Source organism: Streptomyces sp. NPDC002825 (assembly GCF_040295385.1).
GTDB lineage: Bacteria > Actinomycetota > Actinomycetes > Streptomycetales > Streptomycetaceae > Streptomyces.
Genome location: NZ_JBEOVH010000016.1, coordinates 1 through 105,044 on the forward strand (window position 1 = coordinate 1; position 105,044 = coordinate 105,044).

The following is a 105,044-nucleotide window of genomic DNA, read 5'->3' on the forward strand; positions in this document are numbered from 1 at the left end:
CGCTTCCTTCGTTTCCGACTCTATCAGATCTTTCCGATCCGATTTCCTCGGTGCTTTCCGGTCCCATTCGCTTTCGCTCCGGGCCCTTCCGGCGTGTCCACTACGTTAGCTGATTTCTTCGGCGACTCATAATCGAGCCAATCGAATTCGAATTCCGGCATGCCGAAATAAGCCCCAGCCTGGGGAGTCATCTTGAGTAGTGGGTGGCCGCTGCGGGGTGCTCGAACAAGCAGACCGTGTTCAGCGGCTCGGGCCACGTTACGGGGTCCGGCGGCCCGAGTCAAGGGCGACGTCTGCGGGGGGTGTGAGGGCGGTACGGGCTCACCGTCGGGTCCTCCGTGATCCAGAAGCGCCAGGGGTGCGGGGCTCCCTCGCCGCCGACGCCCGTGCGCGGGCCGGCGGCGATGCGGTCCGGGGTCGGAGGCGTACCGGTGAGGAGGGCGAGTGCTCCCTCCTGGCCTGCGCAGGTGTCCGTGCCGTTCAGGGAGAGGGCGATGTCGAGGGCGGTCGCCAGGCGGGCCGGGCCCTTCGCCAGCTCGTGGTCGGAGCGGGCCGAGCGCCGCCGGGGGCGGGCCTGGTCGGCGCCCTCGATGAATTCACCCGCGCGGAGGAGGACACCGCTCGCGTGTCCCTCCGGGCCGCACACCAGGTTCAGGCAGTGCCACATGCCGTACGTGAAGTAGACGTACGCGTGTCCGGGGGGTCCGAACATCACGGCGTTGCGGGCGGTGCGGCCCCGGAAGGCGTGGGAGCCGGGGTCGATCGCGCCGGCGTACGCCTCCACCTCCGTGAGGCGCAGTTCCATCCGTCCTTCGTCCGTGTTGCGGACGAGCGTGCGGCCCAGGAGGTCGGGGGCCACCTCCAGAACGGGGCGGTCGAAGAAGGCCCGCGGGAGCGGCGTACGGTCGGGGCTCTCGCTCATGGCGTCCGAGCGTAGTGGGGAACCGGCTACGGTCGTCGCGCGTATGTAGGGGTCAGGACCCGAGAAGGAGTGGAAGTCATGGGATTCAAGAAGCTGCTCGCGAGCCTGGGTGCCGGTGGGGCCACCGTGGAGACGGTGCTCACCGAGGAGAACGTCGTCCCGGGTGGGGTCGTCCAGGGCGAGGTGCGGATCCAGGGCGGTTCGGTCGCGCAGCAGATCGAGGGTCTGTCCGTCGGTCTGCAGGCGCGGGTCGAGGTCGAGGGCGGCGACCAGGAGCACAAGCAGGACATCGAGTTCGTGAAGGTGCGTCTGGGCGGGGCCTTCGAGGTGCAGGCCGGGGCGGTGCACGTGGTGCCGTTCGGTCTGGAGATTCCGTGGGAGACGCCGGTGACGACCATCGCCGGGCAGCAGCTGCGGGGGATGAACATCGGGGTGACGACCGAGCTGGAGATCGCCCGGGCCGTGGACTCGGGTGACCTGGACCCGATCAACGTGCACCCGCTGCCGGCGCAGCAGGCGATCCTGGACGCCTTCATCCAGCTGGGCTTCCGCTTCAAGAGCGCGGACATGGAGCGCGGGCACATCCGGGGGACGCGGCAGAAGCTGCCCTTCTACCAGGAGATCGAGTTCTTCGCGCCGCAGCAGTACCGGGGGCTGAACCAGGTCGAGGTCAGCTTCGTCGCGGACGACCACGAGATGGACGTCGTCCTGGAGATGGACAAGAAGCCGGGTCTGTTCACCGAGGGAAGCGACTCCTTCCGCGCGTTCAAGGTGGGGCTGCACGACTTCCACACGACCGACTGGGCGGCCTACCTCAACCAGTGGCTCGCCGAGGTCGGCGGCCGTCGCAACTGGCTCTAGGCTCGGCTCCGTCAGCGTTGACGGACGATTCGGAGGTACTCGACGTGTCCGAGGGCAAGAGGGCGCCGCTCCCCCACGACTTCCATCCGCCGGTGGCGGCTTTCACCGTGGTGAGCGACGACGTGGAGCCGGGCGGGGTCCTGAAGGACGCTCAGGTGTACGCGGAGGGGAACACCTCGCCGCAGCTGAGCTGGGAGGGGTTCCCGGCGGAGACGAAGAGCTTCGCCGTGACCTGCTTCGACCCGGACGCCCCGACGGGCAGCGGGTTCTGGCACTGGGTGCTGTTCGACATCCCGGTGTCGGTGACGGAGCTGCCGGCGGGTGCCGGTTCCGGTTCGTTCGCTGGGCTGCCGGCCGGTGCCGTGCACGCGCGGAACGACTACGGCTCCAGGGACTTCGGCGGTGCCGCTCCCCCGAAGGGGGACGGGCCGCACCGGTATGTCTTCACGGTGTACGCGGTGGATCAGGAGAAGCTCGGTCCGGACGCCGACGCCTCGCCGGCGGCGGTCGGGTTCAACCTGCGCTTCCACACGCTGGGGCGTGCCCAGCTCGTGGGTGAGTACGAGATTCCCGCCTAAGGCTGATCGTTCGTCAGTTGTTTGCCCGCTTCTGGTCTTGGAGAGATCAGAAGCGGGCATCTTTTGTTGCGCAGGAAATTGCGTTGTCCGACCCGGCCGGCCCGGCCATCGTTGATCCAAGCCCGAAGACCCCTTCCGGGGCTGGGGCCGGCACACGGGAGGTGGGCAACATGCGGGACACGCTGGTACTGAACGCGAGCTTCGAGCCGCTGTCGACGGTCACACTCAACCGTGCGGTGGTGCTTGTCCTGCAGGACAAGGCCGTCGTCGAGCAGGCCCATCCCGAGCTGAGGGTGCGGGGTGCGGCCGTCGATCTCCCGGTGCCGCGGGTGATCAGGCTCTGCAGGTACGTACGGGTGCCGTTCCGAAGACAGGCCCCGTGGTCGAGGAGGGGGGTGCTGGTCCGGGACCAGCACCGGTGCGCGTACTGCGGGCGGCGGGCGACGACCGTCGACCACGTGGTGCCGCGGGCGCAGGGTGGTGGGGACAGCTGGCTGAATACGGTTGCTTCCTGTGCCGAGGACAACCACCGCAAGGCCGACCGGACGCCGGAGCAGGCGGGGATGCCGCTGCTGCACCAGCCGTTCGAGCCGACCCCGGCGGACGCGATGCTGCTCGCGATGCGGGCGAGCGAGCGGTCGGCGCTGCCGGAGTGGCTGGGCAACTCGGCCGCGTAGACGATCCGACAGATGGACGGAAGGGCCCGTCTTCCCCGGTGGGGAGGCGGGCCCTTCCGTTGGTGGGTGGGGCGGGGGCTAGCCGAGGGTCAGTTGGAGGATCGCCACGATGCCGACCGCGATGATCACCCCGCGCAGGACCGCGGGGGGCAGCTTGCGGCCGACCTTGGCGCCGAGCTGGCCGCCGAGGGTGGAACCGACGGCGATGAGGAGGACGGCCGTCCAGTCGAAGTCGGCGACGAAGAGGAAGAAGACGGCGGCGACTCCGTTGACGAGGGCGCCGAGGATGTTCTTGACGGCGTTGATGCGCTGCAGGTCGTCGTGGAGGAGCAGGCCCATGAGGGAGAGGTAGAGGACTCCCTGGGCGGCGCCGAAGTATCCGCCGTACATGCTGGCGAAGAAGAGGCCGATGAGGAGGACGGGGCCGCCGTCGGGGTGGGCCTCGGTGCCGGTCTGCTCCCGGCGCCGCTTCACGGCTGCGGCGATACGGGGCTGGAAGAGGACCAGGAGGAGCGCGAGGCCGATGAGGACGGGGACGATCGCGTCGAAGGCCTCGGAGGGCAGGGCCAGGAGCAGGACGGCGCCGATGAGGCCGCCGAGGAGGGCGGCGGTGCCGAGCCGCAGGACGCGGGTTTTCTGGCCCTTGAGTTCGCGGCGGTAGCCGATGGCCCCGCTGATGGAGCCCGGGACGAGGCCGAGGGCGTTGGAGACGTTCGCGGTGATCGGGGGGAGTCCGGTCGCGAGGAGGACCGGGAACGTGATCAGCGTTCCCGATCCGACGATGGTGTTGATGGTGCCGGCGCCGATGCCGGCGGCGAAGACTGCCAGGGCTTCCCAGATGGACAAAGCCGTTTCCTCACATGGTCAGTGGCTCGCCTCCCCGCCCTGTCGTTCGGCAGGGTCGAGGGGCTCGCACCGATCATGCACGGATTACGTGTACGTGTCAGTCAACCGTGGGTTCTTCTCGCCTGGCGGACGGGACGTCCTTGGTGGGGAAGGACGGTGCGCCCGGGCCCATGTTCCCGAGTGCGCCGGAGAGGCCCTTGAGGGCGTCGCCGATCTCGCTGGGCACGATCCAGAGCTTGTTGGCGTCGCCCTCGGCGATCTTCGGGAGCATCTGGAGGTACTGGTACGAGAGGAGCTTCTGGTCCGGGTCACCGGCGTGGATGGCCTCGAAGACCGTGCGGACGGCCTGCGCCTCGCCCTCGGCCTTGAGGGCCGCGGCCTTGGCCTCGCCCTCGGCGCGCAGGATCGCGGACTGCTTCTCGCCCTCGGCGGTGAGGATGGCGGACTGGCGGGTGCCCTCGGCGGTGAGGATCGCGGCGCGCTTGTCGCGCTCGGCCCGCATCTGCTTCTCCATCGAGTCCTGGATGGAGGTCGGCGGCTCGATGGCCTTGAGCTCGACGCGGTTGACGCGGATGCCCCACTTGCCGGTGGCCTCGTCGAGGACGCCGCGCAGGGCCGCGTTGATCTCCTCGCGGGAGGTGAGGGTCCGCTCCAGGTCCATGCCGCCGATGATGTTGCGCAGGGTGGTGACGGTGAGCTGCTCGATCGCCTGGATGTAGCTGGCGACCTCGTAGGTCGCGGCGCGGGCGTCGGTCACCTGGTAGTAGATGACCGTGTCGATGTTGACGACGAGGTTGTCCTGGGTGATCACCGGCTGCGGCGGGAACGGGACGACCTGCTCGCGGAGGTCGATCCGGTTGCGGATCGAGTCGATGAACGGGACGACGATGTTCAGTCCGGCGTTGAGCGTGCGGGTGTAGCGGCCGAAGCGCTCCACGATCGCCGCGCTCGCCTGCGGGATGACCTGGATCGTCTTGATCAGGGCGATGAAGACGAGCACCACCAGAATGATCAGGACGATGATGACTGCTGACATCGTGTTCCCCGTGCCCTTCGCTGCCGGTTGTCTGCCGGGTTGCTTTCGATGATCGAGTCTCCCAGACGGCGGAGCGTCATGGGCGAGGTTCGGTCACATGACGTCACCTGACGTCACATGACCACGGCGGTCGCCCCGTCGATGTCCACGACGTCGACCTGTTCGCCCGGTTCGAAGGTCTGGCCGGTGTCGAGCGTGCGGGCTGACCACACCTCGCCGGCGAGCTTGATGCGACCTCCGCTGCCGTCCACCCGCTCCAGGACCACGGCTTGACGACCTTTCAGGGCGTCGATGCCGGTGGCGAGTTCGGGTCTGCCGTCGCGGTGGCGGACGGCGATCGGGCGCACCACCGCGATGAGTGCGACGGAGACGACGACGAAGACGAGCACCTGGGTGACGACGCCGAAGCCGAGGGCGGCGGTCACCGCCCCGGCGACCGCTCCGACGGAGAACATGCCGAACTCCGGCATCGCGGTCAGGACCAGCGGAATGCCGAGCCCCACCGCGCCGATCAGCCACCAGACCCACGCGTCGATGTCCACGCGGTCATGGTAGGGCGGTGGGGTCCTTCCGGGACAGGGCGCGGGCGGCTGTGCGGGTCGCCGGCGCCCCGGCCGGTCACTTCAGGGGCAGGCCGTGGGCGGTCCAGCGGTCGCCGACGCGCTCGACCACGAGCGGCAGTCCGAAGCAGTGGGAGAGGTTGCGGGAGGTGAGCTCGGTCTCCACGGGGCCCGCGGCGAGGACCTTGCCCTGACGGATCATCAGGACGTGGGTGAAGCCGGGGGCGATCTCCTCGACGTGATGGGTGACCATGATCATGGAGGGGGCGTACGGGTCGCGGGCTAGGCGGCCGAGGCGGCGGACCAGGTCCTCGCGGCCGCCGAGGTCCAGGCCGGCGGCGGGCTCGTCGAGGAGGAGGAGCTCCGGGTCGGTCATCATCGCGCGGGCGATCAGGGTGCGCTTGCGCTCGCCCTCGGAGAGGGTGCCGAACTTGCGGTCCAGGTAGTCGTTCATCCCGAGCCGGTCGAGGAAGGCCTTGGCGCGCTCCTCGTCGACCGGGTCGTAGTCCTCGTGCCAGGTGGCGGTCATGCCGTACGCGGCGGTGAGGACGGTCTGCAGGACGGTCTGGCGCTTGGGGAGCTTCTCCGCCATCGCGATGCCGGCCATGCCGATGCGGGGGCGGAGCTCGAAGACGTCGGTGCCGACGCCGCCGAGCTGCTCGCCCAGGATGTGGGCGGTGCCCTTGGTGGGGAAGAGGTAGCTGGAGGCGATGTTCAGAAGGGTGGTCTTGCCGGCGCCGTTGGGTCCGAGGATCACCCAGCGCTCGCCCTCCTTGACCGACCAGGAGACCTCGTCCACCAGAGCCCGTCCGTCGCGGACCACGGATACGTCCACCAGCTCCAGTACATCGCTCATGAGCGCGTTGTCTCCCCTTGCGGTCGAGTCTTGTCGTCGCCTTGCGCCGATGGGCGCGGCGTCCAGGGGAAAACCTACGTTATCGACGGAGCGGACCGGTCCGTAGGGCTTCCTTTGAGTCCTTAGTCTGGGGGGATGCTTTCGGAACCACGCTCAGGACGTCTGGCCGCCTGGGGCAATGCCCTGCTGGCCGGGGCCGTGTCGCCCGACGAGGCGGCGACGGCGATTGTCGGGGAGGACGCGGTGCACCGCGTGGAGGGGCTGCCGGGTGAGGCGGGGCCGGTGGGGCTGACGCTCGCGCTGGGCCGGCTGCGGCGGCTCGGGGTGACCGGGTGGCGGGTGGCGCTGCCCGCGCCGGGGCATCCGCTGGGGCTGAGCGGGCCGCCCGACTTCAACGCGCGCGCGTTGGAGGCGGAGGAGGCGGTGGTGGGCTTCGGTGCGCCGTACGGTCTCGTGCCGGAGGTCTCCGAGGCGGGTCCCGCGGGTGATGTGCACGTCTCTGTGGTCTGGCAGTGCCTGGCCGTGCGGGAGGCTCCGCCGGCGGACGTGCCGTCGCTCGGCGAGGCGGAGCGTGAGCTGGCGGAGGCGCTGCGGGACGCGACGGCGGTGCTGACCCGGCTCGACGTGGCGGCCTCGGGCCCGGCGGCGGACGCGGCGCGCGAGGCGTACCGGGCGCGGGCGGAGGTGGGACGCGAGGTGCTGGCCCCCGGGTATCCGCCGCGGGCGGTACGGGTCCTTGAGCTGGCGCAGCGGATCGGTCTGCTCGTGAACCTGGCGTACGACCACGGTCACGGGGGCGCGGTGAGCGCCTCGGAGATGGCGGCGCGGGGCGATGCCCTGCGGCCGGTGGAGCGGGTGGCTCGCCGGGCACAGGTCGCGGCGTACAACGCGTATGTGGAGGAGCGGGAGCGGGAGCGGGGGGTCTGAAGGCGGGGGCTGCGCCGGGGGCCGCGCCCCGCGCCCGTGTGGGCAATCGTCCCGCTGGGGCGATGGGGGTCCCCCCTGCTCGAGCGAAGCCGAGAGCTTGGGGGAGGGTGGGCACACGGGACGGCGCCCTCAGCGGCGCCTCCGCGTTCCGCGCCTGGACCCGCACCACCAGGCGCCGTCACTCGCGGTGCGGGTTCAGGCTCGGGAGCCTCTGGCGCCGGCAAGGGCGCCGTCCCGTTGTGCCCACCCGTTCCGCCCTGGGGGCACCTCCCGGACGAAATCTGGGGGAGGAACGCATGCCCACAACGGGCGGGGCGCAGCCCACGACGGGAAGGGAAAACCCCCGGCCCCAGGGGGATCGTCCAGGGTCGGGGGTTCGTGGGGTGCGTCAGCCGTTGACGGCGGCGTTGCCGAAGGCCGGGTTGAGCAGGCCGATCACGTTGACCGTGTTGCCGGAGACGTTCACGGGGACGTGGACCGGGACCTGCACCAGGTTGCCGGAGCCGACGCCCGGCGAGTGGAGGGCCTGCCCGTGGGCGTCCGCGTTCGCGGAGGCGACACCCGCACCGGCGGCGACGATGCCACCGGCGACGAGGGTGAGGGCAGCGGCCTTCTTGAGGTTCTTCACTTGGTACATCCTCCTGGTCGTCGCTGCGGCAGGTCCGCCGCAGCACGCCATGGAGAACGCCGCACCCCCCGCCGGGTTGCGCCGAACGGGGGACATACACACGACGGTATGAAGGACTGAACGGTCGTGCGCCCCGGCGCATCAAGGGGGCGCGTTCGGTTCGTGTCAGGTGGTGAGGCCGTGTCTCACCGCCCAGAGCGCCGCCTGGGTGCGATCCGCGAGGTCGAGCTTCATCAGGATGTTCGAGACGTGCGTCTTGACCGTCTTCTCGGAGAGGACGAGGGCGCGGGCGATCTCGCGGTTGGACCGGCCGTCCGCGATCAGGCCGAGGACCTCGCGCTCCCGCTCCGTGAGGGACGGGCCCCGCCCCGTGCCCCCGTGGGAGTCCTCCTGGGCGAGGAGCGCGCCCGCGACCTCGGGCTGGAGCAGGACGTGCCCGGCGTGGACGGAGCGGATCGCGCCGGCCAGGGCGTCGGGGTCGATGTCCTTGTAGACGTATCCGGAGGCGCCGGCGCGGAGCGCGGGGACGACCGTCCGCTGCTCGGTGAAGCTGGTGACGATCAGGACCTTGGCCGGATTGGCGAGCTCGCGGAGCCGCTTGAGCGCCTCGATGCCGTCGGTGCCCGGCATCTTCACGTCCATGAGGACCACGTCGGGGCGGAGCTCCTCGGCCCTCGCGACCCCCTCGGCGCCGTCGGAGGCCTCCCCCACGACCTCTATGTCGTCCTGCACCTCAAGGAAGGTGCGCAGGCCCCGGCGGACGACCTGGTGGTCGTCGACCAGGAGCACGCGGATCGGCTTGTCAGCCACCGGGGACCTCCATCTCGATCGTGGTGCCCCGGTCCGGGGCCGAGGTCACCGTGAGTCTGCCGCCGACACCGCTCGCCCGGTCCCGCATGGAGACAAGGCCGAGGTGGCGGCCGGCCCTGCGGACCGTGCGCGGGTCGAATCCCTTGCCGTCGTCGGTGACGGTGAGCCGCGCGCCCTGGCCGCTGCGGGTGAGGGAGACGCTGACCAGCTGGGCGTCCGCGTGCCGCAGGGCGTTGTGCAGGGCCTCCTGCGCGACCCTGAGGACGGCCTCCTCCTGCGCGGCCGGCAGGGCCCGGGTCCCGGGGCTCTCGAAGGTGACCCGGGCGGAGTGGGCGCGGTCCAGGACCTGGATCTGGGTGCGGAGCGTGTGCACGAGGCCGTCCTCGTCGAGGGCGGCGGGCCGGAGCTCGACGACGGCGGCGCGCAGCTCGTCGGCGGCCTCGGCGGCGAGCGCGGCGACCTGCTGGAGCTCTCCCTTGGCGCGGGCCGGGTCGCGGTCGACCAGGGCGGCGGCGGCCTGGGCGGTCAGCCGGAGCGAGAAGAGCTTCTGGCTGACGGCGTCGTGCAGCTCGTGCGCGAGGCGGGAGCGCTCCTCGGCGATGGTGAGCTCGCGGCTGCGCTCGTACAGCCGGGCGTTGGTCAGGGCGATGGCCGCGTGCTGGGCGAGGATCGAGAGGAGTGCCTCGTCCTCCGCGGTGAAGCCGCAGCCGCCCTCGGGCCTGGGGCAGCGCTTGTTGGCGAGGAAGAGGGCACCGAGGATCTCGTCGCCGTCCCTGACGGGCAGGCCGAGGAAGTCGGACATCTCGGGATGGGCCTCGGGCCAGCCCTCGAAGCGGGGGTCCTCGCGGACGTCGGCGAGGCGCTCGGGCTCGGCCTTGTGGAGCATCGAGGCGAGGATGCCGTGCTGGCGGGGCAGCGGGCCGATGGCCTTCCACTGCTCGTCGCTGACGCCGTCGACCACGAACTGGGCGAAGCCGCCGTGGTCGTCGGGGACGCCCAGGGCCGCGTACTCGGCGTCCAGGAGCTCGCGGGCGGAGGCCACGATCGTCTTGAGGACGTCGCGGACCTCCAGATGGCGGCTCATGGCCAGGAGGGCGGTGCTGACGGCGGCCAGGCCGGAGCTCGGTCGATGGCTCATGTGTTCACCGTACCGGCGGGGTGTGACGGTGCGTATCCGCCCGGGGACGAGGGCGGCGCAGGTCTCGGGACCTAGGTCGAAGTGCCCTCGGCGGTCCGGGCCCGGGGACGAGGCGGGGGGCGGGGGTGCGGCCGGAGGCTTGGACCGTCAACAGGGAAGAGGGGATGGACGTCATGGCTGTCGCGATCATCACGGGTGCGTCGAGGGGTCTGGGGCGGGCACTGGCCACGGCGCTCGCCGGGCAGGGGTGGGACCTGGTGCTCGACGCCCGTAAGGCGGACGTACTGGAGGAGAGCGCGGAGGCGGCACGCGCGCGTGGCGCCAGGGTGGTGGCGCTGGCCGGGGACGTGACGGACGCGGTGCACCGGCGGGACCTCGTGGCGGCGGCGCGGGAGCTCGGCGGGCTCGATCTGCTGGTGAACAACGCGGGGATCCTGGGCGCCGAGCCGCTCGTGCCGCTCGACCGCCACTCGCTGGACGGCTTCCGGGCCGCCCTGGAGGTCAACGTGGTGGCCCCGCTGGGGCTCCTGCAGGAGGCGCTGCCCCTGCTGCGTACCTCTCCGGCCGGTGCGGTGATCAACCTGAGTTCGGACGCGGCGGCGGAGGCGTACCGGACCTGGGGCGCGTACGGGGCGACGAAGGCGGCGCTCGACCAGCTGTCGGCGGTCCTGGCGGTCGAGGAGCCGGGGCTGCGGGTCTGGTGGGTGGACCCGGGCGGGATGCGCACGGACATGCTGGCGGCCGCGGAGCCCGGCGAGGACCTGTCGGGGACGCCGGCGCCGGACGAGGTGGCCCCGGTCTTCCTGCGGCTGCTCGCCGAGCGGCCGGCGAGCGGGCGGTACTCGGCGCCGGCGTTCCTGGAATCACGATGAGCCTCGCCGTACGGGTGCCGGCGGAGCTGTCGGCGCGGGTGCCGGCCGAGCAGCGGGGGCCGGGGCGGGGCCGGGACGACGTGCGGCTGCTGGTGTCGCGGGGCGAGGCGGTGTCGCACCACTCCTTCCGGGAGCTGCCGGGACTGCTGCGGGCCGGGGACGTGCTCGTCGTCAACACGTCGACGACGCTGGCGGCGGCCGTGGACGGGCGGCTCGGGCCCGCCGGGGAGGCGGTGGTGGTGCACTTCTCGACCCGTGGGGACGACGGGCGGTGGGCCGTGGAGCTGCGGACGCCGGACGGGGCGGGCAGTACGCGCCCGCGTGGAGGCGGTCCGGCGGGGGCGGTCGTGCGGCTGGCCGGAGGGGCGCGCCTTCTGCTCGGGGAGCCGCTGGTGCCCGGGAGCGGGCGGCTGTGGTGGGCACGGGCGGACGCGGACGTGCCGGGGGTGCTCGCGCGGTACGGGCGGCCGATCCGGTACGGGTACACGGAGCGGGACCAGCCGCTGTCGGCGTACCGGACGGTCTTCGCGCGCCCCTCCCCCGACGGGGCGGGTTCGGCCGAGATGCCGAGCGCGGGGCGGCCCTTCACGGCCCGGCTGGTGGCGGAGCTGGTCGACCGGGGCGTACGGATCGCTCCGCTGTCCCTTCATACGGGGGTGTCGTCGGCGGAGGCGCACGAGCCGCCCTACCCGGAACGCTTCGAGGTCCCGGCGGCGACGGCTGCCCTGGTGAACGCGGCCCGGGCCGAAGGCGGCCGGGTGATCGCGGTGGGGACGACTGTGGTGCGGGCGCTGGAGTCGGCTGTCGTCGGCCCGCCCCGGCGGACGGAGTCCGGCGCAGCGGCCCGATGCCCGGGAGGCCCCCCGGGGCCGAGCGGTGCGAGGGACGCGTCGGGCGACCGGTCGGTGGTGCGGGCGCTGGAGTCGGCTGCCGGGCCCGACGGGGTCGTGCGGGCCGTTCGGGGGTGGACGGATCTGGTCGTGACGCCCGCCCGGGGGGTGCTGGCCGTGGACGGGCTGCTCACCGGGCTGCACGAGCCCGAGGCCTCGCATCTGCTGATGCTGGAGGCGGTGGCCGGGCGGCCCGCGCTGCGGAGCGCGTACGACGCCGCCGTACGGGGCCGGTACCTCTGGCACGAGTTCGGGGACGTCCATCTCCTCCTCCCGGAAGAGGGGCCTCACGCTGCGCATTGCTCACGCAACGCCCGGTGAGTTTGTTACGTGCCCGATGTGAGGCCGCGCATAGGACGCACATCACTTACGAAGCCCCCTAGTGGACCCCATGACGTCGGATATCGACGGAGGAAATGGGGCACAGGGGGCTTTGCGCAGCCCGTCCGCAGGCCCCTGATCCACTACCCGGGTTCGTACGTCACACCTTTGCCACAGGATTTTGCTGCCGCTAAGAATTGCCCCCGTCGCCGCCGAGCAGGCGCAGCGCCGCCCCGGCCGAGCGACCCCCAGCGATTCGAAGAGGTAGTCCTGCATGTCTGCGAACACCCCTGGCCACTATCGTGGTCTGAAGAAGACCCACAAGGCCACGATCGCCGGCGTCGCCGCCCTTGGCGCCGCAGCTCTCACCCTCTCCCTCGTCCCGGGCAACGGCTCGACCGAGACCGAGCCGCAGGCTCTGGCCGGTACGCAGCAGGTCGCCTGGGCGTACGACGCGCACAGCCCGCAGGCGAAGGCGCTGGCCGCCAGCCTGGACGAGCAGCAGGACGCGATCAGCCTGAAGGCGAAGCAGGAGGCGGAGGCGAAGGCCAAGGCCGCCGCCGCCGCCAAGGCGAAGGCCGCCGCCAAGGCCAAGGCCGAGGCCCAGGCGAAGGCCGAGGCCCGCGCGAAGGCCGCCGCCAAGGCGAAGGCCGAGGCGAAGAAGCGCGCCGCCGAGAAGGCCGCCGCGAACCGTTCCGTCGCCCGCAAGCCGGTCTTCGCGAACAACCTCGACGGCTGGATCCGCGAGGCGCTCTACATCATGGACAAGCACAACATCCCGGGCACCTACAACGGCCTGCACCGGAACATCATGCGCGAGTCCAGCGGCAACCCGTACGCCATCAACAACTGGGACATCAACGCCATCAACGGCGTCCCGTCCAAGGGCCTGCTCCAGGTGATCTACCCGACCTTCAAGGCGTACCACATCCCCGGCACCAAGTTCGACCAGTACGACCCGGTCGCCAACATCGTCGCCGCCGCCAACTACGCGGCCGACCGCTACGGCTCGATCGACAACGTCAACAGCGCGTACTGACACGCGGAAGGGCGGCACCCCGGAGAGGGATGCCGCCCTTGGGCGTGGTGCCGCGAGGTTACTTGCGCATGACCTCGGGCTCGTGGCGGCGCAGCAGCCGCGCCACGAGGACGCAGCAGACGGTCGCCATGATCAGCTGGATGCCGAGGTCGAGGCTCCACTGGCCGACCGTGTGCTCCCACAGCGGGTCGGTGTTGGTCGGGTCCTTGTGGTCCCACGGCGGCATCAGGTGCGCCAGGTCGAGCGTGGTGCCGGCGCCGGCGATGCCCCAGCGGGAGGGCATGAGCCAGGCGAACTGCTCCAGGCCGGGCGAGCCGTACACCTGGAAGAGGATGCCGGTGAACACGACCTGGATGATCGCGAACATGACGAGCAGCGGCATGGTCTTCTCGGCGGTCTTCACCAGGGCGGAGATGACCAGGCCGACCATCATCGAGGTCAGGCCGAGCGCGATGACCTGGATGCACAGCTCGGCGGCCGGCGGCATGAACAGGCCCTCTTCGGGCAGCGCGCGGGTGGAGAAGCCGATGCCGCAGATGATCACGCCCTGGAAGGCGGTGATCAGGCCGAGGACGATGACCTTGGACATGAGGTACGCGGAGCGGGACAGGCCGACGGCGCGCTCCCGCTCGTAGATGACCCGTTCCTTGATCAGCTCTCGCACGGAGTTGGCCGCGCCGGAGAAGCACATGCCGACCGCGAGGATCAGCATGATCGTGCCGGCGTCGCCGTTGAAGCGGGACGGCGGCGTGGGCTTGCCCAGGCCGAAGTCGGCGGGGATGACGACGGACACCGCGCCGAGGACGGCCGGCAGGATCACCATGAGGGCCATGAAGCCCTTGTCGGAGGCGATCACCGACACGTAGCGGCGGATCAGGGTCCACAGCTGCGAGCCCCAGCCCTGCGGCTTCGGCGGCCTCGCCATGGCCTGCTGCGGCATCTGGACGGGCTGCGCGGCGACGGCGTCGATGTCCGCGGCGTACATCTGGTAGTGCTGCGAGCCCTTCCAGCGGCCCGCCCAGTCGTAGTCGCGGTAGTTCTCGAAGGCGGAGAAGACGTCGGCCCAGGTGGAGTAGCCGAAGAAGTTCAGCGCCTCCTCCGGCGGGCCGAAGTACGCCACGGAGCCGCCGGGCGCCATCACGAGCAGCTTGTCGCAGAGGCCCAGCTCGGCCACCGAGTGGGTGACGACCAGGACCGTGCGGCCGTCGTCCGCGAGGCCGCGGAGCAGCTGCATGACGTCGCGGTCCATGCCCGGGTCGAGGCCGGAGGTCGGCTCGTCCAGGAAGATCAGCGAGGGCTTGGTGAGGAGCTCCAGGGCGACGGAGACGCGCTTGCGCTGGCCACCGGAGAGGGAGGTGACCTTCTTCTCCTTGTGGATGTCGAGCTTGAGCTCGCGCAGCACCTCGTCGATGCGGGCCTCGCGCTCGGCGGTGGCGGTGTCACCGGGGAAGCGGAGCTTGGCCGCGTAGCGCAGCGCCTTCACGACGGTCAGCTCCTTGTGCAGGATGTCGTCCTGCGGGACCAGACCGATGCGCTGGCGCAGCTCGGCGAACTGCTTGTAGAGGCTGCGGTTGTCGTAGAGGACGTCGCCCTCGTTGGCCGGGCGGTAGCCGGTCAGCGCCTTGAGCAGGGTGGACTTGCCGGAGCCGGACGGGCCGATGACGCCGATCAGCGACTTCTCCGGGACGCCGAAGGTGACGTCCTTGAGGATCTGCTTGCCGCCGTCGACCGTGACCGTCAGGTGGCGGGCCGAGAAGGAGACCGAGCCGGTGTCGACGAACTCTTCCAGCTGGCCGCCGACGATGCGGAAGGTCGAGTGGCCGACGCCGACGATGTCCTGCGGGCCGAGGAGGGCGGTGCCGCCCTTCGGGATCGGCTGGCCGTTGACGTACGTGCCGTTGTGCGAGCCGAGGTCCCGGATCTCGAAGCGCCCGTCGGGCGTCGCGTGGAACTCGGCGTGGTGCCGCGAGACCTGGAGGTCGGAGACGACCAGTTCGTTCTCGAGGGCACGGCCGATGCGCATCACGCGGCCGAGGTCCAGCTGGTAGAAGGTCGTCGGGCTGCGGTGGTCGCCGTAGGGCGACGCCGCCCCCGCTGCCCCACCGGGGTGCCCCTGGGCGGGCCCCTGCTGGTGCGGGACCTGCTGATGCGGGGCCTGCTGCTGGGCCGGCGGCTGCTGGGCCTGCTGCCAGCCCTGCTGCTGCGGCGGTGCCTGGTGCGTGGCCCAGTCGGCCTGCGCGGCAGCCCCGGCCGCCTGGTGCGCGGGGGCCTGGTGCGCCGGAGCCTGCTGCTGAGGCACCTGATGGTGCGGCGCCTGCTGCTGGGGCGCCTGCTGCTGCGCGGCGGCCGCGCCTGCGGCGGCGAGATTCAGCCGCGGGCCGTCGGTCGCGTTGCCGAGGTGGACGGCCGAGCCGGGGCCGATCTCCACCTGGTGGATCCTCTGGCCCTGCAGGAAGGTGCCGTTCGTGGAGCCGTGGTCCTCGATGACCCAGCTCCGGCCGCCCCAGCTGATGGTGGCGTGGCGCCACGAGACCCTTGCGTCGTCGATGACCAGGTCACCCTGAGGGTCCCTGCCCAGGGTGTACGACCGGGACGAATCGAGCGTCCAGGTCCTGCCGTTCAATTCCAGTACGAGTTCTGGCACTCCATGCCCCACTACTTGTCCCCCGATGTACCCCCGTCTTCGGGAGTCCAGGGATGGCGAATCATCCTGGGGAACTATTTCAGGCCCGGTCCCGTCCAGGAAAGTCGGGCCGCGTGAAGACCTTCGGGGCGAGTCGCGGGCAAGCCCTGGACCACTCGGGTGTCCGCAGGGCGGGACGGGGGGTCGGGTGACACACGGTGCCCGATACGGTGGAAGCACCATGAGCGCATCGCAGACCTCAGACGTTCCCACCCTTCTCGTCAAGATCTTCGGGAAGGACCGTCCCGGGATCACCGCGGGACTCTTCGACACCCTCGCCGCCTACTCCGTCGACGTCGTGGACATCGAACAGGTGGTCTCCCGCGGCCGCCTCGTCCTGTGCGCGCTCGTCACCGAGCCGACCGTCGCCTCGCAGGGCGAGCTCCGGGCCACCATCCACAGCTGGGCCGAGTCGCTGAAGCTCCAGGCCGAGATCATCTCCGGCACGGGCGACAACCGTCCCCGTGGTGAGGGACGCTCGCACGTCACCGTGCTCGGCCACCCGCTCACCGCCGAGCAGACGGCGGCCATAGCGGCCAGGATCGCGGAGACCGGCGGCAACATCGACCGCATCTTCCGCCTCGCGAAGTACCCGGTGACGGCGGTCGAGTTCGCCGTCTCGGGCTGCGGGACCGAGCCGTTGCGGACCGCCCTCGCCACCGAGGCGCACAGCGTCGGCGTCGACGTGGCCGTGGTCTCCGCCGGTCTGCACCGGCGGGCCCAGCGTCTGGTGGTCATGGACGTCGACTCGACCCTGATCCAGGACGAGGTGATCGAGCTCTTCGCCGCGCACGCGGGCTGCGAGGACAAGGTCGCCGAGGTGACGGCCGCGGCGATGCGCGGCGAGCTGGACTTCGAGCAGTCGCTGCACGCGCGCGTGGCGCTGCTCGCGGGTCTCGACGCCTCGGTGGTCGACAAGGTCCGCGCCGAGGTGCGGCTGACGCCCGGCGCCCGCACCCTGATCCGTACGCTCAAGCGGCTCGGCTACCAGGTGGGCGTCGTCTCCGGCGGGTTCACGCAGGTCACCGACGATCTCAAGGAGCGGCTGGGGCTCGACTTCGCCTCGGCCAACACCCTGGAGATCGTGGACGGGAAGCTCACGGGCCGGGTGACCGGCGAGATCGTCGACCGGGCGGGCAAGGCGCGGCTGCTGCGCCGGTTCGCCGCGGAGGCCGGGGTGCCGCTGGCGCAGACCGTGGCGATCGGCGACGGGGCCAACGATCTGGACATGCTGAATGCGGCCGGGCTCGGTGTGGCGTTCAACGCGAAGCCCGTGGTGCGTCAGGCGGCCCACACGGCGGTGAACGTGCCGTTCCTGGACACCGTGCTGTATCTGCTGGGCATTACGCGCGAAGAGGTCGAGGCCGCGGACGTCGGCGAGGAGGACCTGCCGCACTGAGCGGCGGGGGTACGGAGAAGGGCCCGGGTGTCGGTCGACGCCCGGGCCCTTCCGCGTACGGGCTCAGGCGTGCGGGGTCCAGAAGTCGACGAGCTTGCCGACGCCGTGCTCCACGGACTTCCAGGAGCCGTCGAAGGTGACGACGGCGAAGGCGGAGGTCGGGAAGCCGCTGCGGTTCATCCGGGCGAGGGCGTCGCCCTCGGTCTCGCCGGCCAGGGCGTCGGCGAGGGCGTGCATGCCGGGGTTGTGGCCGATGAGCAGAAGGTTGTTCACGGTGTCCGGGGTCTCGTTGACCAGGGCGATGAGCTCGCCGAGGGAGGCCTCGTACATCCGCTCCTCGTACACCGTCTTGGGGCGCACCGGCAGCTCGTGGACGGCCAGCTTCCAGGTCTCGCGGGTGCGGAGGGCGGTCGAACAGAGGGCCAGGTCGAAGGCGATGCCGCTGTCGGCGAGCTTGCGGCCGGCCACCGGGGCGTCCGTGCGGCCTCGGTCGGCCAGCGGTCGCTCATGGTCGGACGAGTCGTTCCAGTCTGCCTTCGCGTGCCGGAGCACCACGATGCTGCGGGGTGTGTCGACGCTCATGGTCCACAGCTTCGCACGAAACAGGCCACTCCGACTCAGAGAGAGAGCGTTTGCCAGACGTGCTCCAGGACCCGGCCCACCGCCCCGTCTCCCGTGGTCGCCCGGGCCTCACCCGGCCCGGCCATGAGGACCAGGAGGGCGAGGAAGGCGGCTGCCGGGAGGGCCAGGGCCCACCAGGGCAGCCGGGTGTCGACACCGGTGGTCGTGGTCCGGATGCCGGGGTGCGTGGGGGCCGACATGGCCGCCTCCGTGGGTGAGTTCCGCGCTTTCGCCGTTGTCACCAACGTACGGAGCGCGCCTCCCCCGGCCCATCCGGTGATCCACCCACTTCACCCTGAGACCCGCCCCCTAGGGGATGCGGGGGCTAGCCCCACCTCCGGGGGCCGCCCCTCGGCTCACGGGGAGGCGAAGGTGGCGATGACGGCGATGACGACCGTGATGCCGAGCATCGCGCCGAGCACGACGAGCAGCTTCTTCTGGCCGTTCTGGGGGTTGGGTTCGAGGACTGGCATGGGAACAGTCTTACATCTCAGCATTCGTCCTCGACCGTCCGGTCCCTGCCCGCCAGGGTTCCGACGATCATCTGCGGCACCATCAGTCCGCCCATGAGGGCGACCGGCAGTCCCCAGCCGCCGCTGTGCTGGTAGAGCACGCCGACGAGGAGGGGGCCGGGGATCGAGATGAGGTAGCCGACGCTCTGCGCGAAGGCGGAGAGCCGGACGACGCCGGCGCCGGTGCGCGAGCGCATGCCGATCATCGTGAGGGCGAGCGGGAAGGAGCAGTTGGAGATGCCGAGGAGCACCGCCCAGACCCAGGCTCCGGCGGCGGGGGCCAGGAAGAGTCCGGTGTAGCCGGTGAGCCCGCACAGGCCGAGGGCGACGACGATCGGTCCCTGGTTCTTCATCCGGGTCGCGAGGCGGGGGATGACGAAGGCGAGCGGCACGCCCATGACCATGGTGACGGCGAGGAGCACGCCCGCGGTGGTGGCGGGGACGCCGGCGTCGCGGAAGATCTGCGGCATCCAGCCCATGGTGATGTAGGCGCCGGTGGCCTGGAGACCGAAGAAGACGCCGAGCGCCCAGGCGGTACGGCTGCGGGTGATGCGCGGGGCGGGGGTCTGCGCGGGGGCGTTCCGCGACGCGGAGGCCTGCGGGGCCGAGGCCGGGGTGTCCGTTGCCGCTGCCGCCCGGGGCGCCGGCTCGGTGTCCCGGTCGCGCAGGAGCGGGAGCCAGGGCAGTACGGCGAGCGCGGCGAGGACGGCCCAGACGCCCAGGCCCAGGCGCCAGCCGCCGCCGAGGGCGTCGGTCATGGGGACGGTCGCGGCCGCGGCGACGGAGGTGCCCAGGGCGAGCGCCATGGAGTAGAGGCCGGTCATGCTGCCGACGCGGTCGGGGAAGTACCGCTTGACGATGACGGGCATCAGGACGTTGCTGACGGCGATGCCCATGAGGGCGAGGGCGCTGGCGGCGAGGAAGGCGGCCGTGCCGGTCGCGAAGGGCCGCAGGACGAGGCCGGTGAAGATCGCGGCCATGCCCGCGCAGACGACGGCGGCGGGGCCGAAGCGGCGGGCGAGGCGGGGGGCGGTGATGCCGAAGACCGCGAAGCAGAGCGGGGGCACCGAGGTGAGGACGCCGGCGACGCTGCCGCTCATGTGGAGGTCGGCGCTGACCTCTTCGAGGAGGGCGCCGAGGCTGGTGATGGCGGGGCGCAGGTTGAGGGCGGCGAGGACGAGTCCGACGGCGACGAGTCCGAAGGCCCAGCGGCGGGCCGGGGCGGCACGGTCCGGTGCGGGAGAATCGCCGGCGGTGGCGCGGGCTCCGGACGGCGTGGTCGCGGCGGGGTCGAGGGTCTTCTGCTCGTCAGCCATGAAGCCATCATAGAATCATAGGATGATTGGTTGTCCAATCTTGAACGGTCTAGGCTCGAACCAGTGGAAAGGCGTTCCATGGCCCTCGGTCACCCCCGGCGCACCGGTCTCTCCGATCAGGTGATCGCCGAGCTGCGGAACCAGATCACCTCCGGCGAGTGGCCGGTGGGTTCGCGCATCCCGACCGAACCCGAACTGGTCGAGCAGCTGGGCGTCGCCCGGAACACGGTGCGCGAGGCGGTCCGCGCGCTCGCGCACAACGGCCTGCTCGACATCCGCCAGGGCTCGGGGACGTACGTCGTCGCCACCAGCGAACTGGCGGGGGTCATGCACCGGCGCTTCGCAGGCTCCGACCCCCGGCACGTCGCCGAGCTGCGCTCCACGCTCGAGTCGGCCGCGGCCCGGTTCGCGGCCGGGCGGCGCACGGAGCGGGACCTGAAGCAGCTGGACGCGCTCCTCGGGCGGCGCGAGGAGGCGTGGGAGTCCGGGGACGCGGAGCGGTTCGTGACGGCCGACGCGGCCTTCCACCACGCGGTCGTCGCCGCGTCGGGCAACGAGGTGCTGACGGAGCTCTACGCGGACCTGGGCGATCTCCTGCGGGAATGGCTGCGCGACGACGTGGGGCAGGAGCTGCGGCCGGAGAACCACATGGACCACGCGCGCCTGGTGGACGCGATCCGCGAGGGCGACGCCGAGCGGGCCGGCACGGAGGCGGCCGGCTACCCCTTCATGTGCCTCAGGAGCCCCGTACCGGAGGAGAGTCGGGGACAGGAGCCGGATCCGCGGGCTCGTGCGTGATCCAGGCGGACCGGACCTCCTTCCAGCAGCGGCCGGTGACCTGGGCGTAGTCGGCGGGTTCGACCGCCACCGGGGCGCTGTCGGTGTCGAGGTCCCACCAGCGCTCGCACTCGACGTGGAGGCGGATCCGGTCGGTGCGGGGGTACGGGTTGCTGCAGTGCGCGGTGACGCGCGAGCCGTCGACGACGGTGCGGCAGGAGGCCCCGAAGTGCTCCGGCTCCTCAGCCGCCGGGGCGGCCGCCGGGAGCTCCTCGGCCGGGGCGGGAGCGGCCCGCAGCTCGGTGGCCACGAACGTCCCGGTGATCAGAACGGCGACGGAGGCGAACGCCCCGAAGCCCTGGCGTATCCCGCGCATGCCCGTACCTCCTCCCCGTCAGCAGCAGAACATCACGCTCTGCCCCAGTCTGGGGTCATTCGGGCTACTTTTCGACCCGTGCAGGAGTTGCGGAACGACGAGGGCCGTGTGTCCGCCACTCGGGCGGACACACGGCCCCTGCCTGCGGTCCTGAGCGGTTACGCGCCGATGGCGTGCAGACCGCCGTCCACGTGGATGATCTCGCCCGTGGTCTTCGGGAACCAGTCCGAGAGCAGCGCGACGATGCCGCGGCCGGCCGGCTCCGGGTCCGAGAGGTCCCACTCCAGCGGGGAACGGGTGTCCCAGACCGAGGCCAGCTCACCGAAGCCCGGGATGGACTTCGCGGCCATGGAGCCGAGCGGGCCCGCCGAGATCAGGTTGCAGCGGATGTTCTGCTTGCCGAGGTCGCGCGCCATGTAGCGGCTGGTGGCCTCCAGGGCGGCCTTGGCGGGGCCCATCCAGTCGTACTGCGGCCAGGCGAACTGCGCGTCGAAGGTGAGGCCGACGACCGAACCACCCTCGGACATCAGCGGCAGCAGCGCCATCGTCAGCGACTTCAGCGAGAAGGCGGAGACGTGCATGGCGGTGGCGACGGACTCGAACGGCGTGTTCAGGAAGTTGCCGCCGAGCGCGTCCTGCGGCGCGAAGCCGATGGAGTGGACGATGCCGTCGATGCGGTCGCCCAGGTGCTCGCGGACCTGGCCCTCCAGGCGGGCGAGGTGCTCGTCGTTGGAGACGTCGAGCTCAAGGACCTTGACCTTGTCGGGCTGGGGCAGCTTCTTGGCGATGCGCTCGGTCAGCGTCGGCCGGGGCCAGGCGGTGAGGATGATCTCCGCACCCTGCTCCTGGGCCAGCTTCGCGGCGTGGAAGGCGATGGAGGACTCCATCAGCACACCGGTGATGAGGATGCGCTTGCCCTCGAGAATTCCGCTCATGGTGATCAGTGACCCATGCCCAATCCGCCGTCAACCGGGATGACGGCTCCAGTGATGTACGAGGCGTCGTCGGAGGCGAGGAACTTCACCGCCGCGGCGATCTCCTCCGGCTGCGCGTAACGGCCCAGCGGCACCTGCGACACGATGCCCGCGCGCTGTTCGTCGGTGAGCACCGCGGTCATGTCGGTGTCGACGAAGCCGGGAGCGACGACGTTGAAGGTGATGTTGCGCGAGCCCAGCTCACGCGCGAGGGAGCGGGCGAAGCCGACCAGGCCGGCCTTGGAGGCGGCGTAGTTGGCCTGGCCCGCGGAGCCCAGCAGACCGACGACCGAGGAGATCAGGACGACGCGGCCCTTCTTGGCGCGCAGCATCCCGCGGTTGGCGCGCTTGACCACCCGGAAGGTGCCGGTGAGGTTGGTGTCGAGGACGGACGTGAAGTCCTCCTCGGTCATGCGCATGAGGAGCTGGTCCTTCGTCACGCCGGCGTTGGCCACGAGGACCTCCACCGGACCGTGCTTCTCCTCGATCTCCTTGTAGGCCGTCTCCACCTGCTCGGAGTCGGTGATGTCGCACTTGACAGCGAGGAAACCGTGCTTCTCGAGCTCCGCCGGGTCGCCCGAGCGGTACGTGATCGCGACCTTGTCGCCGGCCTCGGCGAACGCGCGGGCGATGGCGAGGCCGATGCCCCGGTTTCCTCCGGTGACGAGAACCGAGCGGCTCAACGGATCACCCTTTCGATAGCGGTCTGGTAGCCGAAAACCTATCGGTATCGCTCCCGACATGAGGAATCGACCTCCGACAGTGGCGTAGGGGCGTCACTGTCGGATCCCTACAGCTCGGGAGTGGTACGGCGGGACCGCGGGGGTGGCCGCTAGGCGCGCAGGTCGGCCTGGGAGAGTGCGGCGCACAACTCGTCGAGCGTCCGGTCGTACAGCACCGAACGGTGTGCGAGTACGTTGCGCGCCTTGACGAGGAGCCGCAGCAGCCGGGCGTCGTCCTGGGGCAGGGCGAGGGCTCCGCTGATGTGGGCGCGCAGGAGTTCGCCCACCTGGAGCTCCAGAAACGCCGACTCGGCGTCGCCGCCGGGGTGCGCGGGCGGACGGTCGGCATAGTCGGCGACGACGGTGGCCGGCGGTCGGTGGAGATGGCCGAGCGCCCGCGCGGCGAGGCGCTGCCGTGCCTCTTCGATCCAGGGGATCAGGACGCGTTGCTGGGCCTGGGATACGTGGGCGGCGAGACGGGCCCGGACGTCTCCGTCGCGGGCGGGCGCGGGCCTCCCGTCCGCCGGGTGCCAGACGGCCACGTGGGGGCGGAGCCGTCCCTCCCACGAGACGACGGCGCCACGCGCCCAGGCCTGGCGCAGCTCGGCGCCCGGCCACAGGAGAGCGCTCAGTCGGCGCAGCTTCGGGCAATCGGCGGGCACGGGTCCCGTCAGCGACGCGAGGCAGTTTCCGAGGGCGGCGCCGAGGGTGTGCTGGGCGCCGTCCCACTCCCGGGCGAGCAGCCGCGCGAGCTCCAGGTCGGGGCCGCAGACCTCGACGACGGTCTCGGCGCGCACCGCGCGACGGATCCGCTCCTTCAACGGGTCGCGGCCGGTCGTCGCGGGCGCGTGATCGAGGATCGGCGCGATCGCGGTGGCGGTGTCGAGCCTGCCGAGCGCGCCCCACCACCAGTGCACGGCCGTGTCGCCGAGACCGTGCCGCAGCTCGTCCGGCAGCGTCTCCGGCAGGTCGCCCAGCCGGGCGACGACCAGCAGCCGGGGACGCTCCCCCGGCGGAAGGCCGGCGGTCTTCACGGCGACGGCGAGCGCCCGGAAGAGCTGTTCCACGGCGGCACCACGCGGGCGCGTGGAGGAGGGTTCGCGGCGGGGACCGAGACCGGCGCCGATGCGGGTGCCGGCGTGTGCGCCGGGGCCGGGGGCGGCGCTCGTGCCCGTACCGCCGTCCTGTTCCGTCCAGGCGCGGATGCCGACGATCGGGCGGCGTAAGCGGCCCGGGGCGATGAGGGTGGCGACGGCCTCATCGGCGTCGACCGAGAGCGCCTTGCCGAGCCGGGCCAGCAGGCCGTGCGGATCGTGCCGGCCGATGCCCGGTTCCCGGCGGGGCGCCGGTACGCGCGGGCGGCTCTCCAGGGCCCAGCCGAGGTCGAGGTCGAAGCCGTCGTCGGGCAGGTCCAGGTACGGCAGCTCGTCGGCGTCGTCCGCGTGCCAGGGTTCCTCCGGGTCGGGTTCCGGCTCACGCGGGCGCGTGGGCGCCGGGTCCGGAGCCGGCACGTCGATGCGTACCGGTCCGGTGTACAGCGCGCCGCGGTACAGCTCCTCGGCGAGTCCCGTCTCGACCAGGGTGTCGGGGACCAGCCAGAGGCAGTTCAGCCCGGCCGCGAGGTCTGCGGCGACGGCGCGCAGCCGCGCCCGTACGCCCGGCAGGTCGCCGGGGTGTACGGACTGCGGGGCCGCCCGGTCGGCAGGAGGCGCGGCAGCTGCCAGGAGGCTGCTGCCCGGTGCCTGGCGGTCCGTGCTCGGGGCGGGCACCTCGGCCGACCCTGCCGGCCCCGGTGCGGCGGGCCGGGTCCCGGCGTGGGGCGCCGCCGCCCGCACGGCCCGCGCCCGTGCGTCCGTCACGTCACTTCTCCCCGGCGGTCGCCCGGAACCGCACCGCGCGGTACGTGACCGGTTCCACCGCGAAGCCCTCGGGTGTCTCGTCGAGGACGCCGAGCTGGTCCAGGTGGTGGAGCCACGCGTCGGTGTCGGGGTCGGAGAGTTCGACCGCGGCCGCCACGTCGTCGCGGGGCACCCCTTGGCCCTCCTCCACGTATCCCGTCCAGGCGGCGAGGAGCTGCAGGTCGCGGGCGACGAGCCCGGACAGGCGCAGGTGCTCCTCGAGGTTGCGGGGGTTGGCGATGAGGGCGCGTATCCGCTCGACGGCGTTGTCCAGGGTCGCGCCGTGCACGGACACGTCCGCGACCGCGGCCTCCATCCAGCGGGGCCAGCCGCCGGTCGCGGCGACGAGCCGGTCGCGGTCCTCCCGGGAGACGAAGGGGCATTCCGACCAGGCGCGCAGGGCGTCGGTGGTCCACCGCTCGGGGCGCAGCCACCGCACGGCGAGCTCCTCGTGGCCGTCGTCGGCGGCGAGTTCGGCGAGGGCGGCCGCGTCGGCGACGACCACGACGGAGCGGTTCTCGTTGCCGCCGCTGCGCTGCTCGGTCTGCCGCACGAGCCGGTCGGCGGCGGGCCCGGCGTGGACGAGCATCGAGCGGACGGCCTCGCGCAGCTCTTCGAGGGCGGCGCCGCGCAGGTCGGCCATGATCACGTGCGCCTTGCGGCGGCGGCTCTTGAGGAGGGCTGTGAGGTCCTCGCCGTGGGTGTACGGGACGACGTCGACGCCCCGGTTCTCGGCGAACGCGGTGACGGCCCGCTGGACCAGCGGGGGCCGGTGAAGGGCGGTGGTGCCGATGAGGCTGACACCGGACTGCGCAGTCTCGTGCAGCTGTTCCTCGGTGAGCGGGCTGTAGGTCTGCACGTTGCGGGCGTCGCGGCCCAGGAGGCGCCGGGCGGCGTGCGGGTTGTAGTCGTACGGCAGGCCGAACTCGGTCTCGCGGAGTTCGAGTTCGAGCTCCTCGCGGGTGCCGAGCATGTTGACCACGTTGGGGCTGCGGACGGCGAAGCGGGAGCGGTCGCCGAGCTGGATGAGCAGGCCGAGGCCGACCATCTCGGTGAGGAAGATCTGCGCCTGCTTGGCGCTGAGCATCTCGAAGCCCTCGGGCCAGGCCTCGCGAGCCTCCTGGAGGAGTTCGCCCGCGGAGTAGTCGCCGCGGTATCCGTCGGCGAGGCTGCGCAGGGCGATGACGAGGGCGAGGACCCGGTAGCGGTCCTCCAGGTTGATGGTGAAGCGCAGCCGCTCGGCGATCTGCTGGCGCACGGTCTCCGAGGCGGCGACCTTCTGGACGTCGGCCTCGGTGATGCGGACCGGGCCGCCGGCGAAGGTGTACGGGCGGTCGTGGAGGACGCGGACGAGTTCACGGCAGAAGATCTGCACCAGGTTGGCCTGGTAGTTGGTGATGGCGAGGATGCGCCAGACCAGCTCGGGGCGCTCGAAGAAGTGGCCGAGGGCGGACATGGGCTCGGTGACGAGCCGTACGGCCGCCTGGGTGCCGAGCGGGCCGACCAGGACGTCGGGGCCGCCGTGGACGGTGGAGACGTTGGAGAGGTGTCCGAACCGCTGGACCTGGTGGAGACCGGCGAACACGATCTTGAAGCGGCGTTCGGTGTGCTCCATGAGCCGCTGGAAGTGCATGACGTTGGGGAAGGTGGACTCGCTGCCGACGCGGTAGGCGCGGCGCGAGTCGGTGTTGAGGAAGGCGTCGGCCTCGTCCGCGAGGACCAGGATCCGGCGCGTGTCGTCCTGGTCGAGCCAGGCGCGGATGTTGCGTACGACGACGTCGGGGCCGGCCTGTTCGGACATCTTGTTGTTGAAGACGCCCTTGCGCTTGAGGTCCTCGACCAGGCGGCTCCAGATCCGGTCGGGGGCCTCGGCGTGGCCGATCTCGGCCTTGAGGAGGTCGAGGTAGACGGCCACGTGCGTGTCGGTGCGGCTGGGGAAGATCTCCGCGACCCGGCGCAGCAGGGCCGACTTGCCGAGCTGACGGCCGCCGTAGAGGAACATGCCGCCCTCGCGGCCCATCACCTCCCGCATCTCCTCGTCGCGGCCGTAGAAGACCTCGGGCGGCACGAGCCCCGCCACGAACGGCGTGTACGGGTTGTACGCGGCCCAGGGCAGCGTCACGCGCTGGAGCGAGCGGAACGCGCCGGGCGCGCGCGCCGCCATCCACCCCATCACCGCGGAGTCGACGACCAGGGCCTGCTGGGCGAAGGAACGGGCGGACTCGGCGAGGCCGCGCCGCCCCTCCAGGCCGAGCGGGTGCAGGTAGAGCACGATGTTGGCGCCCACGTCGGCGTCCTCCAGGTGGGCGAGCGGGCCGTCGGCCGGCTGCTCCTCCCAGACGAGGAGGACGGTGTACGAGGACGCCCGGGAGCCGAGCGCCGCGACGTAGCCGGGCCGTTCGGCGACCCGTGCGCGCACCTTGAAGCGGCGCATGCCCTGGCCGAGGGCCGCCCGCTCGGCGACGACCTGGTTCGTGGAGAGTTCGAGGCCGAGCAGCCGCAGCACCCGGGGGATGTGCTGCTGCCACTCGCCGCGCCGGCCCTGCGAGGTGCACAGGGCCGCCCACGACTCCAGGCCGTTGCCGGCGGCGGGGGTGAGCGAGGAGGCGGGGTCGCCGTAGTGCTCGGCCCACCACTCGGCGTCGACGCCCTCCCCGCCGGCCTTCGGCGCGTCGGGAGCGGTCACGCCGCTGAGGAAGGCGGCGAGTTCCGAACCGTCGTCGTACCGGGCGCCCTGCTCGGGCAGCGGCGTGTGGCTGGTCGCGAGGGCGAGGAACTCCTGCGCGGTGACGGTGTCGCCCTCGTCGATGAGGCGGGCGATCCGGTCGTGGTCCCCGGCGGAAAGCGGCTGGTCCGGGCGGGCCCGCAGCTGGGCCAGGTTCTCCCGCAGCTGCGCCGTGTAGTCCTCGACGAGGGTGACGAGCTCGGCCTCGAGGGCGCGCAGCGACTCCACGGCGAAGCGGTAGCGGCCCGACTCCTCGCCGTCCGCGAACTCCTGGAGCCGGCCCACGAACTCGCGTTCCTGGTCTGCGGCGAGCTGGTTGAGCGTCCGCATCTGGGCGAGCAGTCCGGCGGCCGCGCGGTGGTGCTCGGCGATCTCCCGCCGCCAGTCCTCGTGTCCCTGGGCGAGCCGCCGGGCCGCCGTCTCGCCCCACTCGGGGTCGGTACAGCCGTACTCCTCCGGCGCGTTCTCGACCGCGGCGATCAGCGCCCGGGCGAGGTGCAGGTCGCCGTCGTCCAGGTAGCGCGCGAGGGCGTACTCGGCGTCGGCGGGGACCAGCAGGGCGGCGATCCGGCGGGCCGCCCGGGGGTCGGCGAGGTCCGGGTCCCCGAGGGTGTCCCGGGGCAGGTCGGGCAGTCGGAGGAGGGCGTCGGCGGGCGGTACGGGGCCGCCGTCCTCCCGCAGGAGGTCGGCGGCGGTGCCCGCGGGCCGTACGTGCTCACCGGTGAGCCAGGCGCGCAGCAGGCCGAGTGCCGCGCCGCCCGTCCCGGCCGGGGCGGGCTCGTCGGCGACGTCCCGCAGGACCGAGGCGAGCTCGGGGATTCCCCGGTCGCTGACGCCCTGGTGCGGGCGGGCGGAGGCGTGGGCGGCCTCGGCGCGCATGAGGAGTTCGCCGACGGAACGGCAGGCGGCGTGCAGCTGCCGGAGTGCGCCGGCGGTGATCGGCTCCTTGGCCTGCTTCGACGTGCGGAAGAGGGCGTCCGTGTCCTCGATGAGCCGGTCGATGTCCTCGGCCCGCCACAGCTCCTCGCCGAGGGCGCGGAAGCCGAGCGCACCGGTGTACTCCGCCGGACTCTGGCCGGACCACTCGATGACCTCGTTCAGCGCATGGCGCACGGCGCCCGAGGGGCCGACGAGGTACTGGAGCACCTTGGACGCCCGCTGGTACTTCATCTTGCGGCGCGGCAGGTCGTCGAGCAGCTGCCGAGCGGTCAGGCCGATCTCCTCACGGGTGGCGGCCTCCAGGCCCTCCGCGCTGCCCTGGAGCATGCCGGGCTCGAAGGCGCGGCCGTCCCGGACGGCGGCCACGAGCACGTTCAGCAGGTGCTGCCAGGGGCCGGTGAGCCCGGACGGCATGACGAACCCGCTGACCAGGCCGTGCGGCCAGCGCGCGGTGAGGCCGGTGCGCAGGGCGGCTGCCAGGGCCACGAGGTGGGCCTCGCGGTCCTGGGCGGCGAGCGCGGCGTCGAACTCGTGCGCCATCTGGACGGGGGTGGCCTCGCTGTCCGAGACGCAGCCGAACGCGGCGGCGGCGAAGGCGAGCGTCCGCGCCCGGACGTCGCTCTCGTGGGACGCGACGGTCATCCAGTACGCCTCCGCCAGCCGCCCCGTCCGCAGCAGCCGCCCGACGGGGGGTTCGCTGCCGGTCTCCCAGGGCGCGTACGGATCCCAGTCGGGTGCCTCGACTCCACTGGGCCACGGCTCTTCCTCGACGGGCGCGGGCCGGGCGGCGGCAGGCGCGGACGCGAGCGGGGGTACGGCGGCGGCCGGGGCGGGCACGGCGGCCCGCGTCGGCTCGACGGCCGGGGCGGGCGCCGAGGATGCCACGGCGGACGCCGGGGCCTGGGCGGGCACGGCCGCGGCGGCCGGGGCGGGCTCGCGTCCCGGCGCGTCGGCGGCGGACGGCAGGGGCGCGGCGGCCGCGGTCGGCCCGTCGGTCGCGGTCGGCTCGTCGGCCGCGGTCGGCTCGGGCGCGGTCGGCTCGGGCGCGGTCGGCTCGGGCGCGGTCGGCTCGGGCGCGGTCCGCCCGTCCGCCGCGGTCCACCCGTCGGTCGCGGTCGGCTCGGGCGCGGGCAGGGCGGGGGCCGGGGGCGTGGCGGGCTTCTGGGGCGTCGGCAGGGGGGCCGCCTGGGTCGGCAGGAGGGCCGGGGGCCGGGGTTCCACCGCGCGGCGAACGGCCTCGATCGCGGAGGCGCCCGCCCGGACCCGGTCGGCGGCCCTGGCCGTGAGCGCGGTCGTGTCCCCGGTGCCGTGCTCGGTCGGCCCGTCCGGGGAGGCGGCGGGGTCGGCACGAGGCTCGGGTTCGCTTTCCTGGGTCGCCTCCTCCGCCGACCCGAGTTCACGCAACTGCGCCTCGATGCGTTCCAGGTGGCGGCTGAGGTCGGAGGCCTCTTCCTCGTCTTCGGCCAGTTCGAGGAGCTCGGCGTACCGGCCGGCCTTGCGCCGCAGGGCGTCGGCCTGTTCGGCACGTGCCTCCCGCAGCCGCGTCAAGCCGGCCTCGGCGTCGGCGTATCCGAGTTCGGGACCCCATGTGAAGCCCTCGGCAGCGAGTGCGGAGCCGAGCCGCTCGCGCTCCTCGATCCATGCGGTGATCGCCTCGGCGGGGGCGTCCGCGGGGAGGCACCCGGTCTCGACGGCGTCCGCCGCCGCGCGCAGGGCGGCGGCCAGCCGCTCGCCGGAGCGCTGGAGGCGTACGAGCGCTGATTCGGTTCCGGGCAAGGGAGCGGCATCCTCACACTCGAAGGGCGTCGTCGGGGTTTCGGGCGGGGCGTCGAAGCCCGGGCCTATCTCGTACGCGTCGGACGGCGGAGTGCTGTCGGCCGCCGCCTGTAACGCGGCCCGATGCTCGCGTGCCAGCGGCCCGACCGGCAGCCGGCTCGTGCCGGGCAGGAGCATGCCGTAGAGGGCGCACCGCGCGAGGGGCGGGTCGAGCACCCGGAGCATGGCGAGGAGTTCTTCGAGGCTGGGGTCCGCGAGGGCGCGCTCCGGGAAGCCGTACTCCGTGCGGAGCGCCTTCGCGGCCCACACGAGCCCGCAGGCGGCGAAGCTCGTGAGCTGTCCCTGCTGCGCCTTGGCGAGCCGCACGCGGGCGGCGTGGAGTTCCCGGCGGGTGGGGGGCGTCCGGCGCGCGGGCCGGTCAGGCGTGTGGGCGTGCCGGTCTCCGCGTAAGCACTGATGCCAGGTCAGCAGGGATCTGAGTGCGTCCTCGTCAAGGGACGACAGCCAGGACCTGACCCCGTTCACTCACCCGTGCATGGCGTCGATCATCTCATCCGATCGATCGCCAGGCTATGCCAATGCCCTATTCCGATCCCTCAATGCCCGGCGGGCGATGACCTGTTGGGGTAGCGGGCGCCGAAGGTACGCCGCAATGCGCCGACTCTGCCGCCCGTCCCGTGATTGACTTCCCGGACAGTTCAACCGCCGTCTTCCGATCGCCGAGAGCGAGGCCGCTCGTGGTCCATCAGATCGACCCTTCGTTCGTCGCGCTGCCCCTGCGGGCGCTCGCCGACGCGGCGCTCGCCCGAGCGCGCGCGCTCGGTGCCGAGCACGCCGACTTCCGTCTGGAGCGGGTGCGCAGCGCCTCGTGGCGGCTGCGCGACGCCAAACCGTCCGGGTCCTCCGACACCACGGACCTCGGCTACGCGGTGCGGGTGGTGCACGGCGGGGCCTGGGGCTTCGCGTCCGGCGTCGACCTGACGATGGACGGGGCCGCGCGGGTCGCCTCGCAGGCGGTCGCCATGGCCAAGCTGTCGGCGAAGGTGATCGCGGCGGCCGGCTCCGACGAGCGCGTGGAGCTGGCCGAGGAGCCGGTGCACGCCGAGAAGACGTGGATCTCCTCGTACGAGATCGACCCGTTCTCCGTGCCCGCCGAGGAGAAGAGCGCGCTGCTCGCCGACTGGAGCGCGCGGCTGCTCGGGGCGGAGGGCGTGGCGCACGTGGACGCCTCACTGCTCACCGTCCACGAGAACAAGTTCTACGCGGACACGGCGGGCACCGTGACCACCCAGCAGCGCGTCCGGCTGCACCCGCAGCTCACGGCCGTCGCCGTGGACGAGACGACCGGCGAGTTCGACTCGATGCGGACGATCGCGCCGCCGGTCGGGCGGGGCTGGGAGTACCTGACGGGGACCGGCTGGGACTGGGACAAGGAGCTCGACGAGATCCCGGCGCTGCTCGCCGAGAAGATGCGGGCGCCGAGCGTGGAGGCGGGCCGGTACGACCTGGTCGTGGACCCGTCGAACCTGTGGCTGACGATCCACGAGTCCATCGGGCACGCCACCGAACTGGACCGGGCGCTCGGCTACGAGGCGGCGTACGCGGGCACCTCGTTCGCCACCTTCGACCAGCTGGGCAAGCTGGCGTACGGCTCCTCGATCATGAACGTGACGGGTGACCGGACCGCCGAGCACGGTCTCGCCACCGTCGGCTTCGACGACGAGGGCGTCGAGGCGCAGAGCTGGGACCTGGTGAAGGACGGCACGCTCGTCGGCTACCAGCTGGACCGGCGGATCGCGAAGCTCACGGGCCTCGGCCGGTCGAACGGCTGCGCCTTCGCCGACTCCCCCGCGCACGTGCCGGTGCAGCGGATGGCGAACGTCTCGCTGCAGCCGGATCCGGGCGGTCTGTCGACGGAGGACCTGATCGGGGGCGTGGAGCGGGGCATCTACGTGGTCGGCGACCGGTCCTGGTCGATCGACATGCAGCGCTACAACTTCCAGTTCACCGGCCAGCGCTTCTTCCGCATCGAGAACGGCCGGCTCGCCGGGCAGCTGCGGGACGTGGCGTACCAGGCGACGACCACCGACTTCTGGGGCTCGATGGAGCAGGTCGGCGGCCCGCAGACGTACGTGCTCGGTGGCGCCTTCAACTGCGGCAAGGCCCAGCCGGGCCAGGTCGCCGCCGTCTCGCACGGCTGCCCGTCCGCCCTCTTCCGGGGCGTCAACATCCTGAACACGACGCAGGAGGCCGGTCGATGAGCCGCGTCAGCAAGCCGTACGAGATCGTCGAGCGGGCCCTGGAGCTGTCCCGCGCCGACGGGTGTGTCGTCATCGCCGACGAGGAGTCCTCGGCCAATCTGCGCTGGGCCGGGAACGCGCTCACCACGAACGGGGTGACCCGGGGCCGTACCCTCACCGTCATCGCGACCGTCGACGGCGCCCAGGGCACCGCCTCCGGTGTCGTCTCGCGGTCCGCCGTGACCGTCGACGACCTGGAGCCCCTGGTCCGGGCCGCCGAGGCCGCCGCCCGCGCCGCCGGGCCCGCCGAGGACGCCCAGCCGCTCGTGGAGGGCGTGCCCGCCTCGCCCGACTTCACGGACGCGCCGGCGGAGACCTCCTCCGCCGTCTTCACCGACTTCGCGCCCGCGCTCGGCGAGGCCTTCGCACGCGCGCGTGCCGGCGGCCGTGAGCTGTACGGCTTCGCCAACCACGAGCTGACCTCCACCTACCTGGGCACCTCCACGGGGCTGCGGCTCCGCCACGACCAGCCCAACGGGACCCTGGAGCTCAACGCCAAGTCCCCGGACCGCTCGCGCTCCGCCTGGGCCGGGCGCGCGACCCGGGACTTCAAGGACGTCGACCCGGCCGCGCTCGACGCCGAGCTGGCGACCCGCCTCGGCTGGGCCGAGCGCAGGATCGAGCTGCCCGCCGGCCGGTACGAGACGCTGCTGCCGCCGACCGCCGTGGCCGACCTGATGATCTACCAGCTGTGGTCCTCGGCCGCCCGGGACGCGGTGGAGGGCCGCACGGTCTTCTCCAAGCCCGGCGGCGGCACCCGGCTCGGCGAGACGCTCTCCCCACTGCCGCTCACGCTGCGCAGCGACCCGAACGAGCCGGGCCTGGAGTCCGCGCCGTTCGTGATCGCGCACTCCTCCGGCGACGACTCCTCCGTCTTCGACAACGGTCTGCCGGTCGGGCCGGTCGACTGGGTGAAGGCCGGCGCCCTGGCGCACCTGATCACCACCCGGCACACGGCGGGGCTTACTCGGTTGCCCGTGGCGCCGGGAGCGGGGAACCTGATCCTGGACGGCGGCGGCGAGCGCTCGCTGGAGGAGATGGTGGCCTCGACGGAGCGCGGCCTGCTGCTGACCTGCCTCTGGTACATCCGCGAGGTCGACCCGGCGACGCTGCTGCTGACCGGGCTGACCCGGGACGGCGTCTACCTCGTCGAGAACGGCGAGGTGGTCGGCGAGGTGAACAACTTCCGGTTCAACGAGTCGCCGGTGGACCTGCTGTCGCGGGCCTCCGAGGCGGGCCGTACGGAGAAGACGCTGCCGCGCGAGTGGAGCGACTGGTTCACCCGGGCCGCGATGCCCGCCCTGCGGGTGCCGGACTTCAACATGAGCTCGGTCAGCAAGGGGGTCTGACCCGCCTAGACTGAGCGCCGTAGCACTGACGACTTTCTGAGGAGACGGACGATCGTGACGGACATCGTCGACGAGCTGAAGTGGCGCGGGCTGTTCGCCCAGTCCACCGATGAGGACGCACTGCGCAAGGCTCTCGCGGACGGTCCCGTCACGTTCTATTGCGGTTTCGACCCGACCGCGGCCAGTCTCCACGTCGGCCACCTGGTCCAGGTCCTCACCGTCCGCCGGCTCCAGCAGGCCGGGCACCGGCCGCTGGCGCTGGTCGGCGGGGCCACCGGGCAGATCGGTGACCCGCGGCCGACGGCCGAGCGCACCCTGAACGACCCGGAGACGGTCGCGAACTGGGTGAACCGGCTGCGTTCGCAGATCGAGCCCTTCCTCTCCTTCGAGGGGGAGAACGCGGCGGTCATGGTGAACAACCTGGACTGGACCGCCGGGATGTCGGCGATCGAGTTCCTGCGGGACATCGGCAAGCACTTCCGGGTCAACAAGATGCTGACCAAGGACTCCGTCGCCCGGCGCCTGGAGTCCGAGCAGGGCATCAGCTACACCGAGTTCAGCTACCAGCTGCTCCAGGGCATGGACTTCCTCGAGCTGTACCGCCGCTACGGGTGCACGCTCCAGCAGGGCGGCTCGGACCAGTGGGGCAACCTGGTGGCAGGCCTCGACCTGATCCACCGCCTGGAGCCGGGCGCCGAGGTCCACGCGCTCGCGACCCCGCTGATGGTCAAGGCGGACGGCACCAAGTTCGGCAAGACCGAGAGCGGGGCCGTCTGGCTGGACCCGGAGATGACCACGCCGTACGCGTTCTACCAGTTCTGGCTGAACGTGGACGACCGGGACATCTCGACGTACATGCGGATCCTCTCCTTCAGGTCCCGCGAGGAGCTGGAGGAGCTGGAGGCGCAGACCGCCGAGCGGCCGCAGGCGCGCGCCGCCCAGCGGGCGCTCGCCGAGGAGCTCACCACCCTGGTGCACGGCGCCGAGCAGTGCGCGGCCGTCATCAACGCCTCCAAGGCGCTGTTCGGGCAGGGCGACCTGGCCGAGCTGGACGAGCCGACGCTCGCCGCCGCGCTGTCCGAGCTGCCGCACGCGCGCGTGTCGGAGCTCGGCCAGGTCGTGGACCTGTTCGCCGAGGTCGGTCTGGTGGCGAGCAAGTCGGCGGCGCGCCGCACGGTAAAGGAGGGCGGGGCCTACGTGAACAACGTGAAGGTGACCGCCGAGGACGCCGTGGTGGCGGCCGAGGAGCTGCTGCACGGCCGCTGGCTGGTGCTGCGGCGCGGCAAGAAGAACCTGGCCGCGATCGAGTTCGCCGGCTAGCGGGACCCATGGCAAGAGGCCCGGTACGTGCGCTGAGCGCCGTACCGGGCCTCTTGCCGTGTCTCAGGCGCGCTGTCTGCTGCCCCTGATCGAGGCCCACAGCATGTCGCCGACGCCGACGACGGCGACGGCGCCGATCAGCTGGAGCAGGTGCCGGGTCCAGTCGATGCCCCGGGTGTCGTTGACTCCGATCCAGGTCGCGACGGCGTTGCCGAGCACGCTGCCGAGAATGCCGAACACGGTCGTCAGCCACAGCGGGATCTGCTGCTTCCCGGGCAGGATCGCCTTCGCGATCAGACCGAGGACGAATCCCACGATGATCGCCCACAACCAACTCATCGTCGCCTCCTAGTACGCATGTGGGCCCAGTCTCGACCTATCGGTCATACGGCGCATGTCGGACAGCGCCGTACGTGCCCCGGTCTCGTCGGGCGGGGGCGGCGGGCGTACGGTGGGAACAGGTCCGGACCGGGGAGGGTCCGGCGCGGCCTGTGGGTGGTGAACGGCGATGTCGAAGCATGGCGGGACCGAGGTCTTCCGGATCACGGGAGCCCGGCAGGGGCTCGCCGATGACGTCCGGGGCAGGCAGCGGCGTTATGTCATCTCGATGACCGTGCGGACGCTCTCCGTGATCGCCGCGACGGTGCTGTGGAACGTGGAGCGGCATGTGGCCTTCGTGGCGCTGGGCCTGGGCCTCCTGCTCCCCTACATCGCCGTGGTGATCGCCAACGCGGGACGCGAGAGGGCTCCGTCCCTTCCCTCCACCTTCGTCCCCCCTCCGGAGCGACCCGCACTCGAGGCTCCCAACCTCAAGAAAACCTCAGATCAATCATGACGATCCGGTGCACCGCACCCCATGTGCCGTGACATACTGCCTACGCGCTCCGCATCCCCCGTCGGAGCGACGGACCGATGCCGGGCAGCTCCCCCCGTGGCTGCCCGGCATCGCTGTTGCTGGACAATGATCGCGTGACTGACGACAAGCCGATCTGTTCCGCGAAGGGCTGCAAGGCCGACGCCGTGTGGGTGCTCGCCTGGAACAACCCCAAGCTGCACACGCCCGAGCGGCGCAAGACCTGGCTCGCGTGCGAGGAGCACCGCGAGCACCTCTCCCAGTTCCTGGGGGTACGGGGCTTCCTGAAGGACGTCGTCCCGCTGGCCGACTGGGAGGCCGGGGAGACCCGCTGATCCGTCTCTTCCGGATCTTGCCGGAAGAGACGGCCGGGACCTCAGCCGCCGATCGCCGACATCGGGCGCTCGGGCTGGAGGAAGCTCGGGTCGTCGAGGCCCGAGCCCGCCTTCTTGCCCCACATTGCCTTCTTCCAGAGCTCCGCGACCGTCGCGTCCGACGCGGGCGACGGGTCCTCGGCGCGCAGCGCGGCCCGCAGGTCCGTCTCCTCGGTGGCGAAGAGACAGGTGCGCACCTGCCCGTCGGCGGTGAGCCGGGTGCGGTCGCAGGCCCGGCAGAACGGGCGGGTGACGGAGGCGATGACGCCGACCGTGTGCGGTCCGCCGTCGACGACCCAGCGCTCGGCGGGAGCCGAGCCTCGCTCCTCGGAGCCTTCGGGCGTCAGGGTGAAGCGGGTGCGCAGGGACTCCAGGATGTCCCCGGCGGTGATCATGCCGTCGCGCTTCCAGCCGTGCTGGGCATCCAGGGGCATCTGCTCGATGAAGCGGAGCTCGTACCCCTCCTCGATCGCCCAGGCGAGGAGGTCGGGGGCCTCGTCGGCGTTGAGCCCGGGCATCAGGACGGCGTTGACCTTGACCGGGGTGAGGCCGGCCTCGCGGGCGGCGGCCATGCCGTCGAGGACGTCCTGGTGGCGGTCGCGCCGGGTGAGGGTCTTGAAGACCTCGGGGCGCAGGGTGTCGAGCGAGACGTTGACCCGGTCGAGGCCGGCGGCCTTGAGGGCGGCGGCGGTGCGCTTGAGTCCGATGCCGTTGGTGGTCAGGGACATCCGGGGGCGGGGCTCCAGGGCGGCGCAGCGCTCGACGATCCCGACGAGGCCGGGGCGGAGCAGCGGCTCACCGCCGGTGAAGCGGACCTCGGTGACGCCGAGGTCGGTGACCGCGATGCGGATCAGCCGGACGATCTCGTCGTCGGTGAGGAGGTCCGGCTTGGCGAGCCACTGCAGACCCTCCTCGGGCATGCAGTACGTGCAGCGCAGATTGCACCGGTCCGTGAGCGAGACGCGCAGGTCAGTGGCCACACGGCCGTAGGTGTCGATGAGCACTGTGGCCCCCTCCCCGTTTTCCGGATGCGTGTGTTTCGAGCCTACGTGAGCGCACGGACAACGAGCAGGGCAGATTGTCACGAGGACCGACGCGGCCGCGTCGTAGAACTCTACGACGCGGCCGTCCTGCGGTGGCGGACCGTATACGGTTCAGTGCGCTCCGACTCCGGTGAGGGACTTGACCTCCAGCTCCGCGTACTTGCCCTTGTCCGGCTCCTCCTTGGAGAGGATCGAGCCGAGCCAGCCGAGCAGGAAGCCGAGCGGGATGGAGACGAGGCCGGGGTTCTCCAGCGGGAACCAGTAGAAGTCGGCCGTCTTGAACATCGACGTGGGCTTGCCGGAGACGACCGGCGAGAAGAGGACGAGGACGACGGCGGAGATCAGACCGCCGTAGATCGACCACAGCGCGCCCTGGGTGGTGAAGCGCTTCCAGAAGAGCGAGTAGAGGATCGTCGGCAGGTTGGCCGAGGCGGCGACCGCGAAGGCGAGGGCGACCAGGCCGGCGACGTTGAGGTCGCGGGCGAGGGCGCCGAGCGCGATGGAGACGATGCCGATGAAGACGGTCGCCCAGCGGGCGGCCTTCACCTCCTCCTTCTCGGTGGCCTGTCCGCGCCGGATGACGTTGGCGTAGATGTCGTGCGCGAAGGACGAGGAGGAGGCCAGGGTCAGACCGGCGACGACGGCGAGGATGGTCGCGAAGGCGACGGCGGAGATGACGGCGAGGAGGATCGCGCCGCCGGTGGAGTCGGCTCCGCCGCCGATCTCCAGGGCCGCGAGCGGGGCGGCCGTGTTGCCCGCCTTGTTGGAGGCGACGATGTCGCTGTTCTTGAGGAGGGCGGCGGCGCCGAAGCCGAGGACGATCGTCATCAGGTAGAAGGCGCCGATGATGCCGATGGCCCAGTTGACGGACTTCCGGGCGGCCTTGGCGGTCGGCACCGTGTAGAAGCGGATCAGGATGTGGGGCAGGCCGGCCGTGCCGAGGACGAGCGCGATGCCGAGCGAGAGGAAGTCCAGCTTGGAGGTGGCGGTGGCGCCGTACTTGAGGCCGGGCTGGAGGAAGGCGTCGCCCTTGCCGCTGTTGGTGGCGGCCGCGCCGAGCAGCTCCGAGATGTTGAAGTGGAACTTGAGGAGGATGAGGAAGGTGATCAGGAGCGTGCCCGCGATGAGCAGGACCGCCTTGACCATCTGCACCCAGGTGGTGCCCTTCATGCCGCCGATCGTCACGTACACGATCATCAGGAGGCCGACCAGGGCGACGATCGCGATCTTGCCGCCGTCGCTGGTGATGCCGAGCAGGAGCGAGACGAGGACGCCCGCGCCCGCCATCTGGGCGAGCAGGTAGAAGATCGAGACGACGATGGTCGAGGTGCCGGCGGCGGTGCGGACGGGCCGCTGGCGCATCCGGTAGGCGAGGACGTCGCCCATGGTGAACCGGCCGGAGTTGCGCAGCGGTTCGGCGACCAGGAGCAGGGCGACGAGCCAGGCGACGAGGAAGCCGATCGAGTACAGGAAGCCGTCGTAGCCGAAGAGGGCGATGGCTCCGGCGATGCCGAGGAAGGACGCGGCGGACATGTAGTCGCCGGAGATCGCGAGGCCGTTCTGGAAGCCGGTGAACTGGCGTCCGCCGGCGTAGAAGTCGGCGGCGCTGCGGGTCTGGCGGCCGGCCCAGACGGTGATGACGAGGGTGGCGACGACGAAGGCGCCGAACAGGGCGATGATCAGGGGCCGGTGCTCGGTGGTGGCGTTGCCCGCCGCGAGCAGGACGGGGGTGCTCATGCGTCGCCCTCCATACGGGTTCTGATGGCCTCGGCCTTGGGGTCGAGCCGGTTCGCCGCGTGCCGCGAGTAGAGCCAGGCGATGAGGAACGTGGTGAGGAACTGGCCGAGGCCGAGGACGAGGGCCACGTTGATGTTGCCGAAGAGCTTGGTGCCCATGAAGCCGCCCGCGTAGTTGGAGAGCAGCACGTACAGCAGGTACCAGGCGATGAAGGCGATGGTGAGGGGGAAGGCGAAGGAACGGTACGTACGGCGCAATTCGCCGAATTCCGCACCTTCCTGCACCTCGACGAACTGTTCCGTCGTGGGCGACCCGGGACCGCGGTCGGTCTCCGTGTCCTTTCTCGGCGGCGGCGGTGCTTCGGTAGCCACGGAATCTCCTCGTGACGCGGGGACGGACGGCGGCATGGTCAAGGGGGCCTCACCAGGGGTGCGGGAATCGGTGCTCCGACCGGAGCTCCTCCCCTGTCCAACGGCACGGAGCGGGAAGCGAAGTGGTTCACACGGGCGATTTCCTTGAACAGATCTTCATGAAGTCTTCTCAACTCATTGAAGCTTCGGGAAGATCAGCGATAGCTTCACTCGTCATGCACCTGTCCGCCCGTAAACCCGCGCGCGGACAGTACATACGGATGATGTGGAGAACCCATGGCTCATCTGGGATCGAGGCGCGGCCGAGCTCTTGCTCTGCCGGTCGGTCTCGCGCTCACGGCCTCGCTCGGCTTCCTTGCCCCCGGCGCCGCCTCCGCCGCGGAACTGAGTGACGCTCCGGCCACCGTCGCCTTCACCGGCCCGAAGCTTTCCTACGTCGTCAACGTCGAGGGCGGCCGCTGGACCGCCGCCTCGGTGAAGAAGGCGATCGCCGCCGCGGGTGGCGAGGTGGTCATCTCGTACGACCAGATAGGCGTGATAGTCGTCCACTCGCAGAACCCCGAGTTCGCGAAGACGATCCGTCAGGTCCCCGGTGTCGAGTCGGCCGGTTCGACCCGTACCGCCCCGCTCTCCGTCCAGTCCGACGACTCGGTCGACGAGGGCGCGCAGACCCTGTCCCCCGCCGAGGCGAAGGCTGCCGCGGCCGCCGCCACGGACGGCCAGGACCCGCTGGAGCCCCTGCAGTGGGACCTCCCGGCGATCAAGGCCGACAAGGCCCACGAGAAGACCCTCGGCAGCAGCCGGGTCACCGTCGGCATCATCGACACCGGTGTCGACGACACCCACCCGGACCTGGCGCCGAACTTCGACGCGGCCGCGTCCGCCAACTGCGTGTCCGGCAAGCCGGACACCACGGCCGGCTCCTGGCGTCCGCAGCCGGGCGAGAGCGACCACGGCACGCACGTCGCGGGCACCATCGGCGCCGCCAAGAACGGCATCGGCGTCACGGGTGTCGCGCCGGGCGTGAAGCTCGCCGGCATCAAGGTGTCCACCCCGGACGGCTTCTTCTACACCGAGGCCGTGGTCTGTGGCTTCGTGTGGGCGGCCGAGCACGGTGTCGACGTCACGAACAACAGCTACTACACCGACCCGTGGATGTTCGCCTGCAAGAACGACGAGGACCAGAAGGCCCTCATCGAGGCGGTCACCCGCGCGACCCGGTACGCGGAGAAGAAGGGCACGGTCAACGTCGCCGCGGCCGGCAACTCCAAGTTCGACCTGGCGGCCGAGTCGATCCTCGACAACAGCAGCCCGAACGACACCACGCCGGGCGACCGGGTCATCAACCCGAAGGAGTGCTTCGACTACCCGGCCATGCTGCCGGGCGTCGTGACGGTCTCCGCGACCGGCGCCAAGGGCCTGAAGGCGTCCTACTCCAACTACGGCATGGGCGTCATCGACATCGCCGCGCCCGGCGGTGACCGCACCGAGTACCAGACGCCGGACGCCCCGGCGGTCAACGGCCGCATCCTGTCGACCACGGTCAACGGCGGCTACAACTACAAGGCCGGTACGTCGATGGCCTCGCCGCACGCCGCCGGTGTGCTGGCGCTGCTGAAGTCGACGCACCCGTACGCGAGCCCGGCGGCGCTGAAGGCGCTGCTGTACGCGCAGGCCGACGAGCACGCGTGCACCAACCCGTACGACATCAACTCCGACGGTGTCGTCGACGCCGTCTGCCAGGACGGCGCGGACAAGAGGAACGGCTTCTACGGAGCCGGCATCGTGGACGCGCTGGCCGCCGTGAAGTAAGCGGTACGGCACGGTCGGAGGGCCCTGGTGTGGTGTGCCACACCAGGGCCCTTTGCGTGGCACTGAGTGCCACACTGCTGGTCATGAACAACACAGTGCGTACCGGTACGGAGTTGCTGTGGTCGGCCCTGGGCGGCGATCCCGCCCTCGTCGACCGGGTGGAGTACGGCGGGGTCTCCGGGCTGCTGCCCGCGCGGCTTCCGGTGATGGACCTGGCGCGCGGCGCGGTCGCCGCCTGCTCGCTCGCCGCGGTGGAGCACGCGGGGCTCCCGGGCCCGGTGCGGGTGGACGACGGGGCCGTCGCCACCGCCTTCGTGAGCGAGCGTCATCTGCGGGTCGACGGGCGGGCGCCGGTGAACTTCGCACCCCTCTCGCGGTTCTGGCGGGCGGCCGACGGTTGGGTCCGTACGCACGCCAACTACCCGCACCACCAGGCCGCGTTGCTCGCGGCGCTGGGCGTTCCCGACTCGGTCGAGGCCGTTGCCGCGGCGATCGGGGAGCGGAAGGCCGTCGAGGTCGAGACGGCGGTGTACGCGGCCGGGGGCCTGGCCGTCGCCCTGCGGACGCCCGGGGAGTGGGCGGCCGGCGAGCAGGGCCGCGAGGTGGCGGCGCGGCCGCTGCTGAGCCGGGAGCGGCTGGACGAGGCGGCGCCCCGGGCCGAGGCCGGACGGCCGCTGCGGGTCCTCGATCTGACCCGGGTGATCGCCGGGCCGGTCGCGACCCGGACGCTGGCGCTGCTCGGCGCGGACGTGCTGCGGATCGACCCGCCGGGCAACCCCGAACTGCCGGACCAGCACGCGGACACGGGCGTCGGCAAGCGGACGTCGGCGCTGGATCTGGACCGCCCCTCGGACCGGCGGACCTTCGACGAACTCCTCGACTCCGCCGACGTGCTGGTCACCGGCTTCCGGCCGGGCGCACTCGACCGCTTCGACCTGGAGCGGCCGGGTCTGGTGACCGCGCGGCTCTCCGCCTGGGGCGACTACGGGCCCTGGGGCGGCCGGCGTGGCTTCGACTCCCTGGTGCAGGTGGCGACGGGGATCGCGGCGGTGGAGGGCTCGGCGGCCGAGCCGGGCGCGCTGCCGGCGCAGGCCCTGGACCACGGCACGGGATATCTGCTCGCGGCGGCGGTGCTGCGGTCGCTGACGGAGCAGCGCGCGGAGGGCGGGAGCCGGCTCGTCCGTCTGGCCCTGGCCCAGACGGGGCACTGGCTGACTCACGCGCTGCCGCGGTACGAGCCGGAGCGGTACCTGACGGAGTCGGAGGGGCCGCTGGGGCGGCTGCGGCATGCGTTGTCGCCGGTGGCGTACGAGGGCGGGCCGAGGTCCTGGTCCCGGGCGCCGGGGATCGCGGGGGCGGACGCGCCGGAGTGGGCGGGGGCCTGACGGGGCTTGTACGGCCCGGGCGCCGGCACCGGGGGGGGTGCCCACCCTCCCCCAGAGTGGGCACCCCGTGGTCCTACGGCTTGACCAGCACCTTCAGGGCCGTGCGCTCGTCCATGGCCTTGTAGCCCGCCGGGACTCCCTCCAGGCCCACCGTCAGGTCGAAGACCGGGGACGGGTCGATGGCGCCGGAGAGGACGTCCGGGAGGAGTTCCGGGATGTAGGCGCGGACCGGGGCGACGCCGCCGCGGAGGGCGATGTTGCGGTCGAACATGACCGACAGGTCGAGGCCCGTGCCGCTGCCGTGCGGGACGCCGACGTAGCCGATGGAGCCGCCGTCGCGGGCGATCGCGACCGCCGTGCGCATCGACTGCTCGGTGCCGACGGCCTCGATGACGCCGTGGGCTCCCTGGCCGCCGGTGAGCTCGCGGACGGCGGCCTCGGCGGCCTCGCCGCGCTCGGCGACGACGTCCGTGGCGCCGAAGGCGCGGGCGATGTCGGTACGGGCCGTGTGCCGGCCCAGGGCGATGATCCGCTCCGCGCCGAGCCGCTTGGCGGCCAGGACGCCGCAGAGGCCGACCGCGCCGTCGCCGACGACGGCGACCGTGGAGCCCTTCGTGACGCCCGCGCCGAGAGCCGCGTGGTGGCCGGTGCCCAGGACGTCGGAGAGGGCGAGCAGCGCGGTCAGGAGCCGGTCGTCGGAGGCGGCCTCCGCCGGGAGCTTGACCAGGGTGCCGTCCGCGTACGGGACGCGGACGGCCTCGCCCTGGCCGCCGTCGGAGCCGACCGAGCCCCAGAAGCCGCCGCGCGGGCAGGAGGTCTGGAGGCCCTCGGCGCAGTAGTCGCAGGTGCCGTCGGACCAGACGAAGGGGGCGACGACGAGGTCGCCGGCGGCGAAGCCGGTGACGTCGGAGCCGGCGGCCTCGACGATGCCGAGGAACTCGTGGCCGATGCGCTGGCCGGGCTGCCGGGCGGACTCGCCGCGGTAGGCCCACAGGTCGCTGCCGCAGATGCAGGCGCGCAGGACCCGCAGGACGACGTCCGTGGGCTCCTGGATCACCGGGTCGGGCACGTCCTCCACGCGCATGTCGAACGGGGCGTGGATGGTGGTGGCGCGCATGGCGGACGGTCCTTGCTGTCAGATGGTTGTACGACGTTCACCGTACATCGCGTGGAGCGTTCCCGCCGTCAGCAGGTACCGCGCCGCGATGTAGGTCAGCATGACCCAGAAGCCGGGCGCCGGCAGCCGGGGAGGGTGACGGCGTACGCGGCGAGCAGGACGCGCTCGGCAGGCTTTGGCACCTTCCGACAAGGCCCTAGACGCCCGCCGCCCCCAGCAGCGACCCCGCCGCGTACGTCACGCCCATCGCCAGGGCCCCGCCCGCCGCGTTGCGGAGGATCGCCGGGCCCGTGGGGGCGGCGCCCAGGCGGGCGCTCCACCAGCCGGTGAGGGTGAGGGCGGCGAGGACGGAGAGGACCGTGACCCAGAGGCGGGCGGAGGGCGGCGGGAGGACGATCGCGAGGAGCGGGAGCAGGGCGCCGACGGTGAAGGCGAGGAAGCTGGCGCCGGCCGCGTGCCAGGGGTTGGTGAGGGCGTCGGGGTCGATGCCGAGCTCCACGCGCGCGTGGGCGCGGAGCGCGTCGCGGGCGGTGAGCTGTTCGGCGGCCTCGCGGGCCACCTCCGGGGAGAGGCCGCGGGCGGCGAGGAGGCCGGTCAGTTCGGCGAGTTCGGCCTCCGGCCGTTCGCGCAGTTCGCGCTTCTCCATGGCCAGCGCGGCCTTCTCCGAGTCGCGCTGGCTGGACACCGAGACGTACTCCCCCGCCGCCATCGACATCGAGCCGGCCAGCAGTCCCGAGAGGCCGGCCGTGAGCAGGGCTGCCTGGGACTCGGTGGCGCCGGCGACGCCGACGACGAGGCCGGCGGTGGAGACGACGCCGTCGTTGGCTCCGAGCACGGCCGCCCGGAGCCAGTTGAGGCGGGAGCCGAGGCCGCCGCCGTGGGCCTCGTCGTGTGCGGGGGCTTCAGTCACCCCAGGAGGGTCGCACCCGGTGCCTCACCACACGCGGACCGACCCGCCCGGGGCGAAGGCCGGGCTGGTGGCCCCCTCGGGGACCTTCTCCAGGGGGCGGGCGATCTCCTCGACGGACGGGCCGTGGACGGCGGCGAGGCGGTCGAGGAGGGCGAGGTCGAAGCCGTAGACGCGGGCGGCGTTCCCGCCCACCATGGCGGCGACCTCCTCCCTCGGGAGTCCCGCGTAGGCGATGCGGAGGCCCTCGCGGGAGTACGGGGTGGTGCCCTCGTCGTGCGGGTAGTCGCTGCCCCACATGATCTTGTCGAGGCCGATCCGGTCGCGCAGCGGCACCTCGTGGGGGCGCATGAAGCTCGCGCCGACGAAGCAGTTGTCCCGCCAGACCTCTCCGGGGCCCTTGCCCATGGACTCCGCCAGACCCGCGCCGAACTTGGACTCGGCGGTCGAGGCCTTCGTCGACGCCGCGACCAGGCGGTCGTGGTAGTAGTCCAGCATCTGGAGGACGCCCGGGATCCAGCCCGAGCCCTGTTCGGTGAGGACCAGCTTGAGCCCCGGGTGGCGCCGGAACGCGCCGCCGAAGATCAGGTGCCACAGGGCACGGTGGGAGAACCAGGTGGTCTCCACCATGAACACCGCCCGGGCCGCCGGTTCGTCGCCGAGCGGCGGCGACGCGGAGCCGCCGTGGTGGTTGACCGGTACGTCGAGCTCGGCACAGACGGCCCAGATCGGGTCGTACGCCTCCGAGTACAGCTCGGGCACGGGCGAGCCGGGCGGGACGCCGGGCAGCAGGATGCCGCCGGTCAGCCCGGCCTGGCGGGCGCGGCGGATCTCCGCGACCGCCGCGTCCACGTCGTTGAGGAGGATCTGCGCCACGCCCGCCCTGCGTCCCGGGGCGTCCGCGCAGAAGTCGGCCAGCCAGCGGTTGTGGGCCTGGAGCCCGGCCCAGCGCTGCTCGTACTCGGCGCGGCCGGGCGGCTGGGCCATGAGCGAGGCCTTGGGGAAGAACGGCGGGATGGTGTTGGGGAAGACGACCTCGGCGACGATGCCGTCCGCCTCCAGCTCCCGGAGCCGGCGCTGCGAGTTCCAGTTGCGGTCGGCGGTGTCGGCGAGGAGGTCCTCGTACGGGTTGACGTAGGTGGCCGCCCAGGCGTCGAAGTCGTCGTGGTGCTTCTTCTCCAGGTACGGCTTGTAGTCGAGGAGGTCGGCGCCGGCGTGGCAGTCGGCGGAGACGACGGTGTACCTGTCCATCAGCGCGCTCCGATGACCGGGAAGTCGTGGTCGGTGAGCCAGTGGCGGCCGACCTCGCGCGAGCGGGCCCAGGAGGCCTCCACGGCGGCCTGGTCGGCGGGCTGGCCGAGGTCGGCGGGGGTGGGGCCGATCCGACGGGCCGTCGGATCCAGTGCCTGGACGTCGAATCCGAAGACCTCCGCGGCGGCGAGACCGAGCATCCGCCGGGTCTCCTCGACCGGGATGTCGTGGAAGGTCTTCCGCAGCCACGCGCGCGTGTCGGGCCAGGTCCCCTCCGGGTGCGGGAAGTCCGAGCCCCACAGGATGTTGTCGACGCCGATCTCGTACCGCTGGGCGAGCTCGCGCCGCTTGGTGTTGGTGGCGCAGACGAAGACCTGCCGGTCCAGGTACTCGCTCGGCGGCCGCTTCAGCTCCGCGAACGGGGACAGCTTCTTGCCGCCGTGCGCGCCCAGGTAGAGCCGGTCCATGAACCACAGCAGGTTCGGCAGCCACCAGCAGCCGGACTCGGCGACGCCGAAGCGCAGGCCCGGGTGGCGCTCGAAGACGCCCGACCAGAGCAGGAACCACAGCGGCCTGGCCGGCCACCAGGTGACCTCGGAGACGTAGATCCCCAGGTGGTCGCCGTACTCCTCGCGAGGCGCCGCCCCCGAGTGGGTGACGACCGGCATGCCGGTCTCGGCGGCCGCCGCCCACACCGGGTCGTAACGCCGGTCGTGATAGGGCGCCTTGTCCACCCACATGGAAGGGATCATGAGCGCGCCGAGCCCGGACTCCTTGGCCCGGTGGATCTCGGCGACGACCTCGCGGACGTCGGCGGTGACCGGGAGGAGGGCGACTCCGCAGTGCCGGGCGGGGTGGGCGGAGACGAACTCGGCGAGCCAGCGGTTATGGGCCTTCGCGCCCGCCATGCCGAGCTCCGGGTCCTGGTCGCCGGAGAGCCCGAGGCCGACGCCGAAGGGCGCGGCGGTCTGGCTGTCGACGGCGTCCGCGTCGGGGAAGACGACCTCGGCGGCCACCCCGTCGCCGTCGAGCTCCTTGATCCGCTGCGCGGGGTCCCAGCCGCCGCGCAGGCCTTCCTCGTTGTCGCGGAACCACTTGTCCGCGAAGGCCTCGTTGCGCACCCCGAGCCGGGTCATGGCCTCGCGGCGGGCCTCGCGCCCGGCGAGGAACTCGTCGAAGTCACGGTGGAAGCGGGGGTCGAGATAGGGCCGGTACTCCTCGGTGGGCAGCCCGGCGTGACAGTCGGAGGAGATGATCAGATACGGGTCCTCATGGCTCATGGTGCAGCAGCCCCCTCAGGCGGGTCAGTCGAGGATGAAGCTCTCCAGGTAGGACGGGTTGGCGCGGTCGAGCATGGACCGTGAGCGCGCCTTGATCTGGCGGTCGCTGTGCTCGCTCTCCGGCAGCATCCAGAAGCGGTCGGCGCGGATGCCGTCGACGACGTGCTCGGCGACGTCCTCCACCGGGGTGAAGGTCACCTCGTGGCCGGCCTCCTTCATCGCGGCCTCGTACTGGTCGAGGCTGCGGTACGGGGTCCTGCGCGGCCGCTGCTTGGCGTACCGCTCGGGCCGGTTGCGGTGCGACTCCCACAGTCCGGTGCGCAGCATGTGCGGGCCCGGGAAGAGGACGGAGGCGCCCACGCGCGCGTGCTCGGCCTTCAGGTGCGCGTACAGCGACTCGGTCATGGTGACGACGGCCGCCTTGGTGACCGCGTACACGGAGGCGGTGGGCAGCGGGGCGATGCCGCCGTCGCCGGAGGAGGTGTTCACGACGTGGCCGGGTTCGCCGCCGGCGAGCATGCGCGGGACGAAGGCCTGGATGCCGTGGAAGACGCCCCAGACGTTGACGGAGAAGGCCCACTTCCAGTCGTTGGGCTCGTGCTCCCACATGCGGCCCTCGGCGCCGGAGCCGACGCCCGCGTTGTTGCAGAGGACGTGCACGGCGCCGAAGGTGTCGTACGCCGCGTCCGCGAAGGCCCGTACCTCGTCGGGGTCGGAGACGTCGACCGTCCGGGCGAGGACCTGCGCCCCGCTCGCCATCAGCTCGTCGGCGGCCTCCTCCAGGGCGGCCCGCTCGACGTCCCCGAGGACGACGGCGAGGCCCTCGGCGGCGAAGCGGCGGGCCATCGCGAGGCCGATGCCGCTCGCCGCGCCGGTGACGACGGCGACCTGTCCCTCACGCAGCTCCATCAGGCACTTCCTTCCGGCGGTCCGTCGAGGATCTGGAGCGGGTCGTCGTACCGCTGGTGGACGAAGGGCAGCAGGTCACGGGCGGAGACGCGCTCGGCGACCGTGCCCTTCTGGTCGGTGGTCTTCTCGCCGATGGTGATCTCGACGAGCCGGCGTACCGGCAGGTCGGCGACCGGGTCGTACATCGACTCGCGCAGGACCACGTCGCCGGTGATCCGCTCCAGCTTCCGCACCTTCTCGTTGCGGACGCAGTGCACGAGGACGGGGTCGGCGTCGAAACCGGTGCCCTCCACGCCCGGCAGGAACTTGAAGTAGAAGTCGGTCTTCTCGGCGGGCTCCGGCGGCGGCAGGGTCTCGGAGACCGCGCCGCGCACCTCCACGAACGCGATGCCGTGCCGGGCGAGGGCGGCGCGCACGACGAGCCCCTCGCGCTCGACCGTGACCTCGCCCAGCTTCTTCGGCTCGCCGAAGACCTCGCGCCCGCCGATCAGGGCCCGCTCGTGGGTCATCGGCATGACCAGCGGGTACCAGCCCTCGCGGTCGCCGTGGGCGGCGGCGACGGCCACCGAGCCGGCGCCGAGCGGATAGCCGGGCAGGTCGACCTTGCTGATGTTGGCGCGCACCAGGGGGCGCGCGGTGGGCTTCAGCGGGGGCGGCAGGACCGCCGCCACGACGTCCGGGTCGGTCTCCCAGACGGCGACCACACCGGTGGACCAGATGTCGGGGAGCCTGGCGGACCGCTCGCGGGCCGCCGCCGCCTCCGCGTCGCTGCGTGCCCCGTACCGTACTCGTGCCATGACGTACCACCCTTCGGGATCGTCGGCCTGTAACACAGTTACACCGCCGCCCCCGAAGGGTAAAGAGGTCTGCACGCAGAGGAGTTGGGGGAATCGATGACACGCTCCGCGCTGACCCGCGACGAGGTCCTGGACACCGCGGCCGCCCTGGTGAGGGAGCACGGTCCGGACGCGCTCACGATGCGCCGGCTCGCCGCCGAGCTCGGCACCGCGGTCACCTCGATCTACTGGCACGTCGGCAACCGCGAGTCCCTCCTCGACGCGCTCGTCGCCCGCACGGTCGCCGACCTCGGCACGATCCGGCCCCGGGGCGCGACCCCGGCCGAGCGGATCGTCTCGGTGGCCCGGGCGCTGCGCAGCGCGCTGCGCGAGCGGCCGCACCTGGTGGCGATGGTCCACGAACGGGGGCTGACGGAGCGGATGTTCCTGCCGGCCCAGCGCGCCCTGGTCCACGAGGCGCACGCGGCGGGGCTGCGCGGGGCGCGGGCCGCCCGGGCCGTGCGGGCCGTGCAGTTCCAGGTCGTGGGCTACGTCCTGGTGGAGCGCAACCGCGAGCGGGCCCCCGCCCAGTCCCCTGCCGAGGAGGAGCTGTGGCGCGGGGAGGACGCCGAGGCCGACGGGCCCCTCGCGCGCGCGCTGGCCGCGCCGATCGACACGGAGCGGCTCTTCGCCGACTCCGTACGGGCCCTGGTGGACGGCCTGCTCGCCGACGCCCCGAGGGGGATCGAGGACGCCGGGGACGGGAGTGTCGGTCGCGGGCCGTATTCTCAGTGACCGTGTTTGACGACCGTACGACAGCAGCGATGTGGCCGGCCGCCTACCCGCAGGGGTACGCGGTCGTCGACGTGGAGACCACCGGACTCGCCCGAGACGACCGGATAGTGTCGGCTGCCGTCTACCGGCTGGACGCCCGGGGGAACGTCGAGGACCACTGGTACACGCTCGTCAATCCCGAGCGCGATCCCGGCCCGGTCTGGATCCACGGGCTGACCAGCGACGTCCTCGAGGGCGCGCCGCTGTTCCCGGAGATCGCGGCGGAGTTCGCGGCCCGGCTCGACGGCCGGGTGCTCGTCGCGCACAACGCGATGTTCGACTGGCAGATGATCGCCCGGGAGTACGCGCGTGCGGAGTCCGCCGCGCCGGTGCGCCAGCGGCTGTGCACGATCGCGCTCGCCAAGGAGCTGTCGCTGCCGCTGCCCAACCACAAGCTGGAGTCGCTCGCGGCGCACTTCGGTGTCGTGCAGCAGCGCGCGCACAACGCGCTCGACGACGCGCGGGTGCTCGCCGAGGCGTTCCGGCCGAGCCTGCACGCGGCGGCCGAGCGGAACGTACGGCTGCCGCTCCTGGAGTGCCGGCCGCTGACCGAGTGGGCCTCGGGGCCGACACAGCCGCGGATCGGCCACCAGTCCTCCTACCGGGCGGGCAGCTGGCGTCCCTCGCGGAAGCGGCCGCCGTGCCCGTACCCCAACCCCGGGCGGTACGAGTCGGACAAACCGCTCAAGCAGGGCATGCGGGTGGCCTTCTCCGGCGACACCTCCGTCGACCGCGAGCTCCTGGAGGACCGCACGGTCGAGGCCGGTCTCCACGTCGCCACCAGCGTCTCCCGCCTGACCAGCCTGCTCGTCACCAACGACCCGGACGCGGCCACCTCCAAGACGGTGAAGGCGAAGTCCTTCGGCACCCCGGTCGTCGACGAGGCCGCCTACACCCAGCTGCTGCGGGACGTGACCCCGGCAGACGGGTGACACCCCCGGCCCTGCGGGCGCGCCGAGCTGCGCGCGCCCGCCGGGCGCTCCACCCTGTGGCGCATGGCACGTTGTGAGGTCTGCGGAAACGATTACGGCATGTCCTTCGAGGTGCACGCGCAGGGCGCGGTGCACGTCTTCGACTGCTTCGCCTGCGCCATCCACCGCATGGCGCCCATCTGCGAGCACTGCCGGGTCCAGATCATCGGACAGGGCGTCGAGGTCGAGGGCAGCTGGTACTGCGGCGGCCACTGCGCCCGCGCGGAGGGAAAGGTGGGCATCGTCGACAGGGTGTGAGGAAACGCTCCGGAGCGGTCGGGCGAACCGACCCGAACCCCCCGTGCGAGCACCCCGCGACCCGCGCTGTACGGTCGTGGGGTGTACCGCTTCCTGTTGTCCCGGCAGTGGGTGATCCTCACCCTCGTCGCCCTCGTCCTCGTCCCGACGATGATCGAGCTGGGCTTCTGGCAGTTCCACCGGCACGAGCGCCGGGTCGCCCAGAACGCCCTGATCGCGGACAACCTCAAGGCGAAGCCGCTGCCGGTCGAGGAGCTCACCTCCCCCGGTCACACCGTGCCGCGCGCCGACTACTGGCGGACGGTCACCGCCACCGGCACCTTCGACACCGCCCACGAGGTGGTCGTCCGCCGCCGCACCTCCTCCGACGACCGGGTCGGCGTGCACGTCCTGACCCCGCTGGTGCTCCGCGACGGAAAGACCGTCCTGGTCAACCGGGGCTGGATCCCGGCCGCCGCCGACCAGCACTCCTTCCCGCCGGTGCCGCCCGCCCCCAAGGGCGAGGTGACCGTCACCGGCCGGCTCAAGGCGGACGAGACGACGGGCGCGAGCGGCATCAAGGACCTCAAGGGCCTCCCGGACCGCCAGGTCATGCTCATCAGCAGCCGGCAGCAGGCCGAGCTCATCGGCCGGGAGGTGCTCGGCGGCTACCTGGAGCTGACCGCGCCCGAGCCGGCCGGCGGCACCCCCGAGACGATCGCCGAGCCGGACCACGACTCGATCGGCCCCCACATGGCGTACGCCGTCCAGTGGTGGCTCTTCACCGCCGGGGTGCCCGTCGGCTGGGTGATCCTGGTCCGCCGGGAGAAGCGCGACCGGGAGGCCCAGGACGCCGTTACCGACGTCCCCGCGTCCCCGGAACCCGCGACCGCCGAGGCGTAGGCCACTCCGTCCCTCTGATTGACCGTCGCCGCTTCCGGGAACAGCCCAAAGCGTGACGCAACGTATCGACGACTACGCCCTCATCGGGGATCTGCAGACCGCCGCGCTCATCGGCCGCGACGGGTCGGTCGACTGGCTGTGTCTGCCCCGCTTCGACTCCGCCGCCTGCTTCGCCGCCATCCTCGGCGACGAGAACAACGGCCACTGGCGGATCGCCCCCACCGGCGCGAAGACCTGCACCGACCGCCGGTACGCGGAGGACTCCCTGGTCCTGGAGACCTACTGGGAGACGCGTACCGGCACCGTCAAGGTCGTCGACTTCATGCCCCAGCGGGACAAGGCCCCCGACCTGATGCGGATCGTGGAGGGGGTCAGCGGCAGCGTCGAGATGAGCGCCGTCCTGCGGCTGCGCTTCGACTACGGCTCGATCGTGCCGTGGGTGCGCAAGGCGGAGGGCCACCACCGCGTGGCGATCGCGGGCCCCGACTCGGTCTGGCTGCGCAGCGAGCCGCGCGTGAAGACCTGGGGCCAGCAGTTCTCCACCCAGTCCTCCTTCACCGTCGCCGCCGGCGAGAAGGTGGCCTTCGTCCTCACCTGGCACCCCTCGCACGAGCCGCGCCCCAAGCTCGTCGACCCCTTCAAGGCCCTGGAGCACTGCCTGGAGGACTGGCGCGAGTGGACCGCCCGCTGCACCTACCGGGGCCCCTACCGGGAGGCGGTGCTGCGCTCCCTGATCACCCTCAAGGCGCTCACGTACGCCCCCACCGGCGGGATCGTCGCCGCCCCCACCACCTCCCTGCCGGAGGAGCTCGGCGGCGTGCGGAACTGGGACTACCGCGCCTGCTGGCTGCGCGACTCCTCGCTCACCCTCGGCGCGCTGCTGGCCGCCGGGTACGACGAGGAGGCGGCCGCCTGGCGGGACTGGCTGCTGCGCTCGGTCGCGGGCGACCCCGCCGACCTGCAGATCATGTACGGGCCCGCCGGGGAGCGCCGGCTGCCGGAGACGAGCCTGCCGTGGCTGCGCGGCTACGCCGACTCGGCGCCGGTACGGACCGGGAACGCGGCGGTGGACCAGTTCCAGCTCGACGTGTACGGCGAGGTCATGGACTCCCTCCACCGCGCGCGTGAGGCCGGGATGCCTCCCGAGCGGCACGCCTGGAACCTCCAGCTGAGCCTGCTCGGCTTCCTGGAGTCCACCTGGCGGGAGCCCGACGAGGGCCTGTGGGAGGTCCGCGGGCCGCGCCGCCACTTCACCCACTCCAAGGTGATGGCCTGGGTCGCCGCCGACCGCGCGGTCCGCACCCTGGAGGCCGACCCCTCGCTGCCGGGGGACGCGGCCCGCTGGCGGGCGATGCGGGACGAGATCCACGCCCAGGTGTGCACGCGGGCGTACGACCCGGTGCGGAACACCTTCACCCAGGCGTACGGCTCGGCCGAGCTGGACGCCGCGACCCTCCTCATCCCGCAGGTCGGCTTCCTGCCGCCGGACGACCCCCGGGTGGTGGGCACCGTGGACGCCGTACGGGAGGAGCTGATGCACGGCGGCTTCCTGCGCCGGTACAGCCCCGCCGGCGGCACCGGCGCAGCGGCCGTGGACGGGCTGCCGGGCCAGGAGGGCACCTTCCTGGTCTGCTCGTTCTGGCTGGCGGACGCGCTGCGGCTGACCGGGCGCGTCGAGGAGGCCCGCGAGCTCTTCGAGCGGCTCGTCTCGCTCACCAACGACGTGGGGCTGCTGGCCGAGGAGTACGACCCGGTGGCGGGACGTCAGCTGGGCAACTTCCCGCAGGCGTTCAGCCACATCGGTCTCGTCGGGACCGCCTTGGCGCTCGCCGTGGAGGAGACGGCAGGATAGGGCCCATGGATCTGGGACTGAAGGACCGTGTGTACGTGGTGACCGGCGCGACGCGGGGGCTCGGCCGGGCCTCCGCCGAGGCGCTGCTCGCGGAGGGCGCGAAGGTGCTGATCACCGGGCGCGAGGAGAAGACGGTCGCCGACGCGGTGGCCGAGCTGGGTGACGGCGCGGCCGGGATCGCCGCCGACAACGCCGACCCGGGGACCCCGGCCCGGCTGATCGCCGAGGCGCGGGCCCGGTTCGGCGGCTTCGACGGCATCCTGATCAGCGTCGGCGGTCCGGTGCCCGGCTTCGCGGCCGACAACACGGACGAGGAGTGGGCGGCCGCCTTCGACACGGTCTTCCTGGGTGCGGTACGGCTGGCCCGCGCGGCCGCCGAGACGCTCACCGAGGGCGGCGTCATCGGCTTCGTCCTGTCCGGCTCCGTCCACGAGCCGATCCCGGGCCTGACCATCTCCAACGGACTGCGGCCCGGGCTCGCCGGCTTCGCCAAGTCGCTCTCCAACGACCTGGGCCCGCGCGGGATCCGCGTCATCGGCCTGCTGCCGAGCCGCATCGACACCGACCGGGTCCGCTCCCTGGACGCGCTCTCGGGCGACGCGGACGCGGCCCGCGCGGCGAACGAGCTCACGATCCCGCTGCGCCGCTACGGCACCCCGGAGGAGTTCGGGCGCACGGCGGCCTTCCTGCTCTCGCCGGCCGCGTCGTACCTGACGGGCCTGATGCTGCCGGTGGACGGCGGGGCGCGCGCCGAGTTCTGACGCTCAGGCGACCCGGCGGGCGCGGTGCTTCACCGCGCGCAGGCGTGCCTCGGTGGGCAGCTTCGGCAGGCCCGTCGACGTACGGGCGTGGGCGAGGGCCTCGGTGCTGAGGACGGTCAGGGCGTCGCCCGGCGAGGCGTGCGGCTCCAGGAGGAGCCGGATCCGGGTCCTGGGGGCGGCACGGCGGCCCGTGAGGGCGACCTTGGCCCGGGCCACGCCCTCCTGCGCGGCCGCGTCCGCCTCCAGGACGCTCTCCAGGGCACGGCCGCGCAGCACCGCCTCCTCGCCGTCGCCGGTGTCCACGAGGACCTCGGCGAGCCGGGCCCGGCGGAACTGGGCGAGCAGCCACCACAGGGCGAGCAGGACGATGACCCCGAGGGCGGCGATGACCACCGGCCACCACCAGCCCTCGTCCCGCCAGCGCTGCCGCTGTGCGGTGGTGAGCAGCACGTCGTCGGGGCCGGACCAGGGCCACCAGGACGGTACGGAAAGGTCGAGGGCGGCCGCGAGGACGGCGCCGCCGACGACGACGAGGAGCAGCCCGGCGAGCCCGAGCAGGACGCGGTTGACGCGCCGGAGGACCACGGTCACTTGGGCTTCCCTTCCTTCCGGGGCGGCCGGGCCACCCGTACCGTCATGGCGGGCGGACGGGCGAGGCCGAGTTCCTCGACGGCGCCGGCGAGCGCCGTCTCCACATCGGCCTGCACCTCGTCGAGGGCCCGGAAGTGGGACACCGCGCGGACGGCGACCTTGGCGCGGCCGACGCGGACCCGGACGGACTGCACCCCGGAGACCTCCATGACGCGGTCCCGCAGGGTGAGGGCGGCCGCCTCGCGGTCGAGGCCGGCCCGGACGTCGGTGTGTTCGCGGCGCATCGGGAGGACGGCGCGCAGCCCGGGGGTGGCGGCCAGGACGAGGAGCCAGATGCCGAGCAGGACGGCGACGGCGGCGCCGGCGACGATGGCCACGTCGTCGAGCGGCCGGGTCGCGAGGGCGTCGGCGAGTTCGCGCCGCCAGGCCATGGCGGACCGGTCGGCCCGGACGGCCGCGACGTCGTAGAGCAGCAGCCCGGTACCGCCGAGGACGACGGCCGCGAGCAGGGCTGCGGGGATGCGGCGGACGGCCCAGAAACGGCGGACGTGCGCCGCGGGATCGGGCGCGCCGGGGTCGGCGGCGCCCTCGCGGGGTGCGGGTTCCCTGGGTGTGGTCATGCGAGGCGACCCCTCGGCGTGGCGTGGCGGGTGTGCGCGGAGTGGAGGCGCTCGACGTGCACGGTCACCTCGTGGACCTCCAGGCCGACGAGCTGCTCCACGCGCGTGCGTACCCGGCTACGGACCGCGCCGCACTGGCGGCCCACGTCGGAGGGGTAGTCGAGGTCGAGGCTCACCGAGACGCGGGCGGTCTCCCGGTGGACGACCACCTGGGCGTGCGGCTTCGATCCCCCTCGGGGGACGGCGTCGAGCGCCTCCCTGGCCGCCTGGGCGGCGACCTTCGCGACGACCCGGTCGGCGACGGTGGTCGCCCCCCGGTGCCGCACCCCGTCCCGTACCGGGTCGTCTGCCAGATCCGTCCCCACTCCGCGTCACCGCCGCCGGTCGCCGCGTTCGCGGCCGCGGAACAGATCGCCGGGTTCGAGGTCCCCTTCGAGGAACCGGCCGGCCACGAAACCGATCGCCCCGAGGGCCGCGACCAGTACGAACGCTCCGAAGCCGCCGAAGTATCCGGCGAAGCCGAGAGCCATGCCGGCCACCAGGCCGACCACCGCCATGCTCATTCCGAGCCCCTTTCCTGGCCGCTGTCGCCGGGGTTCCGACGACTACTGGAGCCTGGGCTCCGGCTCCTCTTCCTCGTCCTCGGGCAGCTTCACGTCGCTGACCGCGATGTTGACCTCGACGACTTCCAGGCCCGTCATCCGCTCCACGGCGGCGATGACGTTCTCCCGGACGTCGCCGGCGACGTCGGCGATGGACACGCCGTAGTCGACGACGATCTCCAGGTCGAGCGCGGTCTGCACCTCGCCGACCTCGGCCTTCACCCCGCGGGTGACGTTCGCCTTGCCGCCGCCGGTGCCGGGGACGCGGTCGCGGACGGCGCCGAAGGTGCGGGAGAGCCCGCTGCCCATGGCGTGGACGCCGTCGACGTCGCGTGCCGCGAGACCGGCGATCTTCTCGACGACCCCGTCGGCGATCGTCGTCCGGCCCCGGGAAGCCGGTGCGCCGCCGCCCCGTTTGGTCACGGAGGTGCGGCGTGACTCGCGCGGATCGTCCGTCGCGGTGTCTCCGGTCTGAGTGGTGTCCGTCATCATCAAGCCCCTTCTGTCATATTTCGGGGTTCCTCGCCCACATTAAGGGCGCTTGCCCCGATTCGCTCCGGGAATGCGGCAGGCTGGGGGAATGACGACGGGTGACGGTTGGACGACTGCGGTACGGGACCGCCTCGCGCCGGGCAGGCTGCTGCCGCTCGGGGAGGCCGGAGACGGCGCGTGGATCACCGAGCGCGCCGCGCGGGGGGTTCTCGCCCCGGCCGCCGCGGCGGTACGGGGGGTGGTGCCGGGCAGGCTGCGGATCGGGCCCGACCCGGACGAGGAGGAGACGGGCGCCGGTCCGCTTCCGGTGCCGCCGGGCGGGCTCGCGCCGGGCGAGCTGCGGATCACCGCGGACTTCGGGGCGGTCGCGGGCCGTCCGCTGCCGGAGCTGGCCGAGGAGCTGCGGGCGGCCCTGCTCGGGGCGGCCCGCGACGGTCTCGGGCTGCGGGTGACGGCCGTGGACCTGCGGGTGACGGAGCTGCTCGACACGGAGCCGCCGGCGGCGGATCCGGCCGCTCCCCCGCCGGGGCGGCCCGCTCCGGCGACGGACGATCCGGTGGCCCTCGCGGTCCTGCGGGTCGAGGGCGTGGCGGGCGTGACGGACCTGTGGGGCCCGCCGGTGCACCGGGGCCCCGACCAGGTGCGGGTGGAACTGGCGGTGACGGCCGGCCACCGGCCCCTGGACGTGGCGCGCGCCGCCCGAAGCGCCGCGACCACGGCCGCCGATGGGGCGCCCGCGGTCACGGTGCTGGTGTCGGAACTGCGCTGAACGCGCTCATGCGCGGGGCCCGTACGCGCGCGTGAGACAGGGCCTCCGCGTCAGCCATAGGCGCGCGGGGGCCGGGCGTCGTCAGTCGCCCAGGCCCGCCAGGTCGCGCAGGCGGCGGGCCTGGGCGGCGCGTTCGGCGGTGCGCTGCTCCTCGTAGGAGCGGCCGGAGACGCCCTGGAGCAGCGCCTTGGTCTCGTTGACCGCGTCGCGGGGCGCCGCGAGCAGGGCGGCACTGAGGTCCCGTACGGCCGCGTCGAGCTCCTCGGCGGGCACGGACAGGTTGGCGAGACCGATGCGCTCGGCCTCCTCCGCGTGCACGAAGCGGCCGGTGGCGCAGATCTCCAGCGCGCGGGCGTAGCCGACGAGCGAGACGAGGGGGTGCGTCCCGGTCAGGTCCGGGACGAGGCCCAGGCTGGTCTCGCGCATGGCGAACTGCACGTCCTCGGCGACGACCCGCAGGTCGCAGGCGAGGGCGAGCTGGAAGCCCGCGCCGATGGCGTGGCCCTGGACGGCCGCGATCGACACGAGGTCGCTGCGGCGCCACCAGGTGAACGCCTCCTGGTACTCGGCGATGACCGCGTCGAGGTCCGCGTCGGAACCGCGCGCGAGGTCGAGGAAGGACGGCTCGCCGTCGAAGCCCTCGGGCGTGAACGCCTGCCGGTCGAGTCCGGCGGAGAAGGACTTGCCCTCGCCGCGCAGCACGACGACCCGCACGCTGCCGGGCAACGACCGGCCGGCTTCCGTCAACGCCCGCCACAGAGCGGGAGACTGGGCGTTGCGCTTCGCCGGGTTGGTCAGGGTCACCGTGGCAACGGCGTCCTCGACGGTGAGCCGTACACCGTCCTTGTCGAATACGAGCTCAGAGTCGTCGAGCGTAGCCATGGGGCGCCTCCGGTTCCGGTGCAGCACTGCATAACGGGATGCTAAGTGACTGCACAGTAACCACCCGGCCGACCGCAGGGCCGACCGGGTGCCCACCGGGAGGTCCCGGTGGACCGGTCGAGCCGCCCCGATGTCAGGCCGAGGCCGCCTTCTTGCCCCGTGTCGCTCCGCCGCGTCCACGCAGCGTGACTCCGGACTCGCTCAGCATCCGGTGGACGAATCCGTAGGAGCGGCCGGTTTCCTCGGCCAGCGCCCGGATGCTCGCACCGGAGTCGTACTTCTTCTTCAGGTCTGCCGCGAGCTTGTCGCGCGCGGCGCCGGTCACCCGGCTGCCCTTCTTCAGAGTCTCGGCCACCCGTGCCTCCTCATGGGAAGTGCGCTCTGGACTTCTCATGATCACCCCTCCCGTGCGTCCTGGCCACCCATTCGACAAGGTCCGTGCCGCCGGGTTTGTGGACGAGTACGCCGTCATCACGAACGGAAGCAATGATTCCGCGCGACGAAAGAGGCGCCTCCTGACCGCCCGGTACGGGAAGCGCCAGGTCAGCGGGGCATGAGGAACAAACGTTCGACGCGGGTCTGCCGGAAGGATTCGGCAGAGCACCGCGCCGGGGTGTACCAGAGACCCTCACTCAGATGAAGGATCACCCATGAGCCGAATGATCCAGCCCGAGATGATCACCCGGCGGCCCGGGGGCCGCCCCGGGGGTCAGGCGAGGGCCACCAGGTCCGCGTAGTCCGCGCCCCACAGGTCCTCGACGCCGTCCGGGAGCAGGATGATCCGCTCCGGGTCGAGCGCCTCCACGGCGCCCTCGTCGTGGGTGACGAGGACGACGGCGCCCTTGTACGTGCGCAGCGCGCCGAGGATCTCCTCGCGGCTGGCCGGGTCCAGGTTGTTGGTGGGCTCGTCGAGCAGCAGCACGTTCGCCGAGGAGACGACGAGGGTCGCGAGCGCGAGCCGGGTCTTCTCGCCGCCGGAGAGCACGCCCGCCGGCTTGTCGACGTCGTCGCCGGAGAAGAGGAAGGAGCCGAGCGTCTTGCGCACGTCGACGAGGTCGAGGTCGGGCGCGGCCGAGCGCATGTTCTCCAGGACGGTCCGCTCGGGGTCGAGCGTCTCGTGCTCCTGGGCGTAGTAGCCGAGCTTCAGGCCGTGGCCGGGGGTGACCTCGCCGGTGTCGGGCTGCTCGACGCCGCCGAGCAGGCGCAGCAGGGTCGTCTTGCCCGCGCCGTTGAGGCCGAGGATGACGACGCGCGAGCCCTTGTCGATCGCGAGGCTCACATCGGTGAAGATCTCGAGCGAGCCGTAGGACTTGGAGAGCCCCTCGGCGGTGAGCGGGGTCCTGCCGCAGGGCGCCGGCTCCGGGAAGCGGAGCTTGGCGACCTTGTCGGAGGCGCGCACGGCCTCCAGGCCGGAGAGCAGCCGCTCGGCGCGCTTGGCCATGTTCTGCGCGGCGACGGTCTTGGTCGCCTTGGCGCGCATCTTGTCGGCCTGCGAGTTGAGCGCGGCGGCCTTCTTCTCGGCGTTCTGGCGCTCGCGCTTGCGGCGCTTCTCGTCGGCCTCGCGCTGCTGCTGGTAGAGCTTCCAGCCCATGTTGTAGACGTCGATCGTGGAGCGGTTGGCGTCCAGGTAGAAGACCTTGTTCACCACGGTCTCGACGAGGTCGACGTCGTGGGAGATGACGATGAAGCCGCCGCGGTAGGTCTTCAGGTAGTCGCGCAGCCAGACGATGGAGTCGGCGTCGAGGTGGTTGGTGGGCTCGTCGAGGAGCAGGGTGTCGGCGTCCGAGAAGAGGATCCGGGCGAGCTCGACGCGGCGGCGCTGACCGCCGGAGAGGGTGTGCAGCGGCTGGCCCATGACGCGGTCGGGCAGGCCGAGGGCGGCGGCGATGGTGGAGGCCTCGGCCTCGGCCGCGTACCCGCCCTTGGTCAGGAACTCGGTCTCCTGGCGCTCGTACTGGCGCAGCGCCTTGTCGCGGGTGGCGCCGGAGCCGGTGGCGATGCGCTCCTCGTTCATCCGCATCTTCTTGAGGAGGACGTCGAGGCCGCGGGCGGACAGGATGCGGTCGCGGGCCAGGACGTCGAGGTCGCCGGTGCGCGGGTCCTGCGGGAGGTAGCCGACCTCGCCGGAGCGGGCGATGGTGCCGGCGGCCGGCTGACCCTCGCCCGCGAGGCACTTGGTGAGGGTGGTCTTGCCCGCTCCGTTGCGGCCGACCAGACCGATGCGGTCACCCTTGGCGACGCGGAAGGAGGCGGACTCGATGAGGATGCGGGCGCCTGCGCGCAGCTCGATTCCGGAAGCGGTGATCACGGACAGACTCCAGGGCGGTGGGAAAACGGCGGAAGGACGGCTGGTGGCGGGCTTCGACGCCGCTAATGCACCCGAAGGAGAATGGCCATGCGGCCAGTCTAACGGGCGTCTGCAACTGGTTTTCGGCCATGCGGGGGACGAGGACGCTTCCGGACTTTTCTCACATTCCCGCTGATGCCGCTCAAAAGGGGCGGGTGGTTCGAGATCATCTGATACTCGGCGCAGGGCGGCGGCCATGGCCGCGCAAGCGACGCGGAGGGTGGTGGACCGTGCAGTTCGACGACGACGCCGATCTGGACACCTCGGAGGTACGGGACGTCCGGAACAGCCGCATCCCGGGCGGCAGGGCGACCGTCGGCGGCGGCATCATCGGCCTCATCGCGCTGGTCCTCGGCGTGCTCTTCGGGGTGGGTCCCGACCAGCTCGGGCTCTCCTCCGGCGGGGACGAGCCGGTCGCGTCCTCCTCGTCCGCGGCGCAGGTGAACCAGAGCTGCAGGAAGGGCTCGGACGCCAACACGCGCCAGGACTGCCGGATCGTCGCCGTCGTCAACAGCGTCCAGGACTACTGGCGGAGCGAGTACCCGCGGCGGGGCGGCACCTACGGGAGCGCCGCCACCGTGATGTTCAGCCGGCGGGTCGGCACCGCGTGCGGCTCGGCGAGCTCGGCGGTCGGCCCCTTCTACTGCCCCGGCGACCGGCAGGTCTATCTGGACCTGGGCTTCTTCGACGAGCTGCGGACCAAGTTCGGGTCGAGCGGCGGCCCCTTCGCCCAGGCGTACGTCGTGGCGCACGAGTACGGCCACCACGTCCAGAACCTGATGGGCACCCTGAGCCGCGCCCAGGACGGGCGGACCGGCGCGAACTCCAACGCCGTGCGGGTCGAGCTCCAGGCCGACTGCTACGCCGGGGTCTGGGCCCGGCACGCGACGACCACCCCGGACGAGAAGACCGGCCGGCTGCTGCTGACCCGGCTCACCGACGAAGACATCCGGGACGGGCTCGACGCGGCGGCGGCCGTGGGCGACGACCGGATCCAGGAGAGGTTCCAGGGCCGGGTGACGCCGGAGAACTGGACGCACGGCTCGGCGGCGCAGCGCCGGCAGTGGTTCTACGAGGGCTACCGGACGGGCGACATGGCCCGCTGCAACACCTTCCGCTGAGTTGTCGGTGGCGGCTGCCAGACTGAGATCCGGGTCACATCGAGAGGAAGTGATCGGGATGGCTGGGACACCCGACATCTGTCCGGCGCTGCGGTACGCGGACGCGAAGGCCGCGATCAGGCAGCTCACGGAGGGCTTCGGTTTCGGCGAGCACGCCGTGTACGAGGGCGAGGACGGCCGTGTCGTGCACGCCGAGCTCACCTGCGGGAACGGCATGGTGATGCTGGGCAGCAAGGGCAGCGGCAGCGCCTTCGACAAGCTGATGGCCGACGGCGGACCGACCGCGGTGTACGTGCGCGTGGACGACGTCGACGAGCACCACGCGCGGGCGGTGGCGTACGGCATCGAGGTCGTGATGCCGCCGACGGACCAGGAGTACGGCTCCCGGGACTACACGGCCCGGGACGCCGAGGGCAACGTGTGGAGCTTCGGCACGTACGCCCCCGGCGGGGCCGGGTAGGCCCTGCGGAGAAGGTCAGGCTCCCCCGGTGTGGACCTGGAAGGCGGCCCGGCGGACCGCCTTGGCCAGGGCCGGGTCCGGGTGGGCGGCGGCCAGGGCGACCAGGACCTGGACCGTACGGGGATGGCCGACGGCGCGGACCTCGTCGAGCAGCGCCGGGACGGTGCCCTGCACGGCCGAGTCGAGGTGGCGGACGAGCAGCTCGCTCTCCCCGTGGTCGGCGACGGCGGCCGCGGTGTCGACCCAGAGCCAGGTCGACTCCTCGCGGGTCAGCACCTCCTGGGCGTCGTCGGGGTCGGCCCCCTCGTACTCGGCGAGCCAGAGCAGCGCGTACGGGCGGAGCGAGGGCTCGGCGACGGTGGCCCGCACCTCGGCCTCGGCGGGCGCGCCGACGACGCGGAGCGCCTCGAAGGCGAGCCCGCGCAGGAGGGCGTCCTCGCCGCGGGCGACGGCGAGGAGTTCGCCGACGGCGCTGGACAGGGTGCGGGCGGCGAGCCAGGCGCGGTACTCGTCGCGGGCCGGTCCCGGGGTGAGCCGGGCGCAGCCGCGGAGCATGTCCTCGGCGGACTGCTCGATGTTGCCCGCGGGGCTCTGCGCGGCGACGCAGATCTGCTCCAGCTTGACCCAGACCGCCCAGTTGCCGAGCGGGGTCAGGGTGGCGTGACGCCCGTCGGTGCCGGGGTCCAGGGTGAGCGCGCCGACGGCGGCCAGACCGTCGAGGGCCCAGTCGAGGAGGGCGGGCAGCCCGTCGGCGGCGGGGCCGGCGGGGGCGTCCGCGGCCTCGGGCGCCGGCTCGGCCGCGGGGACCTCGCAGCGCTCCTCGCGGAGCTCCTCGACGCGCTGGCCGAGGAGGTCGAGGAGGACGGGGACGAGGACCGGGCCCTGGGAGAGCTGGAGCAGCGAGAGCACCTGCGGGACGGCCTCGACGACCTCGGCGACGGCGCTCGTCGCGACCCCCTCGGGGGCCGGGTGCACCAGGGACCAGGCGTCGAAGAGGGCGACCCAGCCGCGCAGGACGGCGGAGTCGTCGCGGTCCCAGGCATGCAGCCGCCAGCCGGGGCGGGCGGTGTCGCCGTGCAGTTCGACGAGTCCGGCGAGCCGGGCGCGGTCCCAGCCGGCCCGGACCTGGCCGGGCGTCAGGTCCAGTGCGGCCGCCGCCCGTTCCTGGGCGCGGCCGGTGCGGGGTGCCGTGTCGGCGCCGTGCTCGACGGCGGCCCAGCGGGCGATCCGTACGGCGTCGGCGAGGACGTGCCGGGCCTGGCGGGCCAGTTCCGCGCGGGGCGGAGTGCCCTCGGGCGGCCGCGGCGCCGGCCGGGTGCGCCGGGTCGTCACGGCCCGTCGGGCGGTGGCCAGCGCCCGCGGGCGGACGAGTCGGAGTCTGGAGTTGCGCGCCAATGGTTCATCGGGCTTTCGAGACGTCACGGGGGCAGTCTTCCCGCTGACGGCCCGAAAGCCCAATCGGAATCGGACGCCCCGTCGGATCAGGGCCCGGAAGGGCCCGCGGCGACCGGCCGGAGGGCCTCAGAACAGCGGGGTGAGGAAGCGGCGCATGGACTCCTCGTAGCGGAGGGGGTCGGCGTTCCACATCGCGGCGTGCGGGGCCTGCCGCACGGTCTGCAGGCTGACCCGGTCGGGACGGCGGGCGGCGAGTTCGACGGAGGGTTCCCAGGGGGCGATCGTGTCGTCGGGGCCGTGGAAGAGGAGGACGGGGACGCGCAGGGCGTCCGGCTCCGAGGCCTCCTGGAGGAGGTCCTCGCGCGGGGCGGTCCTGCCCTGGGCGGCGCGGACGGCGAGCGGCAGCAGGACGCCGGGGACGTGGCGGGCCGCCGCGAGGTTGCGGAAGGTGGCCGCCCAGTCGAGGACCGGTGAGTCGAGGACGAGGCCGGCGATCCGGTCGCGCACGCCCGATTCGGCGGCGGCGCGCAGGGCCATCGAGGCGCCGGTCCCCCAGCCGTGCAGGACGACCTTGCGGGCGCCGCGGCGGACGGCGTAGCGGATGGCGGCGTCGACGTCCCGCCACTCGGAGTCGCCGAGGTGGGCGAGGCCGTCCGGGGAGGCGGGGGCTCCTTCGTCGCCGCGGTAGGCGGGGACGAGGACGGGGATCTTGCGGCGGTGGAAGAAGGGGACGAGGTTCAGCGGGTGCTCGCGGGTGGTGCCGAGGCCGTGCAGGGCGATCACCCAGGTGGTGCGGTGGCCCGCCACGAGCCAGGCGGGCAGGGGGCCGAGTTCGCCGGGGATCTCGACGTCCTCGTGGGCGAGCCCGAGGGCGCTGATCGGGGTGCCGATGTGCAGCTGGGGGGTGAGCCGGACCCGGGCGCCGGGCCCGAGGACGCCGAGCTCGACCCGCTCCAGGCGGCGGACGACGGTGTCGGCGGTGTGCGGGACCCGGTCGAGGACGGGGCCGAGGACGGCGTGCAGTCCGGGGGCCTCCATCCCGTACGTGCCGGGGCGCAGCGAGGCGAGGCTGCGGGTGAGGGTGATCCGCTCGGGTCCCGTGGCGTGCACGGTGAGCCGGGGGTCTCCGGGCAGTGGTCGTCCGGACGGCGCCTTGAGGGCGACGTCGCTGGCGTACCGGCCGGCCGCGATCGCGGCCGCGCCGACACCGATCAGGGTGGTGACGGCCGCTGCCGTCGCTGTAGCCGGGCGCACGGTCCCAGTCTCGGCAGGACGGGGTGGGGCTGCCACCGGACGGACCCGGACGGGCCCGGACCCGGCCACGGCACCGCCGAACCGGAAGGGTCACCCCGGGGAGTGACATGGGTCTCGTTCGAGGGGTCCCCCGGTCGGATGGCCCCGTCCAGGGAGCGGAACCGGTCGGCCGGGGAGGAACCGGGGCAGGCCGTATGTGCCCCGTGGGGACCGGGATTACCCGTGGTTCCCCGCTGACCGCATCGTGGACAGCTCTCACTCCGGGACCACAAGCGGAACCTCTTGACACCGGATAGGGACACCACGCCGCCCGCCCCAGTTCACCTTCCGTTCACCCAGGTTGCCTACGTTCGACGAGCCACTGACGTCAAACGATTGCCTGGGTAAATGGAACACATCACGCTGCTGCTCGCCATTGTGGTCGTGACAGCTCTCGTGTTCGATTTCACGAACGGTTTCCACGACACCGCCAACGCGATGGCCACGACCATCTCGACCGGTGCTCTCAAGCCCAAGACGGCGGTGGCCATGTCCGCCGTGCTGAACCTCGTCGGCGCGTTCCTGTCCGTGGAGGTCGCCAAGACGATCTCCAAGGGACTCGTCAACGAAGAAGGCATCCAGCCCGAAGTCATCCTCGCCGCACTCGTCGGCGCGATCCTCTGGAACCTGGTGACCTGGCTGGTCGGACTCCCGTCCAGCTCCTCGCACGCCCTGATGGGCGGCCTCATCGGCGCCACCGTCGCCTCGATCGGCATCAGCGGCGTCAACGGCGAGGTCGTCGTCACCAAGGTGCTCATCCCGGCCGTCGCCGCGCCCATCGTCGCGGGCATCGCCGCGATGCTGGCCACGAAGCTGACGTACCGGATCGGCGCCAAGACCGACGAGAAGCACACCGCCAAGGGCTACCGCGTCGGCCAGATCGCCTCCGCCGGTCTCGTCTCCCTCGCCCACGGCACCAACGACGCCCAGAAGACGATGGGCATCATCACCCTGGCCCTGGTCGCCGGCGGCTCCCTCCCCTCCGGCGCCAACCCGCCGGTCTGGGTCATCGTCTCCGCCGGCACCGCGATCGCGCTCGGCACGTACCTCGGCGGCTGGCGCATCATCCGCACCATGGGCAAGGGCCTCACGGACCTCCAGCCGCAGCAGGGCTTCGCCGCCCAGACCAGCGCGGCCACGGTCATCCTGGCCTCCTCGCACCTCGGCTTCTCCCTCTCGACCACGCACTCCGTCTCCGGCGCCGTCATGGGCGCGGGCATGGGCCGCAAGGGCGGTGTCGTCCGCTGGTCGACCGCCACCCGGATGTTCGTCGCCTGGGGCCTGACCCTGCCGGCCGCGGCCCTGGTCGCCGCGGGAGCCGAGTTCGTCGCCCGCCAGGGCGCCTGGGGCGTCTACGTCGTCGCCGCCTTCCTGGTGGCCTCCTGCATCGGCATCTGGCTGGTCTCCCGCCGCGAGGTGGTCGACCACACCAACGTCAACGAGGTCGAGGCCGAGAGCGCGGGTGTCGTGACCACCGCGATGGCCGCCGTCACCCCGCCGCCGGCCGGTTCCGTCGCCGCCGTCGCGGACGAGGACCTGAAGACCACCATCCCCGCGCCGGCCCCCACGGACCCGGCCGCTCCCCCGGCCACCGCCGCGGTCTAAGGAACTGGAACCAAGCATGAAGATCGACTGGGCAGCTCTCGGCTCCGTCTTCGGAGTCAGCCTCGTGGCGACCGTCGCCCTCGTGGGCCTCTTCACCCTCGGTGTCGTCGGCCTCTCCAAGCAGGAGGAGGCCGCCGCCCAGGGAGGCTCCGCCACCCTGGCCCGCACCGGCGCCTACGCCTGCTTCGCCCTGTGCGTCGCGGCCGTGGGGTACGGCATCTACATGATCGTCGCCTGACGCGTCGGGCGTGACCGGCGGGGCGGTCCGCACCTTCGGGTGCGGACCGCCCCGCCGTCGTGTTTGTGGTGCTTCGCACAGTGACGCGGTGCAGGTCAAGGGTGAGTTGACGGCTGTTCTCGGGCCGTGGTGGACTGCCGAGGCCATTACGGCGGCAGTAGAGGAAGTCCGGTGCGATTCCGGCGCGGTCCCGCCACTGTGACCGGATCCCAAGGGTCCGGGAGTCAGGAACTCTCGCCGCCGGTCACGTCGATCCAGGGCGCGGACCCTGAGTGAGGACACAGCGCCATGCCCGGCCGCAGCCCCATCCGCTCCAGAGCCAGCCGCCTCGCCCCGGACGGATTCGCGTACGGCGCGGCCGCCGGTCTCGCCGTCGACCTGCTCCTCGGCGATCCCCGCCGCGGACACCCCGTCGCCGCCTTCGGCCGGGCCGCGAGCCGGGTCGAGAAGGCCCTCTGGCACGACCACCGCGGCTGGGGCGCCCTGCACACCGCCGTGTGCGCCGGTGCCACCGTCACGGCCGGCGCCCTCGCCGCCCGTGCGGTACGGGGCAGCCGCGCCGCCTCCGTCGCCCTCACAGCCGCCTCGGTCTGGGCCGTCGTCGGCGGTACGACCCTGGGGCGCGAGGCCCGCGCGATCGGCGGCGCCCTCGCCGCCGGGGACCTGGAGGTCGCCCGGGAACGGCTCCCGCACCTGTGCGGCCGCGACCCGCAGTCCCTCGACGGTCCCGCGATGGCCCGCGCGGTCGTCGAGTCCGTCGCCGAGAACACCTCCGACGCCGTCGTGGGCGCCCTCTTCTGGGGAGCGGTCGCGGGCGTGCCGGGGCTGGTCGGCTTCCGCGCGGTGAACACCCTCGACGCGATGGTCGGCCACAAGTCCCCCCGGTACCGCCGGTACGGCTGGGCCTCTGCCCGCCTCGACGACGTGGCCGGCTGGCCCGGGGCCCGGCTGACGGCCGCCCTGGCGACGGTCGCCGGCGGCGATCCGCGCGGAGCCGTACGGGCCTGGCGGGCGGACGCCGCCAAGCACCCGAGCCCCAACGCCGGACCGGTCGAGGCCTCCTTCGCGGGCGCCCTCGGCGTGCGGCTCGGGGGCACCCTCTCGTACGCCGGACGGGTCGAGCACCGGCCCGTCCTCAACGGCGAGGGGCGGCCCGTCGAGGTCGCCGACATCGACCGCGCGGTCCGGCTCTCCCGCCGGATCACCGGACTGACCCTGGCCGCCTGCGTCGGCGGCCGCATGATCGCGAGCGCGCTGAAGCGGAGGAACGCATGAGGGGTGGGGGGCTGCTCGTCGCCGGGACCACGTCCGACGCGGGCAAGAGCGTCGTCACGGCCGGCATCTGCCGCTGGCTGGTCCGGCAGGGCATCAAGGTCGCACCGTTCAAGGGACAGAACATGTCCCTCAACTCCTTCGTCACGCGGGAGGGCGCCGAGATCGGCCGCGCGCAGGCCATGCAGGCGCAGGCGGCCCGGGTGGAACCCACCGCCCTGATGAACCCGGTGCTGCTCAAGCCCGGCAGCGACCGCTCCAGCCAGGTCGTCCTCATGGGCAGGCCGGTCGGCGAGATGAGCGCCCGCGGCTACCACGGGGGCCGGCAGCAGACGCTCTTCGAACCGGTGATGGCGTGCCTGGAGGAGCTCCGGGGCACGTATGACGCCGTGATCTGCGAGGGGGCGGGAAGTCCGGCCGAGATCAACCTGCGGCGCACGGACATCGTGAACATGGGCATCGCGCGCGCCGCGAAGCTGCCCGTCGTCGTGGTCGGGGACATCGACCGGGGCGGGGTCTTCGCCCAGTTCTTCGGGACGACGGCGCTCCTCGCGCCCGAGGACCAGGCGCTCGTGGCGGGGTATCTGGTGAACAAGTTCCGGGGCGACGTGTCCTTGCTCGAACCCGGGCTCGACATGCTGCACGGGCTCACCGGACGCCGGACCTTCGGTGTCCTGCCGTACGCGCACGGGCTCGGCATCGACGAGGAGGACGGCCTGCGGGTCTCCCTGCGCGGCACCGTCCGCGAGTCGGTCGTCGCGCCGCCGGTCGGCGCGGACGTGCTGCGGGTCGCCGTCTGCGCCGTACCGCTGATGTCCAACTTCACGGACGTCGACGCGCTCGCCGCCGAACCCGGCGTCGTCGTCCGCTTCGTGGACCGGCCCGAGGAAGTCGTCGACGCCGACCTCGTCGTCGTGCCGGGCACCCGGGGCACGGTCAAGGCGCTGGCGTGGCTGCGGGAGCGGGGGCTCGCCGACGCCCTCGTCCGGCGCGCGGCCGAGGGCCGGCCGGTGCTCGGCATCTGCGGCGGCTTCCAGGCCCTGGCCGAGCGCATCGAGGACGAGGTCGAGTCGAAGGCGGGTGTCGTCGACGGTCTCGGGCTGCTGCCCGTACGGGTGCGGTTCGGGGTCGAGAAGACCCTCGCCCGGCCGGTCGGCGAGGCGCTCGGCGAGCGGGTCGAGGGGTACGAGATCCACCACGGCGTCGCCACCGTGGACGGCGGTGAACCGTTCCTCGACGGGTGCCGGGTCGGCTCCGTGTGGGGTACCCACTGGCACGGCTCGCTGGAGAGCGACGGCTTCCGCCGGGCGTTCCTGCGGGAGGTCGCGGCGGCGGCGGGACGCCGGTTCGTCCCGGCGCCCGACACGTCGTTCGGCGCGCTGCGGGAGGAACAGCTCGACCGCCTCGGCGACCTCATCGAGGAACACGCGGACACGGACGCGCTGCTGCGGCTGATCGAGAACGGCGCGCCGGAGGGGCTGCCGTTCGTGCCGCCGGGTGCGCCGTGAGCGCCCCCTCCTCCCCCACTCCCGTACCTATCGAAGGAGCGACCACCCGATGAGCACCCGGTATCCGTTCACCGCCGTCGTCGGCATGGACGATCTGCGGCTCGCCCTGCTGCTGAACGCCGTCAGCCCGGCCGTGGGCGGGGTGCTCGTGCGCGGCGAGAAGGGGACCGCCAAGTCCACCGCCGTCCGGGCGCTCGCCGAGCTGCTGCCGGAGGTTCCGGTGGTCGCGGGGTGCCGGTTCAGCTGTGACCCGGCCTCCCCCGACCCCGGCTGCCCGGACGGGCCGCACGGCGACGCACCCGGCACCACGCGTGCCGCGCGGATGGTCGAGCTGCCCGTCGGCGCCTCCGAGGACCGGCTCGTCGGCTCGCTCGACATCGAGAAGGCCCTCGCCGAGGGCGTGAAGGCCTTCGAGCCGGGGCTCCTCGCCGCCGCGCACCGGGGCATCCTGTACGTCGACGAGGTCAACCTGCTCAGCGACCACCTCATCGACCACCTGCTCGACGCAGCCGCCATGGGCGCCTCCCACGTCGAGCGCGAAGGCGTCTCCGTGCGGCACGCCGCCCGCTTCCTGCTCGTCGGGACCATGAACCCCGAGGAGGGCGAGCTCCGGCCCCAGCTCCTCGACCGCTTCGGTCTCACCGTCGAGGTCGCCGCCTCGCGGGACCCCGAGCAGCGCGTCGAGGTCGTCCGTCGGCGGCTCGCGTTCGAGGACGACCCGGCCGCCTTCGCCGCCCGCTGGGCCGCCGAGGAGGCCGCCCTGCGCGAACGGATCGTCGCCGCCCGGGCCTTGCTGCCGCAGGTGACCCTCACCGACGCCGTGCTGCTCCAGATCGCCGCGACCTGCGCCGCGTTCGAGGTGGACGGCATGCGCGCCGACATCGTGATGGCCCGGACCGCGACCGCGCTGGCCGCCTGGGCGGGACGGACCGAGGTCACCTCGGAGGACGTCCGGCAGGCCGCGCTCCTGGCCCTCCCCCACCGCCGCCGGCGCTCGCCCTTCGACGCGCCCGGCCTCGACGAGGACAAGCTCGACGAGACCCTGGAGCAGTTCAAGGGGGACGCACCGGACGACGATCCCGAGCCGGACGGCCCGGGTGACGGCGGTCCGGGCGGGGGCGGCGGGGGCGTTCCGCCTCAGGGTGACGGGCCCGACGGTCCCGCGCCCGAGTCCGCCGAGGTCCCGGAGAGCGCGCCCTCCCCCGCCCCGCAGGGCCCCGGCTCCGGTGCCGGTGAGCGCGCCGCCGTGAAGGCCGGCGAGCCCTTCCGTACGAAGGTGCTGAGCGTGCCCGGTCTCGGCGAGGGTGCGGCCGGTCGCCGTTCCCGCGCCCGCACCGAGCACGGCCGTACGACCGGATCCACCCGGCCCCGGGGCGCGCTGACCAAGCTGCACCTGGCCGCGACCGTCCAGGCCGCCGCCCCGCACCAGCGGGCGCGCGGCCGGTCCGGGCCCGGGCTCGTCGTCCGGCGGGACGACCTGCGGCAGGCGACCCGGGAGGGGCGCGAGGGGAACCTGGTGCTCTTCGCCGTGGACGCCTCCGGGTCGATGGCCGCCCGGCAGCGGATGAGCGCCGTCAAGGGCGCCGTGCTCTCGCTGCTGCTCGACGCCTACCAGCGGCGCGACAAGGTCGGTCTCGTCACCTTCCGGGGGCGGGACGCCGAGGTCGCGCTGCCGCCGACCTCGTCCGTGGACGCGGCCGCCGCCCGCCTGGAGAAGCTGCCGACCGGAGGCCGTACGCCGCTCGCCGCCGGGCTCCTCAAGGCCCATGACGTGCTGCGGGTCGAACGGCTCCGGGACCCCTCGCGCCGACCGCTGCTCGTCGTCGTGACCGACGGACGGGCGACCGGCGGCGGCGCCGACCCCGTGGCGCTCGCGGCCCGGGCCGCGCGGCTGCACGCCGCCGACGGCACGGCGAGCGTGGTCGTCGACTGCGAGACCGGGCCGGTGCGGCTCGGACTCGCGGGGACCCTGGCACGTGAACTCGGCGGCACCGCCGTCACCTTGGACGAGCTGCGCGCCGACTCGATCGCCGGCCTCGTCAGAGACGTACAAGCAGACAACGCCATCAGGAGGGCCGCTTAATGCCGCAGGGACAGCCGACCGTCGTACCCGACGACGGTCTCACCACCCGTCAGCGCCGCAACCGGGCCCTGGTGATGGTCCACACCGGCGTCGGCAAGGGGAAGTCGACCGCCGCGTTCGGCATGGCGCTGCGCGCCTGGAACCAGGGCTGGCCCATCGGGGTGTTCCAGTTCGTGAAGTCCGCCAAGTGGAAGGTCGGCGAGGAGAACGCCCTCAAGGCGCTCGGCGAGACCGGCAAGGGCGGCACGGTCACCTGGAACAAGATGGGCGAGGGCTGGTCCTGGATCCAGCGCGAGGTCGCCGAGGGCGAGCAGTCCCACGAGGACAAGGCCCGCGAGGGCTGGGAGCAGGTCAAGCGGGACCTCGCCGAGGAGAAGTACAAGTTCTACGTCCTCGACGAGTTCGCCTACCTGCTGCACTGGGGCTGGATCGACGTCAAGGAGGTCGTCGAGGTGCTGCGCGACCGTCCGGGTCAGCAGCACGTCGTCATCACCGGCCGCAACGCGCCGCAGGAGCTGCTCGACTTCGCGGATCTCGTCACCGACATGTCCAAGGTCAAGCACCCGATGGACGCCGGTCAGAAGGGCCAGCGGGGCATCGAGTGGTAGCACGTCTCGTCATCGCCGCGCCGTCCTCCGGCGCGGGCAAGACCACGGTCGCGACCGGCCTCATGGCCGCGTTCGCCGGCCGTGGTCTGGCCGTCTCCCCGCACAAGGTCGGCCCCGACTACATCGACCCGGGCTACCACGCGCTCGCGACCGGCCGTCCGGGCCGCAACCTCGACGCGTACATGTGCGGTACGGGGCAGATCGCGCCGCTCTTCCTGCACGGGTCGCGCGGCTGCGACCTGGCCGTGGTCGAGGGCGTCATGGGCCTGTACGACGGCGCCGCCGACCAGGGCGAGCTGGCGTCCACCGCGCAGGTGGCGAAGCTGCTCAAGGCGCCGGTGGTGCTGGTCGTCGACGCGTCCTCGCAGTCGCGGTCGGTGGCGGCGCTCGTGCACGGCTTCGCGTCCTGGGACCCGGAGGTGCGGATCGGGGGCGTGATCCTCAACAAGGTCGCGACGGACCGGCACGAGCACCTGCTGCGGGAGGCGCTCGGGGAGTCGGGGGTGCCGGTGCTTGGCGTCCTGCGGCGGGCACCTGCCGTGGCCACGCCTTCGCGGCACCTGGGGCTTGTGCCGGTGGCCGAGCGGCAGGCCGCCGCGGTTGCCGCTGTCGCGGCTCAGGCGGAGCAGGTGCGGCAGGGGTGCGACCTGGAGGCGCTGCTTGCGCTTGCGCGGTCGGCGCCGCCGTTGGGCGTCGAGCCGTGGGTGGCTGAGGTCGGGGAGCGGCTGCACGCCGGTGGTTCCGTTGTGCCCACCCGTTCCGCCCCGGCGGAACGAATGCCCACAACGCGGCCTGTCGTAGCCGTCGCCGGTGGGGCGGCGTTCACGTTCTCGTACGCCGAGCACACCGAGCTCCTGCGCGCCGCCGGCGCCGAGGTCGTCACCTTCGACCCGCTCCGGGACGAGGCCCTCCCCGAGGGGACCCGCGGGCTCGTCATCGGCGGCGGCTTCCCCGAGATGTACGGCGAGCAGCTCTCCGCCAACGAGCCGCTGCGCAAGGCCGTGGCGGAGCTCGCCGCGACGGGCGCGCCCGTCGCCGCCGAGTGCGCCGGCCTGCTGTACCTGGCGCGGTCGCTCGACGGGCACCCGATGTGCGGCGTGCTCGACGCCGACGCGCGCATGTCGGAGCGTCTGACGCTCGGCTACCGGGACGCGGTGGCCGTCAGCGACAGCGTCCTCGCGCCGGCCGGGGCGCGGCTGCGCGGGCACGAGTTCCACCGCACCGTGATCGAGCCGGGCGCCGGGCCGCTGGCGGCCTGGGGTCTGCGGCAGCCGGAGCGGCGCGTGGAGGGCTTCGTGCAGGGCGGGGTGCACGCCAGCTATGTGCACACCCACTGGGCGGGGTCCCCGGAGGTCGCCGCGCGGTTCGTGGAGCACTGCGCGTGAGTTCAGCCGCCCGAGACGCCCACCACGAGCCAGATGAAGGCCACGCCCGCCACCGTGCACAGCAGGGTGGAGCGGGCCGGATGCGCGTGGTGGGCCTCCGGCAGGATCTCGGCGGCGGCGAGGTAGAGCAGTGCGCCGCCGAAGAATCCGAGATAGCAGCCGAGCAGTTCCTCCGGAAGGGTGAACAGCGTGGCGAGTCCGGCGCCGACGAGCGGGGCGACGGCGTCCGCGACGAGCATCGCGAGGGCCTTGCGGCGGGCGTTTCCGTAGAGGCTCGTGATCGTGTACGTGTTGAAGCCGTCGGCGAAGTCGTGGGTGATGACGGCGAGGGCGACGGTGGCGCCCATGCCGCCGCCGACCTGGAAGGCGGCGCCGAGCGCGACGCCGTCCATGAGGCTGTGCAGGACCATCGCGGCGGCGGCCGTCAGGCCGACCTGCGGAACCCTTTCGTCCGCTCCGACGCCGTGGGCGGCGCGGCGGACGGCGAGCAGCCTCTCGACGACGTGGGCGAAGAGGAAGCCTCCGACGAAGAGCAGCAGGGCCTCGGGGACGCCGAAGACCTTCTTCCCGGCGGCCTCCAGGGCCTCCGGCAGGAGGTCGAGTCCGACAACGCCGAGCATGAGCCCGCCGGCGAGGCCGAGGACGAGGTGGCGGCGGTCGGTGACGCGCCCGGCGACCCAGCCGCCGAAGAGCGTCATCAGGAACGCGCCGAGCGCGACGACTACAGCCATGGGCCTTTGCTATCGGATGGGACGGCGTCCGCGCACCTCGGCGTCGGGGCCCGGTCGGGCGTGCCGGTGTCCGAGGTCCTCGCGCTCGTGGACGCGTGCCTGAGCGAGGCGGGTCTGACGCGCGCCGATGCCGGGTCGCTGGCCACGCTCGACGCGCGGGCTGCGGAGCCGGGGATCGTGGCGGCCGCCGCGGCGCTCGGGGTGCCGGTGCGCGGGTTCACGGCCGACGAGCTGGCGGCCGTTCCCGTACCGCATCCCTCGGCCCTGCCGCTGGCCGCGACGGGCACGGCGTCCGTGGCGGAGGCGGCGGCGCTGCTCGCGGCGGGTGCGGGTACGGAGACGGAGACGGCCACAGAGACGGCGGCCGGGGATGCGGAGGCGGGCACGCGCGCGTGTAGGGAACCGGCCACAGGCACGCACGCACGTACGGAACCGGCCACGGGCACGCCTGCGCGTACGGAAACGGAATCCGACCGTCGAGCCGGCCCCGTGCTGCTCGTGCCGAAGCGGAAATCTCGGCGCGTGACCTGCGCGATCGCCGGTTTCCTCCCGTTTCGTCCGAACGAAGTGACGTCCGTCGCACGGTTGTTGCCCTTGACGCACGGGTACATCGCTGGCGAGCCTGGCTCACCCCCCACCATCCCCACCCCCCACACGACGGCGGCCATGGACACCCACACGGACAGCGACGCCCACGACCTGCGCCACCACGGTGACGCCGAGGTCAGGGACGAGAAACTCATCGATCTGGCGGTCAACGTCCGGACGAACACGCCGCCGGACTGGCTGCGCGAGCGGATCGCCGACTCGCTGACCGGGCTGGCGGCCTATCCGGACGGCCGGGCCGCGCGGGCGGCGGTCGCCGAGCGGCACGACCTGCCGTCGAACCGGGTGCTGCTCACGGCGGGTGCGGCGGAGGCGTTCGTGCTGCTGGCGCGGGCGCTGCCGGTGCGGCGGCCGGTGGTGGTGCACCCCCAGTTCACCGAGCCGGAGGCGGCGCTGCGGGACGCCGGGCACGAGGTGGGCCGGGTGCTGCTGCGCAAGGAGGACGGTTTCCGGCTGGATCCGGCGGCGGTTCCCGAGGACGCCGACCTGGTGGTGATCGGGAACCCCACGAACCCGACCTCGGTGCTGCATCCGGCCGCCTCGATCGCGGCGCTCGCCCGGCCGGGGCGGGTGCTGGTGGTGGACGAGGCGTTCATGGACGCGGTGCCGGGCGAGCGGGAGTCGCTGGCCGGGCGGACGGACGTGCCGGGGCTCGTGGTGCTGCGGAGCCTCACCAAGACCTGGGGGCTCGCCGGCCTGCGGATCGGGTACGTGCTGGCCGAGCCGGAGACGATCGCGGCCCTGGAGCGGACGCAGCCGCTGTGGCCGGTGTCGACGCCGGCCCTGGTGGCGGCGGAGGCCTGCATGTCGCGGGCGGCGCTCGCGGAGGCGGAGCACGCGGCGCACCGGATCGGGGTGGAGCGGGCCCATCTGCTGGCCGGGCTCGCCGAGTTCGACGAGGTGCGGACGGTGGCGGGGGCGGAGGGGCCCTTCGTCCTGCTGCGGACCGACGGCGCGGACGTGGTGCGGGAGCGGCTGCGGGCCCTGGGGTTCGCGGTCCGCCGGGGCGACACGTTTCCGGGGCTCGACCGGCACTGGCTGCGGCTCGCGGTCCGGGACCGGGCGACGACGAACCGTTTCCTGCAGGCGCTCGACCAGGCACTGCTGATCTGCGGCTGAGCCGCACGGCCTGAGGTACGCGGAAGGGTCCGGGGAGGGCGGTGTCGTCACCGCCGCCCTCCCCGGACCCTGGTTTCCCTCCCCGCGCCCCCGGGCGCTTCCCCCTCGGGCCGTCAGCCGCGGTTGCGGGCGCGCGAGCGGGTCACGGCGAGGGCGCCTCCGCCGGCGACGAGGAGGGCGAGCGCTCCGGCCGCGATGTACGGGGTGGTGGAGCTGCCGCCGGTCTCGGCGAGGTTCTCGGTGGGCGTGGTGCCGCCGTTGTTGGTCTTGATGCCGCCGGCATCGCTCGGCTCGACCGAGGGCTGCTGCGTGGGCCGCTCGCTGGGCTGCTGGGTGGGCCGCTCGGTCGGCTTCTCGGTGGGCTTCTGCGTGGGCTTCTCGGTCGGGGTCGTGCCCTTGGGCGTCTCGCAGGTGGCCTCGGCGAGGGTCACGGTGCCGTTGACCTCGGCGACGCCGAGCTTCAGCGGGTTGACCTCCACCTTGAGTTCGAGGGCCGTGGCGGCGGCGGTGCGGGAGGTCGTGGACGTACGGGAGAGGTCAAGGGTGACCTGGCCGACGCCCGGCACGCTCACCTGGGTCCGGCCGGCCGCGGACAGGGTGGTCTTCTTGCCGAACACGGTGACGTGGCCGAGGACGTTGGACTGGGCGACCGGCTTCTTCCCCACCTCGCACAGCGCCTTGGAGGTGACCTTCTCGACCTCGATGAGGGAGAGCAGCGGGATGCCGGGGACGTGGACCCGGGCCTTGACGAGGTTGACGTACCCCTCGGCCTTCTTGTCGCCCACGGTGGCGTCCGCGGTGGCGACGTCGGCCTTGAGGAGGTCGACCGGCTTGCCGCCCTCGGCTCCCTGCACCTTCACGGAGAGCGCGGTCTCGTTCTCGGTCTCGGGCGCCTCGACCTCGTTGAGGGAGGCGCGCACCGGCACGTTCACGGTCTTGCCGAGCAGGGAGACGTCGAGGCCGGCCCGCAGCACGGCGGCGGTGGCGCGCCCTTCGCCGCCCGTGGCGTGCGCCGCGGGGGCCGCGAGGAGCACGGGGCCGACGGCCAGGGCGGCGACGGTCGCGGCGGCGGCGGAGCGACGTACGGGCATGCGGAAGGTGTTGCTGTTCAAGATGGTGGAACCCCCACAGGAGACATGGCGTCGCCGGCCGCTCACCACGGGGACGGTGGGTCGGCGCGGCCTCGGCGACTTGAGACACCGGAATCTTTACGCACGGAGAGTGAACCGGCAGTCGCCTGGCGTGAGTTCACTCCAAAGGGGGGTTTCCGTGTTCATTTTCGATTTTTCTCGACACAACCGTTCTCGGTTTTCCCGCGCGTTTCGTACGGCGCCGGGTGTGCGGGAGGGGTGAGAACGAGCCGCGTGGCTCCCGGGTCACGGATCGTCAACCTGGCGCGAGGAGCGAGGTCCGGACTCCTGTAGGCTAATTTAGGCCAGCCTAACCTAAGAAAGGGCTCCGTGAGCGTGAGCATCGAGGTCTACCGGGACGCCTGGGGCGTCCCCCATCTGCGCGCCGCGGACCCGGACGAACTCGCCTTCGCCCAGGGGCGGGTCACCGCCCGCGACCGCGCCTGGCAGCTGGAGGTCGAGCGCCACCGGGCGCAGGGCACCACCGCCGCCTTCCTCGGTGGCGCCGAGCTCGGCTGGGACACCTTCGCCCGCCGGGTCAGGATCGCCGACACCGCCCGCCGCTGCTTCGAGCGGCTGGACGCGACCGACGCGCCGACGGCCGCGTGGGTACGCGCGTACGTGGACGGGGTCAACGACGGTCTCGCCGAAGGCGCGGGCCGCGCACCCGAGTTCGCCGACACCGGCCTCGCGCCCGGCCGCTGGGAGCCCTGGACGCCGCTCGCCGTCTGGCTCTCCACCCACATCCTCTTCGCCGGCTTCCCCACCAAGCTGTGGCGGGACGAGGTCGCCCGGCGGCTCGGCGAGGAGTGGACGGAGCTCTTCGCCACCGACGGCCCCGGCACCGCCGGCTCCAACGGCTGGGTCGTGTCCGGCGGACGCACCGCGAGCGGGGCGGCCCTGGTGGCCGGCGACCCGCACCGGTTCATCGAGGCCCCCGGCGTCTACCAGCAGATCCGGCTCGCCTGCCCCGCGTACGACGTGGTCGGCCTCGCCGTGCCCGGCGTCCCCGGACTCGCCCACTTCGGCCACACCGGCCCGGTGGCCTGGGCGATCACCAACGCGATGGCCGACTACCAGGACCTCTACCGGGAACGGCTGCGCCGGCTCCCCGACGGCACCGTGGAGGCCCTCGGCCCGGACGGCTGGGCCCCGGCGGCCGCACATGCGGAGACGATCGAGGTCGCGGGCGCGGACCCGGTGGTCGTCGAGGTGATCGAAACCGCCCGCGGGCCGGTCATCATCGACGCGGAGGCGGACACGGGCGGGGACGCGACCGGCGTCCGGGAGGCGCTCGCCCTGCGGTACCCGCCGCGGGTCACCGGTGAGCTCGGCTTCGGGGTGCTGCCCGCGCTGCTTCGCGCCCGCACCGTCGCCGACGTGGACGCGGCCCTCGACGGCTGGGTCGAGCCCGTGAACGTCGTCCAGGCCGCCGACACCGCGGGCGGCCTCCTGCACCGGGTCGCAGGACACGTCCCCGTACGCCACCGGGCCAACTCCCTGCGCGTCGTGCCCGCCTGGGACCCGGCGCACGCCTGGGCCGACGCCCCGGCGCCGCTGCCCCGCGCCGAGGTCGACGGCCACGCCGTGATGGCCAACGCCCGAGGCCTGGCCGCCCCCCTGGGCGTCGAGTTCGCGCCGCCGCACCGGGCGGCCCGGATCGAGGCGCTGCTCGGCGCCTCGGCGGACTGGACGCCGGAGACGACGGCCGCGATCCACTCGGACACCGACACCCCCTCGGCGGCCCCCCTCCTGGACGCCGTACGCCGCACGGGCCCGGGCCTCTCCCCCGCCGGCGCGGGCGTCCGGGAACGGCTGCTCGCCTGGGACCGGCGGATGGACGCCGACAGTCCGGACGCCGGTCTGTACGCGGCCGTGCGCGGGGCCGTCGTCCGCCGCCTCACCGCGCACGAGGCCTTCGCGGCGCTGCGCGAACCCGCCCCGTACCCCGAGCTCTTCCGGCCCTGGCTCGGGCTCGGGGCGCGCGTCGCCTTCGCCCTGGAGACGCTGCTCGTCGCCGGGCCCGTGCCCGCCGGCGACGTCGACCGGATCGTGCGCGAGGCCCTCGAGGAGACGGCGGCCGGTGAGCCGCCCGCCGCCTGGGGCGTGACCCACCGGCTCGCGCCCTGGCAGGCGCTGCCCGATCCCGACGACGAGCAGTGGCCGGGCCTCGGCGGGGACCACGACTGCGTGTTCTCCACGTCCAGCGTGCCCGGCTGGACCGACCGCAGCGCCCGCGCCTCCGCCGCGCGCTACGTCTGGGACCTCGCCGACCGGCAGCGGAGCCGCTGGATCGTGCCGTTCGGCGCCTCCGGAGTCCCCGGCGACCCGCACCACCGCGACCAACTCCCCTTGTGGCTGCGGGGCGAGCTCGCCCCCGTCACCACCGACTGGCAGAACCTCACCAAGGAGCAGGGATGACCACCGCCGCCGTACACGTCCAGACCGTCGAGGGCTTCGGAACCGTCACGGTCCGGCCCGTCGACCCCGACGGCGACGCCCCGCTCCTGCACGGCTGGGTCAACGAGGAACGCGCCCGCTTCTGGGGCATGGCCGGGACCACCGTCGAGCAGGTCCGGGAGATCTACGCGCACCTCGACTCGCTGACCACGCACCACGGTTACCTGGTCAGCCGGGACGGGGAGCCGGTCGCCCTCTTCCAGACGTACGACCCCGAGGCCGACCGGGTGAGCGAGTGCTACGAGGTGCTTCCGGGCGACATCGGCGTGCACCTGCTCGTGGCGCCGGGGCTCGCTCCGGAGCCCGGCTTCACCGGCCTGCTGCTCGTCGCGCTCGTCGACTTCACGCTGACCGACCGCACCCGGATCGTCGTCGACCCGGACGCCGCCAACGAGAAGGCGCTCGCCCGGCTCGTGCGCGCCGGTTTCGAGCTGGGGCCCGAGGTCGTGCTCCCCGAGGTGGACCTGCCGGAGGTCTTCATCCCGGAGAAGCGGGCCCGGCTCGGATTCCTCAGCCGCTGACGGCCGGGGCCCGGCCCGGACCCGCCGGACGGCCGTGTGGGGGGCTCAGACCGCCCCCCGGCCGCTGACGCCCGGCGTCCGGCCCGGACCCGCCGGACGGCCGTGCGTGGGGCTCAGCCCACCACCCGGCCGTTGACGACGATCCGGCGCGGTGCCGCGAGGACGCGGACGTCCGCGCGCGGGTCCTCGCCGTAGACGACGAGGTCGGCCGGGGCGCCCTCCTCCAGGGAGGGGCGGCCCAGCCAGGCCCTCGCTCCCCAGGCGGTGGCCGCGAGCGCGTCGATCGGCGGGATACCGGCCTTGGTGAGCTCCTCGACCTCCTCGGCGACCAGGCCGTGGGCGAGCGAGCCGCCCGCGTCGGTGCCGACGAAGACCGGGACGCCCGCGTCGAAGGCGGCGCGGACCGTGTCGTACCGCCGCTCGTGGAGCCGGCGCATATGGGCCGACCAGCGGGGGAACTTCTCCTGGCCGCCGTCCGCGAGGTGCGGGAAGGTCGCGATGTTCACCAGGGTCGGGACGATGGCGACGCCCCGCTCCGCGAAGAGCGGGATCGTCTCCTCCGTGAGCCCGGTCGCGTGCTCGATGCAGTCGATGCCCGCCTCCACGAGGTCCCGCAGCGAGTCCTCGGCGAAGCAGTGCGCGGTGACGCGGGCGCCGAGCCGGTGCGCCTCCGCGATGGCCGCCTCGACCTCGGGGCGCGGCCAGCAGGCGGTGAGGTCGCCGGCCTCGCGGTCGATCCAGTCGCCCACGAGCTTGACCCAGCCGTCGCCGCGGCGGGCCTCCCGGCCGACGTACGCGACGAGGTCGGCGGGCTCGATCTCGTGGGCGTAGTTACGGATGTAACGGCGGGTGCGGGCGATGTGCCGGCCCGCCCGGATGACCTTCGGGAGGTCCTCGCGCTCGTCGATCCAGCGGGTGTCGGAGGGCGAGCCCGCGTCCCGGACGAGCAGGGTGCCGGCGTCCCGGTCGGTGAGGGCCTGCTTCTCGCTGGTGGCCTCGTCGACCGGCCCGTGCCGGTCGAGCCCGACGTGGCAGTGGGCGTCGACGAGGCCGGGGAGCACCCAGCCCTCGACGGTCACGGCCTCGGCGGCGGGCCGCTCGAAGGTGATCCGCCCGTCGACGCACCACAGTTCGTCGCGGACGTCCTCCGGGCCGACGAGCACCCGCCCCTTCACGTGCAGCACCTCGTGATCGCTCATACCCGCACTCTACGAGCCCTGTCGAGGGGGCCGGTCACGGGCGCCAGTCGGCCTCCAGGTCGTGCGAGGCGGTCTTGGTGAGCTGCTTCAGGCCGGTGCCGTCGGCCCGCACCAGGAAGAGGTGCTCGGGGTCCGCGTCGTCGGTGCCGCCGCGGGTGAAGACCAGGCGCCTGCCGTCCGGCGACCAGGAGGGGAACTTGTCGTGGGCCGCGGCCGAGGTGATGGGCAGCGCTCCGGTGCCGTCGGGGTTGATCACGTAGAGGTGGGCGAAGCCGGTTGCGTCCAGGCGGCTGAAGGCGATCCGGTTGCCGCGCGACCAGTCGGGCGTCCAGTCCTGGGAGCCCGCCGCGGTGATCGGCGTCTGGACCAGGGTGGACAGCTGGATCCGTACCAGCCGGCTGCCTCCGGACGTGTCCGTGCGGCTGAACGCCAGGTTCTTGCCGTCCGGGGACCAGGTCGGGTGGAACTCGTCCGCGGCGGTGGTGGTGAGCCGGGTGGCGGGGGTGCCGTCGATGTCGGCCACGTAGATCTCGCGCTGGGAGTCGACCGGCCGGGAGTAGGCGATCCGCGTGCCGTCCGGGGACCAGGCCGGGTCGGAGGCCCCCTTGGTGCCGGGCACGAGCTTCAGGTCGCCGCCCGCGGAGTTCATCGTCCAGATGCCGTCGATCGCGCCGTCGAGGCTCTGCCGGAGGAACGCCACCCGTTTGCCGTCAGGGGACCAGCTGGGCATCACGTCGCTGACGGTGGGCGTGTGGGTGAGCTGGACGGGCGGGGTGCCGAGCGGGGAGATCCCGTACAGGTCCTCGATGGAGTCCGTCGCGTCGTAGCGGGCGAAGACGATCGGGTGGCCGATCGCCGACCACGCGGCGATGGCCGCGGCCGCCGCCTCGGCCGCGCCGGACGTCACGGCCGTCCCCGAGTCCCCTGCCGCTCCTGCCGTCGCTGCCGCACCCGAGGCCGCTGCCGACCCCGACGCCACCGCCGTCCCCGAGACCACTGCCGTCCCCGAGACCACTGCCGACCCCGACGCCACCGCCGTCCGCGACGTCCCGGCCGCTCCCGCGTTTCCCGCCGCGCAGAGGGTCAGCGGTGCGGTGACGGCGAGGGCCGCGGCGGCGACCGCCGTCCGGCGCAGCAGCGCTCTGTCGTTCACGTTCGTTCTCCTGCTTCCGACCATGGTGTCCACCCCGTTCTCCCCGGCGGCATCGTGCGGCGCCGCTCCGGCCCGCAACATCCCACCGACGGGGCGCGGGGGGAAGAGTGCGGGCCCACCGGTACGAGCCCTGTGACAGCTTCCGCACACCGCCGTGACGGCGCACGGCCCTGACCCGCCCGGCGGCGGGCGGAGCGCTTACGCTGGCACGAGCCTCATCCCGATGCAGACGCCACGCATGCGACACCGAAGAAGGAACCCCCGTGACCGTGACACATCCGCTGCTGGACCTGGCCCCGCTGACCGCCGCGCACTTCGCGTCGATCGAGCGCCGGGTCGCCGCGCTGCTCTCCACGGAGCAGGACGTGGTGATCACCCAGGGCGAGGCGCTGCTGCCCCTCGAGGGGTGCATCCGCAGCGGTGCGCGGGCGGGTTCGACCGCGCTGAACGTCGTCACCGGGCCGTACGGGCAGACCTTCGGGAACTGGCTGCGGGACTGCGGGGCGAGCGTCGTCGACCTGGAGGTGCCCTTCCACACCGCCGTGACGGCGGAGCAGGTGGAGCGGGCGCTCGCCGAGCACCCGGAGATCGACTTCGTGTCGCTGGTGCACGCCGAGGCGGCCACCGGGAACACCAACCCGGTGGCGGAGATCGGCGAGGTCGTGCGGGCGCACGGCGCGCTGTTCTACCTGGACGCGGTGGCGTCGATCGGCGCCGAGCCGGTGCTGCCGGACGCCTGGGGCGTGGACATGTGCATCATCGGCGCGCAGAAGGCGATGGGCGGCCCCGCCGGTGTGTCGGCGGTGTCGGTGAGCGCGCGGGCCTGGGAGCGGTTCGCCGCCAACCCGGCCGCGCCGCGCCGCTCGTACCTCTCCCTCCTGGACTGGAAGGAGCGCTGGATCGACGGCGGCCGCAAGACCCTGCTGCACGCTCCGGCGCAGCTGGAGATGCTGGCCCTCGAGGCCTGCGTGGAGCGGATCGAGGCCGAGGGCCTGGACGCGCTGATGGCCCGGCACGCCTCGGCGGCGGCCGCGACCCGCGCGGGCGCGCTGGCCCTGGGCGGCGGTCTCGAGCCGTTCGTGTACGAGGCGAAGGACGCGGCCCCGGTGGCGACGACGCTGCGTGTGCCGGCGGGTCTCGACGCCTCGGAGCTGGTGGCGAAGGCCCTGGCGGCCGATCCGTCGCTGCCGCTGATCGCGGGCGGCGGGGCGCTGGCCAAGGAGATGATCCGGGTCAACCACTACGGGGTGGACGCCACGCCGGGGGCCGTGCAGTCCTCGCTCGCGGCCCTGGGCGCGGCGCTCGGCGAGTCGGGTCGCGCGGTGGACCTGGAGGGGGCGCGCCGGGCGGTCACGGAGGCCTGGTAGCGGTGCGTACGCGGGAGGGGCGGGGGTCCCGGGACCCCCGCCCCTCCCGCGTGTCCGCGACTTACAGCGCGGGGTAGTCGATGTAGCCCTCGGGGCCGCCGGCGTACATGGTGGCGGGGTCCGGGGTGGCGTAGGGGCCGTCGGTCTTGAGGCGGGCGGGCAGGTCGGGGTTGGCGATGAACAGCCTGCCGTACGCGACGAGGTCGGTGACGCCGTCCTCGATGAGGGCCAGGGACTCGGCGCCCGTCGGGTCGGTGCCGGTGGCCGGGTTGAGGATGAAGGTGCCGGCGAAGCGCTTGCGCAGGTCGAGGACGAGCGGGCGGCGCTCGGGGCCGGTCTCCAGGACGTGGAGGTAGGCGATGCCGACGGGCTCGATCGCGGTGAGGAGCCGGGTGTAGAGCTCCTCGGTGTCGGTCTCGCTGATGTCGTTGAGGGTGTTGGCCGGGGAGATGCGCAGGCCGGTGCGCTCCGGGCCGATCTCGGCGGCGACGGCCTTGACGACCTCGACGGCGAAGCGGATGCGGTTCTCGACGGGGCCGCCCCACTCGTCGGCGCGGTGGTTGGAGCCGGAGGCGAGGAACTGCTGGATCAGGTAGCCGTTGGCACCGTGGATCTCGACGCCGTCGAAGCCGGCCTCGACGGCGTTGCGGGCGGCGGAGGCGAAGCCGGCGATCGCCTCGCGCACCTGGTCGCCGGTGAGCTCGCGCGGGGCGACGAAGTCCTTGGGGCCCTCGTGGGTGTAGACCTGGCCGGCGGCGGCGATCGGAGAGGGGCCGACGGGGTGGAGGTCCCCGTCGAGGAGGTCGGGGTGGCCGATCCGGCCGGAGTGCATGAGCTGGGCGAAGATCCGGCCGCCGCGCTCGTGGACGGCGGTGGTGACCTGGCGCCAGGCGGCGATCTGCTCGCGGGTGTGGAGTCCGGGGGTGTCGGGGTAGCCCTGGCCCTCGGGGACGGGGTGGACGCCTTCGCTGATGATCAGGCCGGCGGAGGCGCGCTGGGCGTAGTACTCGGCGACGATCGCCGGCGGGGTGCGGTCCCGGCCGTTGGCGCGGCTGCGGGTCATGGGGGCCATCGCGATGCGGTTGGCGAGGCGGGTTCCGGCGAGGTCGATCGGGTCGAATGCAGTGGTCACGGCTGTCCCTCACATGAATATGTGGTCGGCCAACTAATTGGGCCGATTGCCACTGTAACCCATTCATTGGCCGACCAAGGTAATCTGTGGGGAGAGCCGTCCCGAGGAGTCCGCATGTCAGGAAACGACCCCGTCTGTACCGCCGCGTCCGCCGGGCCGCAGCCCTCCGGGGCCTGCGCCGGAACCGTCAGCCACACCCTCGCGCGGGTCGCCCGGCTCCATCGGATCGCCATGGCGCGGCGGCTGCGGGACCTGGGCCTCTACCCGGGCCAGGAGCTGATGATGATGCGCCTGTGGGACCGCGGGGCGGCCCGCCAGTCGGAGCTGATCCAGTCGCTCGAACTCGACCCGTCCACGGTGACGAAGATGCTCCAGCGCATGGAGCAGTGCGGCTATGTCCGCCGCAGCCCGGACCCGGCCGACCGGCGCGCGGTCCTCGTCGAGGCGACCGAGCAGGGCCTCGCCCTCCGCGCCGGGGTCGAGGGCGCGTGGGCGGACCTGGAGGAGAGCACCCTGGCCGGGCTCGCCCCGGCCGACCGGGCGGAACTCGCCCGGTTGCTGGGTCTCGTGGGCGAGAACCTGGCGAAGGAGGCGGGCGAGGCGGGCGCCGTCTGCTGAACGCCCGCCACGGACCGGGCCTTCCGGTGCCGGTCAGCCCGCCAGGACCTCCAGGACGCGGTCCACGTCGGCCGCCGTGTTGTACAGGTGGAAGGACGCCCGCAGATTCCCCGCGCGGGCCGAGAGCAGGACGTCCGCCTCGCGCAGGGCGTCCGCCCGGTCCCCCAGGCCCGGGACGGCGACGACCGTCGAGTCGTCCATGACCGGCGCGTGCCCGAGTGCGAGGAGCCCGGAGCGGAAGCGGGCCGCGAGCCCCTTGTCGTGGGCCTCGATCCGCTCGATGCCGATCTCCTCCAGGAGGGCGAGCGAACGGGCCGCCCCGTGGTACGAGAGGAACGCCGCCGGTTCGTCGAACCGGCGGGCGGTGCGGGCCAGTTCACGGACCGGGCCGTAGCTGTTCACCCACAGCTCCTCGCCCGTGACCCAGTTGGCGTGGATGGCGAGGAGCGAGTCCTGCGCCTCCTCGGTGACGGTGAGGAAGGAAGCGCCGCGCGGACAGAGCAGGTACTTGTAGCCGCCGGCGACGGTGTAGTCCCACTCCCCCGCGTTCAGCGGCAGCCAGCCCGCCGACTGGGTGGCGTCCAGGAGGGTGCGCGCGCCGTGGGCGGCGGCCGCGTCCCGTATCGCCGAGAAGTCGGCCGTGCGGCCGTCCGCCGACTGCACGGCGGAGAAGGCGACGAGCGCGGTCTCGGGGCGGACGGACTCGGCGAGCCGCTCCAGGGGCGCGAAGCGGGTCTTGAGGTCGCCGCGGATCGTGAACGGGGTGATGACGGAGGAGAAGTCGCCCTCGGGGAAGAGGATTTCCGACCCGGCGGGCAGCGACTGGGCGATCATCCCGCAGTGCACCGCGACCGAGCTGCCGACGGCGACGCGCTCGTGGGAGACGCCGGCGATCCGGCCGAAGGCGGCGCGGGCCTCGTCCACGATGCCGAAGCTGCCGGCGCCGTCTGGACGGCCGTCGGCGGTCTCCTCGGCGAGGAGGGTGACGGCCTCGATGGTCCGGCGGGGCAGCAGGCCGCAGGCGGAGGTGTTGAGGTAGGTCTTCTTGGGCGCGAACTCGGCGCCGCCGAGCGGCTGGTCAAGGGAATCCATGGCCCCACCCTGGATTCCCCGCGATCGCCCGTCAATGGCGTTTCGACCGCGGGCGAACCCCAGGCCGCGCTTGTCTCCGCAGGTGAGAAGCTGTACGGCGCCGAGGCCCGCGCGGGGCGGGTCTCAGAGCCGTACGGCGCCGAGACCCGCGAAGGGCCGGGCAGGTCCGGCCCGCCCTGCGGGGACGGGCGTCAGGCCTGCGGGACCTCGCACGTGCCGTCCGGGCCGCAGACCTCCGCGTCGGTGCCGACCGGCTGGAGGACGCGGCCCTGCCAGGCCTGCTCCAGGGCCTGGGTGAAGACCTCGGCGGGCTGGCCGCCGGAGACCCCGTAGCGGCGGTCCAGGACGAAGAACGGCACACCGTTGGCGCCGAGTTCGGCGGCCTCGCGCTCGTCCTCCCGTACGGCCTCGGCGTAGGCGGTCTCGTCGGCGAGGACCGCACGGACCTCGGCCTCGTCGAGACCGGCCTCCACACCGAGGGCCACCAGCGTCTCGGCGTCGAAGACCGAGCGCTCCTCGGCGAAATTGGCCCGGTAGGCCAGGTCCAGGAGCTCGTTCTGGCGGCCGCGCTCCTTCGCGAGGTGCAGCAGCCGGTGGATGTCGAAGGTGTTGCCGTGGTCGCGGCCGTCCGTCAGGTACGCGAGGCCCTCGGAGTGCGCGTTCGACGCGACGTGCGCCTCCATGGCGCGGGCCTCGTCGAGGGTGCGGCCGTACTTCTTCGCCAGCATCTCCAGGACCGGACCGGTGTCGCCCTTGGCGCGGTGCGGATCGAGCTCGAAGGAGCGGTGCACGACCTCGACGTCGTCGCGGTGGGCGAAGGCCGCGAGCCCCTTCTCGAAGCGGGCCTTGCCGATGTAGCACCAGGGACAGGCGATGTCGCTCCAGATCTCGACGCGCATGTGACTTCTCTCCGAGGGGTTGCCGGTGGGGTGTACGGGGGTGTGTACGCCCTGGGGAACGCGCCCGTCGGCCCGGTTCATTCCGTTTCCGGCCCCGGTGTGAGCCGGAGCACCCGGCCGTCAGCGCGTACCGGAGCTCGGCAGGCGGTTGAAGGAGGCCCGGTACGCGCTCGGGGTGAGCCCCGTGCGGCGCAGCAGGTGCTGGCGGAGTGAGTCCGCCGTGCCGAGGCCGCTCGCGCGGGCCAGCTGGTCCATGGGGAGTGAGGTGGCCTCCAGGAGTTCCTTCGCCCGCTCGACGCGCTGGTGGAGCAGCCACTGGAGGGGGCTGACGCCGGTCTCGGCGTGGAAGCGGCGGGAGAGCGTGCGGACCGAGACGCCGGCGTGCCGGGCGAGGTCGGTGAGGCCGAGGGGCTCGTCGAGGTGCTCCATCGCCCACGCGCGCGTGTCGGCGAAGGAGACCCCCCGCTCGGGCGGCAGCGGGGTCTGGGTGAACTGGGTCTGCCCGCCGGGCCGGACGGGCGCGACCAGGGCGAGCCGGGCGACGGCGTTGGCGACGGCGGCGCCGTGGTCGGTGCGGATGACGTGCAGGCAGAGGTCGATGCCCGCCGCGTACCCGGAGGAGGTGAGCACGGGACCGTCCTGGACGAAGAGGACGTCGTCCTGGAGGTCGACGGCCGGGTGCCGGGAGGCGAGCAGCGGACGGTACGCCCAGTACGTCGTCGCCGCCCGGCCGTCGAGCAGTCCGGCCTCGGCGAGCGCGAAGGCGCCGGTGCAGATGGAGGCGATCCGCTTGCCGCCGTCGGCGGAGGCGCGCAGGACGTCGAGGACGCGCGGGTCGGGGTCCTCGTACGCCCCGCTGCCCGCGAGGATCACCGTGTCGGCCCCCTCGACGGCTTCGAGTCCGCGCGGGACGACCAGGTCGAGGCCGCCGGTGGTGGTGACGGGCCCGGGGTCGGGCGCGCAGATGACCGTCTCGTACCCGGGTCCGCCGTCGACCTCGACCTTGCCGAAGAGCATCTCGGGGATGGCCAGGTTGAACATCGAGACGGGCGGTGCCGCGATCACGGCGACGCGCCGCAGTCGGGAGCCGGGGGACCCGGCAGACGTACCGGGCGCGGGTGTCGTCGACGACATGGCCAGAACCTCCGGTCGTATGGCATTCCAGCCACTACTGTACGGGCCCGCACCTCACGAAGCTGGGCGCATGTCCTCAACAGTCCTCTCCAAGGCCCCCGTTGTCCGTCGCGAAGCCCCCGGCGCCTCCCCCGGGCCCGCCCTCGCCGCCGCCATGCTCGGCTTCGCCCTCATCACCCTCGACACCTCCGTCGTGAACGTCGCCCTGCCCGCGATCGGCGCCGACCTGCGCGCCGGGATGACGGGTCTGCAATGGGTGGTCGACTCGTACACGCTGGCCTTCGCGGCGCTGCTGCTCTCCAGCGGGGCCCTCGCCGACCGGGTCGGCGCGAGCCGGGCGTACGGAGCGGGGGTCGTCGTCTTCACCCTCGCCTCGGCCGCCTGCGGTCTGGCCCCCGGCCCCCCCGGGCTCCTGGCCGCCCGGACGGTGCAGGGCGCGGCGGCGGCCGTGATGCTGCCCGCCTCCCTCGCCCTCGTACGGGAGGCCTACGGCGATCCGGCGCGGCGGGCCCGTGCGGTGTCGCTGTGGGCGGCGGGCGGCACGGTCGCGGTGGCCCTCGGCCCCGTCGCGGGCGGGGCGCTGACCACGGCCTGGAGCTGGCGCGGGATCTTCTTCATCAACCTGCCCCTGGGGCTCCTCGCGCTCGCCCTGCTGACCCGGGTCGCCCGCTCGGAGCGCCGGCCCGCCCCGCTCGACCTGCCGGGGCAGCTGACGGCGATGGCGGCGCTCGGGGCGCTGACCTTCGCCGCGATCGAGGGCGGCGCGGAGGCCTGGTGGGCGCTGGGGGTCGCGGTGGTGTCCTTCGCCGCGTTCCTGCTGATCGAGGCGCGGCGGCGGCATCCGATGGTGCCGCTCGGGCTGTTCCGGAACACGACGGTCGCGGTGGCGGTGGCGGCCGGTTCGGCGAACAGCGTGGCGTTCTACGGCATGGTCTTCGTGTTCGGCCTCTTCTTCCAGCAGGTCCTCGGGCTCTCGGCGCTCGGCGCGGGGCTGATGTTCCTGCCGATGACGGGACTGCTCGCCGGGGTGAACATCCTGTCGGCGCGGGTGGCCGCGCGGTACGGGGCGCGGCTGCCGATCGTCGTGGGCCAGACGGTCGCGGTGGCCGGGCTCCTCGGTCTGCTCACCGTGGACGCGGACTCCTCGCGGGTGGCGCAGGCCCTGCTCCTGGTACCGCTCGCGCTGGGCGCCGGGTTCTCCCTGCCGCCGCTGATCGCGGCGATGATGGAGGCCGTCCCGGCGGAGCGGGCGGGCACGGCGGCGGGCCTCCTGAACGCGATCCGGCAGACGGCGGGCGCGCTCGCCATCGCGGTCTTCGGCTCGCTCGCGGCCCAGGACATGGCGGGCGCGCTGCGCACGAGCCTCCTGATCAGCGCCGGGCTGCTCACGGTCACGACCCTGGTCTCGCTGCGGCTGCCGCGCCGTGAGCGGCGGGCGGCCGGGCACTGAGCGCCCTTCCGGTACGGGTCTGGACCCCCTTCCGGTACGGGCCTAGGCCCCCTTCCGGTACTGCCCCGGCGCCACCCCGTACTCCCGCTTGAAGGCCTTGGCGAAGGCGAACTCCGAGGAGTAACCGGAACGTTCGGCGACCGCGCGGAGGGGCAGGTCGTCGGAGCGGAGGAGGCGGCCCGCCGTGGTCATCCGCCACCAGGTGAGGTACGCGAGGGGCGGCCGTCCCACGAGGGCGGTGAAGCGGCGGGCGAACGCGGCGCGCGAGAGGCCCCCGAGCGCGCCGAGCTCCTCGACCGTCCACGCCCGGGCGGGGTCGCCGTGGAGGGCCCGCAGGGCGCCCGCGACGGCCGGGTCGCTGAGCGCGGCCGACCAGCCGGTGGAGCGGTCGCCGCGCTCGGTGAGCCACCAGGTGCGCAGCAGGTACAGGAGCAGCGTGTCGAGGAGGGCGGGGACGATCGCGTCGGATCCCGGCTGGGGTTCGGCGAGTTCGGCGCCGAGCAGGTCGACGGCGGCGCGCAGCCGGGGATGGGAGCCGATGCGCGCGGGGACGTGGACGAACGGCGGCAGGTCGGTCAGCAGGGGGTGGGCGCGGGCCCTGCTCAGCCGGTAGGCGCCGCAGAGCAGCACGATCTCCTCGGTGCCGACGGGCCCCCGGTCGGGCCGGGTGGGCCAGGAGCCGTCGGGGGCCGGGAGGACGTCGACGAGCGGGGTGCGGGGATCGTCGGCGAGGCCGTGGCCGGTGCCGTGGGCGAAGAGGACGACGTCGCCGGGGCCGAGCCGGACGGGTGCGGCGTCGTCCGGGGGCAGCAGCCAGGCGGTGCCCTGGAGGACGACGTGGAATCCGGCGCTGTCGCTCGACGGGTAGCGGACGCCCCAGGGGGCGAGCCGGACGGTGCGGGAGGAGTGCGGGAGCCCGGTGCGCATGGCGGCGATGGCATCGCTCAGTACGTCCATGACCCGAACGGTAGCGCGCGAGACGATCGGACATGAGAGGGAGTCGAAGGGACATGGATCGTCTTCCTCGCGACTCCTAACGTCGAGGCCATGACGACAACGGGCATGACGACGAAGGCAGTTCTGTTCCACGAGCTCGGCGGCCCCGAGGTGCTGACCGTCGAGGAGGTGCCGCTGCCGGACCCCGGTCCCGGGGAGGTGCTGATCCGGGTCGAGGCGATCGGACTCAACCGCGCCGAGGCGCTGTTCCGCGCCGGCACCTACTACTACCCGGCGACGCTGCCGGGTTCGCGGCTCGGTTACGAGGCGGCGGGCGTGGTCGAGGCGGTGGGCGCGGGGGTCACCGCGTACGCCCCGGGCGATCCGGTGATGGCGGCGGCCAACTTCGAGTTCGGGACGTACGGCGTGTACGCGGAGCGGGTGGTGCTCCCGGAGGAGTACGTGGTGGCCCGGCCGGAGGGCGTGGACGCGGTGACGGCGGCGGCCGTGTGGCTGAGCTACTTCACCGCGTACGGCGGGATGGTCGTGACCGGCGGGCTGCGCCCCGGCGACCACGTGGTGATCACGGGCGCGTCGAGCGGGGTGGGGACGGCCGCGGTCCAGACGGCGCTGCGGGTCGGGGCCGTACCGATCGCCACCACACGCGGCGAGGGAAAGCGGAAGCGGCTCCTCGCACTCGGGGCGGCGCATGTGGTCACCACCGACACCGAGGACCTGGTCGACGAGGTGCGGCGGATCACCGGCGGGAGGGGCGCGGACCTGGCGTTCGACGCGATCGGCGGGCCCGGCTTCGCCCGGCTCGGGGACGCGCTGCGGACCGGTGGTTCCGCCGTCCTGTACGGCTGGCTGGACCCGCGGCCGGTCGAGCTGTCGCGGAACTGGCCGCTGACCACGCACGCGTACGCGAACGGGGCGCTGGCCAGGACCGAGGAGGGGCGCCGGCTCGCGGCGGGGTTCATCGGCTCGGGGCTGCGGGACGGCTCCCTGGCGCCGGTGATCGCCGAGACCTTCGACGGTCTGGAGCGGATCACCGACGCCCATCGTCTGATGGAGACGAACGCGCACGTCGGGAAGATCGTGGTGCGGGTCGGTTCCTAACGCCGGGGCACTCCCAGCGGGTTGCCGTCGCGGAGTTCCGGCGGGAGGAGGTGCTGGGGCGTCGACTGGTAGGTGACCGGGCGCAGCCAGCGCTCGATCGCGGTCGCGCCGACCGAGGTGGAGGTGGAGGTGGTGGCCGGGTAGGGGCCGCCGTGGTGCTGGGCGGGGGCGACGGCGACGCCGGTGGGCCAGCCGTTGACGAGGACGCGGCCGGCCAGCGGGGTGAGCTCGGCGAGCAGCGGGGCGGCGGCCTCGTCCTCCTCGGCGATGTGGAGGGAGGCGGTGAGGTTGCCGGGCAGCAGGCCGAGGACGGCGGTCACCTCCTCCCGGGTGGAGTAGCGGGCGACGACGGTGACCGGTCCGAAGCACTCCTCCAGGAGGAGGTGGTGGCCGCCGTCGGCGAGCGCGGCGGCGTCGACGGCGAGGACGCCGGCGCTGACGGTGTGGGCGCCGCCCGCGCCGGGGGTGACGGGGGTGTCGACGCCGGTGAGCGCGGCGCGCTCGGCGACGCCGGCGACGAAGGCGTCCCGCATCCGGTGGTCGAGCATGACGGCCGGTTCGGTCTCGCTGACGGCGGCGGTGAGGGCGTCGAGGAAGCGGTCGCCGTCCTCTCCGCGGGGGGCGAGGACGAAGCCGGGCTTGGTGCAGAACTGGCCGGCGCCCAGGGTCATGGAGCCGGCGAGCCCGGCGCCGATCTCCTCGGCGCGCTCGGCGGCGGCGGCCTCGGTGACCACGACCGGGTTGAGGGAGCCGAGTTCGCCGTGGAAGGGGATGGGGACGGGCCGGGCGACGGCCGCGTCGAAGAGGGCCCGGCCGCCGCGGATCGAGCCGGTGAAGCCGGCCGCGGTGACGAGCGGGTGGCGGACGAGTTCGACGCCGGCGTCGAAGCCGTGGACGAGGACGACGACGTCCTCGGGCAGTCCGGCCTTGGCGGCGGCGCGGCGCAGCAGGGAGGCGCAGAGCTCCGAGGTGGCCGGGTGGTCGGGGTGGGCCTTGATCACCACGGGGCAGCCGGCCGCGAGGGCGCTCGCGGTGTCGCCGCCGGGGACGGAGAAGGCGAGCGGGAAGTTGCTGGCGGCGTAGACGGCGACGACGCCGAGCGGGATCTTCCAGCGGCGCATGTCGGGCCGCGGCGGGGTGGCCTCGGGATCGGGGAGGTCGATCCGGACGTCGAGGAACCAGCCGTCCTCGACGACCTCCGCGAAGGCCCGCAACTGGGCGGTGGTGCGGGCGAGTTCGCCGGTGAGGCGGACGGGCCCGAGGGCCGTCTCGGCGTCGGCCGCCTCGACGACGTGCTCGCCGGAGGCGTCGAGGAGGTCGGCGGCGGTACGGAGGAAGGCGGCCCGCACCGTCCGGTCGGCCAGGGCCTCGCGGGCGGCGTGCGCGGCCCGGACGGCTCGGTCGACCTCCTCCGCTGTGGCCTCCACCGCAACCTGCTCGCGCGGCTTCCCCGTCCGGGGGTCCACACTCCACACTGGTTCTGCCGCCACCGCCACGCCCCTGTTCGCTATTCTGAACACAGTTCCCGTAGATGAACGCATCTGGGCGGGACTCTATTGACGGCCCGGCCGTCTCCACAAGGGCCCCGTTCGGCCGGGGTGGCCGGTGGGCGGCCGGACAACGGAAAAGGGGCGAGGGCCATGGCGACTGCCGACGCGGGTGGGGCGCAGGTGAAGTCCGCGGTGCGGACCGTGGAACTGCTCGAGTACTTCGCGGGACGCCCCGGGATGCACTCGCTCGCCGCCGTCCAGGAGGCCGTCGGCTACCCCAAGTCCAGCCTGTACATGCTGCTGCGCACCCTCGTCGAGCTGGGCTGGGTGGAGACGGACGCGACGGGCACGCGGTACGGGATCGGGGTGCGGGCACTGCTCGTCGGCACCTCGTACATCGACGGCGACGAGGTGGTGGCCGCCTCCCGGCCCACCCTGGACCGGCTCTCCGACGACACCACCGAGACCATCCACCTGGCGCGCCTCGACGGCACCAACGTGGTGTACCTGGCGACCCGTCAGTCCCAGCACTATCTACGGCCGTTCACCCGGGTCGGCCGCCGGCTGCCCGCGCACTCGACCTCGCTCGGCAAGGCGCTGCTCGCCACCCACAGCGACGAGCAGGTGCGCAAGCTGCTCCCGGAGACGCTGCCGGCGCTGACCGAGCACACGATCACCGACCGCGAGAAGCTCATCGAGGAGCTGCACGTCATCCGCGAGCAGGGCTACTCGGTGGACCGCGAGGAGAACACCCTGGGGCTGCGCTGCTTCGGCGTCGCGATCCCCTACCGGACCCCGGCGCGGGACGCGATCAGCTGCTCGGTGCCGGTGGCGCGGCTCACCCCGGCCCATGAGCAGATGATCAAGGACGCGCTGTTCGACGCGCGGGACCGGCTGACCCTGGCGACCCGGCGCCTCTGACGGTCAGGCGCGGTCGGCGAGGGCCCGCTGCCACACCGGGCTGTCGACGTAGTGGTTGTCGTACTGCTCGGAGGAGTCCTTGATCTCCTCGAAGCTCGCCTCGCCCCGCATGACGCGGCCGAGGAGCCGCAGGTAGTCGAAGCGGGCCATGCCGGGCGTGAAGACGAACAGGACGTCGGCCTCGGCGCCGGGCGCCGCCGCGAAGGCGTGCGGGGTGTGCGGCGGGACGAGGAGGAAGTCGCCCTGGTCCAGGACGGTCAGCTCCTCGCCGACCAGGACCTGGAGCGAGCCGCCGAGCACGAAGAACATCTCGGACGCCCTGGTGTGGAAGTGCGCCGGGGCGCCGACCGCGCCCTTCGCGAACGAGGAGCGGTAGCTGGTGAGCTGCCCGCCGGTCGTGCCGGAGTCGGCGAGGAGGGTCATCACGCTGCTCGGGTCGGCGGTGGTCTCGGCGGTGGCGGCGCGGGTGAGGAGCGGGGCGAAGGGCGCGATCTCGGTCATGATCACCAGATTAGGAGCTCATTGACCGCGGATGGGGGTGCAATCCGACCCTGATTCGACGGGTCAATTCGGCCCGGCGGGCGGGGGGGGGACGGGTCGGAGACGCGCGGGTACGGGTCGGAGACGCGCGGGTACGGGTCGGAGGCGCGGGAGTACGGGTCGGAGGCGCGGGAGTACGGGTCGGAGGCGCGGGAGTACGGGTCGGAGGCGCGGGAGTACGGGTCGGAGGCGCGGGGGTACGGGTCGGAGGCGGCCTCCCCCGTGCGGCGGAGGTGGATCACCGCCGGGCAGGAGGTGGCGGGGCGGGCCCGCACGGGAGCGTGGAGCCCATGACAGAGACCCCGTCCCTCACCGCCCCGGCGCCCGCCGCCGACCGCCGCCCGAGCGCCGCCCGCCGGGCGCTGCGCGCCACCGCGATCCTCGCCTGCCTCCCGTACATCTCGCTCAAGGTCGCCTGGGTGGCGGGCAGCGAGCTCGGCATCCCGGCCGGGAGCGTGCTCCTGGAACGCCGGGAGCTGATGGCGGCCGTCAACGCGGTCTCGGTGGTCGCCGACGTCCTCGTCGTCGTCCTCGCCCTGCTGCTCACCCAGGCCTGGGGCCGCCGCTTCCCCGCCTGGCTGCTCGCCCTGCCCATGTGGGCGGCGACCGGGCTGCTCGCGCCGATCATGACCGGCTACCCGGGGCAGCTCGCGGTCGCCCTTCTCAGCGGCGACGAGAAGGCCGCCGCGCCCGCCGAACCGTTCCTGGACGAGTGGGTCTTCGGCGTCGTCTACGGCGGCTTCATCCTCCAGGGCCTCGCCCTCGGCACCCTCTTCACCCTGTACGCCCGGGACCGCTGGGGCCATCTGTGGCAGGGCCGGCTCGACGACCTCTCCGCCCGCACCTCCGGGCCCGGGGCGCGGGCCCTCGCCGTGGCCGGCGCGGTCGTCGCGCTCGTGCCCGCCACGCTCCATCTGCTGTGGGCCACCGGTTCGACGACGGGCCTGTCCGCCCGGCTGATCGCCGAACGCGACTCCGACGACTACGTCCTGGAGGCCCAGCGGTTCGGCTTCCTCGCCGTCGCCGTCGCCTTCACCCTCTTCCTGGTGCTGCGCCGGCCCACCCGGCTCCGGGTCCGCACGACGCTCGCCCTGACCTGGACGGCCTCGGGCGCCGCGGGCTGCTGGGGCGCCTATCTGTCGCTGGTCGCGCTGCTGCCGGATCCGGATCCGGCCAAGCAGGTCCCCGGGCTCGTACAGCTGTCCTACGCTGGCGACATGATCACCGGGTTCCTTCTCGCCGCGTGCGTGGCACTGTTCCTGCGGCGGCGGAGCGCCGGCGCGTGAGACCGGTGAGGGCCCTGTTCGGGCAGCGGGCCAGGCTGCGCTGGCTCCATCTGATCCTGGGCGGCGCGCTGTTCATGCCCTTCTGGATGGTCGGCACCCTCGTCATGGGGCCGTTCCTCGACGACGGCGGCCTCTTCACCGGCGGCCTCGGGGTGCAGTTCGGGGCGTACGCGGTGGGCCTGCCGCTCGCCGCGGTCGTCGCGCTCTTCCCGCTGGCCCGCCCGATGTCGGTGGCGGCGGCGCGGGCGCTGTGCGGGGTGGCGGCGGAGCGGTTCGCGGACGGTCCGGCGCGCGGCCGGGAGGCCAGGGCCCGGACGGCCGGCTGGTTCACGCTGCACCTGGGCGCCGGGGCGCTGATCAGCGGGGCGACGCTGGCCCTGCCGCCGTTCGCGGTCGCGGTGATGGCGCTGCCGTTCTCGCCGGGGCTCCGGGAGTCCGAACTCGGCCGGTTCTGGGGGCTCGACCGGCACGGGTGGGTGTGGGCCGCGCTCCCCGCCGGCCTCGGGATGCTGCTCGCGCTCGCCGCCGTCGCCGCCGCGACCGGGGCGCTGCTCGCCCGGCAGGCGCCCCGGCTGCTCGGGCCGAGCCCGGCGGACCGGCTCGCGGCGGCCGAACGGCGGGCCGCCGAGGCCGAGTCCCGCAACCGGCTCGCCCGCGAACTGCACGACTCCGTCGGCCACGCCCTGAGCGCCGTCACCCTGCAGGCGGGCGCGGTCCGCCGGGTCCTGGACGGAGAGGCGGCCGACCTGGAGTTCGTACGGGAGGCGCTGACCGCGATCGAGGAGACCACCCGGCGCACGGTCGGAGAACTCGACTGGGTCCTCGGCCTGCTGCGCCGTGGCGGGGAGGTCGAGGAGGGCGTGGGCCCGGGGCTCGACGCCCTGGACGCCCTGGTGCGGGGCGCCGGGCCGCGGGTCGCTCTGACGGTGGACGGCGCGCTGGGATCCGTGCCGGAGGCGCTGTCCCGGGAGGCGTACCGGATCGTCCAGGAAGGGCTGACGAACGCGGCCCGGCACGCGGGCGGCGCGCCCGTCACCGTACGGCTCGACGCCCGTACCGAGGAGTTGGAGATCAGCATGGAGAACCCCCTGCCCGACCGGCCTCCGGTCACCCGGCCCGACGGAGGGCGCGGCCTGCGCGGCATCGCCGAGCGGGCCCGGCTGCTCGGTGGCACCGCCGAGGCGGGCCCGGCGGGCGCCGTCTGGCGCCTCGCGGTCAGGATCCCCCGGTGACCGCCCCGATCCGGGTCGTCCTCGCCGACGACGAGCGGATGGTCCGCACCGCCCTCCGGGTCATCCTGGACGCGGAGCCGGGGATCGAGGTCGTCGGCGAGGCGGCCACGGGCGCCGAGGCGGTGTCGGTGGTGCGGGCGGAGCGGCCGGACGTCGTCCTCATGGACGTGCGGATGCCGGAGATCGACGGGATCCGGGCCACCGAGCAGATCCTCGCCGGGATGGCCGAGCCGCCGCGGGTCGTGGTCGTGACGACCTTCGAGAACGACGCGTACGTGTACGAGGCGCTGCGCGTCGGCGCGGCCGGGTTCCTGCTGAAGCGGGCGGCCGCGGAGGACCTGGTGGGCGCGGTCCGCCTCGTCGCGCGCAGCGATTCGCTGCTCTACCCGGCGGCGGTACGGGGCCTGGCCGCCGAACACGCCCGCCGCCGGCCGGAGGCGCCGCCGTGGGTGGCGCGGCTCACCGAACGGGAGGCGGAGGTGCTCCGCCTGGTGACGACGGGCCTCACGAACGCGGAGATCGCCTCCCGCATGGGGGTCGGCCCGGCGACGGTGAAGACGCATGTGGCGGCGGTGCTGTCGAAGCTGGGGGCGCGGGATCGGACGCAGGCGGTGATCCTGGCGTACGAATCAGGCTTCACACGAACAACCTGACCGGTCCCGGGCCACGCCGTCGTGGGCACGCCTTCCGCCGGGGCGGTGCCCACCCGCAACGGGACGGCGCCCACGCCCGTTGTGGGCATGCGTTCCGCCGGGGCGGAACGGGTGGGCACAACGGAACGGCGCCCTTGCCGGCGCCAGAGGCTCCCGAGCCTGAACCCGCACCCCATGCACAGTGCACTGCTGGTGCGGGTCAGGGCGCGGAACGCGGAGGCGCCGCTGAGGGCGCCGTCCCGTGTGCCCACCCGTCCCGCCCTGCGGGACGATTGCCCACACGGGCGGGGGCGTCTGGTTACGAGCGGGTTGCCGTGGCGCAGTCGGGGCGGGTTTCGGCGATGGGGGACGTGCGGTCGTACGGGTCGACCGTCTCGCCGGACGTCCCGGCAACCCCACCGCCCCCGAACTCCGGCCGGAAGTACCCGGTCGCGTCGCCGCAGCCCCCGTTCGTCATGTCCGTCTTGTACGACAGCAGGCTGAACGTCCCCTTCTCCGTCACCACCTTCGACGGATCGTCCCAGCTCACCACCGTCTCCCGCCGCACGATCACCCGCACCACCTCGTCACCGCCCCCGGCCGGCGCGACCGGGTACACGTACGTGACGTCGGCGGTCACCTCCAGGGCCCCGAGCCTCCCCTCCCGGAAGCTCAGCCGGCCGCGGGTCTTCACCACGTCCCCGACCGGCCGCGCCTGCGCCGGGTCGAAGCGGCTGAAGAGCAGCAGCGGGTCGTGGTCCTTGTCCGGGGTGCGAAGCGAGGCCGTCACGAGGGCCGTGACGTCCTTCTGGTGGGGGTTCATCAGGGCGATCGCCCTGTCCGGTCGTCCGCCCCGCAGCACCGCCGGGTCCAGGCCGGACGCGGCGAGGAAGTCGCGGGTCCGGGTGAGCGCCCGCTCGACCTCCGGCTTCGTCATCCAGCCGGTCGCCTTCGCGTCGGGGACGGTGATGCCGGCCGTGCCGGCCGCCCAGCGGGCCGCCGGGGAGCCCCGGAACGGCTCGTCGAGGGTGGGCCGGCCGCCCGGCTCGGCGGGCGGCGCCTGGTCGGGCCGCGCCGACTCCTGCGCGAGGGGCTTCCCGGACGTGTCCCCGTCGCCGGACCAGCCGACGATGCCGCCCGGGTCCACGGCCACGACCAGCAGCGCGAGCGAGGCCACGAGGCCCGCCACGTACCAGCCCTTCCTCCGCCGAGGCCGCCCGGGCCGCGCGGGCCGCGCGGGCCGCGCGGCAGGCGAGTGCGCGCGCCACGGCGTCGGTGCCGCGGCCTCACGGTCCCGCGCGGACGGCTCCTTGGGCGCGTCGCCCGCGCCCTCGACGGAGGTCCGCAGGAACTCCTCCCACACCTCGTCCGGCACGGACGAACCGTCCCGCTCCCCACCCGCAGTCACGCAGGCTCCTCCCCGTGTACGTCGTGGCCCTCGCCAGGGCCACCACATGATCACACGGCGCTCGGACATGAAGGTTCGCTGAGAAACGGGCCACATCCGGAACGTCCGGGACCGGCCCGTTCGTCCCCTGAAGTGCGATGAACAAGACGATCAGGCACACGTCGGTCTTCGTCCTGATCCTGGTGCTCGCCCTCCTCGGGCGGGCCACCTGGGTGCAGGCGTACGAAGGCAAGGCGCTCGCGGACGACTCGAAGAACCGGCGGAAGACCATCGCGCAGTACGCGCAGCCGCTCGGGAACATCGTCGTGGCCGGCTCCCCGGTCACCGGCTCGAAGAGGACGGAGGGCTCGGATCTCGCGTACAAGCGCACGTACACGGACGGCGAGCTGTACGCGGCGGTCACCGGCTACAGCTCGCAGGCGTACGGCGCGACCCAGCTGGAGGGCATCTACTCGCATGTCCTCGACGGCACCGACGACCGGCTGAAGAACCCCCTGGACGCCGTGACCCGCAAGCAGCAGGAGCCGGGCACGGTCGTCACCACGATCGACCCGGACGTGCAGAAGGCCGCCTACCGGGCGCTCGGGAGCAAGAAGGGCGCGGCCGTCGCGATCGACCCGGCGACCGGCCGGATCCTCGCGATGGTCTCCACCCCGTCCTACGACCCGTCGAAGATCGCGGGGACGAACGACGGCGACGTCTGGAAGGAGCTGACCACCGACGAGGACAAGCCGCTGGTGAACCGCGCGCTGCGGCAGCCGCTCCCGCCCGGCTCCACCTTCAAGCTGGTCGTCGCGGCCGCCGCCCTGGAGGACGGTCTGTACGGCTCCGTGGACACGGCGACGAAGAGCCCCGACCCGTACACCCTGCCGGGCACCCGGACGGTGCTGAGGAACGAGAACGCCTCCGCGCCCTGCGAGAACGCCACGATCCGCACCGCGCTCCAGTACTCCTGCAACAACGTCTTCGCCAAGATGGCCGCCGATCTGGGGCAGGACAAGGTGAAGGCGATGGCGGAGAAGTTCGGCTTCAACGACGCCGAGCTGGACGTCCCGGTCCGCGCCTACGCGAGCGTGTACCCCTCGGGCATGGACAAGGCGCAGACGGCGCTGACCGGCATCGGCCAGTTCGACGTGACCGCCACCCCGCTGCAGATGGCGATGGTGTCGGCGGTGATCGCCAACGACGGTCTGCTCGCCGCCCCGCACATGGTCTCGCAGGTCGTCGACTCCGACGGCGACGCGCTGACCTCGTACGAGGACGGGGACACCGAGCGGATCGTCTCCTCCTCGACCGCCGAGCAGCTGCGCAGCGCGATGGTGACGGTCGTGGAGGAGGGCACCGGCAGCAACGCGGCCGTGGACGGCGCCGAGGTCGGCGGCAAGACCGGCACCGCGCAGCACGGCGAGAACAACAGCAAGACGCCGTACGCCTGGTTCACCTCGTACGCCAAGGACGCGTCGACCGGGAAGCAGGTCGCGGTCGCGGTGATGATCGAGGACTCGGGCGCGGCCCGCTCCGAGGTCAGCGGCAACGGCCTGGCGGCCCCGGTGGCCCGGAAGATGATGGAGGCGGCGCTGAAGTGACAGGGGGCGGGGGCCGATTGGCCGTCGGGCCCCGCCACACGATATGCAGGGGCACGTCCCACGATCCGAGTGCGCATTCGAATCGTGGGGTGTGCCCCTGCATCCGTCCCGCGTGCGCGTCGTGGGGCGTGCCCCGCTCCCGTCCCACGGAGGACCGCCGTGCGCCTGCCCCGTTCCCTGTCCGGCTGGACCATGGCGGTCTTCGGCGTGCTCGCGGCCGTCCTGGGGGTGGTGGGCCTGGTCGCCCCGGACGCCCTGCTCACCGTCATGGGCTTCGAGCCGGTGCCCGAGGGCGGGCGCGCGGACGGGGACCACACCCTGGTCTTCCTGACGGCCTCCTCGATGGCGGCGCTCAACATGGGCGTCTACTACGTCCTGGCCGCCCTCGCCGACTGGAAGGCCTTCTTCCGCTGGACGGTCCCGTTCCGGCTGCTGACCTGCACCGTCTTCACCCTCGCGGTCGTCACGGGCCGCGCCCCTGCCGGCTTCATCGGCGTGGGCCTGTGGGAGGGGCTCGGCGCGGTGGTCACGGGGGTCGCGCTGCGGTACGAGAAGCGGGCGGCGGCGGTGCCGGCATGAACGACCGCCTCCTGGAGGGGACCGACCCGCTCGCCGGGCTCGACGACATCGACTGGGCGTCCCACCGTCACGCGTACGGACCGGCGGCGGACGTCCCGGACCTGCTCCGCGCCCTGTTCCGGCCGGACGAGGCCGCCGACGCGGCCGACACGCTCCTCGTGAACCTGCACCACCAGGGCGGCTGGGTCGCGTCCGCCTCCGTGGCCGCCCTCCCGTTCCTCGTCCGCGCCGCCACCGACCCCTCCGTCACGGCGGCGGTACGGATCGACCTCGTCGATCTGGTCGCCTGCGTCGCCGCCGAGGGCAACCGGGTCGAGCCCCGCTGGATCGCGCCCGGCTGGGCCGAGGCCTGGAACACGGCGGTCCCCGGCCTGCTGCCGCTGCTCGACGACCCCGAGCCCGAGGTGAGGACGGCCACCGTCAGCGCCCTCGAAGAGGCCCACGGGCGGGCCGACCAGGCCCTCGCCGCCCTGTGGGCGCGGCATGCCGGGGAGAGCGTGCCGGAGGTCCTGGGCGCCCTCGTGGCCGCGACCGGCGTCCTGGCCCGCCACGCGGACCGGGAGCGGGCGGCGACGCACGCCCGGCTCCTCGGACTGACGGCCCCGGACGCCGGCCCCGGGGAGCGGCTGCGGGCCGTGGCCGCCCTGCGGGCCTCCGGGTCCGAAGGCGGGAACCACGCGCGCGTGGTGGCCGAGGTCCTCGCGGGCGGTGACCTCGGCGGGTACCGGGTTCCCGATGCGGTGGAGCTGCTCGGCGGGGACCTCGCGGAGCGGGCCGGTCACCTCGCCGGGCTGCTGCGCAACCCGGCCGCGTCGACGCGCCACGAGGCCCTGGAGGCGGTCGCCGGGGAGCTGAGCCGCCGCCGCTCGGCCCTGCCGCTGCTGCTGTCCGCCGTGGCGGAACGGCTCGACGACCCCGAGCCCGACAACCGGCTCTTCGCCGCCCGGGTCCTCGGCATGTGCGGGACCGCCGCCCTGCCGTGGGCGGACCGGCTCGCCGCCATGGTCACCGACGAGGGCGAGTCGTACCTCCCCGCGCGGGACAGCGCCCTGTGGGCGCTGTCCCGGACCGGCGACCCGCGCTGCGCCGACCCGCTGGCCCGCCGCCTCACCGGGGAACGGCCGGGCTTCGCGTACTTCTCGGTCCACTCCGCGGGCTGGTGGACCCACGAGCTGAGCCTCAGTGAGACGCTCGGCCCGCTGGTCGCCCACGCGCGCGTGCTCCTTCCTCCGCTCCGGGCCCGGCTGCGGGACGCCCGGTCGGTCGACGAGGCGCGGGCGCTGTGCCAGTCCCTGACGCCCTGGGGCCCGGCGGCCGCGCCCGCGATCCCCGAGCTGTGCGCCCTCCTGGAGACCGACGCGGCCGTGTGGGCGGCCGACGCGCTCGCCGAGATCGGCCCGGAGGCGGCCGCGGTCGTGGACCGGGACCGGCTGCGGGCCCTGATCGACGCCCCGCCCGAGGGGCAGGCCTTCGCGCCGCGGGCCCTGGCCCGTGCGTACGGCAGGCTCACCGGCGACCGCGGGCCCGCGCTCGCCCTGTACCTGCCCCGGCTCGACGAGCCGTACGGGAACGACCACACGGCGATCGTGCTCGGCGAACTGGGCCCGGCCGGCGCCCCGTACACCGGCCGGCTGCGGGAGCTGCTGCGCGCCGAGGCGGCGGGATGGGTGCCGGTGCGGGTCGGCGAGGCTCTGTGGCGGATCACCGGGCGGTCCGAGGAGGTCGTGCCGGTGCTGGTGGCGGCGATCGAGCCGTACACAAGCGGAGGCGTCACCCGGGCGGTCACCGAGACGGTCCGGCTGCTCGGCGGCATCGGCCCGGCGGCCGCACCCGCCGTACCCGCGCTCCGTGCCTTCCTCGACGCGGACGAACGGCCGGTGGAGCACGGCAGCTGGCGGTCCGTACCGGACGACGACGAGCTGTGCGCGGCGGCGCGTAAGGCACTGCGCGCGATCTCGGGGGACGTGATCTAGGGCAACTGACCGATCCGGCCGGCCCGCCTCAGACGACAGCCTTCGGCCATGCGTTGGTCTTTGTATCTGACAGGTGTCGTCGTGTCCGGATTCGGCACGGTGGCGATGTGGCTCGTCTCCGGAATCTGGGTCAAGTCCCTCACCGGCTCCGACAGTCTGGCGGCCCTGGCCTCCTTCGCCCTCTGGGCGCCCGTGCTCCTCGGGCCGCTGCTCGGCACGCTCGCAGACCGGGTGCGGCGCAGGCCGCTGCTCGTCGTCCTGAACCTGGCGATGGCGGCCCTGCTGCCGGTCCTGCTGTGGGTGGAGTCGGCGGACCGGGTGTGGCTGCTCTTCGCGGTCCTCGTCCTGTACGGGGCGCAGGGCTCCGTCCACGACGCGGCGGAGCAGGCGCTGGTGGCGTCCGTGGTCGACGAGGGGCGGCGCGGCACGTTCAACGGGCTGCGGATGACGGCGAACGAGTCCATGAAACTGATCGCCCCGCTGGTCGCGGCGGGCCTCTTCGCCGCGTACGGGGGCGGGCCCGTCGCCCTCGTGGACGCGGCGAGCTTCGCGGTCGCCGCGGTCCTCTTCGCGCTCATGCCCGTCCGGGAGGAGCGGCCCGCCCGGCCGGAGGCCCGGAACTGGTGGCGGGAGACCGCCGAGGGCGTCCGGCTGCTCCGGGCCTCGCGGGTGCTGCGGCCGCTGGTGGCGACGGGCGCGTTCACGATGCTGCTCGCCGGGGTGAACGGCGCCGCGATCTACTCCGTGGTCGACCGGGGGCTCGGGCACGCGCCCGCGTACGCGGGGGTGCTGTACGCCGTCCAGGGCGTGGGCTCCGTCCTCGCCGGCCTCGTGACCGGCCCGCTGCTCCGCCGTGTCCCGGAGCGGACCCTGGCCGCCGTCGGCCTCGCGCTGTTCGCCCTCGCCATGGGGGTACGGGGAGCACTGCCGTACGACGCGACGGCGCTGGCCGCGAGCGCGGTGATCGGCCTGGGGATGCCGTGGGTCCTGATCGCGGTGATGACGGCGGTCCAGCGGGAGGCGCCGGCGGAGGCGGTCGGGCGGGTCGCGGCTACCGCGAACACGCTGGTCATGGCGCCGAACGCGGTGGCCATCGCGCTGGGGGCGGGGCTGATAGCGGTGACGGACGCGCGCGTGCTGCTGCCGGTGCTGGCGGTGGGGGGCGTGGCGTGGGCGACGACGCTGTCCCTGAGCCCCGGCCCGGCGGACGTCTCCCCGCAGGACGCCACCTGACGCCACGGCGTCGCCTGGAAGCCGCGCGAGCCCACGCCCGCCGCCCGTGGGGACCCGCGCCCGTGCTGGGCGGTGCCCACGCCCCGTGTGAGCCCGCGCCCGTGCTGGGCAGTGCCCACGCCCCGTGTGAGCCCGCGCCCGTGCTGGGCAGTGCCCACGCCCCGTGTGAGCCCGCGCCCGTGCTGGGCAGTGCCCACGCCCCGTGT

Annotated in this window: 97 protein-coding genes, 1 pseudogene and 1 riboswitch; of the genes and pseudogenes, 47 read left to right on the top strand and 51 right to left on the bottom strand. The window is 73.2% G+C overall.

Annotated features, from left to right (window positions below; translation table 11 throughout):
- Positions 1–280 precede the first annotated feature (280 nt).
- Positions 281–922 carry a DNA-3-methyladenine glycosylase gene (locus ABT041_RS21085; RefSeq protein ID WP_351186583.1) on the bottom strand — a complete coding sequence of 214 codons (642 nt, stop codon included), beginning with the start codon at positions 920–922 and terminating at the stop codon, positions 281–283.
- A gap of 78 nt (positions 923–1,000) precedes the next feature.
- Between ABT041_RS21085 and ABT041_RS21090 the strand changes: the two genes are divergently transcribed.
- The 3 genes from ABT041_RS21090 (at position 1,001) to ABT041_RS21100 (ending at position 3,038) form a co-directional block, all read left to right on the top strand.
- Positions 1,001–1,783: a sporulation protein gene (locus ABT041_RS21090; RefSeq protein ID WP_351186585.1), complete on the top strand. Its 783-nt coding sequence runs from the start codon at positions 1,001–1,003 to the stop codon at positions 1,781–1,783.
- Positions 1,784–1,827: 44 nt separating this feature from the next.
- Positions 1,828–2,361: a YbhB/YbcL family Raf kinase inhibitor-like protein gene (locus tag ABT041_RS21095; protein WP_351186587.1), complete on the top strand. Its 534-nt coding sequence runs from the start codon at positions 1,828–1,830 to the stop codon at positions 2,359–2,361.
- Between the two features lie 170 nt (positions 2,362–2,531).
- Positions 2,532–3,038, top strand: coding sequence for an HNH endonuclease (locus ABT041_RS21100; protein WP_351186589.1), 507 nt, complete (start codon positions 2,532–2,534; stop codon positions 3,036–3,038).
- A 78-nt stretch (positions 3,039–3,116) separates the two neighbouring features.
- Here the strand turns inward: ABT041_RS21100 and ABT041_RS21105 are convergent, their stop codons facing one another.
- From ABT041_RS21105 to ABT041_RS21120, 4 genes are all read right to left on the bottom strand, one after another.
- A complete protein-coding gene (locus ABT041_RS21105; protein ID WP_351186591.1) occupies positions 3,117–3,884 on the bottom strand; it encodes a sulfite exporter TauE/SafE family protein in 768 nt (255 codons plus the stop codon).
- 97 nt (positions 3,885–3,981) lie between these two features.
- On the bottom strand, positions 3,982–4,920 hold the full coding sequence (locus tag ABT041_RS21110) for an SPFH domain-containing protein (protein WP_351186593.1): 939 nt from the start codon (positions 4,918–4,920) through the stop codon (positions 3,982–3,984).
- 113 nt (positions 4,921–5,033) lie between these two features.
- Positions 5,034–5,462 carry an NfeD family protein gene (locus tag ABT041_RS21115; RefSeq protein WP_351186595.1) on the bottom strand — a complete coding sequence of 143 codons (429 nt, stop codon included), beginning with the start codon at positions 5,460–5,462 and terminating at the stop codon, positions 5,034–5,036.
- Positions 5,463–5,538: 76 nt separating this feature from the next.
- Complete coding sequence (locus ABT041_RS21120; protein WP_189802521.1) at positions 5,539–6,336, bottom strand: ABC transporter ATP-binding protein; 798 nt, start codon at positions 6,334–6,336, stop codon at positions 5,539–5,541.
- A gap of 135 nt (positions 6,337–6,471) precedes the next feature.
- On the opposite strand from ABT041_RS21120, the gene ABT041_RS21125 reads away from it, so the two are divergent.
- Positions 6,472–7,263, top strand: coding sequence for an Rv1486c family protein (locus tag ABT041_RS21125; RefSeq protein ID WP_351186598.1), 792 nt, complete (start codon positions 6,472–6,474; stop codon positions 7,261–7,263).
- A 388-nt stretch (positions 7,264–7,651) separates the two neighbouring features.
- On the opposite strand, the gene ABT041_RS21130 is transcribed toward ABT041_RS21125, so the two are convergent.
- The 3 genes from ABT041_RS21130 to ABT041_RS21140 form a co-directional block, all read right to left on the bottom strand.
- On the bottom strand, positions 7,652–7,891 hold the full coding sequence (locus ABT041_RS21130; protein WP_351186600.1) for a chaplin: 240 nt from the start codon (positions 7,889–7,891) through the stop codon (positions 7,652–7,654).
- Between the two features lie 165 nt (positions 7,892–8,056).
- Positions 8,057–8,701, bottom strand: coding sequence for a response regulator (locus ABT041_RS21135; protein ID WP_351186602.1), 645 nt, complete (start codon positions 8,699–8,701; stop codon positions 8,057–8,059).
- Positions 8,694–9,839, bottom strand: a complete 1,146-nt coding sequence (locus ABT041_RS21140; RefSeq protein ID WP_351186604.1) for a GAF domain-containing sensor histidine kinase — start codon at positions 9,837–9,839, stop codon at positions 8,694–8,696. Before ABT041_RS21140 ends, ABT041_RS21135 begins: the two co-directional genes overlap by 8 nt.
- 173 nt (positions 9,840–10,012) lie before the next feature.
- On the opposite strand from ABT041_RS21140, the gene ABT041_RS21145 reads away from it, so the two are divergent.
- The 3 genes from ABT041_RS21145 (at position 10,013) to ABT041_RS21155 (ending at position 12,961) form a co-directional block, all read left to right on the top strand.
- Positions 10,013–10,711 carry an SDR family NAD(P)-dependent oxidoreductase gene (locus ABT041_RS21145; RefSeq protein ID WP_351186606.1) on the top strand — a complete coding sequence of 233 codons (699 nt, stop codon included), beginning with the start codon at positions 10,013–10,015 and terminating at the stop codon, positions 10,709–10,711.
- Positions 10,708–11,922, top strand: a complete 1,215-nt coding sequence (locus ABT041_RS21150) for an S-adenosylmethionine:tRNA ribosyltransferase-isomerase (RefSeq protein WP_351186608.1) — start codon at positions 10,708–10,710, stop codon at positions 11,920–11,922. Before ABT041_RS21145 ends, ABT041_RS21150 begins: the two co-directional genes overlap by 4 nt.
- Positions 11,923–12,196: 274 nt before the next feature.
- Complete coding sequence (locus tag ABT041_RS21155) at positions 12,197–12,961, top strand: transglycosylase SLT domain-containing protein (RefSeq protein ID WP_351186610.1); 765 nt, start codon at positions 12,197–12,199, stop codon at positions 12,959–12,961.
- 58 nt (positions 12,962–13,019) lie between these two features.
- On the opposite strand, the gene ABT041_RS21160 is transcribed toward ABT041_RS21155, so the two are convergent.
- Entirely contained in the window at positions 13,020–15,617 is a 2,598-nt protein-coding gene (locus ABT041_RS21160; protein ID WP_351186612.1) for an ABC transporter ATP-binding protein/permease, read from the bottom strand.
- A gap of 208 nt (positions 15,618–15,825) precedes the next feature.
- On the opposite strand from ABT041_RS21160, the gene serB reads away from it, so the two are divergent.
- Positions 15,826–17,043, top strand: a complete 1,218-nt coding sequence (gene serB, locus ABT041_RS21165; RefSeq protein WP_351186614.1) for a phosphoserine phosphatase SerB — start codon at positions 15,826–15,828, stop codon at positions 17,041–17,043.
- Positions 17,044–17,106: 63 nt separating this feature from the next.
- Here serB and ABT041_RS21170 read toward each other — a convergent pair whose 3' ends face one another.
- The 4 genes from ABT041_RS21170 to ABT041_RS21185 form a co-directional block, all read right to left on the bottom strand.
- Positions 17,107–17,625 (bottom strand): SixA phosphatase family protein, encoded by a 519-nt coding sequence (locus ABT041_RS21170; RefSeq protein ID WP_351186616.1) that lies wholly within the window; start codon positions 17,623–17,625, stop codon positions 17,107–17,109.
- 35 nt (positions 17,626–17,660) lie between these two features.
- Positions 17,661–17,864 carry a hypothetical protein gene (locus ABT041_RS21175; protein WP_351186618.1) on the bottom strand — a complete coding sequence of 68 codons (204 nt, stop codon included), beginning with the start codon at positions 17,862–17,864 and terminating at the stop codon, positions 17,661–17,663.
- 156 nt (positions 17,865–18,020) lie between these two features.
- On the bottom strand, positions 18,021–18,137 hold the full coding sequence (locus tag ABT041_RS21180; protein ID WP_351186620.1) for an SGM_5486 family transporter-associated protein: 117 nt from the start codon (positions 18,135–18,137) through the stop codon (positions 18,021–18,023).
- 17 nt (positions 18,138–18,154) lie between these two features.
- Positions 18,155–19,492 carry a CynX/NimT family MFS transporter gene (locus ABT041_RS21185; RefSeq protein WP_351186622.1) on the bottom strand — a complete coding sequence of 446 codons (1,338 nt, stop codon included), beginning with the start codon at positions 19,490–19,492 and terminating at the stop codon, positions 18,155–18,157.
- A gap of 78 nt (positions 19,493–19,570) precedes the next feature.
- Here ABT041_RS21185 and ABT041_RS21190 point away from each other — a divergent pair, with 78 nt between their 5' ends.
- Positions 19,571–20,290 carry a FadR/GntR family transcriptional regulator gene (locus ABT041_RS21190; protein ID WP_351186869.1) on the top strand — a complete coding sequence of 240 codons (720 nt, stop codon included), beginning with the start codon at positions 19,571–19,573 and terminating at the stop codon, positions 20,288–20,290.
- On the opposite strand, the gene ABT041_RS21195 is transcribed toward ABT041_RS21190, so the two are convergent.
- The 5 genes from ABT041_RS21195 to ABT041_RS21215 all read right to left on the bottom strand — a co-directional run bounded on the left by ABT041_RS21195 (position 20,229) and on the right by ABT041_RS21215 (position 30,045).
- Positions 20,229–20,645: a hypothetical protein gene (locus ABT041_RS21195; RefSeq protein ID WP_351186624.1), complete on the bottom strand. Its 417-nt coding sequence runs from the start codon at positions 20,643–20,645 to the stop codon at positions 20,229–20,231. The genes ABT041_RS21190 and ABT041_RS21195 overlap by 62 nt on opposite strands.
- A gap of 158 nt (positions 20,646–20,803) precedes the next feature.
- Positions 20,804–21,580 (bottom strand): enoyl-ACP reductase FabI, encoded by a 777-nt coding sequence (fabI, locus tag ABT041_RS21200; protein WP_351186626.1) that lies wholly within the window; start codon positions 21,578–21,580, stop codon positions 20,804–20,806.
- A 5-nt stretch (positions 21,581–21,585) separates the two neighbouring features.
- A complete protein-coding gene (gene fabG, locus ABT041_RS21205; RefSeq protein ID WP_351186628.1) occupies positions 21,586–22,302 on the bottom strand; it encodes a 3-oxoacyl-[acyl-carrier-protein] reductase in 717 nt (238 codons plus the stop codon).
- A gap of 149 nt (positions 22,303–22,451) precedes the next feature.
- Positions 22,452–24,200 carry a hypothetical protein gene (locus ABT041_RS21210; RefSeq protein ID WP_351186630.1) on the bottom strand — a complete coding sequence of 583 codons (1,749 nt, stop codon included), beginning with the start codon at positions 24,198–24,200 and terminating at the stop codon, positions 22,452–22,454.
- A gap of 1 nt (position 24,201) precedes the next feature.
- Positions 24,202–30,045, bottom strand: coding sequence for a hypothetical protein (locus tag ABT041_RS21215; RefSeq protein WP_351186632.1), 5,844 nt, complete (start codon positions 30,043–30,045; stop codon positions 24,202–24,204).
- Between the two features lie 371 nt (positions 30,046–30,416).
- Between ABT041_RS21215 and ABT041_RS21220 the strand changes: the two genes are divergently transcribed.
- Genes ABT041_RS21220 through tyrS form a run of 3 tightly spaced genes read left to right on the top strand, consistent with a single transcriptional unit; the run spans position 30,417 to position 34,648 of the window.
- On the top strand, positions 30,417–31,940 hold the full coding sequence (locus tag ABT041_RS21220; RefSeq protein ID WP_351186634.1) for a TldD/PmbA family protein: 1,524 nt from the start codon (positions 30,417–30,419) through the stop codon (positions 31,938–31,940).
- Positions 31,937–33,328: a metallopeptidase TldD-related protein gene (locus ABT041_RS21225; RefSeq protein ID WP_351186636.1), complete on the top strand. Its 1,392-nt coding sequence runs from the start codon at positions 31,937–31,939 to the stop codon at positions 33,326–33,328. Before ABT041_RS21220 ends, ABT041_RS21225 begins: the two co-directional genes overlap by 4 nt.
- A 54-nt stretch (positions 33,329–33,382) precedes the next feature.
- Positions 33,383–34,648 carry a tyrosine--tRNA ligase gene (gene tyrS / locus ABT041_RS21230; RefSeq protein ID WP_351186638.1) on the top strand — a complete coding sequence of 422 codons (1,266 nt, stop codon included), beginning with the start codon at positions 33,383–33,385 and terminating at the stop codon, positions 34,646–34,648.
- 63 nt (positions 34,649–34,711) lie between these two features.
- Here tyrS and ABT041_RS21235 read toward each other — a convergent pair whose 3' ends face one another.
- The gene (locus ABT041_RS21235) at positions 34,712–34,987 is read right to left on the bottom strand and encodes a GlsB/YeaQ/YmgE family stress response membrane protein (protein ID WP_351186640.1); all 276 of its coding nucleotides are present in this window, start codon (positions 34,985–34,987) and stop codon (positions 34,712–34,714) included.
- Positions 34,988–35,156: 169 nt separating this feature from the next.
- On the opposite strand from ABT041_RS21235, the gene ABT041_RS21240 reads away from it, so the two are divergent.
- Together ABT041_RS21240 and ABT041_RS21245 are read left to right on the top strand one after the other, a co-directional pair.
- Positions 35,157–35,483, top strand: coding sequence for a DUF3099 domain-containing protein (locus ABT041_RS21240; protein WP_351186642.1), 327 nt, complete (start codon positions 35,157–35,159; stop codon positions 35,481–35,483).
- A gap of 134 nt (positions 35,484–35,617) precedes the next feature.
- Positions 35,618–35,836, top strand: coding sequence for a hypothetical protein (locus ABT041_RS21245; protein WP_351186644.1), 219 nt, complete (start codon positions 35,618–35,620; stop codon positions 35,834–35,836).
- Positions 35,837–35,877: 41 nt separating this feature from the next.
- Here the strand turns inward: ABT041_RS21245 and moaA are convergent, their stop codons facing one another.
- The 3 genes from moaA to ABT041_RS21260 all read right to left on the bottom strand — a co-directional run bounded on the left by moaA (position 35,878) and on the right by ABT041_RS21260 (position 39,026).
- Positions 35,878–36,879 (bottom strand): GTP 3',8-cyclase MoaA, encoded by a 1,002-nt coding sequence (moaA, locus tag ABT041_RS21250; RefSeq protein WP_351186646.1) that lies wholly within the window; start codon positions 36,877–36,879, stop codon positions 35,878–35,880.
- Positions 36,880–37,029: 150 nt separating this feature from the next.
- Entirely contained in the window at positions 37,030–38,655 is a 1,626-nt protein-coding gene (locus ABT041_RS21255; RefSeq protein ID WP_351186648.1) for a monocarboxylic acid transporter, read from the bottom strand.
- Entirely contained in the window at positions 38,652–39,026 is a 375-nt protein-coding gene (locus ABT041_RS21260; RefSeq protein WP_351186650.1) for a DUF485 domain-containing protein, read from the bottom strand. Before ABT041_RS21260 ends, ABT041_RS21255 begins: the two co-directional genes overlap by 4 nt.
- A 276-nt stretch (positions 39,027–39,302) precedes the next feature.
- On the opposite strand from ABT041_RS21260, the gene ABT041_RS21265 reads away from it, so the two are divergent.
- Together ABT041_RS21265 and ABT041_RS21270 are read left to right on the top strand one after the other, a co-directional pair.
- A complete protein-coding gene (locus tag ABT041_RS21265) occupies positions 39,303–40,838 on the top strand; it encodes a S8 family peptidase (RefSeq protein WP_351186651.1) in 1,536 nt (511 codons plus the stop codon).
- An 83-nt stretch (positions 40,839–40,921) separates the two neighbouring features.
- Positions 40,922–42,223 (top strand): CoA transferase, encoded by a 1,302-nt coding sequence (locus ABT041_RS21270; protein WP_351186652.1) that lies wholly within the window; start codon positions 40,922–40,924, stop codon positions 42,221–42,223.
- A gap of 73 nt (positions 42,224–42,296) precedes the next feature.
- Here the strand turns inward: ABT041_RS21270 and ABT041_RS21275 are convergent, their stop codons facing one another.
- From ABT041_RS21275 to ABT041_RS21300, 7 genes and pseudogenes are all read right to left on the bottom strand, one after another.
- The gene (locus tag ABT041_RS21275) at positions 42,297–43,340 is read right to left on the bottom strand and encodes a zinc-dependent alcohol dehydrogenase family protein (protein ID WP_351186654.1); all 1,044 of its coding nucleotides are present in this window, start codon (positions 43,338–43,340) and stop codon (positions 42,297–42,299) included.
- Positions 43,341–43,358: 18 nt separating this feature from the next.
- Positions 43,359–43,472, bottom strand: a pseudogene (locus ABT041_RS39060) (lysoplasmalogenase); the annotation flags it as partial.
- Between the two features lie 64 nt (positions 43,473–43,536).
- A complete protein-coding gene (locus tag ABT041_RS21280) occupies positions 43,537–44,250 on the bottom strand; it encodes a VIT1/CCC1 transporter family protein (RefSeq protein WP_351186656.1) in 714 nt (237 codons plus the stop codon).
- A gap of 24 nt (positions 44,251–44,274) precedes the next feature.
- Complete coding sequence (locus tag ABT041_RS21285) at positions 44,275–45,498, bottom strand: amidohydrolase family protein (protein WP_351186658.1); 1,224 nt, start codon at positions 45,496–45,498, stop codon at positions 44,275–44,277.
- Positions 45,498–46,778, bottom strand: a complete 1,281-nt coding sequence (locus tag ABT041_RS21290; protein WP_351186660.1) for an amidohydrolase family protein — start codon at positions 46,776–46,778, stop codon at positions 45,498–45,500. The genes ABT041_RS21285 and ABT041_RS21290 overlap by 1 nt, the downstream gene beginning before the upstream one ends.
- A gap of 24 nt (positions 46,779–46,802) precedes the next feature.
- Positions 46,803–47,687 carry an SDR family NAD(P)-dependent oxidoreductase gene (locus ABT041_RS21295; protein WP_351186662.1) on the bottom strand — a complete coding sequence of 295 codons (885 nt, stop codon included), beginning with the start codon at positions 47,685–47,687 and terminating at the stop codon, positions 46,803–46,805.
- The gene (locus ABT041_RS21300) at positions 47,687–48,484 is read right to left on the bottom strand and encodes an acetoacetate decarboxylase family protein (RefSeq protein WP_351186664.1); all 798 of its coding nucleotides are present in this window, start codon (positions 48,482–48,484) and stop codon (positions 47,687–47,689) included. The genes ABT041_RS21295 and ABT041_RS21300 overlap by 1 nt, the downstream gene beginning before the upstream one ends.
- Positions 48,485–48,580: 96 nt before the next feature.
- On the opposite strand from ABT041_RS21300, the gene ABT041_RS21305 reads away from it, so the two are divergent.
- From ABT041_RS21305 to ABT041_RS21330, 6 genes are all read left to right on the top strand, one after another.
- Positions 48,581–49,258 (top strand): TetR/AcrR family transcriptional regulator, encoded by a 678-nt coding sequence (locus tag ABT041_RS21305; RefSeq protein ID WP_351186666.1) that lies wholly within the window; start codon positions 48,581–48,583, stop codon positions 49,256–49,258.
- Entirely contained in the window at positions 49,255–50,229 is a 975-nt protein-coding gene (locus tag ABT041_RS21310) for a DEDDh family exonuclease (RefSeq protein WP_351186668.1), read from the top strand. The genes ABT041_RS21305 and ABT041_RS21310 overlap by 4 nt, the downstream gene beginning before the upstream one ends.
- Before the next feature lie 63 nt (positions 50,230–50,292).
- Positions 50,293–50,526 (top strand): metallothionein, encoded by a 234-nt coding sequence (locus ABT041_RS21315; protein WP_030691654.1) that lies wholly within the window; start codon positions 50,293–50,295, stop codon positions 50,524–50,526.
- An 81-nt stretch (positions 50,527–50,607) separates the two neighbouring features.
- Entirely contained in the window at positions 50,608–51,408 is an 801-nt protein-coding gene (locus ABT041_RS21320; RefSeq protein WP_351186670.1) for an SURF1 family cytochrome oxidase biogenesis protein, read from the top strand.
- 52 nt (positions 51,409–51,460) lie between these two features.
- Positions 51,461–53,260, top strand: a complete 1,800-nt coding sequence (locus tag ABT041_RS21325; protein WP_351186672.1) for a glycoside hydrolase family 15 protein — start codon at positions 51,461–51,463, stop codon at positions 53,258–53,260.
- A 5-nt stretch (positions 53,261–53,265) separates the two neighbouring features.
- Positions 53,266–54,021 (top strand): SDR family oxidoreductase, encoded by a 756-nt coding sequence (locus ABT041_RS21330; RefSeq protein WP_351186674.1) that lies wholly within the window; start codon positions 53,266–53,268, stop codon positions 54,019–54,021.
- Between the two features lie 3 nt (positions 54,022–54,024).
- On the opposite strand, the gene amaP is transcribed toward ABT041_RS21330, so the two are convergent.
- Genes amaP through ABT041_RS21355 form a run of 5 tightly spaced genes read right to left on the bottom strand, consistent with a single transcriptional unit; the run spans position 54,025 to position 56,323 of the window.
- The gene (gene amaP, locus ABT041_RS21335) at positions 54,025–54,612 is read right to left on the bottom strand and encodes an alkaline shock response membrane anchor protein AmaP (protein WP_351186676.1); all 588 of its coding nucleotides are present in this window, start codon (positions 54,610–54,612) and stop codon (positions 54,025–54,027) included.
- Positions 54,609–55,232 (bottom strand): DUF6286 domain-containing protein, encoded by a 624-nt coding sequence (locus ABT041_RS21340; protein WP_351186678.1) that lies wholly within the window; start codon positions 55,230–55,232, stop codon positions 54,609–54,611. The genes amaP and ABT041_RS21340 overlap by 4 nt, the downstream gene beginning before the upstream one ends.
- Positions 55,229–55,597, bottom strand: a complete 369-nt coding sequence (locus ABT041_RS21345) for an Asp23/Gls24 family envelope stress response protein (RefSeq protein ID WP_351186680.1) — start codon at positions 55,595–55,597, stop codon at positions 55,229–55,231. Before ABT041_RS21345 ends, ABT041_RS21340 begins: the two co-directional genes overlap by 4 nt.
- 6 nt (positions 55,598–55,603) lie before the next feature.
- Positions 55,604–55,795, bottom strand: a complete 192-nt coding sequence (locus tag ABT041_RS21350) for a hypothetical protein (protein WP_041128582.1) — start codon at positions 55,793–55,795, stop codon at positions 55,604–55,606.
- Between the two features lie 42 nt (positions 55,796–55,837).
- A complete protein-coding gene (locus ABT041_RS21355) occupies positions 55,838–56,323 on the bottom strand; it encodes an Asp23/Gls24 family envelope stress response protein (protein ID WP_351186682.1) in 486 nt (161 codons plus the stop codon).
- A gap of 91 nt (positions 56,324–56,414) precedes the next feature.
- On the opposite strand from ABT041_RS21355, the gene ABT041_RS21360 reads away from it, so the two are divergent.
- Positions 56,415–57,095: a hypothetical protein gene (locus tag ABT041_RS21360; protein ID WP_351186684.1), complete on the top strand. Its 681-nt coding sequence runs from the start codon at positions 56,415–56,417 to the stop codon at positions 57,093–57,095.
- Between the two features lie 81 nt (positions 57,096–57,176).
- On the opposite strand, the gene ABT041_RS21365 is transcribed toward ABT041_RS21360, so the two are convergent.
- The 3 genes from ABT041_RS21365 to ABT041_RS21375 all read right to left on the bottom strand — a co-directional run bounded on the left by ABT041_RS21365 (position 57,177) and on the right by ABT041_RS21375 (position 60,285).
- The gene (locus ABT041_RS21365) at positions 57,177–57,977 is read right to left on the bottom strand and encodes an enoyl-CoA hydratase/isomerase family protein (RefSeq protein ID WP_351186686.1); all 801 of its coding nucleotides are present in this window, start codon (positions 57,975–57,977) and stop codon (positions 57,177–57,179) included.
- A 133-nt stretch (positions 57,978–58,110) separates the two neighbouring features.
- On the bottom strand, positions 58,111–58,332 hold the full coding sequence (locus ABT041_RS21370) for a helix-turn-helix domain-containing protein (protein WP_006123601.1): 222 nt from the start codon (positions 58,330–58,332) through the stop codon (positions 58,111–58,113).
- A 354-nt stretch (positions 58,333–58,686) separates the two neighbouring features.
- On the bottom strand, positions 58,687–60,285 hold the full coding sequence (locus ABT041_RS21375) for an ABC-F family ATP-binding cassette domain-containing protein (RefSeq protein WP_351186688.1): 1,599 nt from the start codon (positions 60,283–60,285) through the stop codon (positions 58,687–58,689).
- A gap of 269 nt (positions 60,286–60,554) precedes the next feature.
- Between ABT041_RS21375 and ypfJ the strand changes: the two genes are divergently transcribed.
- Together ypfJ and ABT041_RS21385 are read left to right on the top strand one after the other, a co-directional pair.
- Positions 60,555–61,445: a KPN_02809 family neutral zinc metallopeptidase gene (ypfJ, locus tag ABT041_RS21380; RefSeq protein WP_351186690.1), complete on the top strand. Its 891-nt coding sequence runs from the start codon at positions 60,555–60,557 to the stop codon at positions 61,443–61,445.
- 58 nt (positions 61,446–61,503) lie between these two features.
- Positions 61,504–61,905 (top strand): VOC family protein, encoded by a 402-nt coding sequence (locus tag ABT041_RS21385; RefSeq protein WP_351186691.1) that lies wholly within the window; start codon positions 61,504–61,506, stop codon positions 61,903–61,905.
- A 15-nt stretch (positions 61,906–61,920) separates the two neighbouring features.
- On the opposite strand, the gene ABT041_RS21390 is transcribed toward ABT041_RS21385, so the two are convergent.
- Positions 61,921–63,327: a hypothetical protein gene (locus ABT041_RS21390; protein ID WP_502976566.1), complete on the bottom strand. Its 1,407-nt coding sequence runs from the start codon at positions 63,325–63,327 to the stop codon at positions 61,921–61,923.
- Between the two features lie 99 nt (positions 63,328–63,426).
- Positions 63,427–64,554, bottom strand: a complete 1,128-nt coding sequence (locus tag ABT041_RS21395) for an alpha/beta hydrolase (RefSeq protein ID WP_351186693.1) — start codon at positions 64,552–64,554, stop codon at positions 63,427–63,429.
- Between the two features lie 387 nt (positions 64,555–64,941).
- Here ABT041_RS21395 and ABT041_RS21400 point away from each other — a divergent pair, with 387 nt between their 5' ends.
- The 7 genes from ABT041_RS21400 to ABT041_RS21430 all read left to right on the top strand — a co-directional run bounded on the left by ABT041_RS21400 (position 64,942) and on the right by ABT041_RS21430 (position 73,292).
- Entirely contained in the window at positions 64,942–66,198 is a 1,257-nt protein-coding gene (locus tag ABT041_RS21400; protein WP_351186695.1) for an inorganic phosphate transporter, read from the top strand.
- 16 nt (positions 66,199–66,214) lie between these two features.
- The gene (locus ABT041_RS21405; RefSeq protein ID WP_351186697.1) at positions 66,215–66,436 is read left to right on the top strand and encodes a hypothetical protein; all 222 of its coding nucleotides are present in this window, start codon (positions 66,215–66,217) and stop codon (positions 66,434–66,436) included.
- Between the two features lie 113 nt (positions 66,437–66,549).
- Positions 66,550–66,689, top strand: a riboswitch (cobalamin riboswitch).
- A 35-nt stretch (positions 66,690–66,724) separates the two neighbouring features.
- Positions 66,725–67,711, top strand: a complete 987-nt coding sequence (locus ABT041_RS21410; protein WP_351186699.1) for a cobalamin biosynthesis protein — start codon at positions 66,725–66,727, stop codon at positions 67,709–67,711.
- Positions 67,708–69,216, top strand: coding sequence for a cobyric acid synthase (locus tag ABT041_RS21415; RefSeq protein ID WP_351186701.1), 1,509 nt, complete (start codon positions 67,708–67,710; stop codon positions 69,214–69,216). Before ABT041_RS21410 ends, ABT041_RS21415 begins: the two co-directional genes overlap by 4 nt.
- Positions 69,217–69,265: 49 nt before the next feature.
- On the top strand, positions 69,266–71,299 hold the full coding sequence (locus ABT041_RS21420; protein ID WP_351186703.1) for a putative cobaltochelatase: 2,034 nt from the start codon (positions 69,266–69,268) through the stop codon (positions 71,297–71,299).
- Positions 71,299–71,907, top strand: a complete 609-nt coding sequence (cobO, locus tag ABT041_RS21425; protein ID WP_041128596.1) for a cob(I)yrinic acid a,c-diamide adenosyltransferase — start codon at positions 71,299–71,301, stop codon at positions 71,905–71,907. Before ABT041_RS21420 ends, cobO begins: the two co-directional genes overlap by 1 nt.
- Entirely contained in the window at positions 71,901–73,292 is a 1,392-nt protein-coding gene (locus ABT041_RS21430) for a cobyrinic acid a,c-diamide synthase CobB (RefSeq protein WP_351186705.1), read from the top strand. The genes cobO and ABT041_RS21430 overlap by 7 nt, the downstream gene beginning before the upstream one ends.
- Positions 73,293–73,294: 2 nt before the next feature.
- Here the strand turns inward: ABT041_RS21430 and ABT041_RS21435 are convergent, their stop codons facing one another.
- The gene (locus tag ABT041_RS21435; protein WP_351186707.1) at positions 73,295–74,023 is read right to left on the bottom strand and encodes a ZIP family metal transporter; all 729 of its coding nucleotides are present in this window, start codon (positions 74,021–74,023) and stop codon (positions 73,295–73,297) included.
- Positions 74,024–74,029: 6 nt separating this feature from the next.
- Between ABT041_RS21435 and cobC the strand changes: the two genes are divergently transcribed.
- Entirely contained in the window at positions 74,030–75,748 is a 1,719-nt protein-coding gene (gene cobC, locus ABT041_RS21440) for an Rv2231c family histidinol phosphate aminotransferase CobC (RefSeq protein WP_351186709.1), read from the top strand.
- Positions 75,749–75,861: 113 nt separating this feature from the next.
- Here the strand turns inward: cobC and ABT041_RS21445 are convergent, their stop codons facing one another.
- On the bottom strand, positions 75,862–76,860 hold the full coding sequence (locus ABT041_RS21445; protein ID WP_351186711.1) for an SCO1860 family LAETG-anchored protein: 999 nt from the start codon (positions 76,858–76,860) through the stop codon (positions 75,862–75,864).
- A 354-nt stretch (positions 76,861–77,214) separates the two neighbouring features.
- Here ABT041_RS21445 and ABT041_RS21450 point away from each other — a divergent pair, with 354 nt between their 5' ends.
- Both ABT041_RS21450 and ABT041_RS21455 read left to right on the top strand, forming a co-directional pair.
- A complete protein-coding gene (locus tag ABT041_RS21450; protein WP_351186872.1) occupies positions 77,215–79,299 on the top strand; it encodes a penicillin acylase family protein in 2,085 nt (694 codons plus the stop codon).
- Complete coding sequence (locus tag ABT041_RS21455; protein ID WP_351186713.1) at positions 79,296–79,859, top strand: GNAT family N-acetyltransferase; 564 nt, start codon at positions 79,296–79,298, stop codon at positions 79,857–79,859. Before ABT041_RS21450 ends, ABT041_RS21455 begins: the two co-directional genes overlap by 4 nt.
- 113 nt (positions 79,860–79,972) lie before the next feature.
- Here the strand turns inward: ABT041_RS21455 and ABT041_RS21460 are convergent, their stop codons facing one another.
- On the bottom strand, positions 79,973–81,058 hold the full coding sequence (locus ABT041_RS21460) for an amidohydrolase family protein (protein ID WP_351186715.1): 1,086 nt from the start codon (positions 81,056–81,058) through the stop codon (positions 79,973–79,975).
- A gap of 34 nt (positions 81,059–81,092) precedes the next feature.
- Positions 81,093–82,211 (bottom strand): beta-propeller domain-containing protein, encoded by a 1,119-nt coding sequence (locus ABT041_RS21465; protein ID WP_351186717.1) that lies wholly within the window; start codon positions 82,209–82,211, stop codon positions 81,093–81,095.
- Positions 82,212–82,480: 269 nt separating this feature from the next.
- Between ABT041_RS21465 and ABT041_RS21470 the strand changes: the two genes are divergently transcribed.
- The gene (locus tag ABT041_RS21470) at positions 82,481–83,578 is read left to right on the top strand and encodes a pyridoxal-phosphate-dependent aminotransferase family protein (RefSeq protein WP_351186873.1); all 1,098 of its coding nucleotides are present in this window, start codon (positions 82,481–82,483) and stop codon (positions 83,576–83,578) included.
- 61 nt (positions 83,579–83,639) lie between these two features.
- Here the strand turns inward: ABT041_RS21470 and ABT041_RS21475 are convergent, their stop codons facing one another.
- Positions 83,640–84,710 carry an alkene reductase gene (locus ABT041_RS21475; protein ID WP_351186719.1) on the bottom strand — a complete coding sequence of 357 codons (1,071 nt, stop codon included), beginning with the start codon at positions 84,708–84,710 and terminating at the stop codon, positions 83,640–83,642.
- 114 nt (positions 84,711–84,824) lie between these two features.
- Between ABT041_RS21475 and ABT041_RS21480 the strand changes: the two genes are divergently transcribed.
- A complete protein-coding gene (locus ABT041_RS21480) occupies positions 84,825–85,328 on the top strand; it encodes a MarR family winged helix-turn-helix transcriptional regulator (protein WP_351186721.1) in 504 nt (167 codons plus the stop codon).
- A gap of 33 nt (positions 85,329–85,361) precedes the next feature.
- On the opposite strand, the gene ABT041_RS21485 is transcribed toward ABT041_RS21480, so the two are convergent.
- The 3 genes from ABT041_RS21485 to ABT041_RS21495 all read right to left on the bottom strand — a co-directional run bounded on the left by ABT041_RS21485 (position 85,362) and on the right by ABT041_RS21495 (position 88,453).
- Positions 85,362–86,420, bottom strand: a complete 1,059-nt coding sequence (locus tag ABT041_RS21485; protein WP_351186723.1) for an aminotransferase class V-fold PLP-dependent enzyme — start codon at positions 86,418–86,420, stop codon at positions 85,362–85,364.
- 191 nt (positions 86,421–86,611) lie between these two features.
- Positions 86,612–87,319, bottom strand: coding sequence for a DsbA family oxidoreductase (locus ABT041_RS21490; RefSeq protein ID WP_351186725.1), 708 nt, complete (start codon positions 87,317–87,319; stop codon positions 86,612–86,614).
- Between the two features lie 120 nt (positions 87,320–87,439).
- Complete coding sequence (locus ABT041_RS21495; protein ID WP_351186727.1) at positions 87,440–88,453, bottom strand: GlxA family transcriptional regulator; 1,014 nt, start codon at positions 88,451–88,453, stop codon at positions 87,440–87,442.
- A 70-nt stretch (positions 88,454–88,523) separates the two neighbouring features.
- Here ABT041_RS21495 and ABT041_RS21500 point away from each other — a divergent pair, with 70 nt between their 5' ends.
- The gene (locus tag ABT041_RS21500) at positions 88,524–89,903 is read left to right on the top strand and encodes an MFS transporter (protein WP_351186729.1); all 1,380 of its coding nucleotides are present in this window, start codon (positions 88,524–88,526) and stop codon (positions 89,901–89,903) included.
- Positions 89,904–89,945: 42 nt separating this feature from the next.
- Here the strand turns inward: ABT041_RS21500 and ABT041_RS21505 are convergent, their stop codons facing one another.
- Positions 89,946–90,860: an AraC family transcriptional regulator gene (locus ABT041_RS21505; protein WP_351186731.1), complete on the bottom strand. Its 915-nt coding sequence runs from the start codon at positions 90,858–90,860 to the stop codon at positions 89,946–89,948.
- Between the two features lie 90 nt (positions 90,861–90,950).
- Here ABT041_RS21505 and ABT041_RS21510 point away from each other — a divergent pair, with 90 nt between their 5' ends.
- The gene (locus tag ABT041_RS21510) at positions 90,951–91,958 is read left to right on the top strand and encodes a zinc-dependent alcohol dehydrogenase family protein (RefSeq protein ID WP_351186733.1); all 1,008 of its coding nucleotides are present in this window, start codon (positions 90,951–90,953) and stop codon (positions 91,956–91,958) included.
- On the opposite strand, the gene ABT041_RS21515 is transcribed toward ABT041_RS21510, so the two are convergent.
- Positions 91,955–93,448, bottom strand: a complete 1,494-nt coding sequence (locus ABT041_RS21515) for an aldehyde dehydrogenase (NADP(+)) (RefSeq protein ID WP_351186735.1) — start codon at positions 93,446–93,448, stop codon at positions 91,955–91,957. The genes ABT041_RS21510 and ABT041_RS21515 overlap by 4 nt on opposite strands.
- 150 nt (positions 93,449–93,598) lie before the next feature.
- Between ABT041_RS21515 and ABT041_RS21520 the strand changes: the two genes are divergently transcribed.
- Positions 93,599–94,369, top strand: coding sequence for an IclR family transcriptional regulator (locus ABT041_RS21520; protein WP_030691616.1), 771 nt, complete (start codon positions 93,599–93,601; stop codon positions 94,367–94,369).
- Between the two features lie 3 nt (positions 94,370–94,372).
- Here ABT041_RS21520 and ABT041_RS21525 read toward each other — a convergent pair whose 3' ends face one another.
- Positions 94,373–94,870: a cupin domain-containing protein gene (locus tag ABT041_RS21525; RefSeq protein ID WP_351186737.1), complete on the bottom strand. Its 498-nt coding sequence runs from the start codon at positions 94,868–94,870 to the stop codon at positions 94,373–94,375.
- A 329-nt stretch (positions 94,871–95,199) separates the two neighbouring features.
- Here ABT041_RS21525 and ABT041_RS21530 point away from each other — a divergent pair, with 329 nt between their 5' ends.
- Genes ABT041_RS21530 through ABT041_RS21540 form a run of 3 tightly spaced genes read left to right on the top strand, consistent with a single transcriptional unit; the run spans position 95,200 to position 98,080 of the window.
- Positions 95,200–96,195, top strand: coding sequence for a hypothetical protein (locus ABT041_RS21530; RefSeq protein WP_351186739.1), 996 nt, complete (start codon positions 95,200–95,202; stop codon positions 96,193–96,195).
- Positions 96,192–97,427, top strand: a complete 1,236-nt coding sequence (locus ABT041_RS21535) for a sensor histidine kinase (protein WP_351186741.1) — start codon at positions 96,192–96,194, stop codon at positions 97,425–97,427. Before ABT041_RS21530 ends, ABT041_RS21535 begins: the two co-directional genes overlap by 4 nt.
- A gap of 38 nt (positions 97,428–97,465) precedes the next feature.
- Positions 97,466–98,080, top strand: a complete 615-nt coding sequence (locus ABT041_RS21540) for a response regulator (protein WP_502976569.1) — start codon at positions 97,466–97,468, stop codon at positions 98,078–98,080.
- A 298-nt stretch (positions 98,081–98,378) separates the two neighbouring features.
- Here ABT041_RS21540 and ABT041_RS21545 read toward each other — a convergent pair whose 3' ends face one another.
- Positions 98,379–99,467 (bottom strand): hypothetical protein, encoded by a 1,089-nt coding sequence (locus tag ABT041_RS21545; protein ID WP_351186743.1) that lies wholly within the window; start codon positions 99,465–99,467, stop codon positions 98,379–98,381.
- Between the two features lie 137 nt (positions 99,468–99,604).
- Here ABT041_RS21545 and ABT041_RS21550 point away from each other — a divergent pair, with 137 nt between their 5' ends.
- From ABT041_RS21550 to ABT041_RS21565, 4 genes are all read left to right on the top strand, one after another.
- The gene (locus ABT041_RS21550; protein ID WP_351186745.1) at positions 99,605–101,053 is read left to right on the top strand and encodes a peptidoglycan D,D-transpeptidase FtsI family protein; all 1,449 of its coding nucleotides are present in this window, start codon (positions 99,605–99,607) and stop codon (positions 101,051–101,053) included.
- A gap of 192 nt (positions 101,054–101,245) precedes the next feature.
- The gene (locus ABT041_RS21555) at positions 101,246–101,632 is read left to right on the top strand and encodes a hypothetical protein (RefSeq protein ID WP_351186875.1); all 387 of its coding nucleotides are present in this window, start codon (positions 101,246–101,248) and stop codon (positions 101,630–101,632) included.
- Positions 101,629–103,605, top strand: a complete 1,977-nt coding sequence (locus ABT041_RS21560; protein ID WP_351186746.1) for a hypothetical protein — start codon at positions 101,629–101,631, stop codon at positions 103,603–103,605. Before ABT041_RS21555 ends, ABT041_RS21560 begins: the two co-directional genes overlap by 4 nt.
- Before the next feature lie 48 nt (positions 103,606–103,653).
- Complete coding sequence (locus ABT041_RS21565) at positions 103,654–104,838, top strand: MFS transporter (protein WP_351186748.1); 1,185 nt, start codon at positions 103,654–103,656, stop codon at positions 104,836–104,838.
- The last annotated feature ends 206 nt before the right edge of the window (positions 104,839–105,044 follow it).

What these genes read in the sequence shown, in the direction of transcription:
- ABT041_RS21125 (WP_351186598.1), top strand. Translation starts at nt 6,472, where the DNA reads ATGCTTTCGGAACCACGCTCAGGACGTCTGGCCGCCTGGGGCAATGCC.
- ABT041_RS21155 (WP_351186610.1), top strand. Translation starts at nt 12,197, where the DNA reads ATGTCTGCGAACACCCCTGGCCACTATCGTGGTCTGAAGAAGACCCAC.
- ABT041_RS21255 (WP_351186648.1), bottom strand. Translation starts at nt 38,655, where the DNA reads ATGAGCACCCCCGTCCTGCTCGCGGCGGGCAACGCCACCACCGAGCAC.
- ABT041_RS21550 (WP_351186745.1), top strand. Translation starts at nt 99,605, where the DNA reads ATGAACAAGACGATCAGGCACACGTCGGTCTTCGTCCTGATCCTGGTG.
- ABT041_RS21520 (WP_030691616.1), top strand. Translation starts at nt 93,599, where the DNA reads ATGGCGACTGCCGACGCGGGTGGGGCGCAGGTGAAGTCCGCGGTGCGG.
- ABT041_RS21405 (WP_351186697.1), top strand. Translation starts at nt 66,215, where the DNA reads ATGAAGATCGACTGGGCAGCTCTCGGCTCCGTCTTCGGAGTCAGCCTC.
- ABT041_RS21560 (WP_351186746.1), top strand. Translation starts at nt 101,629, where the DNA reads ATGAACGACCGCCTCCTGGAGGGGACCGACCCGCTCGCCGGGCTCGAC.
- ABT041_RS21540 (WP_502976569.1), top strand. Translation starts at nt 97,466, where the DNA reads ATGGTCCGCACCGCCCTCCGGGTCATCCTGGACGCGGAGCCGGGGATC.
- ABT041_RS21415 (WP_351186701.1), top strand. Translation starts at nt 67,708, where the DNA reads ATGAGGGGTGGGGGGCTGCTCGTCGCCGGGACCACGTCCGACGCGGGC.
- ABT041_RS21190 (WP_351186869.1), top strand. Translation starts at nt 19,571, where the DNA reads ATGGCCCTCGGTCACCCCCGGCGCACCGGTCTCTCCGATCAGGTGATC.
- ABT041_RS21110 (WP_351186593.1), bottom strand. Translation starts at nt 4,920, where the DNA reads ATGTCAGCAGTCATCATCGTCCTGATCATTCTGGTGGTGCTCGTCTTC.
- ABT041_RS21530 (WP_351186739.1), top strand. Translation starts at nt 95,200, where the DNA reads ATGACAGAGACCCCGTCCCTCACCGCCCCGGCGCCCGCCGCCGACCGC.
- ABT041_RS21175 (WP_351186618.1), bottom strand. Translation starts at nt 17,864, where the DNA reads ATGTCGGCCCCCACGCACCCCGGCATCCGGACCACGACCACCGGTGTC.
- ABT041_RS21350 (WP_041128582.1), bottom strand. Translation starts at nt 55,795, where the DNA reads ATGAGCATGGCGGTGGTCGGCCTGGTGGCCGGCATGGCTCTCGGCTTC.
- ABT041_RS21365 (WP_351186686.1), bottom strand. Translation starts at nt 57,977, where the DNA reads ATGGCTACGCTCGACGACTCTGAGCTCGTATTCGACAAGGACGGTGTA.
- ABT041_RS21525 (WP_351186737.1), bottom strand. Translation starts at nt 94,870, where the DNA reads ATGACCGAGATCGCGCCCTTCGCCCCGCTCCTCACCCGCGCCGCCACC.
- ABT041_RS21340 (WP_351186678.1), bottom strand. Translation starts at nt 55,232, where the DNA reads ATGACCACACCCAGGGAACCCGCACCCCGCGAGGGCGCCGCCGACCCC.
- ABT041_RS21410 (WP_351186699.1), top strand. Translation starts at nt 66,725, where the DNA reads ATGCCCGGCCGCAGCCCCATCCGCTCCAGAGCCAGCCGCCTCGCCCCG.
- ABT041_RS21355 (WP_351186682.1), bottom strand. Translation starts at nt 56,323, where the DNA reads ATGACGGACACCACTCAGACCGGAGACACCGCGACGGACGATCCGCGC.
- ABT041_RS21170 (WP_351186616.1), bottom strand. Translation starts at nt 17,625, where the DNA reads ATGAGCGTCGACACACCCCGCAGCATCGTGGTGCTCCGGCACGCGAAG.
- ABT041_RS21455 (WP_351186713.1), top strand. Translation starts at nt 79,296, where the DNA reads ATGACCACCGCCGCCGTACACGTCCAGACCGTCGAGGGCTTCGGAACC.
- ABT041_RS21385 (WP_351186691.1), top strand. Translation starts at nt 61,504, where the DNA reads ATGGCTGGGACACCCGACATCTGTCCGGCGCTGCGGTACGCGGACGCG.
- ABT041_RS21495 (WP_351186727.1), bottom strand. Translation starts at nt 88,453, where the DNA reads ATGTCGTCGACGACACCCGCGCCCGGTACGTCTGCCGGGTCCCCCGGC.
- ABT041_RS21225 (WP_351186636.1), top strand. Translation starts at nt 31,937, where the DNA reads ATGAGCCGCGTCAGCAAGCCGTACGAGATCGTCGAGCGGGCCCTGGAG.
- ABT041_RS21100 (WP_351186589.1), top strand. Translation starts at nt 2,532, where the DNA reads ATGCGGGACACGCTGGTACTGAACGCGAGCTTCGAGCCGCTGTCGACG.
- ABT041_RS21435 (WP_351186707.1), bottom strand. Translation starts at nt 74,023, where the DNA reads ATGGCTGTAGTCGTCGCGCTCGGCGCGTTCCTGATGACGCTCTTCGGC.
- ABT041_RS21315 (WP_030691654.1), top strand. Translation starts at nt 50,293, where the DNA reads ATGGCACGTTGTGAGGTCTGCGGAAACGATTACGGCATGTCCTTCGAG.
- fabI (WP_351186626.1), bottom strand. Translation starts at nt 21,580, where the DNA reads ATGAGCGGAATTCTCGAGGGCAAGCGCATCCTCATCACCGGTGTGCTG.
- ABT041_RS21240 (WP_351186642.1), top strand. Translation starts at nt 35,157, where the DNA reads ATGTCGAAGCATGGCGGGACCGAGGTCTTCCGGATCACGGGAGCCCGG.
- ABT041_RS21195 (WP_351186624.1), bottom strand. Translation starts at nt 20,645, where the DNA reads ATGCGCGGGATACGCCAGGGCTTCGGGGCGTTCGCCTCCGTCGCCGTT.
- ABT041_RS21490 (WP_351186725.1), bottom strand. Translation starts at nt 87,319, where the DNA reads ATGCGCGTCGAGATCTGGAGCGACATCGCCTGTCCCTGGTGCTACATC.
- ABT041_RS21500 (WP_351186729.1), top strand. Translation starts at nt 88,524, where the DNA reads ATGTCCTCAACAGTCCTCTCCAAGGCCCCCGTTGTCCGTCGCGAAGCC.
- ABT041_RS21505 (WP_351186731.1), bottom strand. Translation starts at nt 90,860, where the DNA reads ATGGACGTACTGAGCGATGCCATCGCCGCCATGCGCACCGGGCTCCCG.
- ABT041_RS21085 (WP_351186583.1), bottom strand. Translation starts at nt 922, where the DNA reads ATGAGCGAGAGCCCCGACCGTACGCCGCTCCCGCGGGCCTTCTTCGAC.
- ABT041_RS21485 (WP_351186723.1), bottom strand. Translation starts at nt 86,420, where the DNA reads ATGGATTCCCTTGACCAGCCGCTCGGCGGCGCCGAGTTCGCGCCCAAG.
- ABT041_RS21330 (WP_351186674.1), top strand. Translation starts at nt 53,266, where the DNA reads ATGGATCTGGGACTGAAGGACCGTGTGTACGTGGTGACCGGCGCGACG.
- ABT041_RS21185 (WP_351186622.1), bottom strand. Translation starts at nt 19,492, where the DNA reads ATGGCTGACGAGCAGAAGACCCTCGACCCCGCCGCGACCACGCCGTCC.
- ABT041_RS21180 (WP_351186620.1), bottom strand. Translation starts at nt 18,137, where the DNA reads ATGCCAGTCCTCGAACCCAACCCCCAGAACGGCCAGAAGAAGCTGCTC.
- ABT041_RS21150 (WP_351186608.1), top strand. Translation starts at nt 10,708, where the DNA reads ATGAGCCTCGCCGTACGGGTGCCGGCGGAGCTGTCGGCGCGGGTGCCG.
- ABT041_RS21295 (WP_351186662.1), bottom strand. Translation starts at nt 47,687, where the DNA reads ATGGAGCTGCGTGAGGGACAGGTCGCCGTCGTCACCGGCGCGGCGAGC.
- ABT041_RS21265 (WP_351186651.1), top strand. Translation starts at nt 39,303, where the DNA reads ATGGCTCATCTGGGATCGAGGCGCGGCCGAGCTCTTGCTCTGCCGGTC.
- ABT041_RS21090 (WP_351186585.1), top strand. Translation starts at nt 1,001, where the DNA reads ATGGGATTCAAGAAGCTGCTCGCGAGCCTGGGTGCCGGTGGGGCCACC.
- ABT041_RS21235 (WP_351186640.1), bottom strand. Translation starts at nt 34,987, where the DNA reads ATGAGTTGGTTGTGGGCGATCATCGTGGGATTCGTCCTCGGTCTGATC.
- ABT041_RS21120 (WP_189802521.1), bottom strand. Translation starts at nt 6,336, where the DNA reads ATGAGCGATGTACTGGAGCTGGTGGACGTATCCGTGGTCCGCGACGGA.
- ABT041_RS21510 (WP_351186733.1), top strand. Translation starts at nt 90,951, where the DNA reads ATGACGACAACGGGCATGACGACGAAGGCAGTTCTGTTCCACGAGCTC.
- ABT041_RS21145 (WP_351186606.1), top strand. Translation starts at nt 10,013, where the DNA reads ATGGCTGTCGCGATCATCACGGGTGCGTCGAGGGGTCTGGGGCGGGCA.
- ABT041_RS21400 (WP_351186695.1), top strand. Translation starts at nt 64,942, where the DNA reads ATGGAACACATCACGCTGCTGCTCGCCATTGTGGTCGTGACAGCTCTC.
- cobO (WP_041128596.1), top strand. Translation starts at nt 71,299, where the DNA reads ATGCCGCAGGGACAGCCGACCGTCGTACCCGACGACGGTCTCACCACC.
- ABT041_RS21270 (WP_351186652.1), top strand. Translation starts at nt 40,922, where the DNA reads ATGAACAACACAGTGCGTACCGGTACGGAGTTGCTGTGGTCGGCCCTG.
- ABT041_RS21360 (WP_351186684.1), top strand. Translation starts at nt 56,415, where the DNA reads ATGACGACGGGTGACGGTTGGACGACTGCGGTACGGGACCGCCTCGCG.
- ABT041_RS21480 (WP_351186721.1), top strand. Translation starts at nt 84,825, where the DNA reads ATGTCAGGAAACGACCCCGTCTGTACCGCCGCGTCCGCCGGGCCGCAG.
- serB (WP_351186614.1), top strand. Translation starts at nt 15,826, where the DNA reads ATGAGCGCATCGCAGACCTCAGACGTTCCCACCCTTCTCGTCAAGATC.
- ABT041_RS21300 (WP_351186664.1), bottom strand. Translation starts at nt 48,484, where the DNA reads ATGGCACGAGTACGGTACGGGGCACGCAGCGACGCGGAGGCGGCGGCG.
- ABT041_RS21275 (WP_351186654.1), bottom strand. Translation starts at nt 43,340, where the DNA reads ATGCGCGCCACCACCATCCACGCCCCGTTCGACATGCGCGTGGAGGAC.
- ABT041_RS21555 (WP_351186875.1), top strand. Translation starts at nt 101,246, where the DNA reads ATGGCGGTCTTCGGCGTGCTCGCGGCCGTCCTGGGGGTGGTGGGCCTG.
- ABT041_RS21290 (WP_351186660.1), bottom strand. Translation starts at nt 46,778, where the DNA reads ATGAGCCATGAGGACCCGTATCTGATCATCTCCTCCGACTGTCACGCC.
- ABT041_RS21420 (WP_351186703.1), top strand. Translation starts at nt 69,266, where the DNA reads ATGAGCACCCGGTATCCGTTCACCGCCGTCGTCGGCATGGACGATCTG.
- ABT041_RS21460 (WP_351186715.1), bottom strand. Translation starts at nt 81,058, where the DNA reads ATGAGCGATCACGAGGTGCTGCACGTGAAGGGGCGGGTGCTCGTCGGC.
- ABT041_RS21305 (WP_351186666.1), top strand. Translation starts at nt 48,581, where the DNA reads ATGACACGCTCCGCGCTGACCCGCGACGAGGTCCTGGACACCGCGGCC.
- ABT041_RS21140 (WP_351186604.1), bottom strand. Translation starts at nt 9,839, where the DNA reads ATGAGCCATCGACCGAGCTCCGGCCTGGCCGCCGTCAGCACCGCCCTC.
- ABT041_RS21285 (WP_351186658.1), bottom strand. Translation starts at nt 45,498, where the DNA reads ATGGACAGGTACACCGTCGTCTCCGCCGACTGCCACGCCGGCGCCGAC.
- ABT041_RS21565 (WP_351186748.1), top strand. Translation starts at nt 103,654, where the DNA reads ATGCGTTGGTCTTTGTATCTGACAGGTGTCGTCGTGTCCGGATTCGGC.